This window comes from Streptomyces sp. NPDC050658 (assembly GCF_044457025.1).
In the GTDB taxonomy this organism is placed as follows: Bacteria; Actinomycetota; Actinomycetes; order Streptomycetales; family Streptomycetaceae; genus Streptomyces.
This window is the reverse complement of record NZ_JBITGM010000002.1, coordinates 112,807-228,149: the sequence shown is the minus strand read 5'-3', so window position 1 is coordinate 228,149 and position 115,343 is coordinate 112,807. Positions and strand designations below refer to the sequence as shown.

Genomic DNA, 115,343 nt, shown 5'->3' with positions numbered 1-115,343 from the left:
AGTCGGCGGAGATCTTCAACCGGGCCATGACGCAGTCCAGCGGCTTCACCTCCGCCATGGTCGCCGACGTCCTCGACCTGCGGGGCATCCGCGAGGTCGTCGACGTCGGCGGCGGCCGGGGACATCTGCTCCGTACGCTCCTGGAACGCAACGCATGGCTGGCCGGCGTGCTCTACGACCTGCCGGGCGTCGTCGCGACGGCGGACCCCGCGCTGCGCACCGGCGGTGAACTCGCCGACCGCGCACGGGTGGTGGGCGGCGACTGCGTCGAGCGGGTGCCGCCCGGCGACCTGCACATCCTGAAGAACCTCCTCGAATGGGACGACGAGCGCACGGTGGCCACCCTGCGCAACGTCGCCGACGTGGTGCACCCCGGCGGCCGGATCGTCCTCGTGCAGAATCTGGTCGACGACAGCCCCGAGCCCAAGGTGACCACGGGCATGGACCTGATGCTGCTGCTCAACGTCGGCGGCAAGAAGCACACCCGGCGCCATCTGACCGGGCTGCTGGCCCGGGCGGGCCTGGAGATCGTCGACGTCAGGCCCACCGCGAGCAGCCTCTTCATCATCGAGGTGGCACGGGTCAGCCGGACCCCGTGAGCAGCAGCGTGAAGGCCTCGCCGCCCGGTGCCCGCACCACGACCGCGCGCCCGTCGGGTACGTCGTAGCGCAGCAGCACCTGCGCGCCGAGCGCGGCGGCGGCCGGTATCGCCGACTCGTCCGCGCGGAAGCAGGGGTACCAGCCGGACGGTGACGCGGGGCCCACCTGCCGGACGGCGGCCGCACGGCCGCCGTCCGGTGCGGGCTGTCCGGCGAACCCGTCGCCGAACAGCCGCCGGTAGAAGGCGCCGTCGGCAAGGGAGGCGCCGGTGAGGAGTTCGCTGCGTGCGTAGGCGCCGAGGCCGTCGTCGGCGCCGCTGCCGGTGTGCTCCTTCGCCTGCCAGAGGCCGACCCGGTGTCCGGAGGGATCGCCCGCCAGGAGCATCCGGCCCTGGGCGAGGATGTCGATCGGGCCGAGCAGGACCGTGCCGCCGAGCTCCGGCACCGCGGCCGCCGCGGCGTCGGCGTCCTCGACGGTCAGATAGCTGGTCCAGCCGCCGAGCCGGGGGCCCTGACTCCCGTCGAGGTCCCCGATGCTGCACACCTCACGGCCGCGCAGCAGACACATCGTGTACGGGCTCGAACCATCGCTCGCGGCGTTGAACTCCCAGCCGAACAGGGTGGCGTAGAAGTGCAGCGCCGCCTCCCTGTCCGGGCTCAGGAGATCCACCCATGTGGGCTCACCGGTGGCGGGACGTGCGGCGTCGTGGCTCATCTGCGGCTCCCTGTCTGGTCGTTGCTGGTGATGATGGGCCACCGCGCTCAGGGCACGGCCCCGCGCCGGCTCAGGAGACCGGCGGTGCCTGCGTCGCCTCGGCGCGGCCTTCCGGCACGGCCTTCTCCTGCCGGGCCCGGCCGGGCGCGAGCAGCACGGCGAGGATCGCGCCCGCGCCGGCGAGCACGATCAGGGCGAGGGCCGCGGCGGCGAACCCGTCCGTGAACGCGTCACGGGCCGCCGCGATCAGCGGGCCCGCGGCGGCGTCCGGCATCTGCTGGGCGACACCGAGCGCCGCACCGAGCGAGTCCTGTGCCGCTTCCCGTGCCTCCGGCGGCAGTTGGGCGACCACGCGGTCGGGCAGCCGGTCGCTGTAGACGCTCGTCAGGACGCTGCCGAAGACGGCGATGCCGAGCGCCGCGCCGACCTCGATGGACGCGTCGAAGGTGGCACCGGCCACCGAACCCCGCTCGGTGGGGGCGTTGGCCATCACGGACTCCGTCATCGAGGGGATGGCGAGACCGCCGCCGAGACCGACGAGCACCCCGGCCAACATCACGACCGTGGCATCGCTGGACACGTCCACCGAGGCCAGCACGGCGGCGCCGGCGACGGCGAGCGAAAGCCCGGCGGCGATCGGCCACTTGGGGCCGAACCGGCGGTGCAGCCGCTCCCCGGCCGGCGCGCCCACGATGATCGCGAGCCCGGCGGGAAGCAGTCGCAGACCGGTGCCGAGCGCGTCCTCGCCGAGCAGTTGCTGGAGGAAGAGGGTGATCAGATAGATCACGCCCACCAGGACCGTGAACGTGACCAGCGAGAACCCGGCGCCCGCCGCGAAGTGCCGGTTCAGGAACCAGCGCAGGTCCAGCATCGGATCGGACACCCGCAGTTCCACGGCGATGAAGCACACCAGGGACACCAGCGCCACCGCCCACGCCCCGAGCACCTGGGCCGACGCCCACCCCTCGACGGGCCCCTCGATGACGCCGTACACCAGGCCCCCGAGGAGCAGACAGGACAGCAGGGCGCCCAGCGGGTCCAGCTTCCCCGCGTCGGGGTTGCGGGACGCGGGCAGCAGCGGCACGGCGGCGGCGAGCAGCACCACGACGAGCGGGATGTTGAGGTAGAACGCCGCCTCCCAGCCGTACGGTTCGACCAGCGAGCCGCTGAGCAGCGGTCCCGCCGCGAGGCCGAGCCCGGCGGACGCCGACCAGAGGGCGAGCGCGCGGGGGCGTTCCTCGTCGGAGAACGTCACCCGGATCAGGCCGAGCGTCGCGGGCATGATGAGCGCGGCCGCGACACCGAGGCCGGTGCGGGCGGCGATCAGCTGCTCCGGCGAGTCGCCGACCGCCCCGAGCACGCTGAACGCCCCGAATCCGACGAGGCCGAGCAGCAGCGCGCCGCGCCGGCCGTACTTCTCGCCGGCGGCGCCGAGGGCGAAGAGCAGCGCGGCCATGGTGAGCGGATAGGCGTCGAGGATCCACTGCAGTTCGGACGTGGTCGCACCCAACTCCGTTGCCAGGTCGCCGAGTGCCACGGTGAGCGTGATGTTGGCGGTGACGACCAGCAGCAGGCTGATCGAGAGGACCGCGAGTCCGGCCCAGCGGCGCGGATGGTTCGTGTGGAGGGCTGCGGGATCGGGCATGGGGCCTCACTCCTCGCTGAGTAGTACGGTACAGTACCGTACTGTAGGGCTTCGGGGGCGAGCCCGTAAGCTGACCGGCATGTCCGTCGCACCGCTCCGGGGAGGCCGTCCCCGCCAGGACCAACTGCTCGGCGCCACACTCGATGTGCTGCGCGAGAAGGGTTACGACCGCCTCACGGTCGATGCCGTCGTGGCCCGCGCCCGCGCCAGCAAGGCCACCGTGTACCGCCGGTGGCCCTCCAAGTCGGCCCTGGTGGTCGCCGCCTTCGCCAGCGCGGTGGAGGGCGTGGCCACCCAGCGGGACACCGGTTCCCTCCGCGGTGACCTCCTTGCCGCGCTCGACGGGCTGCTCGGCGAGATGGAGCGGCTCGGCGACGTGATCGCGGGCCTGGTGGGGGAGTTGCGCCGCAACACCGAACTGGCCGAGGCGATGCGCGCCGGGTACATCGACGCCCAGCGGCAGATGGTGGTCGACATCTTCGACCGGGCGAGGGCCCGCGGCGAGCTGGCGGCGGAGGCGGACGTCGAGATGCTGTGGCAGTTGGCGCCGTCGGTCATCTCCTTCAGGGTGCTGCTTGCGGGGGAGCCGGTGGATCGGGCGTACGTGACGCGTCTTGTGGACGAGGTGGTACTGCCGTTGGCGCGTCGCTAGGGGGGGCGACCGGCGACGACGTACCCGCAGGTGCTCGCGACGGCGGACATCCCCTGTCCGGCCCGCGCGAGCGGAGTGCACCCCGCGTATCCGCGTGGGAAGCGCCGGCGGCCCAGCGCCCGAGGTACCCGGCGGCGCGGCCCGGTGGCTAGCGTCCTCGGTGCCATGGCGCGACCCCCGTCGCCTCGTGGCCCCACCTGCCCGCGGACATCGCGACCCGAAGCGGAGCGAGAACGCCATGACAGCAGCTGCCACCTCGCGGGACGACGTGCCCGCCGGTCCTCCCTCGACGGAGATCCCGGTCCTCTTCGGTGATCTCGCCGCACTCTTCGAACAGTTCACCCTCAGCGTGGAGTCGGGCCAGAACCCCATCCACGACTGGCTCGACGCCCGGCTGCCCGGCGGCGGCCGACTCCTCGACGTCGGCTGCGGCGCCGGCCGGCACTGCCTGATGTTCTCCGGGCGCTACAAAGAGGTGCTCGGCATCGACCCCGCCGCACCCATGATCGAGATCGCCCGGAAGTCCCGGCCCGCCCCGAACATCCGGTACGAGGAGCGGGACGCGTACGACGTCACCGCCGCCAAGGACGGCCGGTTCGACGCGGTGTTCTCCTTCAGCGCCGTCTTCCACATGGGCCGCTACGAGACGATCCTGGCCCACCTGAGGTCCCTGGTCGCCCCCGGCGGCCGACTCGTCGTCTTCGACCCCGAGCGGACCCCCGTGTACGGGCAGCCGGACTGGCAGACCACGTACGCCTTCGAGATCGCACAGACCGCGTACAAGGTCACCGGACAGGCGGGCGCGGCGGCCGACGGACTGAGCCTCTTCCTGCACCCCAGCTGGCGCAAGCTCAGCGAGCTGAGCGTCCCGCCGAGCCGCGAGGAGTTCCACCGGGCCTACCAGGAGGCGCTGCCCGGAGTGGAGTTCGCCGACGACCTCTACCCCGGCTTCTACGCCGCCTGCTGGCAGGCGCCGGCCGGTTGATGGAGACCGACGTACTGATCGTCGGCGCCGGACCGGCGGGCCTCGCCCTGGCGAACGTCCTCGTGGAATGCGGGGTGCGCTGCCGGATCGTGGACGCGGGCAGCGGCCCGGTCAGGGAGTCCCGCGCGGGCCTGCTGCACACCAGAACCCTGGAGCTGCTCGACCGGATCGGAGTCGCCGCGCCCCTCGTCGAGGCCGGCCGGAAGATCACCCATGTGGAGATGTTCGAACGCGGCCGGCGTGCGGGAGGTTTCCCGCTCGCCGGCCGCGGCATCGAGGGGCGGACCCCGTTCCCGTACGCCCTCGCCCTCGAGCAGTTCCGCACCGAGCAGCTCCTCGTGGACGCGCTGGCGGAACGGGGACACGAGGTCGAGTGGGACACCGAGTTCGTCCGCTTCACGGACCCGCGCCGCCCGGTGACCGCGGTGCTCCGACGGTGCTCCGGCGCCGAGTTCGAGGTCTCCGCGCGCTGGACCGCGGCGGCCGACGGTGCGGGCAGCGCCGTACGCCGAGGACTCGGGCTCGGCTTCACCGGGCGGACCTTCGGGCAGACCGGACTGCTCGCCGACGTCGAGGCCGACTTCGCGGGCGCGGGCCGCCCCGCCGACGGCCGACTGCGGCTCAACCTCGCCAAGGGCGGCTTCGTCGGGATGCTCGGCATGAGCGGCGACCGGCACCGCTTCTTCGGGGCCGTGCCGCGCGGGTTCACCCCGGAACCGGCCGACGGGACCAGCCCGCACAGCGCCTACGCGGAGATCGGCGAGGAGACGCTCCAGCGGTGGTTCGCCGAGTACTTCTCCGTGGACGCCACCCTGCGGACGGTGGAGTGGACCGCGCTGTTCCGGCTGCACAGCAGGATCGCCGAACGGTTCGCGTCCGGCCCCGTCCATCTGGTGGGGGACGCCGCGCACATCCACAGCCCGGCCGGCGGCCAGGGCCTCAACCTCGCCATCGGGGACGCCTTCAACCTGGGCTGGAAGCTCGCCCAGGTCGCCGGCGGACACGCGGCGGAGCGGCTGCTCGACTCGTACGACGCCGAACGCAGGCCCGTGGCCCGACAGGTCCTTCGCGGCACCGACCGGGGCTTCGCCCTGGAGACGGTGGACCACCGGGCGGCCGTCTGGTTCCGCACCCATGTCGCCCCGCTGCTGCTCCGCCCGCTGAGCCGCCTCCGCCCCGTCCGGCAGGGGATCTTCCGCCTCTTCGCGCAGACCTGGATCGGCTACCGGCACAGCCCCGCGGTCGCCGCGGGACGTCGGGCGGGCGGGGGCCCGCGCCCCGGAGACCGCGTTCCGTACGGCGGCTTCGGCGCGCCCGGCGTCCGCTACAGCCTGCTGGTGTCCGAGGGGCGGCGCCCCGACCACGCGTTCGACGACCGGCTGCGTGCGCTCAGGGAGTTGCTCGGCCGCTATCCGGTGCCGGTCGCCGTGCGCGTGGTCAGGGCGGGGGAGCGGCCGCCGCCCGGCTGGGGAGCCGCCGGGCGACGGGCCGGTGTCCGGCTGGTGCGGCCGGACGGTCATCTCTGCTACTCGGGGCCGGCGGACGAACCGGCGGCGCTGCGGGCCTGCCTGGAGGGTCCTTGCGCGTGGCTCCCGAAGGGGCAGCAGTCGAGCTGACAGTGCTCCTGAGGGGCCATCAAGCTGCTGACGGTGTTCTCCTGAGGGGCCCTCAAGCCGACGGCGCGTCCCACACCGCCGCGCAGAGCGTCGGATTCACGTCGTCCCGGACCACCACTCCCGGCAGGGCGGCGGAGTACGCGCGGTGGAAGGCGCTGCGGGCCAGCGGCAGATTGCCCGCGCTCATCTCGAGCCAGCGCGGGTGCAGCATGAGCCGTATCGCGTCGGCGGCGGCGGCCGAGTCGCCCGACACCCGGTACACCATCCGGGCCGTCCCGAATGCGTACGGCAGCTGCCAGCCCGCCACCGACGTGTCCCAGTCCTCGTCCAGCACCACGTCCACGACGACCAGCCTGCCGCCCGGCGCGACCAGCGAACGCAGCCGGGCGAGCACCTCGTCGACCGGCCCCATGTGGAAGACGGAGTTGACGGACAGGACCATGTCGTACGTCCCGTCCCGCTCGGCCGAGAGCCCGAACACCCCGCGGTGCTCGTACCGGATGCCCGCCCGGGCGCGCTCGGCGCGCGCGATGTCGAGCATCTTCTCCGCGATGTCCACGCCGAGGACCTCTTTGTATCGCGACGACAGGAGAACGCAGTTGCGGCCACCGCCGCAGCCGACGTCCACGGCACGGCTGCCGTCGCGCAACTGCTCCTCCAGCCAGCGCCGCACCGGGCTCTCGTCGCCGTCGATGACCTGGATGAACCGCTCGTACAACTCGGCGAGATCGTCGAAGTACGGCTCCTCGGCGGGTGGTTGGGAAGGGGCATCGGTCTGCTGGGCCATGGAATTCCCCGATCTGACGGCTCGGTCTGTGGCCCGGCGGCGGGCGCCGGTGGCCCCGAGGGTAGGGACGCGGCCGGCCGCCGAAAGCCGCCCGGGACGCGGGGACCGCCGAACCCGTGTATCCCCGTGGGGTGGCCCGGCCGCAAGGCCCCGGCGGGCGCGCTCAGGGCCGCGCGGAGCCATGCGCTCCGGGCACGGACGGGGGATGTGGCGGCGCGCGGCGCGGCAACAGACTGGGCCGGGGCGGCAGCGGGTCCGCACCCGGCCCTCCGCACCCGGCCCGACGATGAACGGGAGAGACCGATGCCGCGCTCCCCACTCCATACGGACGTGCTCGTCGTCGGCGGCGGCCCCGTGGGTCTCGCGCTGAGCCTGGCCCTGCGCCACCACGGCGTCGACCACCTGGTGGCCGAGCGCACGGACGGCACGGTGAGCCACCCCAGGGTGGGCACCGTCGGCCCCCGCTCGATGGAACTGTTCCGCCGCTGGGGCGTGGCCCGCGCGCTGCGCGAGGCGGGCTGGCCGGGCGACCATCCGCTCGACGTGGCCTGGGTGACCGCGGTCGGCGGCCACGAGATCCTGCGGCTGCCCTTCGGTACGGCGGCGGGACGGCCGCTGCCCGGCCATACGCCGGAGCCCGATCAGGTCTGCCCCCAGCACTGGTTGATGCCCGCGCTCACCTCCGCGCTCGGCCGCCACCCGCACGGGCCGGTGGGTCTCGGGCTGCGGTGCGAGGGGATCACGCGGTACGACGACCGCGTGACGGCCACCCTGACGGACGAGGCCGACGGGACGAGCCGCACGGTCGAGGCCGCGTACGTGGTGGCCTGCGACGGCGCGGCGTCCCCCCTGCGCAAGGCGTGCGGGGTGCCGGCACCGTCCTACCACCGCACACGGGTGTTCCGGAACATCCTCTTCGACGCCCCCGAACTCCGGGACAGGCTCGGTGAATCGGCGGCCCTGGTGCACTTCCTCACCTCGCCGGGGCTGCTGCGCTACCCGCTGCGGGCGATGGACGGCCGGCGTATGTACCGGCTGACCGCGAGCGCCGAGAGCGAGGCGGAACGGGCCGAGGACGCGGCCGGACTGCTGCGCCGGGCGGTCGTCCTCGACACGCCGCTCACCGTCCTGTCCGACAACACCTGGCATCTCACGCACCGCGTGGCCCGCGGCTTCCGTTCGGGCCGGGTGTTCTTCGCGGGCGACGCCGCCCACACCCTCTCGCCGTCCGGCGGCTTCGGCATGAACACCGGGATCGCCGACGCCGACAACCTCGCCTGGAAGCTCGCGGCGCGGCTCGCCGGCTGGGCCGGGCCCGCACTCCTCGACAGTTACGACACCGAACGGCGCCCGGTGGCCGAGCGCAGCCTCGACGAGGCCCACGCCAACATGGCGCGCACCACGAGCAGGACCCTGCCGCCCGACATCGCCGCGGACACCCCGGACGGCGCACGGGCCCGCGCGGAACTGGCCGAGCGGATGGAACAGGGCGGCGTGCGAAGGGAGTTCGACGCCCCGGACATGGCCTTCGGGCTGCGCTACGCATCCCCGCTGATCGTGAACGGGCACCCGGAGCCGGACGGGAGCAGGGCCGACTGGCGGCGTTCCGCCGTCCCAGGCGTCCGCGCCCCGCACGCCTGGCTGGCACCAGGCCGCTCCACGCTCGACCTCTTCGGCCGGCGCCATGTGCTGATCGCCTTCGACCCGGCCGCGTCGACGACGGCACTGCGGCGCGCGTTCGCACACCACAAGGTGCCCCTCACCGTCACGCCCTGCGCGGACCGGGACGTCGCCCGGCAGTACGGGCATCATCTCGTCCTTGTCCGGCCCGACGGCCATGTCGCCTGGTGCGGCGCGGAGTTGCCCGCCGACGAGGACACGTTCGTACGGCGGCTGCGCGGGGAACTGGCCGCCGCGGCCCCGCACTGACGGGCGGCGCCCGGCACCGGCAGGACGACGCACCGAACAACAGGACTTCAGGACTGGACGACAGGACGACTGGCCGACAGGACGACTGGACGACGCAGCGAAAGGCGAACCATGGACGATCCCGGCGCCCGCACCACGACGTCGACGAGCCTCGTGTTCCCCGCCGACCGGACCTGCCCCTACGAACCCCCGCCGAGCTACGGCCGGCTCCGGGCCGACGGCCCCCTGTCGCGGGTGACCCTGCACGACGGACGGCCCGTATGGGTGGTGACGGGACATGCCGAGGCGCGCGCCCTGCTCGCCGATCCCCGGCTCTCCGCCGACCGGCAGAACCCCGCCTTCCCGCACCCGACTCCGCGCGACGCCGCCCTCAGCTCCCAGGTCACCCCGCTCGTGGGCGTGGACGAACCCAACCACGCGCGCCAACGCCGCCTGGTCCTGCCGACGTTCAGCACCCGCCGCATCGGCTCCATGCGCGAGGACATCCGCAGGATCGCCGACGAGCTGCTCGACACGATGCTGCGGCAGGGACCGCCCGCCGATCTGGTCGCCTCGTTCGCGCAGCCGCTTCCGTCCATGGTGATCTGCGAACTCCTCGGCGTCCCGTACGCCGACCACGAGTTCTTCGAGAGCCGTTCGCACCGGCTGCTCACGGCGTCGACCGCGGCCGGGGCGGAGGGGGCGAGGGCGGAGTTGGAGGGATACCTGCGCGACCTGGTGACGGCCCGGCAGGGCGATCCTCGCGACGCGCTCCTCGACGACCTGATCGCCCAGCAGCGCGCCCAAGGAGAGGTGAACCGTGACGAGTTGGCGGGGATCGCGCTCGTACTCCTGATCGCAGGGCACGAGACCACGACCAACATGATCTCCCTCGGTGTGCTGACCCTGCTCGAACACCCAGGGCAGTGGGCGGAGTTACAGGCTGACCCAACCCTGCTGCCCGGTGCGGTCGACGAACTCCTGCGCTTCCTGTCCGTCGCGGACGGCCTGCTCCGGGTGGCCGTCGCGGACATCTCCGTCGCCGGTCGCGTCATCAGGAGCGGCGACGGGGTGGTGATGGCCACCTCGTTGGTCAACCGCGACGGCAGGACGTTCGCGAGGCCCGACGAACTCGACGTGCGGCGCCCGGCGTACCAGCACATCGCGTTCGGCCACGGCGTCCATCAGTGCCTGGGCCAGAGCCTGGCCCGCGCGGAGCTGGAGATCGCCCTCGCGGCACTCCACGCGCGCGTGGCGACCCTCCGGCAGGTCCGGCCGGCGCGGGACCTGCCGTTCAAGCCGGGCGGCACGATCCAGGGACTGCTGGAGTTTCCGGTGACGTGGTGACGTGGTGACGTGGTGACGTCGTGACCCGGCGACCTGGCGGCCGGGGCGTGATCAGACGCGGCCCTAGTCGCCGAAGCTGGCGAAGTACGCGGCGGCCATGTCCTCGTCCCCGTGCCCCTGGGCTGCGGCGCGCCGCAGCCGTTCCGCGCCGGCCGCCGCCACGTCGAGCCGGACGCCGTGCTGCTCACCGGCCTCGACGATCAGCCGGGCGTCCTTCGCGGCGGTGGTCACCGCGAAGGACGGCGGTGTCAGCCGGTCCTCCAGGATGAGACCGGCCTTGGCGTGCAGATAGCCCATGTCGAGCGGGCCGCCGGCGATCGCGTCGAAGAAGCCCTGCGGATCCACGCCGAGCGCCTGCGCCAGGGCGAGCGCCTCGCCCGTCGCGTTGGTGGCCGCGATGACCCAGCTGTTGGCCACGAGCTTGAGCCGGGTGGCGCTGCCCGCCGCACCGTCGTCCCCGGTCCACACGGTCCTCGCGCCGACGGCGTCGAAGACGGGGGTGACCTTGTCGCGGTCCTCGACGGGTCCTGCGGCGAGCACGAGGAGCGTCCCGGCCTCCGCGGGCTGCCGGGTGCCGAGGATGGGCGCGTCGAAGAAGGAGAGCCCGTGCTGCCGGGCGAACTCGGCCAGTTCGGCGACCCCTTCGACCCCGGCCGTCGTCGACTGGACCCATGCGGTCCCCGGCCGCAGCCCCGGCTCGGCCTGCCGCATCACCTCCAGGGCGGCGGGACCGTCGTACAGCGTGGTGAGGACGACATCGGCGCCCTCGACGGCATCGGCGGGCGCGGTGGCGACATACGCGCCGTCGGCGGCGAGCGGCTCCGCCTTGGCGTGGCTGCGGTTCCAGACCCGGACCTGGTGCCCGGCGCGGACGAGGTTGCGGGCCATCGCGGCCCCGATGATCCCGGTGCCGAGTACGCCGACGGTGCGCTGCTCTGTCATGGTTCAACTCCTGATCTCTACGGCTACATCCATGATTCTCGTGCGTGCGTACCTACGTCGGCCGAGCGAGGGGGCGCGTGGTGGTGGGGGGCGGTGGGCACGGCGGGTCGGCCGGGGCGGTGAACACGAGCAACGACCTGCCCCGGCGACGGTGAGCTTCGTCAACCGGACGGACGACGTCGCGCGCCTCGACGGCTGGTTCGGCGCGCGGTGGAGGGCCGCAGACCGGGTCGGGTGGGCCTCGGGCCGCTCTACGGCCTGCGCGGCGTCGGCTCCGAGTCGGCTCCGACGGGAACGCGCAGGGGCGCGCCGCTGCTCATGCCCGCCCCGAGGAGCGACGCCGCACCGCCGCACCACCCCCCCGCGCCGCCCGAGCGCGCCGCGTCGCTCAGAGCGCCGTGCCGAACGCCTGCGTCCACCAGGGGCCGCCGGAGCCGTTGTGGATGCCTACGCCGAGCTCCTTGAAGGAGCAGTTGAGGATGTTCGCGCGGTGCCCCTCGCTGTTCATCCACGAGTCCATGACCGAGGCCGGGGTCTGCTGGCCGCGTGCGATGTTCTCGCCGTAGGTGCTCCAGCGGTAGCCGGCCGCGGTGATGCGGTCGCCGGGGTCCTTGCCGTCGGGGCTCGTGTGGTCGAAGTAGTCGCGGGCGGCCATGTCGGCGGAGTGGTTGGTGGCCGCCGTGGCGAGCTTGGCGTTGGACTTCACGGGGCCGCAACCCGCCTTGGAGCGCTCGGTGTTGACCAGCGCGATGACCTGGTCGGCGACGCCGCTTGGGGTGGCGGGCGGCGGGGCCGCCGTCTTCGTCCTCGTCGGCTCCGGCGCGGGTTTGGTCTTCGTGGGCGTCGGCTTCGGCTTCGGCTTCGCCTTGGTCTTGCTCGGCTTGGGCTTCGGGCTCTTGGACGGCTTCGCCGACTTGCTCGGGCTCTTCGAGGGCGAGGCGCTGGTGGGGGAGGCCGGGGCCGCCGCGGTGGAGGGCGAGGTCTCGTCCGAGTCCGCCGGGGTGGTGAGCAGGTAGGCGGTGCCGCCGCCGACGAGGAGGGCGGCCGCCGCGGCGGCCACGGTCGCGTTGCGGCGGCGTCTGGCGCGCTCCAGACGGGCCTGGCCGCGCGGACTCGCGTGCGCCGCGTCGGCGTGCGCCACCGTCACGAGGGCGGGCGACATCACCCGGTCCGCGAGCGCCGCCGCCACCGGGACCAGGCCGAGGGCGATCAGGAGCCGCTCGGCGGGCACCAGGTTGGACCAGTGGCTCGCGCAGACCGCGCAGTCACGGGCGTGCCGGGCAAGCCGCTTGCGCCACAGCGCGGAGGGCAGACCGTCCCAGCCCGCCGCCAGCTGCTCGAGCTCGCCGCAGCGCGGCTGGGCCGACAGCGCGCGGACCACGACGCGGGCGGTCTCCAGCTGGGCCTTCATCCGCTGCACCCGTACCGCCGTGTGCTGCGGCGTCTGCTCCAGCGCGGCGGCGACCTCGGGGCGCGTGAGCTCCCCGGCGGACTCCAGCCACCACAGCGACAGCAGGGCGCGGTCGTCCTCGTCGAGCCAGCGGGTCGCCTCGGCGGTCTCGCGGCGCTGGCCGGAGAGACCGAGGCGGGCGATGGTCAGGTCCACGAAGTCGGCACCGGGGTCGACCACGTCGTACCCGTCGTCCAGACCACCGCCGGCGGGTATGGGCTCCGCGCCGCGACCGCGCCAGTGGCCGCGTATCTGGTTCATCGTGATGGCCACGAGCCAGCTGCGGAAGCTCTCCGGGCTGCGCAGCCCGTCGAGCCCCCCGAGCACGCGGAGCATGGTCTCCTGCACCACGTCGTCCACGTCCGCGTGGCCGTTCAGGGCCCGCCCGACGATGTTGTAGACCAGCGGCAGGTACTCGGCAACGAGCTCGTCCTGCGCCTGCTCGTTCCCCGCCCGTGCCGCCATGATCATCGCGACTTCACGTTCACTGCTCACGCTTCGTCCACTCTCTGTCCCGGGACCTGTCTCCTCCGACAGAAGGGGAGATCCCTGGTCTCCGCCCCGATAACAGAAACCTGAGGGGACACTTTTGATAGACCTCGACATGGGGCCTGAGCTGGGGATACTAACCAGGCCCGGCGGCGCGGTGCACAACGGGTGCACATGCGCCGGGCCCCAGACAACCACAGCAATGGGAACGCACGCTTCGGTGATCACGGCTTCTGGCCCTTCCTGGCCTCGTGGCAGTTCCGGTGCCGCGCTACGGTCATTCCACTTGCGGGACGCCGCTCCGGCGTGCCTCGGCAACGTACGGTGAACACCAGCGACACACTCAGGTACCTGTGCTTCGCCGACCTCGCTCGGCTCGGGGCATCAGGGCCGATTCCGGCAGCCCCGGGGGCGCGGGTATGCCGTACAGCTCTTCGAACGAGGCCGGGGCATGCTCCCAGTCCACCTCCCACACCAGATAGCCGTATGTGTCCAACGTCTCGGCCAGGTGAGCGTGGCGCATGCGGGCCTGGACCTTGCGTGGCTCCACCCCGGACGCCACAAGAACTGCGTCGACGAAGTGCCGCAGGTCACGGAAAGTGGTGTTCTCTGGGAGCTCGATTCCCCGCCCTCTGACCTTCTCCTTCGCCAGGTTGAACGCATAGCACAACGCGCTCTGTCGCACCGGCGCCCGATACTTGTTGAGCGTGACGAGGTGGTCGTACTCCCGCTGGATGGGCGGCAGACCTCGGCGCTCACGCTTCCGCAAGGTCGCTGCCGACAACGGAGCCCGCCACCGAGCCATGTGCTCTTGGTACCTCTCCCATAAGAACGAGCCGACCGGGAGCGATGAGTGACTGGCGTCCGTTTTCAAGGGCACGGCCTTACCCTCCTGGCGCTGCTCCTCCACTATTTGCCTGCCCGGCACGCTCTCCATGTCCGAACGGCGCACCGCGGTGGCCTCCATCGAGCGGAGGGCCTGGAGAGCGCCCAGCCAGATCAGGATCTCGTACCAAGGATGGATCTCTTCGGACAAGGCGACGACGCATTCCCACGTCAGGCGCGCAACATGGCTGGTCCCCTGGGGGAGACGGATACCCGCTACCGGATTGCCATCCAGTAGACCGTCCTCAACCGCCCTGGCCAGCATGACCGACAGCGTCTTCTTCACCCCTGTCCGAGTCGAATCCGGCATCCCTTCCTTCTTCAACATGGCTAGGAAGTCTCGATACTCGCCACGCTTCACATCACTCACACGGCGTGAGCCCAGCACGGGGACGACCTGGGCCCTGAGCCGGTACGTGTACGTGTTGATCGTCCCCTCCCGGCCCTCGTGCCGGCTCAGGAACGTCTCCACGTACTCCTCGATGGTCGGTGTCGTGTCCTTCCGTCCCCGGCTGCGAGGGAAGGGATCCCTGCCCTCGTCCACTGCTGCCCGCTGGCTGCGTTGGTAGGAGGCCGCGGCTTGCTTCCTGTTCTTCGGGAAGTTCTTGGACCTCTGCCGACCGTTCTCGTCCCGCCAGCGCGCCTGCCACCGCATCGCACAGCCGTGCTCAGAGCTCGACACCAAGCCCTCGTGTTCCGGGCATTCGGCCTCATCTGGCCCTGGCCGGGACTTGTGCCAGCGGTCGTACGGCTCCTCACCCGCCATGCCGGTACCTCCTCTCATCTGTTCGGGACGTCTTAATGCTGCTGCCTCGCCTCGACGCACCGGTCGACATCGGATTCCCGGTATCGCAGTGCTCGGCCGCCCATGCGAAGGGGTTCAGGTCCGCGCCGTTCCACCTCCCAGGTGCTCGCCCAGTTGTAGAGCGTCTTCCGCTTGACCCGGAGGCGGTCGGCCGCTTCCTGAGACGTCAACCAGCGCTCATGAGGAATGGGCTTCGGCATCAGTGCTCCAGAGCCCGCACCGCGGGAAGCGGACGAATGAACAGCGACAGACCGGCGTGCGGGTGTTGAGGCGTCCCGCACAGGGCCACTTGGTCCAGCTGGACGAGACCGGCGCGCAGCGCGACCGGTGTCAGGAACCCGCGGGTCGTCGTCGAGCAAGTCCCCGCGGCGTGACTGTGAGTGATGAAGGCGAGCAGCCCGGCCGTGCTGAGAAGGGCGTTCCACGGGACCTGGTCGATCCAATCGGTCCACCGTGCGTCCACACAGGCGATCACCATGTCGAAGCGATCCGGGTCGGACTCCAGGGGCTCTGGCCGGTCGTCGACAGTCCGATGGGCGACTGTCTGCGGTGCGGGCGGCCACGACGTCGGTCCAGGTCCGGACTGTGCCCTCGTGGGTGAGCCGCCGCCGTCCCATGGGCGACGAACAGGAAGGACTGTGCGTACGGCTACTGTCCTGCCCAGTCCCGAGGCGGACTCGGCGGCCTTGTCCAGAGGGCCGCGTTGATCGTAGTGGGGATCATCTGTGTGTGCGGTAAGCAACAGCACGCTCTCTCGAGGCTGACAGTAGTGGGCGACCACGTCGAGGACGGTGTGCGTCAGCCAGCCGGAAGTGCCGTGGCTGTCCGGCGGGTCGTAGGAATGCGGCATCTCGGATCCCTCGTGTTCCTCTTCGGCGACGTGTTTCTGTCGCCTCAAGAGGCCGGGATTCGCCGCCGCTTTCGACACAGGTCGGCTGGCTTCACCAGCCGTGATCAGCGGACCTCTTGCTGCCGACGTCCTGAACTTCCCATGGCAGCACTACTAAATGGGCTGGTCAGGCACTGCTACGGCGCTACTGGACGTCGCTTGCGCAGCTCCTAGCCGGACCGCCTCACTGGGTGGCAACACGCGACCGCCTACGGCCCTGCGCAAAGTCAGGCGACCGACGCAATGGCTTAGGCGGCAGTTGCCGTCTTCTTGGCGGAAGGCGTGCCTCCTGAAGGCGTCAGGACACTGGTTCGCCCTCGAAGGAGGCGTCTCCTATGTCAGGTGCGAGGCACGATGCTCGCGGAGCCGCGGGCTGGTCATCGGGGCAGAGAACGCCGCTGAGCATCGCTCGACAGTGCTTCAACGTGCTGGTCGCGGGGCCGCGACCACTGGCCCTGGACTGCCAAGACCTCGCCGGTCTTCCCCAAGGCCTCGTCCGTCTGGACGAGTTGCTCGACCTGCTGCTCCACGGGCACTGCCCACGCGCTACGAAGGATGCCGTCTGGTTCGAGCTCGTGCAGCGCTCGCGGGCCGACGGCGTGTCCTGGACGCTGGCCTGCACGGGAATGGCTCTGCCTGCGCTGGCCGGGGTTTCGAGGCGGCTCGCGGTGCGCTATCCAGGGGACCCGGCAGACGTACAAGCCGAAGTCCTTACCGGATTTCTCGGGGCGCTGCCCACCATCGATCTGGGCCGGCCGAGCGTGCTCGTGCGGCTCAAGTGGGCTGCATTCCGGCAGGGGTTCGCGGCTCTGTCCGAGGCTCTGGACGCTCCCACCCCCGCGCGTCCAGAGTTCGAGTCCGCACCGTCGATAGAGCCTTGGGGGCATCCCGACCTCGTGCTGGCCCGGGCAGTCAGGTCGGGGGTCCTGACCCGGACCGAGGCAGACCTGATCGGCGGCACACGTCTGGACAGGGAGTCTGTGACGGACTGGGCGATCGCCCACAAAGCGACGGCTGGAGCTGTCTACAAAGCACGCCGCCGGGCCGAATGCCGACTGGTTGCCTTCATCCGGGACGGGATCCGGACCGTGAGTGCAGACGACCCGGTGGCCGGAGCAGTAGCGGCGGATCTCGCGGGCCCCAACGTACTGCAGCGCGCCCAGCGGGTGGCGCGGCAGCCATCTCGCTCCGTATCCGACGAGCGAGTGCCGGCTCAGACGGCAGCCGAACGATTGGCGCCATCCAGAGTGTCCAAAGGCGTCGCCTAGGACGGTCTTCTCGGGTGCGGGGTTCCCCATCGGTGGTCGCCCCCGCGCCCTCCATCTCCGACGTCGGAGGTGCTCCCGATGCGTCACAAGACTCTCTGTTCCATCCGCTGCCGACTAGCTCGGTGGCTCCTCCTCAGCCTCCTCGCCGCCGTGTTCTGCGTGTCCTCCGCTTCCGTGGCCTCCGCTGTGGATACCGGCCAGGTGCTCGCATTGGCCAAGTCCGTCAATGAAGTCCTGGACAACATCCGCAACTGGATCATGGGCATCCTGGCCGGCCTGGCGACGGTGTTCGTCACGGTCGGAGGAGTGCGATACCTCATGGCCGGTGGGGACCCGGGAGAGGTCGAGAAGGCCAAGACCGCGTTCAAGAGCGCGGGGTGGGGGTACAGCCTGGCCGCCCTTGCACCGCTCGTCGTCGCGATTCTGAAAGGGATCGTCGGAGCGGGGGACTGATGAGCCTCTGTCAGGTCTCCGCTGCCTTGGCCCGTGCCTCCGCGTCGACACAGCTTCCCGAGGCCGGCTCCGCCCGCCCCTCGGACGGCATTGTCGACTGGGTCGCAAAGGGCGTCACTGCGGCCATCAACGCCTTCTTCGAAGGGTTGGTGAGCGCCGCACTCAAGCCGCTCCTGGATCTCCTCAGCCATACGCTGCTCGCCACGCCGACTCCCGATTCACTGCCCCGAGTCGGCCAGCTGTGGACAGACTCCTGGCAGATCGCCATGGCCTGCTACTCATTGCTGATCATGGTGGCCGGGATCCTGTTGATGGCCCACGGGACAGTGCAGACGCGCTACTCGATCAGAGAACTGGGCCCGCGGATCCCGCTCGGTTTCCTCGCTGCCGGCCTCTCGCTCATCCTCGCCGAGAAGGCCGTGGACCTCGCCAATGCGGTGTCGACGGCGGTGCTGACCGGCGGGCTCGACAAGCAGTCGGCGGGCGCGGCGCTCCGCGAGTTCGTCTTCAGCAGCTTCGACTCCAACAGCGGCATCTTCATGGTGCTCATGTGGGGCGTGGTCGCAGTTGTCCTCGTCGCCCTGCTCGTGACGTACATCGTGCGGGTCGCTCTGACGATCCTGCTGATCGCCGGGGCCCCGCTCGCCCTGATGTGCCACGCCCTGCCGATGACGGACGGTGTCGCGCGCTGGTGGTGGCGGATCTTCGGCGGGCTGCTGGTGATTCAGGTCGCACAGTCCATGGCCTTGATCGTGGCCATCCGGGTCTTCCTGACTCCCGGGAATTTCAGCCCCTTCGGCTCGACACGCAATGGCTTCGTCAGCGTGCTCGTCGTACTGGGGATCATGTACATCCTCTTCAAGATCCCGTTCTGGATTCTTGGCTCGGCCCGCGTCGGTCATGGGCGGTCGTTCGCCGGCCGGATCCTGCGCGCTGCTGTGGCGTACCGGATCTTCGGGATGGTGCGTGCTGCTGCTCGTGGCGGGGCCGATCATGGCCGTCAGGGGCGGAGCAGGCGTCACCACGTCGCCTCGATGTCTTCCCCTGGCCGCGGGCCGGCGGGCATTGGCGCGCAGCGGGCCAGGAGCGCTGGCGGCGGTCAACGCGCAGGCAGTAGCGGTGTCCCCCGTAGTGCTCCTGGACTGCCGCTGTTCCTCGCTCCCAACCAGACATCCCGGACGACGAGTTCGACCCGCCCGAGCAGCCCGCTCCCGGTTCCCGGGCTGCCCACGTTCCTCCCGCCGGTGAGCAGTCCAGGACAGCCAATACGGCCCATCAGCCGCCCCTCGCAGGCCCGCGCAGCGCCTCGCTTCCAGGAGCCTGGCGCGCAGACCACCCCGCCCGTAGTGCGCCCCTTGCGGACTACTCGGCCTCCGGCTCCGACCGTCTTCCGGGCTCCCTCGCTGCCGGCCAACGGCCCGCCGCCCTCACGCAGGGCCACGCCGCCCCTCCCACGCGATCCCTTCCGACCTGGAGGTGACCGGCGATGACGCACCCGGTACGCATTCCTGCCGACGTCGATCACGAGGACACGGTGCTGGGGAACCTCAACGCCCGTCAGCTGCTGATCCTCGCCCTTACCGGCGCGGTCCTGTACGGCTTCTGGTCGCTCACCCGGAACCTCGTACCTCTCCCCGTCATCCTGCTCGTGGCCCTGCCCTTCGGAGGTGCGGCTGTCATGCTCGCGCTCGGCAGCCGCGACGGACTGTCCCTGGACCGCCTTGCCCTGGCTGCCGTCCGTCAGCGAATGGCGCCGCGCTATCGAGTAGCCGCGTCGGAGGGCTTCTACCCGCCGCCTGACTGGTTGCGTGGGCGAGTGAGTGCCACAGGGGCATTGAAGGACCCAACACTCTCACCGGACTTCGCCCCGGCACCGCTGCGGCTGCCTGCCGAAGACGTGACCGAGACCGGTGTGGTGGATCTCGGTCTGGACGGGCTCGCAGTGATCGCCATGTGCGGGACCGTGAATTTCGCGCTCCGTACCCCGTCCGAGCAGGAGGCTCTGGTGAGTTCCTTTGGGCGCTATCTGCATTCGCTGACCTCGCCGGTGCAGATCCTCATACGCGTTGAGCGCCTAGACCTCTCGGGTCGGATTGCTGAGTTGCGGGAGTACGCCCCTCAGTGGCCTCACCCGGCCCTTGAGAGGGCAGCCCGCGAACACACGCAGTACCTGGAGCAGTTGGCCTGCGACGCCGACCTGCTGCGCCGCCAAGTCCTGCTCGTCCTGCGCGAGCCCCTGCACCGCACCGGTTCCGCCGACGACCGTGGTGGTGGCTCCACGCTCTCCGGGCTCGCCCAGCGCAAGACACGCCGAAACACGGCCCACCGGCACTCCCTCGACCAAGACCGCTCCCAGCTCCGTGCAGCGGAGGCGCGACTGGCAAGGCGCCTCACCGAGGCCGCCGAGCTGCTGGGCCCCATCGGCATCGTCGTCGCGCCGCTGGACTCCGCACAGGCCACCGCCGTACTCGCCGCCGCCTGCGATCCGGACAGTCTGGTGCCGCCGTCGCCCGATCTTGCCCGTGCCGGACAGGTCATCACGGGCTCTCTTGAGGCTGGGGCTGAGCCATATGAAGCGCCATGACAGCGGGCGTCGCAGCCAGCCCCAGACAACTGCAGGAGGAACCGAAGAGATGCCAGCCCGCAGTGCCTCTTTCGGTCCCGACTCCTTGGCCGTGGCACCCCGCCACCTTGAGATCGGCGACGAGTGCGTGGCCTCGTTCGCGATCACCGGCTACCCCCGAGAGGTACACCCGGGCTGGCTGCAACCGCTGCTCACTTACCCGGGACGGGTCGACGTCTGCCTGCACATCGAGCCGATCGACTCAGTGACGGCCGCGAACCGCCTGAAGCGACAGTTGGCCCGGCTCGAATCCAGCCGCCGTTACGGCCAGGACAAGGGGCGGTTGCTTGATCCGCAGGTCGAGGCCGCCACCGAAGACGCGTACGACCTGTCGTCCCGCATCGCCCGCGGCGAGGGCAAGCTCTACCGTCTCGGCCTCTACCTCACCGTGCACGCCTCGGGCGAAGACGCCCTCAGGAACGAGGTGGCCGCCGTTCGCTCGCTGGCCGCCAGCCTCCTGCTGGATGCCAAGCCGGCCACCTACCGCAGCCTCCAGGGCTGGGTCACCTGCCTTCCCATGGGCCTGGATCGACTCAAGACCCGCCGTACGTTCGACACCAGCGCCCTCGCCGCGGCGTTCCCCTTCACGAGCCCGGATCTGCCTTCCGCCGACCCCACTTCGATCGCGGCGCCGAGCGGGGTGCTGTACGGCTACAACATCGGAAGTCAGGGGCTGGTCCACTGGGACCGCTTCGCCCAGGACAACCACAACTCGGTCCTCCTGGGCCGCTCAGGATCGGGCAAGTCATACCTGGCCAAGCTGGAGTTGTTGCGCTCGCTGTACCGGGGGATCGAGATCTATGTCGTCGACCCCGAGAACGAGTACGCCCGCCTGGCCGAAGCCGTTGGCGGCACATACGTTCACCTAGGGACCGAGAGCGCACGGCTCAATCCCTTCGACCTGCCCGTCCACACCCGTCCGGATGGTCGTCGAACAGCGCCCAGAGACGCGCTCGTACGCCGCTCCCTGTTCCTACACACCGTCATCGACGTCCTGCTGGGAGGCTCGGTGCGGCCTGCCGAACGAGCTGTCCTTGACCGTGCGATCACAGCGACATACCAACGCGTCGGCATCACAGCGGACCCGCGCAGCTGGCTACGTCCTGCGCCGCTCCTCGGCGATCTGACCGACGTACTCGACCGGTCCAAGGACAATGCCGCTGCTGAACTGGCCGCACGGCTGGCCCCATTCGTCCGCGGCGCCTTCTCCGGTCCCTTCTCGGGACCGACCACCCGGCAGCCCGAAGGGCACCTCGTGGTCTTCTCCTTGCGCGATGTCGCGGACGAGCTCAAGGGCATCGGCACGCTCCTCACTCTCGACTCGGTCTGGCGTCATGTGTCCAACCCGGCGCTGCGCAGGCCCCGTCTGGTCGTGGTCGACGAAGCGTGGCTTCTCATGCGGGAGCAGGCCGGAGCCAATTTCCTGTTCCGCATGGCGAAGGCCAGCCGCAAGCACTGGGCCGGGGTGACCGTCGCCACCCAGGACACCGCCGACGTGCTGAGCACGGAACTGGGCAAGGCTGTGGTGTCCAACGCCGCCACCCAGATCCTGCTCCGCCAGGCCTCCCAAGCCATTGACGAGATCACCCGGACCTTCGATCTCTCGGAAGGCGAGCGTCAGTTCCTGCTGACCGCAGACCGAGGACAAGGCCTGCTGTGTGCGGGTCCGCAACGGGTGGCCTTCCACAGCGTCGCCTCTCCGACTGAGCACTTTCTCGTGACGACCAACCCGGCCGAGCTCGCGTCGTACGCCGAGCAGGAGATGGCCACTGCGGCGACCGACGGCTCATTTCTGGAGTTCGAGGCCGCAGGAGGCGACACCGACCTCACCGGGCCGGACGAATCACCTGACGGCCAGATCCAGCTCGACCTGACGTGATGGCGGTGGTGGTCATGCTCCTCGTCTCAGGTACAGGCACCCGCAAGACGTCCGTGTCCGCATCGGCGCTTGAGGAGTATCTGCACGATCCACTCGGAGCCATCAGGTCTCTGGTCTCATACTTCCAGGAGTTCCTTCGCGCCTGGGGGCCCTACGCCCTCCCGGCCCTCGTGCTCCTGTTCCTCTCGACGTCCATGGTCTGTCGCTGGTGGCGCCGGCGTTGTCACAAAGCGCTGGCCACCCACGCCCACGTCGTGTCGATTCTTCCGCCACCCGAGGCTGAGCCCGCGGGCGCAGCTGTGCTGTGGTCTCATCTCGTCGGCCTCCTCCGGCCTGCCTGGCGCCGACTGCTGACCGGACAGCCGCACCTGAGCTGGGAGTACGTCTTCGCTCACGACTCCGTCCGCATCCAGCTCTGGGTGCCGGGCGGGGTACCTCCCGGCATGGTCGAACGAGCTGTCCAGGCCGCATGGCCTGGAACGCATACGCACACGAGTCGTGACGCGCCCCCTCCCCTCCGGACGGTCAAGGGGACAGAGGCCGCCACGGGCGGGCTCCGGTACGCCCGCAGTGAGGCACTTCCTGTCCGTACGGACTTTGCGAGCGACCCCCTCCGGTCGCTCTTCGCAGCCGCCACGAGTCTCGGACCGGCGGAGCATGCTGTCGTCCAGATTCTGACCCGGCCGGTCACCGGGCGCAGAGTGAGGCGAACGCGTCGCGAGGCTCGCCGGATTCGCCGCTCGGGCAGCTCTGCCCGCCTCCACAGCCGTGTCCTCGACGCCGTCACACCGGGTGCACGATGCGCCACTCGCCTGAGGCCACGCGTCGCCGACCCACTGACCGCTCTAGAGTTGTCCGCCGAAGACCGGGCGATCGCCGCCAAGGCGAGAGGCGCCTCGTACGAGACATGTATCCGATACGCCATTGCCTCTGCCGTTCCGGCCAAACCGGTGAGTGCGGAGGAGCGCAGGCGGGTTCGGTCCCGGCTCCGGGGTCACGCTCATGCCCTTGCCAGTACGTACGCGGCGTACACCGAGCACAATTCTTTCCGCAGGGCTCGCTCTCGCCGCGCTTTGCGTGATCTCGTCGAGCGCCGGTTCGCCAAGGGGGATCTCCAGTCAGTCAATGAGGTGTCGGCGCTCGCTCATCTGCCCTGGGACGCCGCTGTGCCCGGGCTCCAACGGGCCGGCGCTCGCGCGGTTCCGCCACCCCCTGGCATCGCGGACACCGGACCTTCGGTCAGGCCGATCGGTCTCACCGATACCGGCAGGCCTCAACCAGTTGGCCTCTTCGTGTCGGACGCCCGCCACCACGTGCACCTTCTGGGGGCCACTGGCTCCGGTAAGTCGGAACTCCTGGCCCACATGATCCTCGCTGATGCGGAGGCCGGTCGAGGACAGGTCGTCGTCGACCCGAAGGGCGACCTCGTCGCCGACGTCCTGATGCGGCTGCCGGAGAAACTGGGCGGGAGGGTAGTCCTGTTCGACGCCGACAGCAGATCCCGCCCGCCCGTTCTCAACCCCCTTGAAGGCAAGGACGCCGAACGGACCGTGGACAACTTGGTGTCCATCTTCTCCCGTGTCTACGCGTCCTCCTGGGGGCCTCGTACCGACGACATCCTCCGCGCGGGACTGCTCACCCTTCGGTCCCTGCCGAGCACACCCACCCTCATCGACCTGCCCAAGCTCTTGTCGGTCACCGCCTTCCGGCAACGCGCGGTCCAACAGATCCACGACGACGTCCTGCGCGGCTTCTGGGCTTGGTACGACGCCCTGTCCGGGCCGGCACGCGCCCATGTCACGGCCCCGCTGATGAACAAGCTCCGCGGGTTCCTGCTCCGTCCCTTCGTACGCCAGGCATTGGCAGGGGGACCTTCCACGGTCCATCTGGACCAGGTCCTCGACCACGGCGGCATCTGTCTCGTCCGGATAGCGAGGGACGCCCTCGGCGTCGAAACCGCCCATCTGGTCGGCTCTGTCGTGGTCGCCCGCGCCTGGCAGGCGACCACGCGTCGGGCTCGCATCCCTCAGTCCCAACGCCGCGACGCGTCGCTGTACATCGACGAGGCACATCACTTCCTCAACTTGCCGTACGCGCTTGGAGACATGCTCGCCGAGGCACGCGGCTATCGGATCTCTATGACGCTGGCGCACCAGTACCTGCGGCAGCTGCCACGAGAACTCGAAGAGGGCATCAGCACCAATGCCCGTACCAAGATCTTCTTCAATGCCTCACCCGAAGACGCGCACTTCCTCGCACGTCACACCGAGCCGCGCCTCACCGCGCACGACTTGTCTCATCTCGACGCCTTTCACGTCGTCGTGCGTCCGGTGCTGCACGGAGCACAGGCGCCCGCGTTCACGGCGGTCACGCGGCAACTACCGCCGCCGATTCCAGGACGCGCCGAGAGGATCCGCGCTGCCGCCCGCCGCCACGCGCAACCAGTTGTGAGCGCTACTGCGGAGCTCCAACCCAGCCGCTCCACCGCCGACCCCCGCCGCACCCCTTGATGAGAGCGCGGCCAAAACCGCTGGAGGCAGTCCCGTGATCACCAACCCCAACCCACAACGCTCCCTTCGCGGTCACCGGCCCGCGCGCCTCAGCGGCCGAACCGCCGCCACCGGTGACTACATCGCGCGTCTCGCTCCACGCCTCACGCCGCGTGACCGGTGGTTGATCCGGATGCTGTACGAGCACAGGGTCCTCACCACGCACCAGATCACCGAGCTCGCCTGGCCATCTGTCCGAGCCGCCAACATCCGTCTCCTTCAGCTGTACAAGTGGCGGGTATTCGACCGCTTCCAGCCCTTTATCTCGTACGGCTCCGCGCCCATGCATTACGTCCTGGACGTAACCGGAGCCGCCGTGCTCGCTCGCGAAACAGGGGTGGAAGTGAGGGACCTGGGGTACCGGCACGAGCGAGCCGTCGGCATCGCCTACTCGCTGCGGCTAGCACACGCGGTAGGCGTCAACGGCTTCTTTACTGCCCTCATTGAGCACTCACGCAGGCCTGGCTCGGGTGACCGGCTCACCGCGTGGTGGTCCGAGGGCCGCTGCAGCCGACACTTCGGTGATGTTGTGCGTCCCGATGCCTACGGCCGCTGGCGTGAACGTTCGGGCGAGCTCGAATGGTTCCTCGAGTACGACTGCGGCACGGAGCGTCCAGCCGACCGCGTGAGCGCCAAGCTGCCCGGGTACGTCAAACTGGCGGATCACACGGGCATCACCACGCCCGTCCTCTTCTGGACCAACACGACGCAGCGCGAGGTCCGCTTGCGGTCGACGCTGGCAGAGGCTCAAGCCGCCCTCGGGGATCCGCTGCACATACCGATCGCCACGGCCAGCGCCGAGCGCCTCGCAGACGAGTCAATGCCCGGCCCGTCGAGCGCTTGCTGGCTGCCACTCCGCGCCGGCACCGCGCCCCATCGGCGCTTCTGCTTGGTCGAGTTGACCATGGTCTGGCCTCAGCTCGCTCCGCTCGCCTGCAGTGCACCGGGCGTGCCAGGCGGAGGTGACACCGTTTTGCCCGTGCCGCCACCGGCACCCCAGCCACCAGCGTCCTCCGTCGCTTGAGGCGAGTGGTGATCACCGATGCTCAAGCTGATGGCCGCGGCGGCGGCCGCACTGCTCCTCATCATCGCAGCAGCCGCTGCCGGAGCGACCTCGTTCCTCACCACACTTATTGACCGGGGGAGCCGTCCGAGCTCGACCGCAGTCTCAGACATTCCTGCGGACTACTTCGCTCTCTACCGGCAGGCCGCGGCCAGCTGCCCAGGCTTGGACTGGTCTGTGCTGGCAGGCATAGGGAAGATTGAGTCGGATCATGGCCGCTCCAATCTCCCGGGTGTCCACAGCGGTGCGAACTACGCGGGTGCGCGCGGGCCCATGCAATTCCTGAGCGCTACCTTCGTGCAGGTCACCGCCAAGCACCAGTTGCCGGAGGGAGGGGCCCGACCCCCGTCTCCGTACAACTCGCATGACGCGATCCACGCGGCTGCCGCCTACTTGTGCGACTCCGGTGCTCGCGGCGGGCGCGACCTCCGCGGAGCGATCTTCACGTACAACCGCGCGAACTGGTACGTGACGAAGGTCTTGAAGCAGGCCAGGACCTATCGTGCCGAGGCCACCTCCGGTACAACCAAAGAAATCGCCTCTCCTGCTCAGCAAGCCGTCAACTACGCCAAGCGAAGGCTCGGGACGCCCTACGTGTGGGGCGGTGACGGCCCAGCTGCCGGCGAGCGGGGGTTCGACTGCTCCGGTCTCACGAAGGCCGCCTACGCGGCAGCAGGAGTTTCCCTGCCCCGTACCGCCGAGCAGCAGTTCCGATCGGGCCCTCATGTCTCCAAGGGGCAGCGGCTCCGATCCGGCGATCTCGTCTTCTACGGCTCACCCGGGCAGATACATCATGTCGGCCTGTACATCGGGGCGGGCCGAATGATCCACGCACCTGGCAGGAACGAGCGCATCAAGATCTCGCCCTATCGCTACGGCGGTGACGACTACGCCGGTGCCACAAGGCCCTCTTGAACGATTGATGCCAGCCCTGGTCATTCCCCTACTGGATCATCGCGCATCTTGAACTCGTGGTACGCGTCCATGACTTCGACCGACACGCGATTTCCCAGGTGGGACAGGTACAGCAACTCACGAGTGATCTCCGCTCGCCTTCGTCGCGCCGCACGGGTGGGCGCCTCATCCGGCTCGGCGTCGTTCAACTCCTCCAAAGCTTCCAGGAGTTCCCTCGCAGTCGTCACCGCGGCGTTCAGATCGATCCTCACGCTGCCACCTCCAGGCTCCCCGGCAGTCTCGCGCAAACGGGCTGCCGAAGGAGCGTGTGTGGTGAGGAGCGATCAGGCCTATTCTGCGCTACCGGTCGCAGCCAGGACGCAATTGAGCGTCTCCAGCGTGCTGAGATCGAGATCGTCGATCCCGCCCGTGACGGCTCGGAGCATGTTGCGCTCCGCTCGCTCGGCACCGCGCACCGTCTGCTCGTGGTGGGCGTACGTATTCACGGCTTGGAGCACGCCGTAGGCAGTGTGCTGCCACGGAGCGACCCGCACATCGGTCCGCCACAGCCGCTCGAGTGCGTCGCGCTTGTGCTCGGCGAGGGTGCGGGAACGGCCGGGCTCGTCTGCCAACGGGGCGTGGGCATCGAGGAATTCGGCCCACTCACGGTCGGACACTGCTGTCGCGCAGAGCCGCTGTACCTCGGCAGCGAACTCATCTGCTATCTCGTAGACGATGTTCAGTGCCGCCCGAGCCTCCCCGATCCGGAGCTTGGAGTACCGCGAATGCCGGATCTTGATCTCCTGCCCGGTCTCGGCGAGCCCAGCACTCATCGTGTTGTCGCACACGACGTTCGTGACGGCTCGTTTGAACGTCGTAGCCAGCGAACCGTCGAAGCTCGTCGCTCCGAACAAGTGCGGCCGGAACTCCACGCCTTCCGGTGTGGTGACGTTCTCCGGTACCTCTACGGAGACCCAGGCAACCGCTCCCTGGCGGAGCAACCCCGCCGAACCGATGGCCAGGTCCGAGTCCAGCAGCTGCTCGATGGTGTCGATCAACCACTCTTCGTACGGGTGCGGTTCGTACCCCTCGCTGAAGATGCCCATCACGTACTCGGTGTCGCTGCGGACGAACGCTCGCCGGTCCGGTACGCGGATCAGACCGCCAGAAGCGGGCCCCTCGACGTACACGGCGCTTGGAACCGCATCCCACCCGAAGAGGCGTCGTTTGACGTCGTCGATCGGAATCGGCCCCGGGTAGTGATTGGGCTCGGCGCTCTGTAGATCAGCTCGGTAGTGCCAAGCCGACCCGCGCATCTCCGTGAATCCGATCAGGGTATTGGCGTTGAGCCAAGCCAGGCTTTCCTTGGACATAAGGATTCCTCCTTCGGTTCTGGGACAGGGAGTAGTCGAAAGGAAGACTGAGTGCCGCATCACGGGCTTAGCCCGTGCAGAGCAGGCAGTTGCAGCTGTGCGACGTGTGGGGGCACGGCTCTCCCCGGCCATCGCACGGGCGGCCGCCGTCTGCGTGGCAAGGCTCTTCGCCGTGGCACATGGCGGTGTCCTGGGAGCAGTGGGCAGGGTCGTCGCCGTTGGCCGCGCAGTAGTCGCCGCCGGTCAAGTCGTCGGTGCGGCGGCACAGTTCGTAGATGGCACCGCACGTGATGCACCGCTCGCATGAGGAGCCGTCGTCGTGCCCGGCGCAGCTGCCGTCATCGATGAAACGGTGCCCGAACGTGGACCACACGTGAGTGATCGCGGGCAAGTCGATGGGGTTCATGTCTCACACCCCTGGTGGGCATCAGGAATGGCTGGAGCAACCAGCCTTGGGGAGGCGGGTCCTGCCCGTCCGAGCGTCACGAAGGGGGACGGGCAGGGAATTCGGTGGCGTTCAGCGGTAGGAGCTGTACGCGAGATCCGGCACCCCGAGCAGGCTGTCCGGGCCGCAGAACTCTTCCTCAAGGTCATCCCATTCGGCGACCGCGGGCTCCTCTCCCATGCTCGCGGAGGCGCCATCAAGATCGGGTGACCGCAGATACGCCATGGCGCTGTGCGGCTGACCGCAATCGGACGTCACGCACAGGTCCGCGACGAACGCCGGCCGAGCCGCCGATCCGATGTCGAGGTAGCGGGTGGCCCGGAACCGCTTATCGAAGTTCTCAACGCCCCTGTAGGTCGCCAAGACCGTGCGCACACAGGCGGCCGGGTACTCCTCGAATACCTCCCTCAGGACGTCCCTGTACGCATGCCAGCACGAGTACGGGCCATGCCGTCCCGAAGCCGAAGTGCGCGCCCCGGGGCCGCGACTGTTCAGCACACGTAGTCGGGCCACGATGGCCCGACACCCCGCGGGGTGCGCATTGGGCGCCACGATGACGTTCCCGTCGTAGAGGTAGCTGGAGACCTCTTCGGTCAGATCACGAAAATCGTTGAGTGGAACTCCCCGTATGTGCACGATGTGTTCCCCCTGTACGTCGAAATCCCCGCCCTTCCTGCATCAGTCAGGGAGGGGGTGCACCTCTTGAGCCGCCCCGAATCACCGGCTCCAGTCGTCCGGTAGGAAACCTCCGCGGCTCAACCATTCGTCCAGCGCTTCGAAGTGCTCTAGGACAGCGAGCAGTTCTCCGCTCCAGTTCTCTTCACTTCCGGCAGCGACGGTCTCTACCCCGTCAACGGCTCGCCGCAATCGCTGGAGTGCAGCGTTTGGATCCATGGAATAGCTCCCTTCGTGCCGCCTGACGACATCTCAAGGCGATTCCATGTCGTCACCTAAATACGGTAGGCAAGTAGCCTCAATTACCGATCAGCAGGAAGATTTCCTGGAAAGTTCACGGGAAAGGGCTCTGAGGTATCGGTACCTCAGAGCCCATGAATTCGCTGACTGCGCTACGCGGATGCACCTGTCCGCATCCCACGATAGATTAATTCATCACGCACGACGTCAAGTTGAGCCTTGAGGTCGTGCCATTCCCTGACGGCGGCGTCCTTCGTACGCTGAACCTTTGACGATGAATGCCGTGGGCCACCATGCAGCGCGTGAGCGGCCCTGCTGATCACGCCGGCGCGACCCAAGTCATCGGCTGTGCCCGCGAAGTGGAGGAGGGCACTCAGCGTTGGATAGGCGCGCCCATCTACCCATGCGGAGCGGAAGATCACGTCACAGTTTGCTGCCACGTTGGGGGCCGTGGCGAGCGTCGCCAGCACCTCCGAGTGTGAAATGCCGCGCGTCACTTGGCGTCCCGGGGCGGCGTCGATGTCGTCAGGCTTGGCGTCGAGCCGGTACCCGTTGCTTGCTGCCGCGTCCCGCACTGCCCAGTACTGGATCCGCTTGCGGTCGACGACGATCGTTTCCCCGTCCCTACGGACGTACTGCCATGCGACCGTTTCTCGAGACGAAACCCGAACTGCAGCCGGCTCGCACTTGGCGGAGACCTCGCCGAGTCGCTTCGCGAACAACAGGACTGCGTCCTGAGTGACGTCGTCACTCACGTCGTCCGTCCCGTAGGGGGATTGCCCGCCGCGGACGACGGTTGCGCTGCCGTCCATCCGCTTGCGTGACCGCGTGGCGTCGACTGCACGACAGTACGCGCGCGCCACGCGCCGAATTTCAAGGAAATCGTCCGGAGCCACCTGCGCCATGCGTTCTGCAGTGACACCTAATGTCGAATTGTCCACGATCGGACTCCGATCGCTCGCGACGCGCGCCCTCTGCGCTGCGTCTCGACAATTCTATTCTCTCGCAATTCCGGTGCGTGGCAAGTGTGTTGACTGCTTTTGGTTGTCCTATTTTCGAATCCGTGATCGATGGGTGTTCTAGATTGCGGACCTGAATAATACCAGTGAAGCCAACCTGGTCGAATGGTGTCGGTTGAAAATCAATTAATGGTAAGCAGGAAGGGTAGAGTGGAAAACCTCTCTGCTAAATGTCCTAGTGCCAAGTCCAACTAGCCTCTCCCTACTGGGATGCCGCTCCCAGAGGAGCGAGTCGCGAGCTGCGTCAGCAGGGTTGTGACCCCATTTACCTGCCACGCTGACCGCCCTTGGGGGTACCGCTCTAATGGGCAGGGTGACTGGCAGCCCCAACGGCTAGGAGGCAGGCAGATGCATCGGCTGGCAGTGGCACGCTTCAGCGACTCGCCTGCCGAGACTGGGGTGACGGGGTGAGGACTTCTCTGCCGTGATCGCCGCAGGCAGACTCGCGCCATTGATCACAAGGTCAGGGGTTGGTGGAACTGAACGGGATGGAGCAGTCCTGTTCAGTTCATCGAGCTGAACTAGCGCGTTGCCTAGGATGCGCCCGAGTGTGAGCCATGGATCTCTGTGCCTCGTGTTGGTGAAGCCGGGTGAGTTCAACGCGCTGTGCTCCCGCTACCTCAATCCGAAGATCGCTTCCGAATCTTCGAATCTCGCCGTCGCCGTGAAAGACGGGGCGGGTCGGAGCTCGGTTTGTTCGCTATGCCGCTCAGCAGCTACACGCCCGACGGGGCGTACCTGCTTTCCGATTTCGCCGTCGCGCCCACCGACTACCCGCGCATGTCGAAGCTGATCGTCCTCGCCGCCACCAGCGCCGAGACGCAGCTGCTGTGCCAGCGGGCATTCTCCCGCCGCATCCGGGCGGCGTCGACCACAGCGTTCAGCAACAACCCGGTGTCGATGAAGTACCGCGGGCTACTGCGGCTGACCAAACGCGGCCCGCCGAACGAGAACGACTGGAAGTTCCAGCTCCAGTACCAGGGCGCGATGGGCGGGCACACTCGCCGACGCGCTGCAGACGTGGACGGAACGGTGGGGCGCTCGCACGAGCTCAAGCACCGAGACGGGAGTCTGGCCATGTTGGGAGCCGACGCAGCTGGCCGGGCCGCAGATGGTACAGAGCGATCCGCGCACCCTGACGCTGCTGGACGTGAACGCCCGGTTCCTGCCGCACGGGCAGTTCCGGCAGCTCGTGGCGAACATACACCGAGACGGGTACTTGACCTCGACGCTGCTGGTGTGGAACGACCTTGAGAACGGGCGCTTGGTCGTGGTGTCCGGCAACCATCGCACGCTCGCGGCGATCGAGGTCGACTGACATCGATCTGATGGATGCAGATCGACGAGCCGCTCCCTCGCCAGCGGCAGATCGCTGCAGCTCTCCCAGAATGCGAGCGCCGGGCAGGACGATCCGGCGATCCTCAAGGAGCTGTACGAGGAGCTGGAGTCGGTGGAGTGGCGGCAGTTTACGGGCTTGGACGACAAAACGCTCGACCTGCTGGAGAAGGTGGACGTGTCCAGTCTCGGTGAGGCGAACCTCGACTTCGCCAGCGTGCAACTGATGTTCCTGCCCGATGAGCTGGAGCGCGCCGAGGCCGCGTTCGATGCCGCGTGGTCTACGGCGTCGGCGGATCAGCGGTGGGCGGCCGCGCTGGAGCAGCACGAAAGGGTGCTGGCCGCGCTGGAGACATCTCGGTCCGCGTACAAGGTCGGCAACAGTGCGACGGCGCTCGGCGTGATCCTCGCGGTGTTCGAACGGCACCTGGGGGAGCTGGCCGATGGCTGGTTCGACGCCGTGACAGGTGAGCCGAGCTGCAAGGGGGCGGCGCCGCTGGACACGGTGTTCGGCGTACGGGAGAGACCGGTGGAGACGGCGGCCGCGATGCGAATGGCGGTTGAGCGGCTGGTGAAGGATGGGAGCGTGCCGGAACGCGAGCCGTGGAGGGCCTTGGACGTCCTTGCGGAACGGATGGTGTAGCACTTCCTGAGGAGCCGTCCTCACGTGCACGGGGAGTGGCGGAGGAAGATGATGCGCGCCATGGGATTGTCGGGATCAACCCCGCAGGCGCGGGGAGCAGGCGTCACGGTCCACGGGTGATCCCATGCCTGAGGGACCAACCCCGCAGGCGCGGGGAGCAGGATCCGGACGGGCGCCACGTCGACCACGTCCTGGGACCAACCCCGCAGGCGCGGGGAGCAGAGGCGGCCCTGAGCGGGGATGGCGTGGGCCGGGGTACCAACCCCGCAGGCGCGGGGAGCAGGGTGGCGCGGACAAGATTCAACAGACGGGGAGGGACCAACCCCGCAGGCGCGGGGAGCAGACGCGCGAGCAGGTGTCCAAGGCCTCCAGTTCAGGACCAACCCCGCAGGCGCGGGGAGCAGGTCGTAGGCGTTCAGACCGCCGGTGATGCTCGGGGACCAACCCCGCAGGCGCGGGGAGCAGCTTCATGACGAGCTGTCAGTGCGACGGTGCCAGGGACCAACCCCGCAGGCGCGGGGAGCAGGTCGTGGTGGCGGTCCACAGCGGGGTGCCGTCGGGACCAACCCCGCAGGCGCGGGGAGCAGAGGTTCTGCGTGCCCTTGGCGTCCAGCGGGATGGGACCAACCCCGCAGGCGCGGGGAGCAGTTTACCGGCGACCTGTACCTCGACTCGGGCGTGGGACCAACCCCGCAGGCGCGGGGAGCAGCGTCGCGCGGGTGCGCGCCCGTACGCACGCCCGGGACCAACCCCGCAGGCGCGGGGAGCAGGCTGAACTTCTCCGGCTCCTGATGGCCTCCCTGGGACCAACCCCGCAGGCGCGGGGAGCAGGCGCCGCTCGAGGGGCCGGCCGCGGGGGGCCGGGGACCAACCCCGCAGGCGCGGGGAGCAGCCAGAAGGAACCCGCGAGCGGGGACGACTTCGGGGACCAACCCCGCAGGCGCGGGGAGCAGGGTGTCGGCGGTCGTGGTACGGACGTGAGTGCGGGACCAACCCCGCAGGCGCGGGGAGCAGCAGGACCGCGACGAGGGCGCGCGAGAGGCCCTGGGACCAACCCCGCAGGCGCGGGGAGCAGGACCCCGAGGTGATCGGCGCCCTGTCGTCCGCGGGACCAACCCCGCAGGCGCGGGGAGCAGACCGCGTTCTCCGTCGCGGCGAAGGCCGCCCCGGGACCAACCCCGCAGGCGCGGGGAGCAGCCTTGTTCGTCGGGATCGCGGTCGGGTACTTCGGGACCAACCCCGCAGGCGCGGGGAGCAGCCATGAGGTGCCTTTCGTGCGGTCGGTGCGTGGGGACCAACCCCGCAGGCGCGGGGAGCAGACTCTGTGACGTGCGGTGATCCTCATCGATGCACGTCACTCAAGGTACTTCTCCTGATTGGGGTCATTGGGCTATTTACTCTCAAATCGCGCAAATGGCTAAGGGTTCCTGTGCTATAGGGCTCTGCCTGTCGCGGTTCTTTCCCGGTGTCCGGACTGACTCCTGGCTACTTCCGGTTTAGGGATACCAGGAGCTGCTCCTGGAGTTGGTGAAAGTACGCGAACACCTACGCAGCGTCGGCGAATGCTCTTGGATGTTGGTGTGGATGATTTACGACGGGCCGTCAGGCGCGGCATCAGTGTGGGGCTTTCACGTCCAGCGCGCACGGTGTGGGCCAAGCATGATGCGGGGACGGATGGCTGGCTGCCGTTGTGGCGGCACATGGCGGACAGTGCCGCGGTGGCCGGGCTGTTGTGGGACCGGTGGGTGCCGGAGGGGGTGCGTCGGCTGGTTGCCCAGGCGCTCCCCGGTGGCGAGGCGGATGCGCGGCGGTTGGCCGTGTGGCTGGCGGGGGTCCATGACGTGGGCAAGGCCACGCCTGCCTTCGCGTGCCAGGTGGATGGGCTTGCGGAGCGGATGCGTGCGGTGGGGCTTTCGATGCCTTCGCAGCGTGAGTTCGGGGCGGAGCGGCGGCTGGCTCCTCACGGGTTGGCCGGGCAGTTGTTGTTGCAGGAGTGGCTGGAGCGGGAGCACGGGTGGTCGGGGCGTAGTACCGGGCAGGTCGCTGTCGTGTTGGGCGGGCATCACGGAGCGCCGCCGGAGCACCCGCAGATCTACGATCTGGAGTGTCATCCCGAGCTGCTGCGTACTCGCGGTGAGAGTGAGGCTCTGTGGCGGCGGGTTCAGACGGAGTTCCTCGATGTGTGCGCCGAGGAGTTCGGCGTGCGGGAGCGTCTGGCCGACTGGCGGAAGTTGAAGCTGCCCCAGCCGGTGCAGGTGCTGTTGTCGGCGTTGGTCATCGTCGCGGACTGGATCGCGAGCAACCGTGACCTGTTCCCGTACTTTCCCGATGCGGCAGCCGTCAGTGATGAGGCGCGGATCGCTGCGGCCTGGCGCGGGCTGGCGCTGCCCGAGCCGTGGCGGCCCAAGGCGCCGCGCGGGTCGGCGGCCGCGCTCTTCGCCGCTCGTTTCGATCTGCCGGCCGGTGCCTCGCTGCGTCCTGTGCAGGAGGCGGCGGTTGCGGTGGCCAGGGAGATGGTGGTGCCTGGCCTGCTTGTTGTCGAGGCGCCGATGGGTGAGGGCAAGACCGAGGCGGCGCTGGCTGCTGCTGAGGTGTTCGCGGCACGGGCCGGGGCGGGCGGTGTGTTCTTCGCGCTGCCGACGATGGCCACCGGGAACGCGATGTTCCCGCGTCTGTTGGGCTGGCTGGACCGGCTGCCGGCGGTGGAGAGGCAGCGGCTGTCGGTACAACTGGTGCACTCCAAGGCCGCGTTGAACAAGGACTTCGAGGTGCTGCTGCGTGCCTCGCGGCGGCAGATCGCGGCGGTCGACGCCGAGGGTGACGAGCAGGAAGTGCCCCGTCCGGGTGCGAAGGAGCGCATCGCTCCGGCGGAGTTGGTCGCGCATGAGTGGTTGCGGGGTCGGAAGAAGGCGATGCTGGCGTCCTTCACTGTGGGCACGGTTGATCAGTTGCTGTTCGCCGGGTTGAAGAGCCGCCACCTGGCGCTGCGTCACCTCGCGCTCGCGGGCAAGGTCGTCGTGATCGATGAGGCGCACGCCTACGACGCGTACATGAACTCCTATCTGGACCGGGTGTTGTCGTGGCTGGGTGCCTATCGGGTGCCGGTAGTCGTGCTGTCGGCGACACTGCCCGCCGCGAGGCGGCGGGCGCTGGCGGAGGCCTACACCGGAGCCACAACGGGCGCCTACACGGAGGTGGAAGGGGCTGTTGGCTACCCGCTGTTGACCGCCGCCGCCCGGGGGCAGGCGCCGGTCGTGGTCCGTCCGGGCGCATCGGGGCGCAGTAGCACGGTGGATGTGGAGCCGCTGGACGATGGCCTTGGTGTGCTGGCGGACCGGCTGGAGGGTGAGCTGGCCGACGGGGGGTGTGCTCTTGTCGTACGCAACACGGTGAACCGGGTGCTGGAGACGGCCAAGGTGCTGCGTGAGCGATTCGGCGTGGATGCGGTCACCGTCGCCCACGCCCGGTTTGTCGACGTGGACCGAGCGGCGAAGGACGCGGAGCTGCTGGAGAAGTTCGGTCCGTCATCTGCCGTGCGCCCCGCAAAGCACATCGTGGTGGCCAGCCAGGTCGCCGAGCAGTCCCTGGACGTGGACTTCGACTTGCTGGTCACCGATCTTGCCCCCATCGACCTCGTCTTGCAGCGGATGGGGCGCCTCCACCGGCACCGGCGCGGGCAGCGGCCCAAGCGGCTGCGTAAGCCGCGCTGTCTGGTGACCGGCGTCGACTGGACGGCTCTGCCACCCAAGCCGGTCCGCGGGTCGGAGCTGGTCTACGGGCGGCACGCCCTGCTGCGTTCGCTGGCCGTCCTTCGTCCCCATCTTGTGGGGAAGGCCGGTGTGGTGAGGCTGCCGCAGCACATCAGCCCGCTGGTGCAGGAGGCTTACGGCGACGAATTCGTCGGGCCGCCGGAGTGGGCGGAGGCGATGGACCAGGCGCGCGCGGAGCACGAGCGGGTGCAGGCCAGGAAGGAGCAGAGCGCGGACGCCTTCCGGCTGAGTGAACAGGCAAAGGCCGGGCGGGCGTTGACGGGCTGGGTGGCGGGTGGTGCCGGGGACGCGGATGACACGCGGGCCGGGCGGGCACAGGTGCGCGACAGCCAGGAGAGTCTGGAGGTCATCGTCGTACGGCGGCATGCGGACGGCTCGTTGACGACGCCGGAGTGGATCGGCGGGGGACAAGGCGGTCTGCCGCTGCCCCAAGACGCGGTTCCACCGGCGCGGGCAGCGAAAGCCGCTGCGGCGTGCGGGCTGCGGCTGCCGCTGCAGCTGTCCCATCCGAAGGCCATCGACGCGGTGATCGCCGAGCTGGAGAACTTCTGCGTACCGGCGTGGCAGACCAAAGAGAGCCCGTGGCTGGCGGGCGAACTCATCTTGCCTGTTCAGGCCGATTGTCAGACCCGGCTGGCAGGCTTCGTCCTCAGCTACACCGCCACCGACGGCCTTGAGGTGCGACGTGACGACGAATGAGCAGACGGGGAACAGCGCGGGCTGCGTGTTGTCGTTCGACCTGGTCGACAACAAGTGGCTGCCTGTTCAACTGCTGGACGGCAGCGAGACGTTGCTGTCCTTGCGGGAGATCTTCGCTCGGGCCGGAGGGATCCGGCGGCTGGCGGGTGATGTTCCAACGCAGGACTTCGCACTGGTGCGGTTGCTGCTCGCGGTCCTTCACGACGCGCTGGAGGGGCCCCAAGACCTGGATGACTGGGCCGAGTTATGGGAGAGCGAAGAGCCGTTCACGCCGGTGCCGGGATATCTGGACCAGCACCGGGAGCGGTTCGACCTGCTGCATCCGGCGACGCCGTTCTTCCAGACCAGAGGGTTGCGGACGGCGAAGGGCGAGGTCTTCCCGCTCAACCGGATCATCGCGGATGTGCCCAATGGCGAGTTGTTCTTCACGATGCGCGCGCACGGCGCCGAGAGGATCTCCTTCGCGGAGGCCGCCCGATGGGTGGTGCACGCCCAGGCGTATGACACATCCGGGATCAAGACCGGCGTCGTCGGTGACAACCGGGCCAAGGCAGGCAAGGCCTACCCGCAGGGCGTGGCGTGGTCAGGCAGCATCGGGGGAGTGCTGGCCGAAGGCCAAACCCTTCGCGAGACACTCCTGTTGAACCTGATCGCGGCCGAGGACAGTCCCGTGGCCGCCGACCCGCACGATCGGCCCGCCTGGCGAAGCGAGCCCGCCCAACCGGGCACCGCACACGATCTCGAGCAGCGTCCCTACGGTGTGCGCGACCTGTACACGTGGCAGTCGCGCCGCCTGCTCCTGCACGCGGACGCCGACGGCGTGCATGGCGTCGTCCTCACCTACGGCGATCCGCTCGCCCCCCGGAACATGCACGGGCGTGAGCCGATGTCCGGCTGGAGGCGCAGCCAGACACAGGAGAAGAAGCACAAGCAGGCCCTGGTCTACATGCCGTGTGAGCATGACCCCTCCCGCGCCGCCTGGCGGGGCCTGGCCGCGCTCATCGCCCCGCGCGATCAGAACACCGCGCCCCGCGGCGAGCCGCCCTCCCAGCTAAGGGCGGGCCTGGTCAGCTGGCTCGCGCGCCTGAGCACGGAACGGGTGTTGCCCGCTCGGACGTTGATCCGCGTGCGGACCTACGGGGCGGTGTACGGCACCCAGCAGTCCGTGATCGACGAGATCACCGAGGACGCCGTCACCATGTCCGTCGTCCTCCTCAGTGAGAGCGACCGCGACCTTGGCCAGTGCGCCATCGACGCGGTGTCCGACGCGGAGGCGGCCGTCACGGCGCTCGGCGTGCTGGCAGCCGACCTCGCACAGGCCGGCGGCAGCCATCCCGAGGCGCCCAAGAACACCGCCCGCGACCGGGGGTTCGGCGCCCTGGATGCCCCCTACCGGTCCTGGCTGGCGGCCCTGCGCGCGGGCGACGACCCCCGGCAAGCCCGCGCGGCATGGCAGCACACGGTGCGCCGCAGCGTGGGCCAGGCAGGGGCCGCGTTCGTCGGGGAGGCCGGCGAGGCCGCGTGGCAGGGGCGGGTCATCGACCACGCTACCGGCCGGCGCTGGCTGAACGCCGCCTCGGCCGACCTGCGCTTCCGAGCCCGGCTCAACGAACGCCTGCCCCTCGCCTCATCATCTGCCCCCGCACCCTCGGCGTCCCAGCCTCCGGAGGCGACCGGCTCCCGCCCTAAGAAGGTGTCGACATGACCACCCATCCCACAACGCGGGTTTCGCTCGGACCTGTTGGGACCCTGGTGGAGGACCAGATCAGACGCCTCCAGCAGGGCTATCTCGCCGACCGCTCCGATGCGGTCGGCGCCCTGGCCCGCCTGCGGCGCGGCGCAGGCAGAGACCCGATGACCGTCCCCGACCTCTGGGGCCTGATCGACCTCGGGAAGCTGCACGCCGACCCAGACCTCGGCGGCGAGCACGCACAGATCCACGCCCAGAACGCCACTTGCACCGCGCTGACCCTGTGGGCGTGCCACCAGCAGTCCCGCCAAAGCGCCATGCACCGAAGCGGGGGCCCGGAACTGGGGGCGGCCGTGCGCCGCCTCATGCCCGTCGGCGAGATGGACGAGCCGGTGCGCAAGAGGTTCGTACGGGTCGGCGCCGCACCCACGTGGGACTTGCTGGCCGCCCGGCTCCGTGAGCTGGTGACCTTGCTGCGGCGCGACGAGATCAGCCTCGACTACGCCCTGCTCGCACACCAGCTCCACGCCTGGCAGCGCGCCGACCGTCGCGATGCCGTACGCCGCTCCTGGGGCCGCTCCTTCCACGCCTACCGAGCAGAGACGACCACGCCCCGGCCCGGTGTCTCCGCCGACACCGACGCCACCGAGACCGACCCGAAGGACGCCCCGTGACCAGCCGCATCATCCTCGACGTGCACGCGCTGCAGAACGTCCCGCCGAGCAACCTCAACCGCGACGACACCGGCGCCCCGAAGACCGCCGTCTACGGCGGCGTCACGCGGGCGCGGGTCTCCAGCCAGGCGTGGAAGCGGGCCACCCGCCGCTACTTCACCGAACTCCTGGACCCCTCCGAGCTGGGAGTGCGCACCAAACGCGTCGCCGAACTGCTCGCCGAACGCATCACCGCCCTCGCCCCGGCCCTCGAGGAGGCACAGGCACTCAAGATCGCTGCCGAGACCCTCCAGACCGCCACCGGATCGAAGATCGAGCCGCCCAAGCGGCAGGCCGAGGCCGCGAAGAAGAACGGCACCGACGAACCGGCACCCGCCTCCTCGTACCTGATGTTCCTCAGCGCCCGCCAGCTCGACGGGCTGGCCGAACTGGCCGTCGAAGGTGCGCACGACATCAAGGAGTTCCTGAAGGACAAGGAACACAAGGTCAAGGCGAAGCAGATCGCCGACACCCGGCACTCTGTCGACATCGCCCTGTTCGGCCGCATGGTCGCCGACTCCGCCGACATCAACGTCGACGCCGCCGCGCAGGTCGCCCACGCCCTCAGCGTCCACCGCGCGGAGATCGAGTCGGACTACTTCACCGCAGTTGATGACCGCAACACCAACGCCGAGCCCGGCGCCGGGATGATCGGCACCGTCGACTTCAACTCCGCCACCCTCTACCGCTATGCGGCCCTCGACGTCGACCTCCTGGAACGCAATCTCGGCAAGGGCCTGACCGAGGACGAATCCCCGGCCACCCCCGTGCGCCGGGCCGTGGAGGCCTTCGTCGACGGATTCGTCGCCTCCCTGCCCACCGGAAAGATCAACACGTTCGGCAACCACACCTTGCCGGACGCCGTCGTCGTCAAGCTGCGCTCGGCCCGCCCCATCAGCTTTGTCTCCGCCTTCGAAAAGCCCGTCACGGCCGACGACATGGGCGGGCACATGGAGAGCGCATGCGCCCGTCTGGCCGACTACGTTCCCGAGGTCGAGCGCGCCTACGGCGACGAGGACGCCGACACGTGGGTGCTGCGCATCGGCCCGGCCACCGGGAAGATTGCCGGGCTGGGCACCGAAGTCCCCAGTCTCAAACGCCTCGTGGAGACCGTCGGCGCGGCCGTCGCCGAGCGCCTGGAGCAGCGCGGATGAGTGTCCTGGCCCTGCAACTGGCCGGCCCTCTGCAATCGTGGGGGTCCTCCGCCCGCTTCGCCCGACGCACCACCGAGAACGCGCCCACCAAGAGCGGCGTGATCGGCCTGCTCGCCGCCGCCCAAGGGCTGGACCGCACCGCCGACCTCTCCGCACTCGCCACACTGCACTTCGGCGTCCGCATCGATCAACCAGGCACGCGCATCCGGGACTTCCAGACCGCCCACCACACCGACACCGGGCTCGCCATGCCCATCTCCAACCGCTACTACCTGGCGGACGCGGTCTTCGTTGCCGCCGTCGAGGGCACCGACGACCTCATCAGGCAGCTGTACGAGGCCGTGCGTTCGCCGCGTTACCTGCCCTTCCTGGGCCGCCGCTCCTGCCCGCCCTCCAGGCCCATCGAACTCGGCGTCCACCACGACAGGGCACTGCACGACGTGCTGGTCAAGGAACCGTGGCACGCCGCCGAGTGGCACCAGAGGCGACGACGCCGCGAGGCCGCCATCGACCTGCAGGTCCTCACCGAGGCTCGCGGCGACGACCCGGCCGGCCTCCTCTCTGGGGACAGCCTGCGCGACCAACCTCTCAGCTTCGACCCCCGCCACCGCCGCTACGCCCTGCGCACCGTGCGCCACACGAGCGTCACCGTCGCTAACCCCCACGCCCAGCCGGCCAGCGGCCGCCGCAGCATTCCCCCGCACGACCCGACCAGCCTCCTGGGAGGCGCCTGATGTTCCTGACCCGATTCCGCGTCAACGCCGCGCGCCCGGCCAGCAGGCAGCTGCTCTCCTCGCCGCAGTCCCTGCACGCAGCGGTCATGCAGTCCTTCCCGGAGATCCTGCCCAGCACCCCGGACGCCCCGCGCGTCCTGTGGCGCCTGGACCGCAACGCCGCCGCCGAGGTCATGCTGTACGTGGTGAGCCCCACCAGGCCGGACCTGACGCACCTCGTCGAACAGGCCGGCTGGCCCGCGGCGGCCGCCGCCGGGACACCGGGCTGGCAGGCCTACGACTACGCGCCCTTCCTCGACCGCCTCGAGGAGAAAGGCGTGTGGAACTTTCGCCTCACCGCCAACCCCGTGCACAGCATCCGCAACCGCGACGGTGTGCCCACCAAACGCACCGCGCACCTCACCCCCAAACACCAACTGGGCTGGCTGCTGCAGCGGCAGGAAACCTCCGGCTTCCGCCTGGTCACCAAACCCGCCGACCGCCGGCACACGGAGCACGGCGACCAGCACCAGGTCGTCGTCCGTGACCAGCGTGACCTCGACTTCGGCAAGCGCAGCACGGAAACCGGCCGACGCAACCGGGTGACCATCAAGACCGTCACCTACGACGGCCGCCTGGAAGTCACCGACCCCGCCGTGCTGCGCCGCATTCTCACCCACGGCCTGGGCAAAGCCAAAGCCTACGGATGCGGCCTGATGACCCTCGCACGAGCGGAGTGATCCGTGAGCACCCCCGGCCAACGGCCGGTCAGCAGCCCACGCGAACTCGCCCGCATTGCCGACCGCGTCTCCTTCCTCTACCTGGAACGCTGCACCATCCACCGCGACGCCAACGCCATCACCGCCGAAGACGCCGAGGGCACCACCCACATCCCCTCCGCCACCATCGGCACCCTCCTGTTGGGACCCGGCACCCGCATCACCCACCAGGCGATGAGCGTGTTGGGGGAGAGCGGAGCAGGCGTCGTGTGGATCGGCGAACAAGGCGTCCGCTTCTACGCCGCCGGACGGGCGCTCACCCGCTCATCCTCCCTCGCCGAAGCCCAGGCCCTGCGATGGGCAAACCGCCGCAGCCGCCTCGACGTGGCTCGCGCCATGTACCAGATGCGCTTCCCCGACGAAGACCCGGCCGGCCTCACCCGGCAAGAACTCCTCGGCCAAGAAGGACGCCGCGTCAAGGACTGCTACCGCGCCCAAGCCAAGCGCACCGGCGTCACCTGGAAGGGCCGCAAGTACATCCCCGGCGACTTCACCTCGGGCGACCCCGTCAACCAGGCAATCACCGCCGCGGCACAGGCAACGTACGGCGTCGCACACGCCGTCGTCGCCGCGCTCGGCTGCTCGCCCGCCCTCGGCTTCGTGCACTCGGGCCACGAGCTGTCCTTCGTCCTCGACATCGCTGACCTCTACAAGACGGAAATCGGCATCCCAGTGGCCTTCGACACGGCCGCAGAGTCTCCGGAAGACGTAGGAGCCCGAACTCGTCGTGCCCTGAGGGAACGCATCCACGAGCTTGGCCTCCTCGACCGGGTTGTCCACGACATCAAGGAACTCCTCCTGCCCGGCAACGGCGAGGCGGCCGACGATACGTCGCGAACCGACGCAGACGAGGTCACGCTCCAGTCCGACCGGGACGAACGAGTCACCGCCGGGATCAACCACGCGCCCTCTGCGGAGGAGGCCTGGTGACCGTCATCGTCCTGACCAACTGCCCGGCAGGGCTACGAGGCCTGCTCACCCGGTGGCTGCTGGAAATCTCACCGGGCGTCTTCATCGGAGACCCGTCGGCCCGCGTCCGCGACACACTGTGGGACGAAGTCCGTCAGTTCACAGGCCAGGGCCGCGCGCTCCTCGCCCACACGACCAACACCGAGCAGGGCTTCGCCTTCCGCACCCATGAGCACGCATGGGACCCCATCGACCACGAAGGACTCACCCTGATCCACCGCCCCAACGCTGATGCGACTCGCCCCTCTCCTGCCGCACCACAAAAGGGCTGGAGTAAGGCATCCAAGCGCCGCCGGTTCGGCCGTAGGTAGCTGTGTGCGTTATGCGGCATACGCGAGCTTCCCTGAAACTGCCGAACTTCACCGCTGGACTGAGACAACGATGCAGGTCACGAAGGCTGCTCCCCGCGCCCGCGGGGTTGGTCCCGCTTGCGCGTGCACCTCCTGGGTGACCATCGGCTGCTCCCCGCGCCCGCGGGGTTGGTCCCGTGCTGCGCGAGGGCCCAACAGCGCTGCGGGACTGCTCCCCGCGCCCGCGGGGTTGGTCCCTGGAGCCACAGCACGCCCGCCTCACACAGCATCTGCTCCCCGCGCCCGCGGGGTTGGTCCCGTGAAGCTCATGCCCTGCACATCCTCTACGTCCTGCTCCCCGCGCCCGCGGGGTTGGTCCGTTTGCAAGATCTGCAATATCAGGCCCAGCCGGCTGCTCCCCGCGCCCGCGGGGTTGGTCCCAGGCGGCGGTTTCATCATGTGCAGCACTATGCCTGCTCCCCGCGCCCGCGGGGTTGGTCCCACGCCCCACTCCTGGCTGGCGCTCACAGGGCCCTGCTCCCCGCGCCCGCGGGGTTGGTCCCGCCTTCCTCGACGAGATCAAGGCGGACGCCGACTGCTCCCCGCGCCCGCGGGGTTGGTCCCTGTCCCGACTGCGCTGGGAGCGGCGGCGGCTGCTGCTCCCCGCGCCCGCGGGGTTGGTCCCGCGGCCGTGCGGGCGAGGGCCTGCCGGCTTGTCTGCTCCCCGCGCCCGCGGGGTTGGTCCCCGGCGCGGGTCGGGGTGCCGGATCTACATCGACTGCTCCCCGCGCCCGCGGGGTTGGTCCCACCCCCCCGTGCGCGGCGCGCCGGGGAGTCCCTGCTCCCCGCGCCCGCGGGGTTGGTCCCTGGCCGCGATGCCCGACGACGACGCGCGCACGCTGCTCCCCGCGCCCGCGGGGTTGGTCCCCGGAAACAGACGGCTCACTCTTCTCCCTTTCCCTGCTCCCCGCGCCCGCGGGGTTGGTCCCAGCAGCGAGGCGTCTTCGCAGATCTTGTAGAGCTGCTCCCCGCGCCCGCGGGGTTGGTCCCGCGCTCCACGAGGCCACGGAGACGCTTCGTCACTGCTCCCCGCGCCCGCGGGGTTGGTCCCAAGACCCACAAGGTCAAGACGAAGGTCAAGGGCTGCTCCCCGCGCCCGCGGGGTTGGTCCCTCCTCGATCGTGACGAGCAGCCGATCCTGGCGCTGCTCCCCGCGCCCGCGGGGTTGGTCCCGGCTGCGAGATCTGATCCTGAAACGACCATCGCTGCTCCCCGCGCCCGCGGGGTTGGTCCCGCGTCCCCGCGCACACGGTGGAGGTAGTCCAGCTGCTCCCCGCGCCCGCGGGGTTGGTCCCAGCGTGCAGATGACGGCCATGGGCAGCTCAAACTGCTCCCCGCGCCCGCGGGGTTGGTCCCACGAATGCAGCCGCTACCGCCGCCCGCGAACACTGCTCCCCGCGCCCGCGGGGTTGGTCCCGACCGCACCACGCTGCCCAAGGCGCTGAAGGACTGCTCCCCGTGCCCGCGGGGTTGGTCCCCCACGGGCGATCCGTTCACGGCCTTCGATCAGCTGCTCCCCGTGCCCGCGGGGTTGGTCCCAAGCCGGACAACAAGCCGGAGGAGAAGCCGGGCTGCTCCCCGCGCCCGCGGGGTTGGTCCCCAGTCACGGTCGACGAGCTCCAGCCCGTCGACCTGCTCCCCGCGCCCGCGGGGTTGGTCCCGGGCATCCTTCAGGCCCGGATCGACCCGAGCCCTGCTCCCCGCGCCCGCGGGGTTGGTCCCCTGCGCATGCTCGGCCGGAAGGTCACCCACGATTGCTCCCTACGCCCGCGGGGTTGGTCCCGGCCGTTTCGCCACGGGCAACGGCACCCGCACCTGTTCCCCGCGCCCGTCGGGTTGGTCCGGGCGCCGCGGCGGTCCAGGACCCGCACCACCCCCGCAGTCGGGGTTGGGGCGAACCCCGCGGGCGCGAGGCCGTTCGTCGGTGGCATCGACGAGGACCGCCTCGCGCAGGGTCCAGGTGCACCTGGTGATTGCGTGCGTGATGCCAAGGGCTCACCGAAGGGGTGACCCGCGGAAGCGGCGGGGCCGCGCTGGCGGAACCAGGGCGCGGTATGCAGTGCCGTGGCGGGGACGGTCGCGGACCGGGACGGGGGGGCAGAGGTGGCGTCTCTGTCAGACGAGGAGCGGAAAGCCCGGATGGATCAGCTGGGGTTGGGCCAAACGCCGGGTGGTCGACGACTTCGCGGATCCGTCGGTTATGAGTGACGAGCAGTTGAATGGTGAAGTCTTGCAACTGGTCCGGCAGCCGAGCTGTCGTCGCGGTGGTGGGCGTGCGAAGTGCCGGACTGTAGTGGACTGCCACACGAGGGGTGGCCTCACGGCCATGTCCGCGCGGAGCAGCGGCAGCCCGCGTGGGCGTGGACGGTGGTCGGCGTTCACGATGGCGGGGCGCATAGGGGCGGTATCTCGGCAGCGTCAGTCCCGCAGGCGAGGTCAGGCGCGACGGCGCACCCTGGAGGTATGCACACCGCGCAGTCGTTCAGCCACCCCCGGGCAGCGGCGGCCGGTGGGTCACCGTGCGTGGGGATACCTCGGCCTCGCACATTCCGACGCGGACGTGGTCGCGTTCCTGCTCCGGGCCGGGCTGCCGGACGCGGAGCGGCTGCTCGATGACCCGGCGTGCGTGAATAGCGGGGTGGGCGAGCGCACCGTTACGAGGCGACGTAGGACCAGCTGGCCCCATGCCTGGAGGCGGCCATGGATGACGAAATTCACAGGTGGGGTATCAACCCAAAGCGTGGTGGGGGACGCCTGGCGCAACCGCCGGGCGCGTCGCGACCACGACGCCGTTTGCCTGGTCCGTGGTGGCTATGGGCCTTGGTTGGGCTGCTCTTCGTGGCCCTGGTGAGCGTAGCGATGAGCAAGGGCAGCGGTAGCCCGGAGCCTGTGCCCACCGTCACGGTGACCGAGCCGGGCCCGACCGTGACCGAGACTGAGGAGGCGGCTGAACCGACCGTCACCGAAACCGTCACCGAGCCGGCAGACGCTTCCGAAGGGGTGGGAGACGCTCCGGAGCCGACGAGCGAGCCGACCACAGCGCAGGACGTGTACTACGCGAACTGCGACGAGGCACGGGCCGCCGGCGATGCCCCGCTCTACGCGGGCGATCCGGGGTACAGCTCGGACCTTGACCGCGATGGCGACGGGGTGGCGTGCGAGCCGTACGTCGGGAACTGATGGCACGGTGGCTATCCAGAGGCACGCATGTTCCTGTGGCCTGCGCTCTACCGTGCTGCCTTTGTGGATCACAAGGGGGCGCTATGCACAGGGTGGATCTCGCACGCGTCGGCCGACGCTCTATGTGGGCACGATGGGCGCTGGCGAGGTCGTTGCGGTGGATGTGCGGACGACCGACGGGCTCCACCGCCCTCATCGCCGCCCTGCGCGCTCTTGGAAAAGCGCGAGCGCAGGGTTCCTGATGATCCCCACGCCACGGCGCTGGTCGACCTGACGGACTGGTGCGCCTGAGTCCGTGCGGGATCGGCTGCCCCCTCGGAGCGGCCGGTGGGGTGGACAGACTGACGGGAGTGCGGATGCGCGTACTACTGGAGGAGTTGTATGGCCTGGCCCCTGCCCGCCGTCCTGTCCGAATCCGTCGCGACAGGGGACCGATCTTCCCGTCCTCAGCGCTTCTGAGGAGGACGAATCGAACGAGCACGGATGCCCCGCCACAGAATCGTCGAGTATGTGAGAAATGCTTTGTATCGGTCTGCCTGAAGCGCTTCTCCTTCTCCACATGCGATGTGCCGAGAGCCTGCAGATGGAGCTCCCTCTAGGAAGCGCGTAGCCAGTCAGCGAGTTCGGCCGCGCTCGGGCGCGTTTCTGGGGGCGCCAAGAGCACGTGCGCAAGCCCGTCTTGGACGACGGGCCAGATTCTGGGGCTGCGGAGCGGCATCTCGCGCGTACCGATGACTTCCCGAAGTGCCGCTGCAGTCGCCTTACTCGCGTCGATGCCGGCTCGGCCATAGTCCAGCGGCCACTCCTCCGTGATCGCCCACCACAGGCTCGCCGCCAACGTGTAGACCTCGGCTGACGGGGATGGCGCTACCGGTCGCTCCCCTTTGTGGATGCTCAAGGCCAGTTCGGGCGCGAGTAGGTGTGGGAGCCCGCCCATGAACAGTGGGGACGCAGCGAGCTTGTCAGGGTTCCAGGCCCACGCCATGTCGATGAACCGGACGCCATCCTGAGTGTGGATGTCGTGTTGGGGCTGAAGGTCGGAGTGAACCCAACCTGTGGCGTGCAGCTGGGCAACTGCCTCGCAGAGCTCGACGGCACGGGTGCGGGCGAGGGACAGTGGGCCCTCGCCCGTTCTGGCGCTTCGCATGGCTTCCCAGGACGAGGGGCCTTCGTACCACGGCCTCAGCATCCACGCCATCTCATGCCCGCGGCCCCGGCTGAGCAAGGTGCCGTGGATTCGCATCCTCTCGAGGACGGTCGTCTCGCGGGCGGTGATCGCGGCACCCTCCGGGCCCGATCCCACCTTGAGCGCAGCCACGCGCTCAGAGCCCGAGACGCGCCAGACGGCGCTGCCCCGTCGATCGCTGATCAGTTTCAGGAGGAGGTCGGAGCCGCACGCTGCCTCGGCCGCGACCCGTGCTTCAGCGGGGCATGGCGCTTCTCTGCTCATGGGACTCTTGCCTTCTTCCGTGCCATAAGGTGTCTGTCGTCCCGGCCAACCCGATGCCGGGACTTCGTGCGTTCCGGGGCAGGAGTGATCTTGGGATACGTCCGGCTGCTGCAGCGCCGCCGTGTGCTCGCCCTGTGGAGTGCCCAGGCCCTGTCAGTGTTCGGAGACCGGCTGTACGCCATGGCGATCATGTGGATCGCCTGGCAGGAGTCCGGGGCAGCTGCCATGGGGCTGGTGGCCGTCGCCGAGTCGGTTCCCTACATCGCCTTCGGCACGCTCGGCCGGAAGCTCGTGGCCCGCTGCGCGTCATTGCGCGCGTTGGCTGCTGTTGATGTCGTGCGTGCTGTCGTCGTGGCCTTGCTCCCCTTCGCCTGGAACAACTGGGGGTTGCCGGGCATGATCACCTCGGCGCTCCTGCTCGGTGTCGGCGGCGCGCTGTTCGACCCGAATCTGAGCGCACTTGTGCCCTGTCTGGTGGACGAGCGTGACGTCCAGGCGGTCAACGGCCTGATGGACCTCTCCGGTCGACTGGCTCGGATCGCGGGTCCGGGCGCGGCCGGCCTGCTCCTCGCCGTCCTGCCGCAGCCGGCGCTCATGTGGATCGATGCGGCGACCTTCGCTGCGTCTGCCGCCGCGCTGGCGCTGCTGGCTCGGCGTATCTCCGTTGCCGCGCCACTTCCGGCCTCCTCCGCGGGACAGCCGGTCGATCGTCCGCGAGCCCGCGTGCTGCTGCGCGCGCACCGCGGCACAGCCGCCGCGATCGCAGTCCATGGCGTCGGGATCGGCGCCGGGACGGTCGCCTTGGTGATGCCTGCGCTGTTGGAGAAGCAACTCGACGCGGGAGCCGGAGCCTACGGTGCGGTTCTGGCGTGTACCGGGGTGGGCGCACTTGCGGCCAACCTGGTGGCCGGGAACGTGAGACTCCGAGGCTCGGCACCAGTGGCGTACTGCCTCGCATGGGCGGTCTCCGGCCTCCTGCTCGTCGCGACCGCGCCCGCCATTTCCCTGCTCTACCTGCTGGCGGTGTCCACTCTGTATGGGGCAGTCGCGCCGTTCCTGCAGATCCCGCTGGCCACGCACTTGTCCAGCTTCCCTCCGGCGGCCCGGCTGCGGCTGATGGCTGTTGATCTCGCGGCGATCCGTTCGGCCGGGACGCTGTCGATGCTGTTCGTGCCGGCGCTCGCCGCGCAGGCCCCTGCGTGGGGGTTCGCGGCGGGCGGGGCGCTGACCGTGGTGGCGGCGGCTCTTGGAGCCGCCGCCACCTGGTGGTGGGCCCGCACTCACGCTCCGCTTGCGGTCGGCAGGGAGCTGCCGGAGCTGGCCCGGGAGTGATCGACCCGACAGGCTCGGGCCTGGCGACTCGGCCACCGCTTCTGGAATTAGGTGATCAGGCGCCAGTGCGTGACGCTGATGTCCTCCAACGGGATGCCCAGATCGGCGTAGATACGCCGATGCATCGCTCCGAACCAGGCGTCTCTACGGTCGGCGAAGAACTCCTCGTCGTACCAGGCGACCCCGAGGAAGACCGTGCCGCCCCCGTTGGGGTTGTCCTTCTCCAGTTCGACGGACGTTGCCTGCCAGTCCCAGAGCATGAGCTCCTCGGGCCGTTCACGCAGGCGCCGGTCCGACTCCTCCAGCGCCTCCACGCACCGGCGGAGGGTGACTTCGTCCGGGCAGTAGTAGGTGCAGTCGCTGCGGATGAGGACCTTCTTGTCACCCCGCCTGGCGGCGTCGGTGTCCTCTCCGTTCAGGACGCGGACGCGGGTGGGAGCGTCGGCGTCGATGTACTCCTTGAGGATGTTCACGGTGGGCTCTCCATTCCCTTCGTGGGTGGGTTACCAGCCGGTCCCAGAAACCGGGTGCAGGCTGGGGTTCGAGCCGTCGCGCGTGCGGACCGCGTCAGGCGCGACGTAGCGAATGTTCAGACCGACTCGGGCACCTTCGCTGCGGTTGGAGTGCGAGCAGTGCAACAGCCGCACATCCATCAGGAGTCCGTCTCCGGCGGCGACCGGGATCGGCAGGCCCTGGGTGCCCAGCGCGATCCGGGAGGCAAGGGCTCGGCCTCGGCACGACCCAGTGGCGTTCTCGGTCTCGTAGGGCAGGTAGCCGTCGCGCTGCGAGCCCGCCAGGATGTGCAGACAACCCGAGTCCAACGGGGCGTCGGTGAGCGCCAGCCAGGCGGCGACCGACCGCTGTGGATCGAGCTCGATGCGGTTGTTGATGCCGTCCTGGTGCCAGGGGATCTCGAAGGCACAGCCGGGCCACTTGATGACCAGGAAGGTGTTCTCGACTGCGATATCGGGGCCCAGTAGGTCCCGCACCGCGCCCACGAGTCGAGGGGACCGCACGATGGCCTGGGCCCACTCCTCATCGTGGTGCGGATTGCGCACGATCTCGGTGCGCGTACTTCGGTGGGCCGCGACCAGCTGGGCCGCGCGGGAACACGCAACGGCAGGGGATGCCCAGTGGCTCACCTTCTGATGGCCCCCGACCCCGAGGAGACCGCCGTTCACGGCAACTCCCCTGTAAGGTCGCACACATGGGCGCGCACTGTCTTCCCGCCGTGCTGTCTCAAGAACCAAGTCACCTCGGCGCCGAAGGCTCGCACCAGGCGCAGGCCCCGGCCTTGCTCGTCCTCCACGCAGGAGCGAATCACCTCGCTGAAGCAGGGGAACGCGGGCAGAGGATCAGCGACTTCGATGAGCAGCGTGCCGTCTTCAAGTACGGCCAGACGCAGGCGCATCGTCGCGTCAACCACGCGGGCGTGGTTCACGGCGTTGGTCAGGAGCTCGGACACGATCAGGGCTGCATCCTCGACGTCCCCCCGCCAGCTCCACAGCGTGAGTTGGCGACGGGCGTGCACGCGCGATACGCCAACAGCTCGATGAAACATCTGGTAGTCCTGCGACCATTCCCTCGCCACGGTTGGCGTCAGGACCTGCTCGGCTGGAGTCACGCTCGTTGCTCCCCCTCATGAGCGGTGGGTGCATGCCCATCCGCTACGGGCTTTCAAGAGGTGCCCGCTCCGGAAGTCCGAGGCGGCAGGGGAAGCGTCGTGCCCGGTGCATGCCGTCATGAAGGCCATGCGGGATACCCAACTTGGGTAATATCGCAGTGCGTTGGGACCCGAACATGCTCCTTCACACCTGGCTGAGGGGGAGAGGTCATATGGTCAAAGACGTGGTTCCCCAGGAGCTCCCTGTCGCACTCCTGACTGACCCGGAGATGGTCTTCGCTTGCCGGCGACGGGACTTCACGACTGTCTTCCGGCTTGCGCGCCGCGCCGGCATCTATCCGTCGCGGATCGGCGCTCTTTGCGGGCTCACTCCCAGCAGGGTGGGCGAAGTCATCAAGGGCGAGCGCTGCATTGCCCACATCGATGTCATCGAGCGAGTAGCCGATGGCCTGCGTATCCCCGGCGCGATGCTGGGCCTGGCTCATCGACCATGGGAACTTCCGGCCCGTATCGCGCTCTTGGAACGGCCTACGGAACCGGAGCGCCCGCCGCCGGCAGCCCAGACAACGCCCCGTGCCGACCTGGACGGTGACCTCCAGGAAGCTGAGGACCGCATCCCCACACGCTCCACCGTCGCCGCCATCCGGTCGACAGTGCAGGACTTCTGGCGACGGGACGACCAAAGCGGCGGATCGGCCCTGCGACCTGCCATCGTGGGGCAGCTACGGTACGCAATGGGTCTCATCCAGAATGCGCCTGATGCCGTCCGGGGAGACCTTCAGAGCGTCTCGGCTGAGCTGGCCCGTCTCGCAGGATGGGCGCACTTCGACACCCGCCAGTACAGCACCGCCCGGATCTACTTCAGCCAGGCGCTGCGCTTAGCCCGTGACATTGACGACCGACAATTCATCGCCAACGTCCTGTCCTCGATGAGCCTTCAGGCCACCTATGTGGACGAGCCCCAGGACGCCGTCCGCCTGGCCTGTGCAGCCCAGGATGCGGCTCGCGACACGCAGTACACCTTCCTTGTGCTGTCGATGCTGCACATGCGCGAGGCCTTCGCGCACGCCACCCTTCGGGACGCCCTTTCCTGCCGCCAGGCGATCACCAGATCACATCGCTACTTCGACAAAGCCAGGAGCGATGGAACAGCGCCTGAGTGGGTGCGGTACTTCGACGAGACCAAGCTGACCGTGGACACGGGCATCGCCCTGGCCCAACTCGGCGAGCACAAACGGGCGGAGCCTTTGATCGCCGAAGGTCTCCGGAGGGAGAACCACGAGCAGCAGCGCGGCCGGGCCTTCCACGCAGTGTGGCTGGCGACAGCACAGCTTCGGAACGGCTCGCTCGATCGCGCGTGCGACACGGCCGGCCTCGCGCTGGACTTGGCGAGCACCGTTGACTCGCCTCGAGTAGCTCAGCATGTCGCGGACTTCCACCATCAGTTGGCTCCGTATGCCGGTCAGCCGGCCGTGATCGGCTTCGAAGCGAAGCTGCGAGCTGCCCTCGGTTAGGGGCGATGGGCCGCGCAGTCCCGACTCCATGGGTGGGTGGGTCCAAACAACCTGAGGCGGAGCCATATCTCGCATTCCGGGCCAGGAGGCCGACTGAATTCGGCCTCACCCGAAACATCTGGTGCTGTCCGTGCGGGCGCCCTTAACGTCGTCGGACAGGTCGGCCTGAACCAGCCGATCGGCCAAACAAGGGGGAAAGGCATGGCAATGCCTGGAAATTCTGCGCTCAAGCACGTGAGGTCCGCGGCAGCCGTGGCGGCGATCGCGACCGCCGCCACACTGGCGGGCCCGGCGCCCAGCGCGAGCGCGGGCGGTTCGTGCGACCCGGGTTGGTGCTCCCAGACCTGGAACGACAGTGGCAAGGGCTTCTACGCACTGAAGAACTGGTGCCTTCCCCACACCGGCACCGGCGACGCCACCACCAAGAAGCCGACCTGCGGAAACCAGAAGTGGAACTACCTCAAGGCCGGCGAGCGGACCAAGGGCACCCAGGACTGGGACGTCTTCCAGGTGAAGAAGGGACGCTGCTTCAAGGTCGACTTCGAGATCTCTTACGGCATGGACTACTCGGTCACGTACAACCGCAAGAACAAGAAGACCATCTACGTCAAGGTCGCCAACGACGCATTCGCGAAGGTCCGAAGCTCGACCTGCTGAACGCGGGCTCCGCACCGCCGGTGCTGACTTTGTTGGGTGAGGGGGCCAGCGAGTGGCTGTCCGTCGGGCAGGTCTCGGACGGCAGCCAGGGGAAGTGCACCTCGTACGCCCTACCGGCATGGGCCGGACCGGGGTGTCGTCGGCCGGGCCGGCTGACAGCCCCGCCGCAGACGGCCCAGGTTGTGGCGATGCAGGGTTCGCGGGCGGCGAGGAAGCGCCATAGGACAGTAGCCAGGCCCATGCGGACGTACTGGCGTTGAGGGTGTGGAGTCGATGCCGGAGAGCCTACCGCCGTTGAGGCATGCCCTACAGGCGTGTCGCCTCATCCACAAGCAGGTAGAGGAGCCCAATGAGCGAGCCGCTGCTCACGACCTCTCGACGGTCGATCATGGCCCGGATCTCGGACAAAGGAATCCACTCGATGCGGTCCGTTTCGTTGAGCTCGGTGGGAGGGCCGGCATAGTCCGCCGCGTCGGCGCGGAAGACGAAGTGCTCGGAGTCTGTAATTCCGTTGGCGGGCTGACCATATACGAGGGACTTGACGCCCTTCACCCGCCAACCGGTCTCTTCCTCGACCTCTCGCACGGCCGCCTGCTCCGGGCTTTCGTCCGCCTCGATCAGCCCCATCGGGAGTTCCCAGGCCCACGTGTCGGTGATGAAGCGATGCCGCCACATCATCAGCACCCGCTTCTGATCGTCGAGGACCGCGGCGACGGCCAAGTGCCGCATCCGCACTACGTGGTGCTCCCAGCGGCGTCCGTCCGGCTGCTGGACGTCCACCAACCACAGGTTTACCCACGGGTTGCTGTAGATCTGACGCTCACCGTGGACGTTCCACCGCATGTGCCCAGCCCCTCTCGGTCCTAGCGTCCACCATGCCAGCCCGACCTGCCCGAGCCGGCGGTGGCGCGAGAGACAGTCTCCCTGTTCCGCTGTGAGATGTCAGGATGACGAGAATCGTCGCCGGCCCTTCGATGCCCCCGCGATCGGCGCCCCTCCTTCATTCCAGCTCGAGGACCGACGGCGGCAGTGCCGGCTCATAGTCGGGGCGAGCGTGCGCGCGGCGGACGCGTTTGGCGCGGAGCTTCATGCTGGTGGAGACCAGGGACCGGACCGGAGCGGGCGCTTTGCGGGCCCCGCATGCTTTCCGTAGCGGTTCGTCGAGGAGTGTGTCTGCGGCGGTACGGACCAAGGGGCCGAGCGCGGTCGGGAATCGGTTGGCCAGGAGGCCGCGCGTGGCTTGCCACAGTGCCGCTGCTTCCGGCGTCGCCGTGAATTGGCTGTGTTCGAAGTGGTCCGTCCAGTCCGCGAACTCGCCCCAGGTCGGCGGGACCTCACGGATGCCCATGCGTTCGGCCAGGCCGCGGTAGAAGAGGTGGGAGGCGGCCTTCTCGGCGGCGGTGGTGGGACGCCAGGCGTAGGTGTCGCACCACCGCATGGGGGCGATGTCGAAGCAGGCCAGGACGTAGCGGAAGGTGTCGTTGGTGAGGGTCCAGCGTGAGTGGATGTGGTTGAGGGCGGTCACCGTCTGGGCGCCTTGATCGCTGTCCAGGCCGTGGCGGAACAGTCGGTACATCATCTGGCCTGTCGCTTTGGCGCGCAGCTCCGTCTGACCCGTCATCCGCCCGGTGGACGCAAGGACTTGAGCGATCTCGGGTATGGCGAAGGTTCGGTAGAAGCCGATGTTGAGGCCGAAGGCGAGGTCCTCGCTGAAGTCAGTGAAGGCGAGATGCCGATATGTGGCCTCTGCTCGCGCCAGGGCCGCGCACGCACCAGAGACGGATCCCATCTGATTTCCCCTTTCCTCGTTTCCTTGTACTTCGCTTCGGGCCCTGGCCGGACTCAGCGGGTCTCGGCCAGGACTTCCGCTACGAACGGTCCTTGAAGGTGTCGGGAGACCAGGACGAGATGACGGCGCTCGTCGCCGGGGGCGACATCCGCGCCCGGGGTATGCCGACAGTACTCAGCCGGTTTCTGCCGAGCACGCACGGCGCGTACACCGCCCGCGAAGGCAGCCGCAGCGACGGCGGCCACCCTCTCGTGTGGTTCCAGATTCTCGCGCGATGCCGCTCGGCGGTGTGCCACTTCGACGACGTCCGCGGGCACCCACCGGCGCAGGGCGAGTTGGCCGTCACGAATCTCGCGGGTGCGTCGGGTGATGCGCCATTCCAGATCACGGGTGGTCAGCCACTCGGCCCATGCCCGTTGTGGGGCACCCAGGGCCAGCCGCCCGTCGACTTGCATCGCTGCTGTCCACAAGGGGCGCAGAGCACGGTAGTCGGCGCGCCGTTGGCGCCACGCGGTGACGGCGGCCCCGGCCCATCCCGCTGCGAGGACGACGCACCCGGCGCAGCCTGAGAGGGGTCCGACGACCGATCCCATCCAGTCCAGAGCGTGCTGATCTGCTGCCGCTCCGAAGATGGCGACGATCTTGCTGAAGCAGTAGCCGGCAATCAGTGCGCATCCGATGGTCTGGCGTTTCAGGCTCCGCCGCAGCACGCCGTCATCGATCAGGTCAGCTGCGTGCTTCCATGACGTCCGCCCCAACTGCCAGAGAGCCCAAGCGAATCCAGCCTGGTAGATCACCAGGAACATGAATACCGAGGGCTCGTTCGCGTACGTCGTGTCGAGCGACGCTGAACTGTCCATCCCGGAGGGGAAGGTCGCAAACAGCACTGCCATGGTCACGATGACCAGTCCGTAGACCCGCACAACACCGCGGCGCACCGCGGTTCGCACCGCGCCGTAGGGGATGGCCCACGCCTGGCGGCGGTTCGGCCTCTGAGAGGGCGGTGACCAGAGGAGTACAAGCGTGATCGCACCGGCACTGAACAGCAGCCTGCTGACGTAGACAAGAAGGAGACTCAGGAAGCTGATCCCGGATCCGTCGTTGATCACGTCCGTGACTGTCGGTGCCGAACAGAAGAAGGAAAAGGCGGAGACCAGAGCGGTAAGCGCCATGACCAGCAGTGCTAGGACGGATTGGCGCCGCCAAGCTCGGAACTTGAAGATCGACAGGATCAGCAGAAGGACGCTCAGGGCCAGGTAGACGAAATCGGCAACACGCTCATACATGGCGGCTCTGGCGGTGTTCGAGCGATGTGATCACTTCAGGGCTCGTCGCTTCGGACGGGACGGCCAGGGGGAGCTGTTGCCACAGCAGTGTGCCGAGGACTTCGGCCTGCTCTTCGGCCGGCTCCGTGTAGTGAGAGCGCCCGAGAACGAGGCGGACGACTGCGGGGTCCAGTGCGTCGAGCACGGGGGTGTGGGCGAGCACGAGATGGGCGACCTCGTGGCAGATGATGTGCGCCTGGTGAGCGGCACTGGTGTGTAGGGGGTAGTAGATTCGGTCCTCGGTCAGGTACTGCTCGAACCGCCCGGAAACCTGACCAGCCTCCGGCTCTTCGGCGATCAGCAGGATGGGGCGCCCTCGCTGTTCGCCCAGGCGCTCGCACAGCTCCTGCACCGTGGAGTAGGGCGGCAGGTCCACCCGCGCCAGTAGGGCCCGGCACTTGCGCCGAGCTCTTCGTAAGCCCACGAGAACATTCTCCTGTCCTTCAGGAAGTCGCCAGCGGGTCGCCAGCGGCCCGACGGGCTCACCAATGATGCTCACTGCACCCCCTGTGATCGCGTCGTGACGTGGCGGACTAGGACTGAACTCCACGCTCGCTCACGTCCGTTCGTCCCTCTCCAGGCCTATGGCCTTGCGTAGTTGATCGATCACCACGCTCACTGAGTCCCTCATGGTGGGTGGCAGGTCCGCGGCCCCTTCGGCGATCTGCCGTACCTCTTGGTCCGAGAGGAGGGCGATGTCGTCGGCATCCATCGCTCCGCCTGCCGTTCGGTGCCCGACTCGCTGCGCCCTTCCTGCGCGATGGTTCTCGATCATGCGCAAGTTGCGTTCAACCGACCGGACGGCTGGGTGCTCGGGCGAGTTGAGGAAGTAGTCCGTCGATACGCCGAACAACTTGGCCAGCCGACCTGCATTGGAAAGAGTCGGAACCGACTGCCCCTTGCGGAGTTTCCCGACGTACTGATTGGAGAGGCCGACATGCTTCGCGATCTCGGTGTCCGTGTACGGGCGGCCAAGGGCAGTTGGATAAATGACGCTGATCAGGCGGGTGAACCTTCGACCGAACAGAACCGCGTCCTGGCCCGGAGGCGGGAATGGTGGCGCGGGCACGTCCGGATTCGGAGTGGGCATGGCGGCATCGTAGTCCAGGACAGGCAATTCAACTACCGCCTAATTCACGCCAGATACACGATAGTTGAGTCCCTTGCCCGCACGTCGAGGCGTTGACCTGCAGTGCTCGAAGCTCGTCTCTCGGATTGGTTGACATGCCCTGTCGAGGTGCGCAAGATCGGCCCACAAGGGCGGTGCTCCCCAAAGGGGAGTACTTCTTCAATGATTGACAGCTAAATAACTCTTCGCTCGTCTCCTGTGATTGGCCTGTGAATGCCGACCAAGGGGTCATCATGCCGAAAGATTCAGATCTTCCAGACGGCCGTAGTCTTTCTGTAGGTAGATGGTCACGTCGTCTGCTGCTTCGTCTTCCCTCTCGTCGACGTCAAGCTCATGCGGGGCCGACGGCGGGGGATGAGCAATACCTGCAGCGGATTCATGACTTCCTGCACCTGCTGAACGGAGAATGGGACTGGGACGTCTTTGTCGCGCTCCAGGACGGACCGTTGCTGTACACGGAATTGCTGCATGCGGTCCGAGCGCAGACTCCCGCCAGCAACTGGCCAGGCCGCACTCACCAATACCTTCAGGAAGGCACGCTGAGTCGGACCCTGCTGCGCCTCACCCAGGGTGAACTGATCCAACGCGAACGAGCGACCTGCTTCCCCTTCACCGCCACATACCAGCTGGCTCCGCCGGCGCGAGAGCTGCTCACGGTGATGGCGCCAGCGGCGGCGTGGACTGAGATTCATTCCGGCTTGCTGGTGCGCGCTCAGCAACGACGGCATGGGGAGCTGGACTTGTAGATCATTCGGCCCTTCACCCTTGGGTCCCCTCAAGTTCGCATTTCGCGATCTGAGGTGTCCCCATCAGGTGGATTCTGCAGCTCCTCGAAGAGGGCCACCGTCGCACGATTCGGAGATTCATCCACCTCCGCCAAGGCCCGCCTGAGCAAGTCGAAGGTACGGGGGACTGCGTCGTCTTCTCCCATGAATGCCTGCATGCGGGCGATGTCCCGGTAGATCGCCTCGTTGTAGCGGTCCAACTCGCGAGCTCTCTCCAGCAGGTTGAGGGCCTCCCGAGGGTCAGTCCCTCGTAGAGCGCGTACTCGTGTGCTCACAGAGTCCAGACACTCGCGACGCAGCGTCTCGCGTGGCGCCTCCGCCCACTCGGATGGGACGTCATCTGCGAAGTCACCGCCATAGAGGGCAATCGCGCGGAGTAGGTACGCCTGGCGGCTCTGCTCGCTCTCGCCACTTGCTCTGGCTCGCTTCACGGCATCCCGGAACTCCCACAGGTCGACGCTGACCTGCTGGTGGTCGAGCCCGTAGAGGCCGTCGCTTCGATGGACGATCTCGTTGACATCGCCCTCTGTAGTCCTACGCAGCGCTCGACGCATGTGGCTCAATGTGGCGTGGAAGCTGTTGGACGGACGGTCGTGTGGCGCGTCAGGCCAGAGGGTCGCCGTCAATGTCTCGCGGCGGACTCCGTCGGGGTGCAGGGCAAGGTAGGCCAGGACCTCCCGTTGCCGCGGGGCCAACTCATCGGTGATGTCGGCTGGTTCAGCCGTAGAGGCAGTCCCGATGTAGGTCAGCCGTACTCGACCGAACACCGATATCCGAAGCGGGCGGTCGTGGAGATGGCTCGGCTTGGTCGGGTCCGAAACCTCTGCAGGTGTCCTGGCAGTGTGACGACCGTTCGGCTCCTCAACATCGACTGGCGCCGCCTCGGCCAGGAGCTCGAGGAGCGCCTGGGCAGCGTCTGCCGGCACGGTGAACAGGCGCGCGCCGACGAAGACGTCTGCGTGGGACGGGCTGGTGGCCGAGACGGATCCGTCCTCCTGCACACGCAGGGTTCCTCCTGGACGCCACTGTCCGATCAGAATGCAGGTGAGGCCTAGGGCGGAGCCGCTGTCGAGGATCGATTGCAGTCGTCCTTCCTCAGCGGATTCCGGGGAGGCGATGAGGATGATCTCCTGCCGCGATCCCATCTCGGCATCACTCCTCTCGTCCTGCGTGCGCGTCCGCGAGACGAGCTCGGCCTCCATGATGGGCAGAGCCTCGGACAGGTCCGTCACGATGTGCAGTCCTCGCAGGCGCACTGGATCGATCTCGTTCCCCAGGAGAAGTCGCGCATCGGACGCAGGCACAACGAGTTCCGTCTGACGTCGTGCCGCCGCGTACTGTTCGGACAGCAGACTGATCAGGAGGGCTCGGACCGCGTCCAACGCTCCCGGTCCGACGAGGCCCAAGCCGCGGCTTCTTGCCAGGTCCCAGGCCAGCGAGTGGCCGTCTCTGACTCCGACGACATGTTCGGCTGAGGGCGTGATCGACCCGGCGCCCGCTACCGGCCCTACCGCCTGCTCGTGCGCCATGCGGAGGGCCCTCACGACGGGAGCGATGTGTACGTCCCTTCGATCCTGGCTCCCGGGCGAGTAGCGGATCCTTCGGCGTCGACGTACGACCACGAGAGCGGCAGCCACAGCGGCCGCCGTACCGAACCCGACGAATACGCCCTCTGGGAGGGAGATCGCAGGGCCGAGGGAGTCGTCGTGGTCACCGTGGTCCTGGTCAGTCGGCGAAGCAGACGGTGGTGCCGGTGTTGGTGACTCCTCAGGGTTGGGTTCTGGACTCCGCGGTTCTGTACTGCCGCCCGAGTCGTGGTCACCGCCGCCCGGCGTAGGGTTCATTTCCGGCAGGAGCAGTACCCAGCCAGGGGATATGAGTCTGGGATCAGTCAAGGCGTGACCATCCGTCTGTGGCCGCCCCCGGTTCAGGACATAGATCTCTTTCCATCGTCGTCCGTCGCCCAAGCGGCGTTCGGCGATGTTCCACAGGCTGTCGTGGATTCCGTCCTTGGGAGGTCGCACTACTTCGGTCTGCGCCGTGTCGGACGGTTGGCGGGGATACCCCGGAGCGGTGCTCGCTGCGGCTGTGTGAAGGTGTCCCCTCGCGGACAGCTGTGGGTCCCGGTTCGGTAGCAGTGCCAGGAGTACGGCTCCGACCAAAGCCGTCGTCATCGTATGCAGGGGCCCCGTGCCCGCCGCTCGAGGAAACGACAAGGTCCGTACTCCAGAAACCGCAGACCGTGCGGCGGCGACGAGCAGCAGACCCCATGTCACCCACAGAGCGCAAGTGAGGATCTTGAGAAGGCGAGACGCGCTCAAGGGGGAGGCAAGGGCCACTGTGGCCTCGTCCAACTCGGGAACGTGGTCAGGCAGCGGCCACCCCACGTACAGCCACAACGCCCAAGGGATGCCGACCACTAGCACTGCGAGGAAGGCGGCGGCCAGGGTGCCACGGATCAGTTGCCCGGCGCGGTGTACAAGACGGGCTGACCTGGCGGCGCCAGAACCGCTCGGGAAGCGCGCCGAGGTGGGCTGCCCTACATCCATGGCGTGTCCTGCCTATGGTCCGGGGGCTTCGACCCCGCGCACGGGCTCGGCACTGCTTGTGGCCGTTACGCTGAGAGCGTCGATGCCCAACAAGCCGAGCATTTGCGTGCGTTGGTGAGCGGTCACTGTGACGGTGACCGTGTCCTCCGTTGCCGTGATGTTGCCGCTGTCGCCCGTGGCCGCCAGATATGTCTGGGCACGTCGCTGAGCCTGATCGGGAAGCAGCCGGAGCGTGCCGTCTCGGCGGTACGCGGCCAGGTCGATTGCCTGGGCTCCGCTCCGCGCCGCTTCCTGCGCTTCGCCGATGGCGCGGACCTTCGCCGCCAGAGCCAGACCGCCGTCGAGCGCCAGAGCCGCGAACATCAGCACGGCAGCAGTGATGAGAACCACGAAGACTGTTATCTGCCCACCGTCTTTACTGGCGCGTACACGCAACCACGTGGAATGGGGGCCTGTCACCTCGCCCCGCCTCCCCGTGCCATGGTCGTCGTACCCCGGTATTCATCGACGGGCGCGGCGAACTCAGCCTTGAGCGTGGTCTCGCCCGGCACCTGGAGGAGTGCCAGGTCGTGCAGGTCAACGCTGCAGCTGACGGTGGCGGTCATAGTGCCTCCTGGTCGCATGCTGCCGTTGGTCTCGACATCGAGGGACCGGCAGATGATGCCCGCGTCGCTCAGCGCGGAGGCAGCCGTGGCTCGGGCCTCCGCGGCCGCGGCCGAAGTACTGCGTTCCGCGCTGGCCGCACGCGCCGCCTGGTGCGCGGCGTCCTCGATCCGAATCCGGGTGTCGGCCAGACGCCCGCAGAAGAGAAGCAGCCACAGCATCGTGATCAGCAGCGGAATGAGCAGGACCAGTTCCATCGTCACGGAACCGATGTCCGAACAGTGGCGCCACCTCGCACTCACGGCTCCGCCCCTCCACCGGGCCGGAACTTCTCGACGGGCCCGACAGAGCGCGCGCGTACCGGCAGTTGCAGGAACGGCAGAACGCTGCTGGCGGTGCCGCTGACTCGTACCTCGGCTTGCTCCGTCCCGCGGTTCACCGTGATGTGCGCGTCGCGGAGCGGTCCGCGCCCAAGTTGGTCGAGTACGTACGCGGCCTCGGACTGGCCGGCTGCCGGAGTGCCGCCCTGGACCCGCGTGGCAGCGAGCGCGTGCGATGCGGTGGCCTGAGCAATGTGATCGGCGTGCAGATAGAGGGCTGCCTGCGCCAACAACAGCACGAGGGTGAGGACCAAGGGCATGACCAGAACCATCTCCGTTGTGGCGGCCCCGACTTCGCTCGACCACCGGGCCCGCCCCCTCAACGGAAGGTGACATTGCGCGCCGCCTCCAGGATCTGTGGCCCGAACAACCCCGTGACGGTCAGGGCGAGTCCGGCCAGAAAGGCGATCCAGATGACCTGCTCTGTAGTGACGCCGCGATCGTCGCGGGACAGCTTGGCAAGTTTCCGAAGTGGTGCGCTGAGGCGCACCCGCAGAGATCGGATCAAGGCGTACGAGCGCATGGCCGGGCTCCTTACGGCGTCGGCTCGGGGTCATAGCGATGCGGTGATCTGGCTGAGTGCGGGATAGAAGACGAAGGCCACGAAGCCGAAGGCCATGAGCATGCCTGGCAGAGCCATCCGCTCGGTCGCCGCGTTTGCCTGCCCTTCGGCTTCGGCACCGTCGCGGTGGCGCATCGAGGCGGCCTTCGCAGCCAGTGAGTCGCGGAGTCTGGACCCTTCGGTACCGGCGAGTGAGAGCGCCGCAGCGAGTTCCGTCAGCTCGCTGACCCCCAGCTCCTCGCCAAGTTGCCCCAAGGCCGTCCAAGGCGAACTCCGTGTCAGGCGCGCTGTATTGAGCGAGCGCCGGATTTGCTGAAAGGCCCAGCCGTGGCCAGTGCCCGCAGCATCGTGGAGAGCAGCGTCCACGCCGGCTCCTCCCGCGAGCAGGATGTGGATGAGGTTCAAGTAAGCGCTGAGTGCGTGCCGGCACGCTTCACGACGACGAGCCGCTTCAGCTCGTACCGTCAGGTCAGGGAGCAAGAACCCGCCCACTGCCAATCCCAGCGCTCCTCCCGCAGGCAGTGGCCACGGCAGCGGTCGGCCACCGATGGTGAGTACGACCTCAATCATCAAGGGCATCATCAGACCGGTCAGCCCCAGCGCAGTCTTCTCGGCGAGGTGGATGTCGGGGTTCCGCCCGGTGATGGCCAGGTCCTGCGCCATGCGTCCGCGCGGCAGCCCGAGGGCGCGTATGGGCGTGGCGAAGGGGGCGCCGAGTCGTACGGCCCATCCGCCGTTCTGCCTGGCGAAGTCGTGGATCGGCTGCGGTTGCGTATGGAGCAGAGTGATGAGCTCGCTCAAGGCCGGGCGCGGCGGCACGAGCCACACCACCAGTGCCCAAAGTCCTAGTCCTGTGCCGATGCCCAGCAGCGTTATGACTGCCATGGAGCGGCCTCCTGTCGAGCACTCGCGGAATCCGCGTCGCTGGTGACACCTCCGTGCTCCTCCGCGACGCGTAGGAATCGTTCAGGTCCCTCGATTCGTGCCAGGCCCCGCAGCCAGTGGAATGCAGTACCGAACAGTGCACCGATGCCCAGGAGGACCAGCTGCCCGGCCCACGTGTTGTAGGGACGGAGGAAGGCTGGATTGAGCAGGACGAGACCGCCCGCGAAGGACACTGTGGTGGTGACGACGACCCGCATGGTCGTACGTGTACGGGCTCGAGCCGCGTCGACCCGTTGCCGCATGGCCACTTGGGCTCGGGCAGTCGAGGCGAGCTCGCCGAGCAGCAGGGCAAGGTTGCGCGCCTGATGCTGCGAGGCGAGAACGAGAGCGGCCAGCACGAGGTCCGCCGTCGGATCGTCCAGGTCGTCGGCCAGGCGGCGCAGGGAAGGTGTGAGACGTTCACCCCGCTCGATGCGGGTGGAGAGTTCCAGTACGTGAGGGCGAACTGACTTCGGAGCGGCTCGGGCGGTGGCCACGACGGCCTGTTCCAGTCCCGCGGCCGCGGCGAGCGTGTCACGCAGCATCTCGCTCCAGCTCGCGATCCCTTCAAGCCGGGCCAGCCGCCGCTCGTCGGCCGCCCCCATACCGAGAAGAGCGGGAAGACTCCAGACGACCAGTGCGGCGAGGACACCTCCCACGATCCAGCCGGTGAACGCGCCACCGGCCAGGCCGGCGACCAGTGCGGCCGTGAGCCACCGACCGGCGTGCTCCCGTCGACTACGGCGAAGCACAGATCCTGAGACGTGGAAGGAAGAGTGTCTGCGCTGTCGCCAACTCCACACCACCAAGAGCAGGCCCAGCCCGACACCGAGTCCGAACAAGGAGGACAACAACACGTGTACGTTCATGAGGGCCAGCCCTGGGCCGCGTACTGCAGCCGACCTGGGTCGAGACCCGCGACCACCAGGTCCTCCAGCGTCTCCGCGCGCAGGGGCACACCGGGCACAGCCCGTAAGTCGGGGCCGGGGCGAAAGACCTCGTTCGAGATGATCTGCCGACCGTCGGCATCGATCACCTCCCGGATGGATGACACGACCCGCTTGCCGATCTCGCCGCGTGGCCGGTCCAGGTGCACCACGAAGTCCAGGGCAGAGGCGACGAGAAGGTTGGTGGCGTCCAGCGGCAGCCTCTCGGGACCTTGAACCGCGTACGCCGCGAGGCGGGTGAACGCGCCGCGGCTGGTGGAGGCGTGCAGGGTGCCCATCGAGCCGTCGTTGCCCTGACTCATGGCATTGCACATCGGGATCACTTCGGGGCCCCGTACCTCGCCGACGATGACGCGGTCGGGCGACATACGCAGAGCCCAGCGCACCAGCTCTGCCTGGCTCACGGCCCCTTGGCCCTCGATGTTCGCCTCTCTCGCCTGCATCGCGACCACATCTGGGTGGGCTTCACTGTCGGCATCCAGGTTGAGCTCGAAGACGTCCTCGACGGTCACCAGGCGTTCCCAGGTCGGGATCTCCGCGGCCAGTGCTCGCAGCATGGTCGTCTTGCCTATGGCGGTTCCGCCCGTGACCAGGACATTCTTCCGGGCGCGGACAATCGCGGCGAGAAAGGCCGCGAGGCCGCGGTCGATGGTGCCGAGCTTGCACAGCTCGTCGAGCGAGACGGTCTTGTACCGGTGCCGTCGGATGGATACCGAGGGGCGGCTCGTCACTGCCATGACGGCGAATACCCGTTCTCCACCCTGGAGTTGGAAGTTGACGCCGGGGCTGCCCCGATCGAAGCGACGCTCCTCCACTCCAGAGCGAGCCGCGAGGTCGCGAATCAGCTGGATCAGCTCAGTATCCGAGCTCACGACCGAGGGGAGCCTCTCGCGGCGGCCATCGGAGAAGCGTACAAAGACGCGGTCTCCGTTGATGTTGATGTTCTCGATGTCGGGGTTGCGCAACAGCGGTTCGAGACCGGCCAGGCCGAAGATCTCGTTTAGTACTGCCGCGATCACCTGCTGCTCGATCTCAGGAGGTACGACGCGTCGGCCCTGCGTGAGCTGCGACCGGGCGAACTCTTCGGCGGCCTCCGCCAGGATCGCGTCGGCCTCCGCGCGGTGCTCGGTGTCGGTCCACTGGCGCTGCCCGGCGGCCTCGCGGCCCTGGATGCGCTCGGACAACCTCCGCGAGAGCGCGCGTCGGAGGTGTTGCCGTAGGTGGTCGGTGCCGACGTCCACGTACATCCCCATGCCCGGGAGCTCGGACGGCTCTTGGACACCTGGTCCCAGTGCGGTGGCGTTCGCCATCACGAGGCACTTCCATCAGGGGAGGAGGCGGCAACGACGGGCGATCCGGCCCAAGGCAAGCTGATGTACTCGTTGGGGCCTGTGGCCTCAAGTGTGCCGACGCCGCGTCGCCTGGTCCGCGCCGAACGGTCGGCCAAGTTGTCCGCCAGGGACGCCAGGGCTTTTCCCAGCGCCGAGCGTGCGGGTGCCGCACGCCGCCCCAGTGCCCCCGAGAGTGCCGCCGCCCCCTTCTTGTCTTCGGGGAGTCGGGCCGCTACCTCGATTCCCAACTCGCGGACCACGTCGTCAGTCCGGTAGCCGTCGCCCACCAAGACGAAGCAAGGCTCCGCTGACCACCGTTCTACCGTGTTCACCATCGTCGCGAGATGCGCCAGTGCGTCGTCACGCGCTCGCACGAGTACCAGGAGGGCGTCTGCCTGCCGGAGTACCGGCAGGGCCGGCGACGACTCCTCGACACGCCCGCAGTCAGCAATGACGACCACACCCGCCCGGTCTGCCGCTCGTCGCGGCATCGTCGTCTCCTCGCTGGTGAGCTGTTCAAGCGCGGCTTGCGCTTGCCCGGCGCTCGGCGGGCCCGGCACCACCCGCAGTCCGCCGGGCAGACGCTGCGTGTGCTGCCAGACGAGGCCCGGCTCGGTGCTACGTCGCCCGGCGGCGGCCAGGGTGACGAGGCCGGGCGAGATGGCCAGCCGGTACCGAGCCAGCAGGTCTCCGCCGGCAGGGTCGCACTCCATCACCACCGGCTGATGGCCGCTCGGCCACTGCCCCGCCAGCCCTAGGGCGGCAGTCGTCACTCCGGGCGAGCCCTTCAGGCTGCACATGGCCACCAACGTCATCGGGGGTCACCTCCACGCACCATGACGATGCGAAGCCCGCCCTCGGGAGCGGCGGCCAGCTGCCGGGCATCGGCCTCCGCCAGCATCAAGGTCACTACGATCAACTGGCCGTCCTGACCGCCCTCTACGCCGACGACCGTCGCAGTCCAGGAGTCGCCGTCCGGGGGAGCGGAGGACTTTCCAGACCTCTCGGAGGGCGCTGTCACGACCCTCACGCCGTTTCCCGACTGCAGCCCGGAAGGCATCTGCCCTGGCTTCAGACCGACCGCCACGACTGCCCGCCCAGCCGGCGGAGTCTTCGCCTTCCCCAGGACTCCCTTGGTCAGGAGCGCACCTTCCGGCAGGCTGTATGCCACCGGACGTCCCTCCACAGACCCTCGGGAGCGGGCCGGGAGCATATCCAGACCGCTGTCCTTCGCGAGGCTCACCTCACGCAGATCACGCGACGTGAGTTCCTGTCCGACGGAGACCGGCCGGGCTAGGGCCAAGACGGTTTCACGATCACCGAGTTGGAGGGTGATCAGTACGCCGCCCGTGGCGCATCCGAGCACCAGCAGCACCCCGATCAGCAGGTACGGGATTCGCCGTGGACGCGGTGCGCTCGTCATCCGCGGTGGCGTGCTGGCGATGCTCCCTCCCGGAGTTCTGCCGCCAGCCCTGCTCGCTGTCCCAGAACCCGCTCGTGCTCGTAATCGACTGCTCACGTGCCGCCTCCCCGGGGATGGCCTCACTGCCTGGTGTTGAGTGCCTGGCTCTCCGCGACGCGTACCTGAGCCGTCGACGTGGTGGTCATGCCAGGAAAGATGCCGCTGTCTCCTGCGCCGGCCCACGTGATCGTCCAGTGGATGGTCGCGGACACCGAGTAGGCCCCTGAGGGCTGCCCGGCGGACGAGTCGCGATAGGTGTGGCCGCAGTCAGGTGAGGCACGGCCGGGATCTGCGGAGCCCTCCGTACGCGAGCCGCCGTCGTATGGCGTTCCCGGCCCGCGGCAGGTCACGGAACTGCCGTCGCCCAGCTTCCAGACGACCTTGGTCGGGCGCGCGATCGCGGTCACCGAGACCCCGGGAACCGAAGCGGTCTCCGACACGCGATGCCAACTCCCGCGCGCCAGCCAGAGCCAGGTCGGCAGCTTCACCAGCTGCTCCCCGGCCGGGCTCATGGAGATCTCCGGCGACGGAAGCCTCAGCTGCTCCCGGGCCGGTTGAGCCATCTGCGCGGGAGACGGTGGCGGCGGTTCTGCCGGCCCATCGGCTTCGTCGCCAGGAGCGGCACTCGGAATCCAGACGGGCGGTCGGTAGTACGCATCGCGGATCGCGCCCGACATGCATTTGTAGAGGTACCAGGCCCCTCGTTCTCCTGGTTTGGGGTCGTCCGCCATCTCGGCTGCGCCAGGATCAATCGGTTCGCTGAAGGCGGCAGGTGCCACTGTGGGCCCAGCTCGAGGTCGGGGGTGTCGGTACGCGGCCGCTACGACAGCCGGAGGTGCCTTGTAGTCGCTGCGCACGTATGCGCAATCGGCGCGGTTCCGATTACGCTGCTTCGCGTCCCCGCCACCCTGGCCGCCGCTGCCTCCACCTTCAGGCTGGGAAGGATGGCCAGGCAGCTGAGGCGACCGGGGCGGACCGTGCCGCCGCCCGTCCCTCCCACCTTTCCCGCCTTTCCCGTCCTTCCCGGCACCGAGTTCACACCCCGGATACGGATTCTGCGAGCAATCCACGGAGCCCCAGCCTCCGTCAGCCAGGGCCGGCGCAGCGCCCGCGGCGGCGATCGCGATGGCCGTGCCTGCAACGATGCACGTACGCCGCAGCCTCAACACGATCCGACCCCCTCGACCGCGAAGCGCGTGACCTTCCACGTGCCATCGCCTTGCTTCCTCACCTTGGCCGTGATCGCCTGCCGCCCGCCGGGCCTGTCGTCGGCGAGCTTCCCGCTCTTCCTTTGGTACTTCAGCCACCGAGAGGAGTCACCACAGTCTGAGATCATCACCGTTGAGGGGTCGGCGGGCGGGTCCAGCTCGATGACTCTCGGAGAGTTCTTCGGCTTGCCCTTCGTGACGAGCCCGTTGCGCTGATCGGCATACATGCCGCGAGTGATGGCGCCGAGGGCATCCCCGGTGGCGTACCGGCCAAGGCGCAAGGACTGCCAGTCCGAGGTCTTCGCGGCCGCTGCCATGTCCCGCCACATTCCGAGGTACGCCGAAGTCGCCCGCTCCCGGGCGGAATCTGCCACAGATGGCTTGTGCGAGGACCCGGGGTCCGCGGCGCTTGCACGGTCACGTTCATCTGTGCCTGAGGAGCCTCGATCTCCTGCTCCGCCAGAGCCGGTGGAGCCACACGCCGCCAGCACAAGGACGAGCGCGGCACTGAACCCCGCACACACGGCACGCCACTCGACCCGCCACCAGCCTGCTCGGAACACCATGACCACATCACCCCAAGACCACGGCAGTTGGATGCCTACCCGGCGCACGACTGAGCGCCAGCGCATTCACCACTACTCCCGCTGGCCGCCGTCACCGCAAGATGTGCCGACGAACCGACTTCAGAGTGAATACGAGGAATCTGGTGCTTTCTTCACCAGGCTGCGGGGTACACCGCGTGTTGTGTGGCCAGCTCGGGGAGGTGTCGCCAATGACAGCTGTGCTCTATCGGCTCTGCCGGCGTGCGGTCGCGTGGTCGGCTACTCATCAGCCCTCTGGGGGCTCGAGCTCCATCCAGGTCGAGGGCACGACTCCTGAGTCGTTGCCGTAGCGCCAGCGTTCAACGACGTGCTGGCTGAAGGCTGGGTAGTCGAGGTCAGCGCGTTCCATGACGATGACCTGCATCTTGCCGTCTAGTTGCTGCAACGTGCGTTGGAAGTTCTGAACGGAGCTCTTGCAGGGGGTCTTCCTGGTCGGCGATGAGCCGCCGGATAGCGGGGGTGTCGTTTCGGATGACTCCGAGATTGCCGTCAAGGAGGGCGAGGTCCCGGGTGACGCCGGCGATGGTGTCGTTCGCCGAGGGGATGGTGCTGTCGCAGACGGGGCAGTGGTCGAGAGCCCTGGATTCTGCGTCCTGGCGGAGGAGACTGAGGGAGGTGAGGCGGGCACGCTGTTCGCTGGCTTGGTCGCTGAACTCATCGTTCTCGGCGAGGGCGACGGGGCCAGCCTGACCACCACGGCGTCGGACGGCAAGCCCCGCGTGCTCGAAGCCGACCACGTGATGGCGGCCACCGGCTACCGCGTCACCCTGGAAGCACTGGACTTCCTGTCCCCCGAACTCCGCGCGGGACTCGCCCGAACCGGCGGGTACCCACAGCTGGGTCGGGGCTTCGGTTCCACGATCCCCGGCCTGTACTTCACCGGACTCCCGGCCGTCGGAACCTTCGGCCCCGTCCAGCGCTTCGTCTGTGGAACCTCCTTCGCCTCACCACGCCTGGCCGCGCCCGCCCACTGCCGTTGCCCCTGCGCCAGACGCCAGGTGGGCACAGGCCACCGCTGCCCACCTGGCATGGTGACGCGAATGCTCGGGCCGCCCAGCCCTCGGCGTTGCGCGGCTTCGACTCCGTGTGGCGCATCGGGAGCGCCGGCATCTGTTGTGGGCAACCGCGACGTCCCTGATCGTGAGATCGAGGGGCGGACCGAGCAGCTGACGGCGGCTGCCAGGCACGGTCGTCCTGAGTCTGCCGAAGCCCCCTACTACAGCATGCGGGGCACGTCCGTAGAGCTCCTGTGCTGCTCAGTGCGCACCATGGTCACGAGAAGCCTTGCCTTCGCCGTCCCCACACGGAGGCGCTTGCGGAGCGTCTCCGCGGAGATGGGCCGCATATGCGCCTCCCAGTGCAGGGCGTCTTCCCGTCGGGCGCGCTCAAAGAGGTCATCGCTCCAGTCGGTCAGGTCGGCATCGGGTGAATCCTGCGCCTTGGGGTCGACAACCACACCGTCTTCGATAGCGCTGTTCTGCTTGGCGATCGTCGATTCCCCGTTCGTGTGTTCTGGGGCAGCCGCCCTCGAAGGGGACGTGAACTGTTGGCTGTTGAGTGTCTGGAGCAAGCCTGGGCCGACCTCGGCCCAGCCGATGAGCAGCAGCGGGCCGACGGCGTCAAAGGCCGCTTTCCCTAACTGCCCGGCAAGGAGCGGTGCCGCCACGTTCAATGCCAATGTCATCGCGCTTGAGAAGATCAGCAGACGGCGAGCGGGCCTCATCTGGTCACGCCCGGCGCCGTGGAGGGCCATGTGGCGAATGGCCAACAGGAGGCCCACCACCGACAGATCCACGGCTGGGGCGACGAGAGGTGCGACCCACGGGGGAACGCCAAGGCTCAGGGCCAGCGTCCATACGTTGCCGAAACCGAACAAGAACGTCAGGCCCACTACCGTCCCAGCGATGACGGTGACCGCGCGCAGGGTGAACCGCTGCTCCAAGGGCAGGCCGAGGCGTGCCCCCGGGAGCGGCCTGTTCAAGCCGCCCATCAAGATCGCCCCCCGTGCCCTGCGCATGCACATCCAGTGCACAATCGCGCGGGAACTTCAGGGAACTCCCAGGTAGAACGGGGAACCCCGCGGGAGCGGCCGAGTGCCGGTGCATCGGCGTACACGCTGGTCAGGGACACACGAACAGACACGCCCCGCTGTACTGAGGGGACAGCGGGAAGTCGTCCGTGGTCGGTACGGACAGACTCGCCCAAAGGTGGTCAAGACGCCTCAGTGCTGCGGGTGCCGTCCCCTCTCTGCCGGGGAACGGTGCCACGAGACCGGTGGCCGGCGCCAGAAAAGTGGCGACGGCCACATCCCGGCCCGGCAGCCCTCAGGTCCGCTCAGTGCACCGGCCGCCAGTGCTCCAGCGCGTCGTCCAGGCGCGGGGACGCCGGGTCCTGCCAGAGCAGGCAGCCCCACACGAGACCGGGGACCTCGGGGCCCATCAGGTCGGCGGGGCCCTCGGTCAGGGTGCGGTGGGTGGCCTCCAGGTAGGCGGCGAGGGACGGGCGGCTCGGCCGGTCCACCTCCGGGCCCGCCATCGTCGACCAGTGCCCGACGCCGGACGCGGACACGTACTCCCCGTACTCGGGTCCCGCCTCGTCCGACGTGACCCACGGGACCACCTGGGCCCCGTCCCAGTAGTCGCGCCGCCCGGCCTCCGGAGGCCGCGGGCGGACGGCCGCGAGCGGGCCGAGCAGCACCCCGTCCGGCAGGAAGGCCCCCGAGCCGACCTCGCCCTCTTCCTCGTTCGGCTCGATGTACTGGTGCTCGACGCCGCCGCACAGCCGCCACAGGGCGACCAGCTCGGCCGGCAGTCCGTAGCCGAGCCGGCGCGTCAGCTCGGCGTCGACCGCCCGGACGGTGTCTTCATCGGCGGGCGGCAGGAGGGAGGCGTACGACACGGGGGCGTGCACCCGCAGCCAGTCGGTCAGCTGCCGCCAGGCCGCGGTGACCCGCTCGGCCTCGTCTCGCTCAGGCACCCACACACTCCCCGACCGCCTCGATGAGCCGCCGCGCGCGGGCGTCGCCATGGCCGATCATGCGGTTCGCCGTGTAGCCGAAGCCCACCCCGAACTCGTCGTCCCCGAAGGCGAACTGGCCGCCCGAGCCGTCGTTGCCGAAGCTGCGGGCGCCCAGCATCGGGCGGAAGGCGGGCGCGTCGAGCAGGAAGCCCGAGCCCCAGCGGGCACCCAGGTCGGGGAAGCCCGACCAGGAGACACCCGAGGTCAGTTCGCGCAGCGCGTCGGTGACCGTGTCCCGCGTGAGCAGCCGGGGCGCGCCGTCGATGCCGGTCGCGGCGGCCGCGTACAGCGTCGCCAGACCGCGCGCCGACGACACCGCGCCCGCACCGGGGATCTCGGCACGCAGCAGCGCCGGGTCGTTCCAGCCGTGCGGCTCCTCGAGGCCGGGAAAGGCGAACGCCCCGTTCATCGTCACGATCCGCATCACCAGCGACTCGGGGTCGGGGTTGCCGGGACGGCCCTCGGCCTCGACGAGGCGGGCGAGAGCGGGCAGTTCGGCCTCGGGCAGGCCGATCCACGTACGCAGCCCGAGGCCGTCACCGACCGCCTTGCGGAAGTACGCGCCCGGCGTGAGCCCGGTGACACGGCGGATCAGCTCGCCGAGCACGAAGCCGAAGGTGTGCCCGTGGTACTCGTGGGCGGCGCCCGGCTCCCACAGCGGCTCCTGCTCCTCGATCGCGCGCACCACCGGCTCCCACCCGGTGATCTCCTCGAAGCTCAACCGGCGGTCGAGGGCGGGGAGTCCGGCGCGGTGCGACAGGACCATGCGGGCGGTGACCGCCTCCTTGCCGCCGCGCGCGAACTCCGGCCAGTACGCGGCCACCGGCGCGTCCAGGTCAAGACGCCCTTCCTGGGCGAGCAGCTGCACGCAGACACTGACCAGGCCCTTGGCACAGGAGAAGACGGGTACGACCGTGTCCTCGTCCCAGGCCCGCCCGGTCCGCTCGTCCGCGATGCCGCCCCACAGGTCGACGACCTTGCGTCCGTCCACGAACACGGCGACGGACGCGCCGAGTTCACCGGACTCGGCGAAGTTCCGCCCGAAGGCGTCCGCGACCGCCCCGAACCGTTCGTCGGCCCAACCGCCGTGCTCCACTGCCACTCCTCTGTCCGCGTCCGATGATCGACCGAGTCACGCTATGCGGGCAGGCAGGGCCGTCTCCAGCGAATTTATGTCAGTGGATTCATGTCAGTTGACGCCCCGGTCGCGCCCCGCCCAGTACGGGTCGCGCAGCTTGTACTTCTGGAGTTTCCCGGTGGCCGTGCGGGCCAGTTCGGAGCGGAACTCCACCGAGGTGGGCGCCTTGAAGCCGGCCAGGTGGGCCTTGCAGTGCCGGATCAGGTCCTGCTCGGTGGCCTCCGCGCCGGACGCCAGGACCACCAGGGCCTTGATGGTCTCGCCCCACTTCTCGTCGGGCACCCCGATCACCGCGACCTCGGCCACCGCGGGGTGGCTGAACAGGACGTCCTCCACCTCGATCGAGGAGACGTTCTCGCCGCCGGTGATGATCACGTCCTTCTTGCGGTCGCTGATCGTGAGCTGGCCGTTCTCGCCGATCGTGCCACCGTCGCCCGTGTGGAACCAGCCGTCCTCCAGGGCCTTGGCGGTCTCCTCGGGCTGCTCCCAGTAGCCCTCCAGGATCACGTTCGAACGGGCGAGCACCTCGCCCTCGTCCGACGTCCGCAGCGTCACGCCGAGCGCGGGCGGACCGGCCTGCACCAGCTTCTCCGCGCGCTCGCGCGGCTCCAGGCCGTCCCACTCGGCGCGGGCGCGGCTGATCGTGAGGAGCGGCGAGGTCTCGGTCAGGCCGTAGATCTGGATGAACTCCCAGCCCAGTTCCGACTCGACCCGCTCGACGGTCTTGGTGGGCGGCGGGGCGCCCGCGACGATGACCCGGACCCGGTCCCGGCCCGGGATCTCGCCCTCCCAGTCCCGCGCGGCGGCGAGCACCGCGTTGACCACCGCGGGCGCCGCGCACATGACCGTGACGCCGTGCTCGGCCACCCGGCGCAGGATCTCCGTGCCGTCCACCTTGCGCAGCACGATGTGCCGCGCGCCCATCCCGGACATCGCGAACGGCATGCCCCAGCCGTTCGCGTGGAACATCGGCAGCGTGTGCAGATAGACGTCCCGGTCGCTCACACCCGCGTGCAGCGCGAACGTCGTCGCGTTCACCCAGATGTTGCGGTGCGTGATCTGTACGCCCTTGGGGCGGGCCGTGGTGCCACTGGTGAAGTTGATGGTCGCGGTGGCGCTCTCGTCGGGCTCCCAGGGCGCGGGCTCGACGCCGTGCCGGTACAGCTCCGCGTCGGCCGCCGCCCCGAGCGTGAATCGGTGCGCGCAGTCGATCCCCGCGAGCCGGTCCTCCAGCTCGGGGTCGACGAGGAGCACCTCGGCACCCGAGTGGGCGACGATGTAGCTCACCTCCTCGGCGGAGAGCCGGAAGTTGACCGGCACGAGCACCCGGCCGTATCCGCTCACCCCGAAGAACGACGTCAGCAGGCGCGCGCTGTTGTGCGAGACCACCGCGACCCGTGCCCCGTGCGGCACCCCGAGCGCGTCGAGCCCGGCGGCCTGGGCCCGCGCGAGTTCCCCGACCCGCCGATAGGTGAGCCCCTGCCAGGGTTCGGCCGGCTGATCCGGTTCGTCGACGATGCCGACCCGGTCGCCGTACACGGTCGTGGCACGGTCGAGGAAATCAAGGGCCCCGAACGGGACGAACATCCTGGCCTCCCGAAACTCAAAGTCGATGTACGGCGCCCATCCGACCATGGACACCGCACACCGCACACCCCAACGGGCCGAGCTCCGGGAACCCGTGGTTAGAGCACCCTGGGCTGCTGGGCCTGTGGCGCCTCCTGCAGCCGCAGCAGCGACGCCACCAACTGGTCCACCTCCTCGGACGTGTTGTAGAGCGCCAGCGAGGCACGGGCCGCGGACTCCACCCCGTAGTGGGCGAGCGCCGGCTGGGCGCAGTGGTGGCCCGCCCGGATCGCGATGCCGTCCCGGTCCAGCCAGTCGGCGACGGCGGCCGGGTCGTGGCCCGCGAGGGTGAAGGTCAGCACCGCGATCCGGTCCGTCGCCGAACCCAGCAGCTCCAGGCCCGGGACCATCGCCAGGGCCTGGGTCGCGTACGCCAGCAGAGCGTCCTCGTACGCGGCGACGGCCTCCCGGTCGAAGGACGTGAACCAGTTCAGCGCGGCCAGCAGACCGATCGCGCCGGAGATGTGGCCGGTGCCCGCCTCCAGTCGGTGCGGTACCGGCGCGAAGGTCGTCTCCGCGAAGGTCACGGACTCGATCATGTTGCCGCCGCCCTGCCAGGGGTTCATCCCCTGGAGGATCTCCGGCTTCGCGTACAGGGCTCCGATGCCGGTCGGGGCGAAGAGCTTGTGTCCGGAGAAGGCGTAGAAGTCGGCGTCCAGGTCCGTCACGTCGACGGGGAAGTGCGCGACGGCCTGCGCCCCGTCCACCAGGACCTTGGCGCCGTAGCGGTGCGCGAGGGCGGTCATCTCCTTCACCGGCGGGACGGTGCCGAGGACGTTGGACGCATGGCTGATGACGACCAACTGCGTGCGGTACGACAGGAGATCGGCGTACGCGTCCTGATCGATCTCCCCGTCCGGGGTGAGCGGGATGGGCACGACGCGGGCCCGCGTCTCCTTCGCGACCAGCTGCCAGGGCACGATGTCGGAGTGGTGTTCCAGGACCGGCACGAGGATGTCGTCGCCGGGCCCGAGGTTGGCCCGCCCCCAGCTCTGGGCGACCAGGTTGATGGCCTCGGTCGTGCCGCGTACGAAGACGACGTCGTCCGGTGAACCCGCCCCCAGGAAGTCGGCGACCGCGCCCCGCGCCGCCTCGAACATCTCGGTGGCCTCGCGCGCCATGGTGTGCGCGCCGCGGTGGATGTTGGAGTTGGCCGCGGAGTAGTAGGCGCCGAGCGCCTCGATGACCTGGCGCGGCTTCTGTGTGGTCGCGCCGTTGTCGAGCCAGACGAGCGGGTGCCCGTTCACCGTGCGGTGCAGGATCGGGAAGTCCTGGCGGGCCAACTCGGGGGAGTAGGCGGGAGGTTGGAGGCCGGGAAGGGCGGCCGTAGAGGGCTCCGCGGGCGCTGCGGGCGCCGCGGGTGGCGCCGGGGACGCGGGAACCGCCGCCGGGACGACGGGAGTTGTCGCCGTCCCCAACTCCGTCGGTACCGGCGCCCGCCCCGTGAGGTCAGGAATAGTCATGGTACTTGGACACCTCGACGTTCTGCAGGACGGCCACGGCGTCCTCCACCAGGACCGCGGTGTTGAAGTACGCCGTCATCAGGTACGACGTGATGCCCTTCTGGTCGACGCCCATGTTCCGCATGGACAGGCCCGGCTCGACCTCGTCGGCGACGCCCGCCGGACGCAGCCCCACCACGCCCTGCTCGGCCTCGCCCATCCGCATCAGGAGGATCTCGGTGGTGCCGACCGACACCCCGTCGCCGTTGGAGAACCGCACCTTGTCCGAGGGCAGCAGCGGCACGCCACGCCAGGTGAGCAGCGGGCTGCCGAACCGGCTGTCCGTCACCGGCGGCACCCCGCGCCGCGTACATTCACGGCCGAACGCGGCGATCGCCTTGGGGTGCGCCAGGAAGAATCCGGGCTGCTTCCAGACCTTGGTGAGCAGCTCGTCCAGGTCGTCAGGGGTGGGCGCGCCGGTGCGGGACTGGACGCGCTGCCCGGCCGACACGTTGTTGAACAGACCGAACTCGGGGTGGTTCAGGAGCGCGGACTCCTGCCGCTCGCGCAGCGCGGCGATCGTCAGGTTGGACTGGGCCCGCGTCTGGTCGATCGGCCCGTTGTAGAGGTCGGCGACCCGTGTGTGCACACGGAGCACCGTCTGCGCGAGCGTCATCGGGTACTCGCGCGGCGCGTCCTCGTAGTCGACGAACGTGCCCGGCAGGTCGACCTCCCCGACGTGCCCCGCGCTGAGGTCCACCGGCACCTCGGCGCCCGGCGTCATCATGTCGCCGGCGGAGTACGCGGCGCAGGCGCCCCGCAGCGTCTCGTCGCGGTCGATGAGCCCGGCGAGCGCGCTGCGCTCCGCGCAGAGGGCCACACCGGGGGTGAGCGCCTTGACGCGGTACGGCATCGACTCGGTGCGGGTCCAGGCCCCCAGGTCGAAGAACTGGCCGTCGCCGATCACTTCGAGCAGCGCGTCCTCGCCGTACCGCCCGGTCACCCGCTTATCGGCGCGGCCCCGGACGACGACCCAGAGCCGGTCGGCCGGGTCGCCCTCCTGGGCGAGCACCTGCCCGGCCTCGAAGGTGACCTCGGTGAACGCGCCGGCCAGCTCCGTGAGCAGCGCGTCGTCGCAGTCGCGCAGGTAGGGCACCTCGCGTAAGTCGCCGGGCACGATGCGGTTCGATCCGCCCTCTTCGTACGTCGTGATGCGGTCGTCGCCGAGCACGAAGGTGCGGCGGCGGTTCACCCGGTAGGTGCCCGACTCGACGTCCACCCAGGGCAGTGCGCGCAGCAGATAGCGCGGGGTGATGCCGCGCATCTGCGGGGTGGTCTTGGTGGTGGTCGCCAGTTGCCGTGCGGCATCCGGGCCGAGGGTCAGTCGATCGGTCACGGGAACCTCCTGGAAGACGGTGCCTGTCGAAGGCGGGGACGGCGGCTGTCGACGACGTGGCCGTCGAAGACGTGCCTGCCGGTCGTGGCGCCGATCGTCTTCCGGTCGTTCCAGGGGCCGCAAGTGGCGATTTTTCAGGGTCATTCGGGAAAGGCGTGAAGTGGCCGAACGGATCCGTCGAACCCCTGGCAGAGCCTTCCAGACGCTCCGCGGGAATGCGCTCAGCAGCAGTTATTGGGCTCAATTCATCCCAATACCGGTACTAAGTGCCCCTGAAAGAAGCGCTTATGACCGGCCGTTCCCGGTATCCGTCCTGCGGCCCGGCGAAGGGCCCGGCGGCTGCATCGTTTCAGGCCGCCCTGTGCGATCGGCCTTGTGGCCTCGCGCCGCGCTCGCCATACTCGGCGCCGTTGCCGGGCGGGGACGCGACCGCGTCACTTCTTGGCATGCTCATGTCTGGTAACTCCCCGGAGCCGTCCCGGCCGGAACGGTTCCAACCCCCCATGGAGGTACTGAGTGAGAACACGACAGTTGCGCACGCGCCGCCTCGTGATGACCGGGGCGAGCGTCGCGGCCCTGGTCGCGGGCAGCCTGACCATGGCGAACACCAGCACCGCGGCACCCACCCCCACCGCCGACACCCTGTCGTCGTCCGCCGCCGGTGAACTCGCCACGTCGCTCTCGGCCGAACTGAAGGGCGGCACCGCCGGCTCCTACTACGACGCGAAGGCGCAAAACCTCGTCGTCAACGTCGTCGACGAGTCCGCGGCCGACCAGGCGCGCGAGGCCGGCGCGGTGGCGAGGATCGTCCGTCACACCCAGCCCACGCTGGAAGCGGCCAAGAAGGAGCTCAACACCGGTGCCGTACCCGGCACTTCACGCATGATCGACCCGGTGAGCAACAAGGTCGTCGTCACCGCCGACCGCACCGTCGGGGGCGCGGACCTCGCCAGGCTGAAGAAGGCCGTCGCCGCCCAGGACGGCAAGGCCGTGCTCCAGCGGACGGCGGGCACGTTCCAACCGCTCATCTCGGGCGGCGACCCCATCTACAGCTCGGGCGGCCGCTGTTCGCTCGGCTTCAACGTGGTCAAGGACGGCGCACCGCACTTCCTGACCGCCGGCCACTGCACCGAACTCGCGGGCACCAGCTGGTCCGACAGCCAGGGCGGCGCCGAGATCGGCCAGGCCGTCGACTGGACGTTCCCCGGCGCCGACCACGCCCTGGTGAAGTACACCTCCGACGTACCGCACCCGAGCGAGGTCAACCTCTACAACGGCTCCGCCCAGCAGATCACCGGCGCCCGCGAGGCCGTGGTCGGCGAACAGGTACAGCGCAGCGGCAGCACCACCCAGCTGCACGACGGCTCCGTGCAGGGACTCGACGTCTCGGTCACCTACCCGCAGGGCACCGTGGACGGGCTGATCCAGACCGACGTTTGCGCCGAACCGGGCGACAGCGGCGGCTCGCTCTTCGCGGGCAGCGACGCGCTCGGCCTGACCTCCGGAGGCAGCGGCAACTGCTCGTCCGGCGGCCAGACGTTCTTCCAGCCGGTGACGGACGCCCTCGCGGTGTACGGAGCGCAGATCGGCTGACTCCCGCGCCGAGTTCATCCGGATAGCCGGGCGGGGAGTCGGGAAGGATGGTCCCGGCGCGGTCGCGAACGGCGGCCGCGCCGGGGCGGTTCCTCCGCTCGCCGGTGCTCTCTGGTGCTCGCCGGTACTCACCGGTGTGCTCGCCGGTACTCACCGGTGTGTTCGCCGGTGTTCGCCGGTGCTCCGCGGTGAGGAGGGGCTGTCCCTTTCCCGGGAAGGGGCGGTCCCTTCCGGTGTGAGAAGGGTGCGGTGCAGCGATGACACATTCGGCTCCCGGGCGGCTCGTCATCTCGCGGGCGACGCCGGACGACTGGCGGGTGGTCGTCGGATGGGCGGCGGACGAGGGCTGGAACCCCGGCCGTGCGGACATCCCGTCCTTCTTCGCCCAGGACCCGGAAGGGTTCTTCATCGGCAGGATCGACGGTGAACCGGCCTCCGCGATCTCCGTCGTGAACTACGACGACCAGTACGCCTTCCTCGGCTTCTACCTGGTCCGCCCCGACCTGCGCGGCCAGGGCCACGGCCTCGCCGTCTGGCGGGCGGCCCTCGCCCACGCGGGCAGGCGGACCGTGGGTCTCGACGGCGTGGTCGCCCAGCAGCCCAACTACCGCCGCTCCGGCTTCGAGTTCGCCCACAGCACCCAGCGGTACATCGGCCCCACACCCGCGGGAGGGTCAACACCTCCGAACGTCCGGCCCGTTGAGGCGGCCGGGCTGCGGGCCATCACCGACTACGACGCGACAAGTACCCCCGCCGACCGTCCGCGCTTCCTGGAGTCCTGGCTCACGGCTCCGGGGCACCGCGCCCTCGCCCGTATCGTCGACGGCCGGGTGACCGGGTACGGAGTGATCCGCCCGGCCGGCGAAGTCCTGCGCATCGGGCCGCTGTTCGCCGATACGCGCGCCGACGCCGAGGCGCTCTTCGACGGACTGACCGCCGAGGCCGACGGGATGCCCGTGGCCGTCGACGTACCCGAGAGCCAGTCCGAGGCCGTCGCGCTCGCCGAGGCGCGTGGCCTGAAGCCGACGTTCGAGACCGCCCGCATGTACACGGGCCCGGTCCGCCCGTTCGCCCGGGAACGGGTCTTCGGCATCACGACCCTGGAACTCGGCTGACCGACGCGGCAGGGCCGGACCCGCCGGGCCCGGCCCCACGCACTACGTGACGGTCAGCCGCTGCCTCGCCCCGGCCCCCGAGACCTCGGAGCTGTTGCCGACGTACACGTCCACCGCCCCCGCCTCGACGACGAACTCGCCGTCCGTCGCGTTCGTCCAGAACCCGAAGTCCTCGGCGCCGAGCCGGAAGCGCACCGTCGTCGACTTGCCCGCGCCCAGCGTCACCCTGCGGAACCCCCGCAGCCTGCGCACGGGTTGGGCGATGCCGGCCGCGACATCGTGGACGTACACCTGGACGACCTCGTCGCCCGCGCGGTCCCCGGTGTTGGCGACCGTGACCGCGACCTCCACGGTGTCGCCCTTGTGGAGCGCCTGTGCCGGGACCCGCTCGCGGCTCAGCTTCGGGGAGCCGATCTCGAAGGTCGTGTAGCTGAGCCCGTGGCCGAAGGCGAACTGCGGGTCCGGGGGCAGGTCGAGGTACTTCGACGTGTACTTGTTGTCCGCCGCGTACGGGCGGCCCGTCGACTCCCGGTTGTAATGGACCGGGAGCTGCCCCACCGTGCGGGGGAAGGAGACGGGCAGCTTGCCGCCCGGATTGACCTCGCCGAACAGCACGTCGGCGATGGCGTTGCCCGCCTCAAGTCCCGGATGCCAGGCCTCCAGGACGGCGGGCGCCTTCTCCAGCCAGCCGCCGATCGTCAGCGGGCGCCCGTTGACCAGGACCACCACGAACGGTTTGCCCGTCCCCGCGACCGCCTCGATCAGCTTCTCCTGTACGCCGGGAAGGCCGATGTCGCCGCGCGCCGCGGCCTCACCGCTCATCGCCGGGGGCTCGCCGACCACGACGACGGTCACATCGGCGCTCTCGGCCGCGGAGACCGCCGCAGGGATGCCGCCGGTGTCCTTGCCCTCGGCGTCGACGCCCTTCGCGTACGTCACCGTCGCGCGCGGGGCCGCGGCCTTCACGGCGGCGAGCACCTTCCCCGAGGGGAAGTTCTTCGTCGCGCCGGGGAACGTCCAGGTCCCCAGCAGGTCTCCGGAGTCGCCGAACGGGCCGACGACCGCGATCGAACCGGTCGACGCCTTGAGCGGGAGCGCATTGCCGTCGTTCTTCAGGAGCACCATCGAGCGGGCCGCCGTCTCACGGGCCGCCTTGCGCGCCGCCGCGGACGGCTTGTCGACGGCGGCGCCTTCATCGACGTACGGATGCTCGAAGAGCCCGAGCGTGAACTTCAGGCGCAGGACGCGCGCGACGGCCTCGTCGAGCCGCCGCTCGCTGATCCTCCCGCCGCCCAGCAGCTTCTTGCCGTGCCGGGCCAGGTCCGTGCTCGCCATCTCCATGTCGACGCCGGCCGCCAGCGCGAGCCGGGCCGCGTCGGCGCCGTCCTCGGCGAAGCCGTGCGCGATCAGTTCGTCGACGCCGTTCCAGTCGCTGACGACAAGCCCGTCGAAGCCCCACTCCCCGCGGAGCACGTCGATCAGGGTGTGCGGGTTGGCGTGCGCGGGGACGCCGCTGATCGTGTTGAAGGAGGCCATCACCGTGGCCACACCGGCGTCCGACGCGGCCTTGAACGGCGGCAGATAGAGATTGCGGAGCCGGGACTCCGACACGTCGACCGTGTTGTAGTCCCGGCCGCCCTCCGCCCCGCCGTACGCGACGAAATGCTTGGCGCAGGCGGCGACGCGGTCCTTGCCCCCGAGGCCCGAGCCGTTCCCGCCCTGGTAGCCCTCGACCTTGGCCACGGCGAACGCAGCCGTCAGACACGGGTCCTCCCCGCAGCTCTCGGCGACGCGGCCCCAGCGCGGCTCGTGCGTGACGTCCATCATCGGCGAGAACGTCCAGTGCACGCCGTTCGAACGGGACTCCTTCGCGGAGACCTCCGCGTCCCGCCGGGCGACCTCCGGGTCGAAGCTCGACGCCTGGGCGAGCGGGACCGGGAACGTGGTCCACAGACCATGGATGACGTCGAGCCCGAAGAGCAGCGGGACGCCGAGCCGGGACTCCTCGACGGCGATGCGCTGCAGGGCGTTGGTGCTCTTCGCGCCGAAGATGTTCAGGACCGAGCCGAGCCGCCCCGCGCGCGCCGCGTCCTCGACGTCCTTGGTCTCGCTGCCGCCGGGACCCGTGCTGACGTTCCACGGGAGCTGTTGCAGCTGCCCCAGCTTCTCCTCGACGGTCATCCGGCCTAGCAGCGCCTCGACCTTCGGATCGTTCGGATCGTTCGGATCGATGGGATCAAGGGGACCCGGACGCTCGGCCGCGGCCTGCGCGACTTCCGTCCCCGCCGCGGTGAGGGCGCCTCCCGCGACAGCCGTGCCGCCGATCGCGGACAGCAGAGTGCGCCTGCGTAGCTCTCGCATGTGTTCGCTTTCTCTCTTCACGAGTTCGACAACCCCTGTCACGGTCTCTGGGCAACGCTTGACCTCAAGGAAGCTTGAGGTTCTACGTTCCTCTCATGAGCATGGAAACCACAGCCTGGACCCAGCTGCACAGCGTCATGAACGCCGAGCAGGACCGCCGTCCCTTCGCCCGCGCCACGCTGCGCCGCATCGGCGGCTTCGCCCGGCCGCACCGGCGCCGCATCGTGTACTTCGTGCTCCTGAGCATGGTGACCGCACTGCTCGCCGTGGCGACGCCCGTCCTCGCCGGGAACGTGGTGAACACGATCGTCTCCGACGGGGAGTCCTCGCTCGTCGTGCGCTACGCCCTGCTCATCGCGGCGATCGCCGTCGCCGAGGCCGGACTCGGACTGTTCGCCCGCTGGCTGTCGGCGAATCTGGGGGAGGGGCTCATCCTCGACCTGCGGACCGCCGTCTTCGACCACGTACAGCGCATGCCCGTCGCCTTCTTCACCCGCACCCGCACCGGCGCGCTCGTCAGCCGGCTCAACAACGACGTGATCGGCGCGCAGCGCGCCTTCAGCAACACCCTCTCCGGAGTGGTCGGCAATGTGGTGACGCTGCTGCTCACCCTCGCCGTGATGCTGACGCTCTCCTGGCAGATCACGCTCCTCGCGCTCGTGCTGCTCCCGGTGTTCGTGGTGCCCGCGCGGCGGATGGGCTCGCGGATGGCGAAGCTCCAACGCGAGGCCGCGCACCACAACGCGGCGATGGGCACCCGGATGACCGAGCGCTTCTCCGCCCCCGGCGCCACGCTGATCAAGCTGTTCGGGCGGCCCGGCGCCGAGTCCGCGGAGTTCGCCGAGCGGGCCCACCGGGTGCGGGACATCGGCGTACGTACGGCGATGGCGCAGTCCGCGTTCATCACCGCGCTCACCCTCGTCTCCGCCCTCGCGCTCGCCCTCGTCTACGGCCTGGGCGGCTACTTCGCCCTGGAGGGCACGCTCGACGCGGGCGCCGTGGTCTCGTTGGCCCTGCTCCTGACCCGGCTGTACGCGCCGCTGACGTCCCTGGCCGGGGCGCGGGTCGAGGTGATGAGCGCGCTCGTCAGCTTCGAGCGGGTCTTCGAGGTGCTCGACCTGAAGCCCCTGATCGACGAGAAGCCGGAGGCCCGCGAGGTCCCCTCGGGGCCGGTGGCCGTCGAGTTCGACGACGTGCGCTTCGGCTACCCGTCCGCCGACAAGGTCTCCCTCGCCTCCCTCGAAGAGGTCGCGTCCCTGGACACCCGGGGCGGCGACGAGGTCCTGCACGGGCTCTCCTTCCGCGCCGAGCCCGGCCAGACCGTCGCGCTCGTCGGCTCGTCCGGCGCCGGCAAGTCGACCATCGCACAACTGCTTCCCCGGCTGTACGACACCGACAGCGGCACCGTCCGGATCGGCGGCGTCGACGTCCGCGACCTCTCGGCGGCGTCCATGCGCCAGACGCTCGGCATGGTCACCCAGGACGGCCACCTCTTCCACGAGTCGGTCCGCGCCAACCTGCTGCTCGCCCGCCCCGAGGCCACCGAGGACGACCTGTGGGACGTCCTGCGCAGGGCCCGCCTGGAAGACCTCGTGCGCTCCCTGCCCGACGGCCTCGACACGGTGGTCGGCGAGCGCGGCTACCGGCTCTCCGGCGGCGAACGCCAGCGCATGACCATCGCCCGGCTGCTGCTCGCCCGGCAGCGGGTCGTCATCCTCGACGAGGCGACGGCCCACCTCGACAACACCTCGGAGGCGGCGGTCCAGGAAGCTCTCGCGGAAGCTCTGGAGGGCCGCACGGCGGTCGTCATCGCGCACCGCCTGTCGACCGTGCGCTCCGCCGACCAGATCCTCGTGGTGGAGGCCGGGCGGATCGTGGAGCGCGGCACGCACGAGGAACTGCTCGCGGTGGACGGGCGGTACGCGGAGCTGTACCGGACGCAGTTCGCGGCGAAGGAGCCGGCGGGGGACGCGTCCGGCGACGGCGGGGTGATGGCCGCCGCGGCCCCGGTGGCCTGAGGTGTCGTCACGGGCGGCCCGCTGCGGCGGGCCGTCATCCGTTCGGGTCAGTGCTGTGGCGGGCGCGGCGCGGCGGGGCGGACAGTCGAACATGACCGAAGCGCCGTACGACCCCCGGACACCGCACCCGACTCCGCACCCGACGCCGCCCGGCGGCGACGACCACGACCGGCCGCCGGGACCGCTCGGCGTCCTCGCGAAGTCCGCCTGGCAGGTCGTGCTGCTCGCCGGGATCGCCTCGCTGGCCCTCGGCGTGCTCGTCCTCGTCTGGCCGGGGGCCTCGCTGTGGGCGGCGGGCGTCCTGTTCGGGCTCTACCTCGTGGTGAGCGGCGTCTTCCAGCTCGTCGCCGCGTTCGGGACGCATGTGGCCGCCGCGATGCGGGTGATGGCGTTCATCAGCGGTGCCCTCTCCGTCCTGCTCGGCCTCTTCTGCTTCCGCGGCGCGATGCAGTCGATCCTGCTGCTCGCCCTGTGGATCGGCATCGGCTGGCTGTTCCGCGGCATCACCCAGACCGTCGCGGCGGCCTCGGACCCCGGCATGCCGGCCCGCGGCTGGCAGGCCTGCCTCGGCGTCATCAGCGCGCTGGCCGGCATCGTCCTGATCGTGTCGCCCTTCGAGTCGGTCGCGGTCCTGACGCTGGTCGGCGGATTGTGGCTGCTCGCGGTCGGCGTGGTCGAGATCATCACGGCGTTCCAGGTCCGGTCCCGCGCAAAGCGGATCCCGCCCGGGGTCTGACGAGTAATATGCATTCCCATTGATCATCTATTACGTGGCCTCGTTGCGTCTCTTGCGACTCCTTGCGTGCCGTTGCGCGGCCACGGATCGGTATCGGGGAGGGCTCGATGGTTGAGGACATGGTCAGGACCTGGGCGGCCGGCTGGGCGGTCTCGCGGCGGACACCGCCGCCCGCCGAGAAGCCCTGGGGGGTGTACATCGAGGTGGACAGCGCGCGTGAGGCCGCGCGCCACGTCCTGCCGGTGGCCGACGAGACGCTGGTCCGGGAGGCCGCCGCATCGGTCACCGTGCCGCGGACCTGGATGAAGATGCCGGTGCTGCCGGAGCGGTTGGAGCCCTGGCTGCCAAGGGGGTGGGCGGTGGCCTGGGGGGAGACGGGGCACCTGATGGCCGTCGACCTGATGGCCACGTCTTTGGTGGCGCCCGACGGCTACACGTCGGTCGTGGAGACGGACGGTGCGGTCCTCGTCGTACGCGTGCTGGACGTGACGGGAGCGCAGGCCGCCCGGGGGCAGATGGCGCTCCTGGGGGAGGCCGCCATCGCGGACCAGGTGGTGACCGAAGAGGCCCATCGGCGGCGCGGTCTGGGGCAGTTCGTGATGTGCGCGCTCGCCGACCAGGCCTTGGCGCGGGGCGCTCACCTGGGTGTTCTCGGGGCGACCGACGCGGGGCGCGCGCTGTACGAGACGCTGGGCTGGAAGAAGCACGCGACGCTGGCGGAGTGCGTGTACCGGGCGGGCGCTCCGGAGTAGTGCCTATACCGGGCGGGCGCCCCGGAGAAGTGCCTATACCGGGCGGGCGCCCGGAATGGCGCCAAGCGCTCATCACGCCATGAGGCGATGAGTTTCAGCCCTGTTTTGCCGTGACCATGCCAAGTTCCCCCTGCCCCTTGCTACGTTCGTGCCGCATCGCACAACAACTGTTGTTTCGCTCCCCTTGGGTGCGAGTTGTGCGCTCAAGGGGGCCATGCCACAGGGGGAACTGATGGCGACTCAAGCCACAGCATGGCGACGGGCCTTGGCCGTCGCAGCGATCGCCGGGATGGCGGGGGGCGTTCTCGCCACCGCGCCGGCCGGGGCAGCACCGTCCGACGAGGCGAGAGACCGCGGCACACTCGTCGAGACGGCACAGACCTATCTCACGGGGGAGAACTCACTGCGCGTCGAGGGCGGCGCGACCGATGCGACCAAGGCCGCCGAGGCGGCCGACGAGCTGAAGGTGGCGGGCACCTTCGCGAAGGTGCGCGACGACCGCATGACCGCCCGCGAGCAGCAGAGGCAGCTCGCGGAACTGACCGGAGTGCGCTTCACGGGGGTGTCGACGCAGGTCGTCCCGCTCGGGAACGTACGCAAGGACAAGAAGGACGAGAACACCGTCCGGCTGAGCGTCGAGGAGCGGACGCGGTACACCTACGCGCAGGCCGACGTGGAGCCGTACAGCTACCGCGCCCGCCACGAGCTGACCTTCAAGGACGTCGACGGGGCCTGGCGGCTCTCCTCCCTGGTCACCAAGGACCCGACCGGGATGAACACGCCCAAGAAGCTGTCGGACGCCCAGCTGCGCACCGCCGTGAAGACCACCGAGAAGCTCAAGGAGGGCCTGCGCAAGACGGCGGAGAAGCGCAAGGCGGCCAGCGAGGCGCGGCTGAGCGGCGCCAAGGGGAGCGGCGGGAACAGCACCAAGGACATCCCCGACGGCCTCGACTACCAGAAGATGGTCGACTGGGCGTTGCGATACGCCCTGGAGGACCGCGACAAGCTGCCGTACACGCCTGACGAGGACGACTGCACCACCTTCGTCTCCTGGGCGCTGCGCACCGGCGGCTGGGCCGAGCAGTCGGGCTTCTACCAGAACGACGACGTCTGGTGGTGGAAGGACTGGTGCGACGGCGAGTGGTACTGCCGCCCGCAGCACAGCTATACCTGGGGCGGGGCGACCAACTTCCAGCGCTACGCGGTCAATGAGTCCAAGCGCGTGAACCTGCTGGGCAACGTGTGGGACGTGCGGATCGCCGACGTCATGCAGTACGACGTCAAGGGTTACGGCGGTGAGGGCGTACCGGACCACACCATGATGGTGACCGCCTTCGACTGGAACGCCGACGGCATGCCGCTGCTGAGCTACCACAGCTCGCCCGGTGGTGAGCAGAAGAACAAGCCGCTGATCGACATCCTCAACTCCGACTCGGCGCAGGGCCAGGCCTTCTGGGCGTACGGCACCTGAGCCAACTCGGCAGTGTGAACCAACTGTGCCGCGGTGTCCGCTACTTGGCGGACACCGCGGCACGCAGCCGTTCCACCGTGGCACTGCCCCCGCACTCCAGGGACACGAGACCGTCACCGTCGCCATCGCCGCTGACGGCGTAGGCACTCCCCGAAGCGACCTCGAAGATCCGCTCCCCTCCCGTCCCCTGACGCTTCGTCGGACGCAGCATCAGGACGAGGTCGTCGGCGTCGGGGATCACCTCGGGGTGCAGGGGGTTGGAGACGGTCAGCGTGCCGGAGGGCGCCGACTGCTCCGAAAGGCTCTCGCGGGCACGCACCCGGAAGCCGTACCCCTGCGTGACACCGTCGTCGACCGGCACCCGCCGGTCGCTGAGCACGCTGACCCGCAACGGCAGATAGCCCTTGTCCCGGTACGTACGCATCTCCTGCCCCGCCTCGCGCACACAGGCCGCGGAGGCGACCGGCGTCTCCTGCCCGCCCCGGAACCCGTCGACGGCGACGGGCACGGCCACCGCCACGGCGGCGACCACCGCGGCACCCGCCACCGCGAACGCGGTACGGCGCCGGCGCAGACTCCGCCGGGCCCGGTCGGTGAACTCGGCCCCCGGAGCGGCGGGCGGCGGCCCGTCCGGCTCGGCCGCGGCGACGAGCAGCCGCCGGATCTCATCGTCCTCAGCCATCGTTACGACCCTCCCCGTCGGACGCGGCGACAAGAAAACCCTGGGTGCGCAGTGCCGCGAGCGCCCGCGCCGTACGGCTCTTGACGGTGCCCGGCGAACAGCCGAGCGCCTCGGCGGTCTCCCGCTCGGAGAGCTGGTGGTAGTAGCGCAGCACGAGCACCGCACGTTGCGCGGGCGGCAGCGTCCGCAGCACCTCGCGCACGGTCACGCGGACCGACACCTGCTCCTCATGGCCGGGCTCGGGCACGTCCGGCACCCACGGGGCGGGAATCTCCTGACTCCATCGCCGCCGCCGGTCCTTGACGAGCAGCCGGACCATCGTCGTGCGCGTATAGGCCTCGGCGGCCTCTTCCCTGCCGATCCGCTGCCAGGCCCGGTAGGTCCGAAGGAGCGCCTCCTGGGCGAGGTCCTCGGCCCGCACGGACGACCCGGTCAACAGCCGGGCGGTCCGCACGATCGACCCGTACCTGGCCCCCATGAACGCACTGAACGCGGCATCCCTGCCGCTCCCGCTGCCCCTGCCGGAGTACATCCTCACCCCTTACCCGTGCCTGCCGCTCGCGGTGCGACGCGTGGGTTCCCACCCTTCTCAGAGACGCTGGGTCCGGGAAAGGTTCCCGGCCGATCGCACCGGCGAAGCCCCATTAGGGTGGAGCCGTCTTGGAACAGCGAGAGAAAGGTGCCGGCGTGGTAGACATGGCAGCCGCGGCGCGGAAGGTCTTCGAGCGTTACGACCTGGACGGTGACGGTCAGTTGACGGCCGAGGAGTACCGGAAGGTCGTCGAGGAGCTCGGTGAGACGGGCATCACCGACGAGGCCGCGCAGGCATTCATCGACACCATGGACACCGACGGTGACCGAAAGGTCTCGTTCGAGGAGTTCCGGGTTTCCATAGGGCTCTGAGCGCCTCCTCCATGAGTCACGGAGAACACATCCGTGCGGCGCCGTGCACGTACCCCTGCGGTACGTGCACGGCGCCTGAACACCGGAGCCCGCTCCTCAGCACCCCTGCCACAGCCGGGTCATCACCCGTACCCCGAACCGCAGCCCCTCCAACGGGACGCGTTCGTCGACGCCGTGGAAGAGGCGGCCGTAGTCCAGGTCGGCCGGGAGCTTCAGGCCCTTGAAGCCGAAGCAGCGGATGCCGAGCTTGGTGAACGCCTTGGCGTCGGTGCCGCCCGGGTTGCAGTACGGGACGGGGTGGCCGTCCGGGTCCTCGGCGCGTACCGCGTCGCACATGGCGTCGACGAGCGGGCCGTCGAACGTCGTCTCCATCGCGATGTCGTGGTTGACCCACTCGCGGGACACCGACGGCAGGAGCAACTCGTCGATGGTGTCGAGGAGTTGCTGTTCGTGGCCGGGGAGGAAGCGGGCGTCGACGCGGGCCGTCGCCTTGCCGGGGATCACGTTCGTCTGGTAACCGGCCGTGAACATCGTCGGGTTCGCGGAGTTGCGGAGCACCACCTGCATGAAGTCCGCGACATGCCCGAGCTTCGCCAGCTCGGCGTCCAGGTCCTCGGCCTCGAAGTCGATCTGCACGCCCTGGAGCTCGGCGGCCTGCTCGAGCAGGGCGCGCACCGGTTCGATCAGGCGGATCGGGAACGTGTGGCGGCCGATGCGCGTGAGGGACTCGGCGAGGTCGGTGACCGCGTTCTCGTCGTTGGGCGACGAGCCGTGGCCTGCCCGGCCCGTCGCCGTCAGCTCCATCCACGCCATGCCCCGCTGCGCGTTCTCGATCGGGTAGAGGCGCCGGGTCCCGTCGAGCGCGTACGAGAAGCCGCCGCCCTCGCCGATCGCCTCGGTGACGCCCTCGAAGAGGTCGGGCCGGTGCTCGACGAGCCAGTGCGCGCCGAACTTGCCGCCCGCCTCCTCGTCCGCGAGGAACGCGAGCACCAGGTCGCGGGACGGCTTGGTGCCCGTCCGTGCGAAGTGGCGGGCGGTGGCCAGCATCACCGCCACCGTGTCCTTCATGTCGATCGCGCCGCGGCCCCACAGGTAGCCGTCGCGGATCTCGCCGGAGAACGGGGGTACCTGCCACTCGGCCGCGTCGGCCGGGACCACGTCGAGATGCCCGTGGACCAGGAGGGCGCCGCGCGTGCGGTCGGCGCCCTCGACGCGGGCCACGACGCTGGCCCGGCCCGGCGCGCTCTCGACGAACTCGGACGTGATGCCGACCTCGGCGAGCCTGGCCTCGACCCAGCGGGCGCAGGCCCGCTCGTCGCTCGTCGGGTTGGAGGTGTCGAAGCGGATCAACTCGGCGCAGAGTCCGACGACTTCGCGCTGGGCGTCCTCGGAAGCAAGGGTGGTCATGCCGCTCCTACGGGGGTGTGCTCGGCGGCGACGGGGCGGGCGTCCTCGTCATCGGCAAGGGTGGTGGTGCCGTACGTCCTGATCCAGCCGAGCAGTCCGAGCACGCAGTACAGGACGAACGCGGTGGCCAGGGAGTTCAGGGCCGGGATGCCGCCGTCGTAGAACTTGCCGACGCAGAAGGCGGCGGCCCAGATGACGAGGGACATCGGGACCCAGGTCGGGGAGGTGGCCGGGAGCGTGCCCGCCTCCCGGGTCTCGTCGAGCGGCCTGCGCATCTTGCGCACCACCCAGTACTCGGCGACGACGATGCCGCCGATGGGCGGGATGGCGACGCCCAGGACCGACAGGAACTCGGTGAAGTGGGTCATGATGCCGACCGCCGAGAGAGCGGTGCCGGCGACGCCGAGGGCGATGGTGACGGCGCCGCGGTGCAGCCGCTTCCTGAAGACGACCTGGAAGAAGTTGACGACGCCGAGCGAGGAGCCGTACAGGTTCCAGTCGTTGATCTTCGCGGTCGACATCAGGACGACGAGGACACCGAAGACACCGGACGTGGAGAGCACGATCTGGGAGACCTCGTTGCTCTTGACCATGTGGCCGAGGAGCACACCGGTCAGTCCCACGATGTACTCGGAGAGGATCATGGAGGACGCCGTCTGCAGGAAGACGTGCGAGCCCTTCTTGTTGTAGCGGGTCATCTCCGGGGCGACGATCGCGCCCGTCATGTAGCCGCCCGCGATGGCGGTCGCGGCGACGGACAGCGGGATGGCCTGACCGGGCGGCGGGGAGCTGATCAGGTCGCCGATGGAGTGGTCGCTGAGCGCGTCGACGACGGACCAGGCGACCATCGCGAAGAAGAGGGGCGTGACGATCTTCGCGAAGATCGCCATGTAGCGGAAGCCGAAGATGACCAGGACCGTGATGGCCAGGCCCGCGACGATGCACCACAGCCACGACGGGCCGCCGATCAGCGACGAGACGCTGTCGCCGAAGATCGTGTTCTGCACGCCGAACCAGCCGACCAGGCTGACCGCGATGACGAAGCTGACGAGCGCCGAGCCGTTGCGCCCGAAGCCGACCCAGCGGGTCAGGAGCGGCGTCGCGAGGCCCTCGCGCATGCCCGCGAAGCCGATCAGGAAGATCACGACTTCGAGGATGACGGCGCCGAGCGTGAAGGCCAGGAAGGCGTCGCCGAAGGTCATGCCGACGCCGATGGTGGCGCCGAGCGTGAACTGGGAGATGGAGCCGGACTGGGCGAGCCACTGCAGCAGCATCGTCCAGAAGCCGAGCCGCTTGTCCTTGGGGACTCTGGACAGCGCGTAGTCGTCGCTGCCCACGCTCTTCTTCGTGGTGGTCATGGCGTCACGACTCCGTAGGTGCGTTGCCGAGGGTCTGCAGGTGGGTGAGCGGGCCGTACCGGCTCACGAGGGCGCCGAACTCCTCGGCGTCGTGGAAGTCGATGCGCCCGCCGCCGTACGCCTTCGCGGCCTCGACGGCGAACCGGGCCGCGGCCGCGATGTCCGTCTCGTGGCTGGCGCCGGTCTGGCAGCCGGGGACCGCGGCGGCCGAGGTGACCGCGAGGCCGACGACCGGGGCGGCGGTCGCCGTGGCCGGCTGCAGGATCGAATTGATGTGGTGTGCACCGTTACCGTACGGGGTGATGTCCTGCGTGGTCACGGGGTACGTGACCAACGGCTCACCCGTGACGACGGCGAGCAGCTCGCCGAGATCCTCGCTGACCCGCAGCACCCACCCCTCCTTGACGGTGGGGGACAGGGCGAGGCCCTTGTGGTTGATGATGCGGTTGCCCTTGGTGGTGTCGATGGAGAGCACGGCCTCCATGTCGGACGTCACCTCGTGGCGGTTCATCGTCGCGATGTCGACCGGCGAGTCCATGAACGGGACCGGGTCGTGCGGCGCGGTCGGCGCGTTGGGGCAGATGTGCGTGGCGACGACCACGTCCCCGTCGAGCACGTCGCCGCGGCGGCGCATGTCGAGGAGTTTGGCGGCGGTCGCGAGCGCGGCGGCGGCGCCGTCCGCGTCGGAGACCAGGCCGGTCATCTCCGGCCGGGCGCCGACCCCGCCGAGGCGGCCGACGACGCCGAGCGTACGGGCCTCGCCACCGCCGCCGCGGCCCTTGCGGCCCGGGATGCGGACGAGGACGAAGTCGGTCGACCCGCGCTCGCCGGTGACGGTGGTGATCTCGGCGCCGGAGCCCGCGGGGCCCGCGACCGAGTCGAGATACGCGACGGCGCGCTTGCCGTCGGCCTCGGGGTCGTCCAGTAGGTCGACGACATCCAGGACGTACTTCAACATGCGGGGCCTTCTCCCTACCGAACCGCGCGGGACCTGCGCGGGACTGCGCCGGACCGCACTGGACTGTGCTGGTGCTGACAGCAGATTCGGGATCGGATAGCGTTGTCGGCAACTGTTTCCCGTTATTTGCAATTCAGGTCTGGATGGTGAGATGGCGTGCCGGAGATCCCGCTCGACCGGAAGACCCCGGCCGGCGCTCTGCAGACCGTCGACCGGGCCCTGCTCGTGCTGCTCGCCTTCGAGCGGACCCGGCCCGACTGGGGTGTGACGGAGGTCGCCGCCGAGTTCGGCTGGGACACGTCGGTCGCGCAGCGGCTGCTGTCGACGCTCGCCGGGCGCGGCTTCCTGGTCTCCGACCCGGCGACGCGGCGCTACCGGATCGGCCCGGCGGTGCTGCGGCTCGGGCGGCTGTGGGAGCGCTCAGGTTCACTGGAGCTGCTGGCAGGGCCCGTGCTGGAGGAGTTGCGGTCGGCGACCGGCGACACGGTCCTGTTCTGCCTGCCGGACAACTTCCACATGCGCTGCGTCGCGGCCGTCGAGGGCGAGGAGGGGCCGCTGCGCTACTACCCGCTGGTCGGCGAGCTGTACCCGGCGCACGCGGGCGCCACCAGCAAGTCGTACTACGCGTTCCTGCCCGACGAGCAGCGTCACCGCCTGTTCCGGGGCCGCCCCATGGCCCGCTTCACGGAGCGCACGGTGACCGAACCGGACGAGCTGGAACGGGAGTTCCTCGCCATCCGCGCCCAGGGCTACGCGTGGACGGTCGGGGAGTACGACGCCGGGATCGGCACCGTCGCCGTGCCCGTCTTCCTCGGCCGCGAGCCCTACGGGAGCCTCAGCCTCGGCGCCGCGAAGGAGCGCTTCCCGGACGGGCCCGACGACCGCCTCGACGTCCTGCGCAAGGCGGCCCGCCGCCTGGAACAGCGCCTGACGCACCCGCCGCAGCGAGCGCGCCGCGCCCGCGCCACCGACTGACAGCACCGACTCACAGCACCGACTGACACCGTCAACTGAACACCACTGGCTGACACCGCCAACTGACATGCACGTAACGCCCATTGATAGGAGCGACCCCGTCGTGAATCTGCTGCTGCTCTCCAACTCCACCCAGCACGGCCGGGGTTACCTGGAGCACGCCCTGGACACCGTCACCGGCTTCCTGCCGGCCAAGGCCCGCCTCGCATTCGTGCCGTACGCGCTCGCCGACCACGACGCCTACACGGCGAAGGTGCGCGGCGCGCTCGAAGAGGCCGGGCTCGAGGTCCACGGAATCCACGAGGGCGGCGACCCGCTGGCCCAACTCAAGTCGGCGGACGCCGTGTTCATCGGCGGCGGCAATTCGTTCCGGCTCCTGAGCGCGCTGTACCGCACGGGCCTGCGGGACGCGGTCACGAAGGCGGTGCGCGCGGGCCTGCCGTACATGGGGGCCAGCGCGGGCACCAACATGGCCGCGCCCACCCTCCGTACGACCAACGACATGCCGATCGTGCAGCCGCCGTCCTTCGAGACGCTCGGTCTGGTCCCGTTCCAGATCAACCCGCACTACCTCGACCCGGACCCGTCCTCCACCCACAAGGGCGAGACCCGCGAGGAGCGCCTCACCGAGTTCCTGGAGGAGAACGACACCCCGGTGCTCGGCCTCCGCGAGGGCTCCTGGCTGCGGGTGGCCGGCGAGCGGGCCTCGGTGGAGGGCGGACGCCCGGCACGGCTCTTCCGCCGCGGGGCCGCGCCGCAGGAACTGGAGGCCGGAACCGACGTGTCCGAACTCCTGCGTACGGAGCCGAAGTTCGACGTCGGGAACTGAGTTACCCATACGCAGTCCCGAGGGCGGGACAAGAACCCTGGCCGGTGGCAGGATGCACCGCAACTTGCGTAGCACACAGCGCTGTTGATCTCGCTCGTGCCCTGGTTCGAGCCTGCCCTGGAGGTCCTGTGTCAGCTCGTCGCTCGAAGTCCGTCCGTTCCCCGGTGGCTGCCATGGCGCTGACGGCAGCCGCCGGCCTGCTCGCGGCCGGCTGCACCAGCACCAAGTCCGACGACAAGGGCGAATCGGGAGTGAAGCTCGTCTCGTCCGGCACGCTCAAGACCTGCACGCACCTGCCCTATCCCCCCTTCCAGTCGAAGCAGGACGGCAAGATCGTCGGCTTCGACGTGGACCTGGTCGACCTGATCGCCAAGGAACTCGGCGTGAAGCAGGAGATCGTCAACACGCCCTTCGAGGGCATCGAGACCGGCCAGGACTTCAACATCCGCAAGTGCGATCTGGCCGCCGCGGGCATGACGATCACCAAGGAACGCGACAAGGTCATGGACTTCTCGGACCCCTACTTCAACGCCACCCAGGCGCTGATCACCAAGAAGGGCGAGCCCTACAAGACCTTCGACGACCTCAAGGGCAAGAAGCTCGGCTACCAGAAGGCCACCACCGGCGGCATCTACGCCAAGAAGGAGAGCAAGGGCCTCGACATCGAGCTCGTCGAGTACGAGGACGTCGGCCTGCTGCTCACCGCCGTCAAGGCGGGCAAGGTCGATGCGGGCATCAACGACAACGGCGTGCTCTTCGAGTACGTCAAGGAGAACCCGGACACCGAGGTGACCGCCGAGTTCGACACCGGCGAGGAGTACGGAATCGGCTTCCGTACGGGCAATGACGCGCTGCGCACCAAGGCCAACAAGGTCCTCAAGGAGGCGCGGGCCGACGGCCGTTACGACAAGATCTACAAGAAGTGGTTCGGCACCACTCCGCAGAGCTGACCTCGCCGGGCAGTCAAACGGCCGACCGACGGCTGACCAGAGGAGTTCTGCGCATATGCCCATGTCCCGACGGCAGCGGGCACGGCTGTTCCGCGGCGTCCAGTACGCCGTGCTGTTCATCGCCGTGGCCGTGTTCGCCCTGGTGGCCGACTGGGGGACACTGCGCCAGGCGTTCTTCGACGTGGAGATCGCCAAGGCGCTGTTCCCCGAGGTGATCACCACCGCACTGGTCAACACCGCCTACTACACCCTGCTCGGCTTCGGCTTCGGCCTGGGGCTCGGCATCGTCCTCGCGCTGATGCGGCTGTCCACGGTGCCTCCGTACCGCTGGATCGCGATCGCCTATATCGAGCTCTTCCGCGGCGTTCCCTCCCTGCTTGTGTTCATCGCGCTCGGCTTCGGTGTGCCGCTGGCCTTCGAGGTCGCGCTCGACATGGACATCACCGTGATGCTGTCGCTCGGCCTGGTCGGCGCCGCCTACATGGCCGAGACGATCCGCGCGGGCATTCTGGCGGTGCCCAAGGGGCAGACGGAGGCGGCCCGTTCGCTTGGCATGTCACCGGGGCGTGCGATGGTGTCGATCGTGCTGCCGCAGGCCTTCCGGATCGTGCTGCCGCCGCTGACCAACGAGCTGATCCTGCTCACCAAGGACTCCTCACTGGTGTATCTGCTCGGCCTCTCGCTCGGCCAGTTCGAGCTGGCCAACTTCGGCCGGGACGCGCTGAACGAGCACAAGAGCCTGACCCCGATCCTGATCGCCGGACTGCTGTATCTCGTCATCACACTCCCGCTCGGCCATCTGGTGCGGCGGCTCGAGGCCCGTACCGCGAAAGCCAGGTGAACACCGTGAAGTTGGACAAGGCACCCGACGCGCCCGCACCGTCGGGCGAGGCGATCGAGGTGCGCGAGCTGCACAAGTCGTTCGGCGATCTGGAGGTGCTCAAAGGCATCGACCTCACGGTCGGGCGCGGTGACGTGGTCTGTGTCATCGGCCCTTCGGGCTCCGGCAAGTCGACCCTGCTGCGCTGCGTCAATCTCCTGGAAGAGCCCACGTCGGGCACGGTGACGGTGGCCGGCACCGAGGTCACCGACCCCGATGTGGACATCGACCGCGTACGCCGCCGGATCGGCATGGTCTTCCAGTCCTTCAACCTCTTCCCGCACCTCACGGCGCTGGAGAACCTGACCATCGCGCAGCGCCGCGTGCTGCGGCGCGGCAAGGAGGAGGCGGAGAGCGTCGCGCGGGCCCACCTCGCGCGGGTGGGCCTCGTCGACAAGGAGCGGTCCTATCCGGCGCAGCTCTCCGGCGGCCAGCAGCAGCGGGTCGCGATCGCACGGGCGCTGTCCATGGACCCCGAGCTGATGCTCTTCGACGAGCCGACCTCCGCGCTCGACCCCGAACTGGTCGGGGACGTACTCGCGGTGATGCGCTCGCTCGCCCAGGAGGGGATGACGATGCTGGTCGTCACCCATGAGATGAGCTTCGCCCGCGAGGTCGCCGACCGGGTGGTCTTCATGGACGACGGAGTGATCGTCGAGGAGGGCACGCCCGAACGCGTGGTGGGCGACCCACAGCACGAACGGACCCGGACGTTCCTGGCCCGCGTACTGGATCCCGCGGCGGCGCAGATGGGCGAGGTCCCGGACACCGGACCGCACGAGAAGCGGGCGGACCGCTGAGCGCGCCTCCAGTGATTCAGGCTGGGGTCGCCCGCCCATGCAGCGTCAGATAGAAGGTGCGAAGGGATTCCTCGTGGTCGGCTTCGAATCGGTTGACCACTTTGCCCAGCGGATTCCACACCCGCCCGTCGGGCATCCGTACGCCGACCGGCTGCCGGAAGTACTCGCGCTGGTCTGCGTCGAGGTCTACCCACTGCGCGCCCGCCCGACGGACCAGCACCTCGCCGCAGTACGCCCCGAGCCCGAACAGTTGCGGACTCACCTCTTCCCGCCCGGCGTCGCTCTTGCGTAATCCGTCGACAATGAAGTCGACGACCCGCAGGCTCGCGACGGAGTAGTCCAGCGGCAGCCGGTTGAGCCGAGTCGCACGCTCGACGAACGCCGCGGCGTGCCGCCGCATCTCGTCGGCTTTCGGCACCTGCTTCTTGCCTTGCCCCATACCTGTGACCACCCTCGATGGACGTCGGAGGCACCACTTCGATCCCTCCCGCCACTTCCTCAGCGGGATGGTCCACAGGAACATCACAGGTTTCACAGGTGCTGGTTCTCACATCATGAAGTTCCCCGGTCCGTACAACCTTCTGGCCTTCTGGGTCGTCGCGCGTTGCTGGGGGAGGGGGGCACCTGAAGGGGCGCGCATGGCTCCCTGCCGTATTCGCACGTGAGGTCACCGAATTCGGCCGTCACCGCATGGCTGCCGGAATCGGCGACCTCATGCATTTCCCCGGGGATTGTCTGCCCTGGGGAACACGGGACACGGGTGATCTAATGGCCTGCATGGCCAAGACGAACATCACGGTATGCCTCCGGGCGGCAGCCTCCGACAGCCTGGAGGATGCCGTGGCGGAAGCGATAGCCCCGTTCGAAGCGGACGGTTCCCGTGGCTGGGAACTCGATGTCTGGGACAGTTGGCAGATCTGTGGCGGGAGCCCTCGTGAGGGGGGATTTCCCGTGCTGCCCGGCCACGAGGACGACGTACGGCTGATTCATGAGTTGCCCAACCGATGGCTGCCCGAACAGGAGGTCGCTCCCAGTGAGTTCGGCTGGTGCGCGGGCGGCCCCAGGGAACTGCTCGACTTCTCCGCCACACCGGACGAGGCCCGGCAGCTGGCGGCCGACGCCTGGAGCACGTGGCGCGAACTGACGGCCGAGTTCCCGCAGGCCCGGCCCTGGCAGGTCTTCCAGGACCGTACGGAGCCCGCGTTGGAGTCGTGCTCCCACGAGGAACTCGTGGCCGCCTACCGCGGTCAGCCTCTGGTGAGCGCCTTCGACGCCTACCTCGCGACGCACGCGAGGCGCCCCTATTCGTCCTGGTTCCTTGCCTTCGTCGACCCTGTGCGTGAAGTCGGGCAGACCGAGTTGGCGGCGTTCGTCGACCGGCAGTCGGGGCTGGCACTGCGCTCCCGCAACGTCCTCACCCTGGGCGGCTGGTGGTACGAGGACGGCGAACCGGGCATCCACGGCGCCTGCCAGAGCCCGGCCCAGTGCCCGCACCAGCCTGAACTCCCGCCCGGACAGGAGCACATCCAGCGTTATCTGGCCGGCCTGCCCGCCGGTACCCTGCTGGTCAACGTCCGCTGCCACGTGTGAGAACCGCAGCGCTGAGGCCACCCACGTGTTCGCGGGTGGCCTCAGTCGTACCTATGCCTCAGTCGTACCTATGCCTCAGTCGTCAGGCCCATTCCTCTGGCGGGGGGTCGGTGAATCCCCAAGGATCCAAGGCATCCTTGGTCATCTCCTTCAGCCCGCCGAGGAACCCGAAGGACTCGAAATAGCTTCTGGGCTGGGCGAACGGCAAGAAGCCGCCCACGATCCCAAAGGCCTTGAAGCCCTTCATCTTCGGGCTGATCCGGCTCCTGTCGGCACCGCCACCGGCGAGCGGAGCCACAAACGTACTGCGGGAGTCGAATCCGCTCGCGGGATGGATGACCCGGACTTTTTCATTTCCCGCGTAGTGCTGGGCCACGGCCTGGGCCTGTGACTCGCTCGCGGCAACGAAGACGACGTTGTTCGCCTGCTTCTTCCGGGTCGGGTCCATCTTGCCGTCGATGTCGGACGTGATGTCCTTCAGCGACTTGTCGGCACTCTTCGCGCTGGTGGCGTCGAAGTCCAGAACATCGACGATCTTGCCGTCCTGATAGGACACCTTGATGAAGTCGGATGTTGTGCCGTTCATTCTCGTGTTTCCGTCGGCGTCCGTGAAGACGCCCTTCCCCATGAGCCGTGAATCGGCGTCCTGCTGGAAGTAGACCTCTCCCGTTCCGTTGCCGGAACCGTCGGAGAACAAGCCCGACGTCTTGAGGTCGTCGTTCATCTTCTGCAACGCGGAGCCCTCGGCCGTGTTGGCCGCCTTGCCGCCGATGACGTGCGGAATGCCGTAGGCGTCGTAGAACACGGTCTGCCCGCCCGGCCCGGTGGCCGACGTCAGCGGGGACGGCGATCCGCCGGGCGGATCCGGCATGTGGCCGTCGAGCTCCACATTGCTGACGGGATTGCCGCCCGTGAAGGCGTACCGGTTGCCGGTGAACGGATCGGCGCCCAGACGCGCGTCGGCGAGAGCGCCGTTGTACATGTCCCGGGTGGTGAAGCGGTTCAGTCCCGGGCTGTAGTCGCGGAAGCCCATGTCGTAGGTGCCGGAACTGGCGTCCCAGCGCTTGCCGTTGAACCGGTACGGGTTGTACGCCTCCTTGTCGGGCTGCGTCTCCTCGGGCTTGTCGACGCCGGTGAACTCGGACTTGTCGTCATTGCCGTAGGCGGTGTAGCCGTACGTCGCCTTGGTGTCACCGCTGCCATCGGTGAGGGTCTCGGCGTCGGTGTGGCTGTTGTAGCCGTAGACACCGAGTTCCTCACCCCCGCCACCGGTGTGCTTGATCTGCGAGAGCCGCTCGCCCCAAGGGCTGTACTGGTAGGACTTGGTGATCTCGCCGGCCACCCGCTCGTCCAGCACCTCGCCGGACGTGCCGAGGTAGTTGTAGTCGGTGGTCTTGCCGCCCTCCGTCTTGGCCGTGGTGCGGTCCAGCGGGTCGAAGGCGTACGTGGTGCTCTTCGACGTCCCGTCATCCTGGAGCTTGGTGTGCTTGATGACGTGGTCGAAGCCGTCGTAATCGTTGTCCTCCAGCGTCTTGCCGCCGCCCGTGACCTTGTCGAGGCGGCCGAAGGCGTCATAGCCGTAGGAGGCGGTGAAACCGCCGGTGGTCGCGGTCAGCAGCCGGTTCCGGTCGTAGGCGAAGTCGGTTGCCTCACCCTTGATGTTCTGGCTGATGACATTGGCGTTGTCGTCGTGGACGTAGGTTTCCGTCCCCGCGCCGTTGCCGGACTTGACCGCCTTGGCGATCCGGTCCACCGGGTCATAGGTGTACTCGGTGGCGGATTCGAGGAGTGCCGCGTGATCGTCGGCATCCATCTTCTTCGCCGTGTCCCGCGCCTTGTTCCCGTTCAGGTCGTAGGCGTAGGTGTGCGACGCCACCAGCGTGTCGTCGGCCTTCTTCTCCGTGGTGGTCTTGACGGCACCATCGAGGAAGTAGCTGAAGTCGACCGTGTTCTTGTTGGCCTTGGTCTGCTTCAGCTTCTGGCCACGGTCGGTGTATGTGTACTCGGTCACCTCGGGAGTGGCGTCGGACGCGGTCTTGCCGACCTTGACCGTCTTGACCTGGTCGCGCAGGTCGTAGAAGTAGTGCGAGAACTGGTCGGGGTGTGTGACGGTCTCGGGCGCGCTGTTGGCGTTGTAGGTGTACGCCGTGGACTTCTTCGCCTCACCCGCCAGCGCCTCGGTGACCTTGTCGACCTGGTTGAGGCCGGTGTACGTCATCGTGTAGGCGTCGATCTTGGCCCCGGACGAGGTGTCGTCGATCGAAGTGAGGTTGCCGTTGGCGTCGTAGGCGTAGGCGAGGTTCTTGCGCTCCGCCCCGGCCGAAGGAGCGTCGGTGCGGGTCTTCAGTGATCCGTCCGGCCAGAACGAGGCGGTCTGCGTGCGCGTCGGTGAACCGCCCGCTCCGGTGAGCGTCCGCTTCGTCTGCTGGCCCAGGTCGTCGTACCCGTAGGAGGTCCGGATGTCCCATGGGTCCGTGGAGGTCTTGGCCCAGCCGTTGTCGAAGTAGGTGTAGTCGGTGTCGTTACGGGTCGTCTGCGTCGCCGAAGGCGGGAGCGAGACCCGCTTGACCCGGCCGACCTCGTCGTACGAGGTCTCCGTGTAGACGTTCGGGCTGTTGTAGCGGCTGTCCGCCGGGTTGTAGGGCTGGAACTGCTTGACCGGACGGTTCAGGGCGTCGTACTCGATGCGGGAGGCGAAGTCCTCCTCCGTGCCCGACGTCGCGGTACCCCGTGGGGTGGTCGCCTTGGTGTTGTTGCCGACCTGGTCGTACTCGAACTTCGTGGAGCGGATGACGGTGCCGTCGTACGGTGCCTTCCGCTCGACGAGCTTCGCCCGCTTGTCGTACACGAGCTCGGTCTTGACCTGCTCCTCGTCCGTCGTCGCTGTCACCAGGGAGTCACGGTCGTAGGTGCGGGTCGTGTACTTGCCCAGTGCGTCGGTGACCTTGGTGACCCGGTGGTTCAGGTCGTACGAGATCTTCGACGTGTAGTCGGCGGTGTCGGAGGTGGCGTTGCGCTTGGGGTCGACGACCAGCACCGAGTTGCCGACGTCGTCGTACTCGTAGGAGACCTTGTCGCCCTTGGCGTTGACGACCGAGGTGAGCTGGTAGACCGAGTCGTAGTGGTTGGTGGTGACATAGTCGGTGGCGTCCGACGTGGTCAGCGTGCCCTTCGGCTCGGTCGTCGTCTTGGCGTTGCCGACCTTGTCGTAGGTGTACCGCGTCGTGCGGTCGGTGGTGTTGTTGTCCGGTGCGGTGGCCTCGGTCACCTGGTCGGCCGCGTCGTACACCGCCGTGGAAACCGCTCCGTTCGGCGACGTCGACTCGGTGATGTTGTCGTTGGCGTCGTACTGCGGGGCCGGGGTCGTGATGAACACGCCGGCCGCCTGGTCCTTGGGGACCTTGTTGACCAGCGGACGCCCGTAGGTGTCGTACGTCTGCGTGGTCTTCTTGCCCAGGGCGTCGGTCACCTCGGTGACCTGGCCGCGCTCGTCGTACACGTACGACGTCGACCTGCCGAGCGCGTCAGTGATCTTCGCCGGATAGCCCGTCGGGCCGAACTCGCTGTTCGTGGTCGGGTTGCCCCTGGCGTCGATCGCCTTGGCCAGCTGCCCGTAGGCGTCGTACTCGTACTTGGTGGTGTAGTCGTCCGCGGTCGCGGTGGTGGCCCCCAGGGGGTCGGTGACGGTCTTCAGGTTGCCGAAGGAGGTATAGCCGAACTGCCACTGGCGGCCCTCCGCGGACGTCTTGGTGACGAGGTCGGCGGAGTACCCGTCCAGGCGAGTCTGGTACGCGTACTTGACCGAGTTCGCCGGGTACGTTCCCGGGGCGCACTCGGCGGCGCCCGGAACACCGGACTTGTTCTGCTCCGCGTCACGCTGCCACAGCGGGTAGCCGGTCTTCTGGTCGTAGCAGTACGCGGTCTTCGCCCCGTTGGCCTCCTCCAGATAGGTGACGTTGTTGTCGGCGTCCCAACTCATCTGCGTGGGCTCGGACCTGGCATTCACCATCCGTACCGGACGGCCGAAGTCGTCGGTGGTGTAGGAGGTCGTGTGCGCCTCGGCGTCTGTCACCTCGGTGTCGGTGAACTTCGCGTTCGTGGCATTCGCGGCGTATGCGTAACCGGTGTTGCCGCCGAGCCGGTCGGTGATGGCCTTGGTCCACCAGTGGTACTTCGGGTCGTCACCGGCCTTGGGCTCGTTGTAGGCCAGTGAAGTGCCCTTGCCTCGCGGGTCGGTGGCCTTGACCAGCTTGACGTTCTTGTTGCCCTGGGTGGCGTCGTAGGTGAACTTGAAGTTCTTCGGCTGCGAGCTGCCCGCGCCATCGGTGATCTGACCGAGCAGGCCCTTGGCGGTGTAGTAGAACTCGATCTTGCGGCCGGAGACGTCGGTCGCCGAGCGGATGTGGTCGTAGATCTTCGAGTTGTTCAGATTCCCGGAGTCCGTGGTCAGGACTCCCGCGTCGTTGACGTACTGGAAGCCGTTCTGGCCCTTGTCCCAGTAGTCGACGGTCAGCGTCTGCCGGCCCGACGGGTCGGTGATGTACTTGAGGAACTTGGTCGGCTTGTTGTTGGACTTGCGCTCCTCGTACGTGAACAGCTGTGTATTGCCGTTCTTGTCGACCGTCGACGTCATGTAGCCGTCACAGCCGAAGAGGAAGCGTGTCCCGTCGGGGCGGGTCAGCGTCCAGGCGTCCGGGATCGGGTCCTTGGCGGGGGTGCAGTCCAGGTCCGTCTTGGCCGTCAGCTTGTAATGGACGCCGGCGGGTGCCTTCCACGCGCTGTTGGCGGCGTCCCAGCGGAACACATGCGTGGTGCCGTCACCGTCGGGCAGGCGGATCTCGGTGGGCTTCGGCTTGGGGTGCATCTCCAGCGGCGCACCCATCCTGATAGGACCGGACGCCTGCATCGACCAGCCGTGGCCGGAGACCGTGTCGGACGTGTCGAGGGAGTTGTAGGCCATGCGGAAGAACGTGTTCAGTCCCCGGCCCGGGTTGTTGAACGCGTTGTACTGCCAGACCGAGTTGCCGTAGGCGAGGTTGTTCATGACCGAGGAGCCGGCACCGGTGTTCTTGCCCGTGTAGGCGTAGAACTTCTCCATGCCGAGCGCGTTGGACGTCGGGTCCTCGACCGCCACACTCTGCTTCAACGGTGCGATCGCCGGTGAACCGGCCGACAGCCATGAGCCGTCCGAGACCTTCCGGACGTCCCAGCCGAGGGTGTACTCGGTCCGTTTCGATCCCGAGTCCGAGTTGACCGGTGTCTGCACCTTGGCCTGGATGGTCGCCGACTTGCCCGGAAGGAGCGCCGGAACGGCGGTCTCCAGCTGGTTGCCACCGGTTGTCGCATCCGTGCCGTCGGGCAGCTTCCACGTGTAGGAGAGCTCACGCTCGCCCGCCGCCCACGCGGCCGAGGTCGTGTTGGTGACCGTGAACTCCACCGTGTAGGTGGTGTTCGGGGTCATCCGGGCCGGGGTCTGCGGGGCGTAGTAGGTGTCCTCCGTCGTGGAGTCGACGTAGATCACCTGGATGTACGGCCGCAGCTGCGTGTCCTGCGCCTCCGCCGACAGGAACAGGGTGCGCTCCTGCGGGCCGCTGGCGGTCTCGTCCTTCAGCCTGACCGCGACGCCCTTGTTGTCGGCAGGCGTCTTCACCCAGCCCTGGGTCAGGCTGGTTGCGTCCCACCAGTGGCGGCCCACCTCGGACACGTCGGCCACCGTGTCGGACACCGTGCCCGACATGTCGCCGCCCGCGGTGCTCCACGCGGTGCTGGCGTCCGCGTTGTTCCAGGTCGCGGTGGTCTCGTCGAAGTCCCGGTTCAGGGCGTGGAGTCCGTAGATCGCACCGTCGGTGTCGGTGGTTGTCTCCGCGCCCCACATGTACATCTTCGAGTCAAGAACCGTGGCGGTCGCCGGGACCGAGGTGGTGGGGAACTTCAGCGCCGCTCGGGTCTTGCCGTACGTCCCGGAGTTGTTGCCGACACTCAGCCAGCTCTGGTCGACGTCCCAGGACTTGATGGCGTCCTGGTTGGTGTTCGGCTGCTGCGAGGAGAGCGTGGTGTCGGTCACGCCACCCTGGCTGCCCTGGATGATCTTCATCGTCCGGCCGGCCTTCGGAATGCCGACCACACGCGTCGGGGAGCCGAGGACCGAGCCGTCCTTGGTCTTCACGGCCAGTTGGTAGTGGTACGACTTGCCGATCTCGTTCGCCGAGGAGTCCGGGGTAGGGACGGCGGTCGTGTCCGTGTACGTCAGTGCCGATGAGGAGACCGGCGCGACGAGGGTGGCCGCGGACGGCGTGAACGTCTGCTGCGTGGAGCGGTGCAACTGGTACTCGACGATGTCAAGGCCGGTGTCACCGGTGGTGTTCGTGTACTTCTTCCACGACAGCTCGGGGCCCGTGGAGTGCACCACGGTCGGCGAGTTCAGCGTCGTTCCGGTCTTGCCGTACGTCACCGTCAGACGCGGGATCGTGGAGGTCTCGCCGCCGTAGACGGAGCCGTCGCCCGCCTCGTAGCGGGGACCGCCGGTCGGTGTGGTGGCGACCCCGTCGTCCTTGGCCTGGATGACGAAGCCATGGTTCGTGGCCGTCCCCGAGGTCCACTTCTGGACCGTGTCGGTGACCGGGAACGCGTGCCAGGAGTTGTACTCGCCCTTGTTCTTGACGATCTGGCCCGGGTTCACGAGCCGCAGCGCGTCCGCGATGTTACGGGTCGTGGAGCTGCCCGTGTCGCCCAGAACGATCTTTCCGGCGTTGCCCGCGGCGAAGTAGTACTGGGTGGCGCCGAGTGCCTTCCAGGACGCGGCCGAGCCGGACTGGTTGACCGTCTTGGGCGGCTCGGTGCCGTCGCGGTGGGTGATCGTGTACGGGGCGGCCGTGGCGCCGTCCGTTGCGGGCGGATAATGCGCCTCCACGCGGTAGGACGCCGTGTCCTTGACGCGTGGCTGCCAGGTGTAGGTCTCGCCGGTCGCGGTGTTCTTGTTGTACGCGAAGTCGTCGCCGATCGCCGCACCGCCGGTCGTGGTGGCCCTGGGCCACTCACCTACCGCTGCCGTGCCGGCATCACCGTCGTCGATCTGCACCGTGGTGCCCGACAACTCGCCGGACAGCGCCGAGGTGTTGGACCAGGTCGCGGTCGACTCGTCCCACGGGCCGGTGGCCCGGTGCGCCTCCATGGTGACGTCGTTGCCGTTGGTGGTGTGCGACTGGTCGTAGTACAGCTCCAGGCGTGCCTCGTCGATCGTCGTGCCCGCCGGAATGCCCGTCAGCGGGAACTTGACCAGGGAGCGGGCGACGCCCGTGTCGGTCTTGCCCGCCGACAGCTTCCAGGTGTTGTTGAAGTTCGCCGCGGGCTGGTCGGACAGGACCATGGTGTCCTGCGAGGTCGCCGCGTCCGGCGCGATCGTGATCGTCGGATCGATCTTGACCGGGTACTGACGCCCCTTGGCGGCCAGCCACTTCGCCGACGGAGTGACGGTGAGCTTCCAGCCCTTGCCGTCGCGGGTCAGCTTCTGGGTGACCTCGGAGGAGTACGTGCCGCCGGTGGGCGACTTCGGGTCCTTCTTGGCGTCCGTCATGTACGGCGCCGGGATCACCATCACCGGAGTGTTCGGCAGCTCGCCGTACAGCGCCACCGAGCCGTCCTTGCGCGCCTTGGGCGTCAGACCGGCCGCGTCCAGCGTGAACGCGTATGACACCGGGCCCTTGGGCGCCCGGTCGAGGACGATGTTCTCCTTCACCTGGCCGCGCCCGACCAGGTACTCCAGGTCGGCGTCGCCGATGGCGTCCTTGTACCTGACCGTCGTGCCGTCGGCCGTCGGATGGAGCGCCTTGTCCGCACCGTCCAGACCGAGGGTGACCGTGCGTCCGTCGGGAGCGGCGAACCTCAGCAGCTCGCCGGTGCGCTTGCCGAACCAACTGCGCCCGGAGTTGGTGGTGTTGGCGAACCTGAAGCCCTTGGACTCGGTGGCCTTCACCTTCGTGTCGATGGACTTCCAGGACTTGCCCGCCTTGTAGGCGAGCGGCTGGGCGGACAGCTCGGCCTCCACCCGGCCGTCCGAAAGCTGCCAGTAGCGGGCCGTCGAAGTGCGCTTGCCCGTCAGCTCCTTGACCCGCTTGGCGGGCGCCCGGTTCTTGCCCTTGGGCAGTTTCTGCCTGCTCGGGATCTCTAACCGGCCGCCGGTGGACGGCTTGCTGTCGTCCTTGTCGTCGTCGGTGAACCGGTCCATGAACGAGGCCGGCGCGGCATACGCCGGCTGCGGCAGCGCGGTGGACAGCACCGCCGATACGACCAGGCAGGAGATCCATCTCCCATATCGGACTTTCACGTCCAATGCCCTTTCGTTGATGGCAGACCCTCTTCCTGAATTCATCTGGAATTTGGGCGCACCAAACCGCCGGACCGAGTATTCCCGGCCGGCCATCCGCACGAATTAATCGAGTGGAGAAAGCAGCTGTCTAATCACTCGCGGGTGGGCCTGTCAATCAGTTGCCTATAGAGGGAAATTCCCGGATTGTCGGTGCGGTGGAGTCAGGTGCTCCCCATGCGGTATAACCACCCGGCTCTCCAAAAGAGGTTTCGCGCGGAAATTGCGCGCCCGACGAAAGCCAGGCCCCATGCCAGCGAGCGAGACAAAGGAAACGAGCGGTCCGGAGCCGGTCGACGAGACACCGGAAAGCGCAGCGGGTACGGCCGCCGAGAAGCTCCGCGGTGGCGACCGCCGCGCCTACATCGCGGGCGGCGCCGTGCTGGCAGCCTGTCTGGGCCTGGTCGTCCTCGGTGTCCTCGACACCGAGGACGAGCCCGCGAAGCGGCGGGTTCCGACCGCCTCCGTCACGTACGAGCTCAGCGGGGAGGGCAACGTCGAGGTCAGCTATCTGGCGCGCAGCGAGGAGGGCCGGGCCACCATCGCCAAGAACGTCCGGCTGCCGTGGAAGAAGACGGTCCAGGTCCCGCTCGGCAAGGCGCCCTCGGTGAACATCGTCCTCGACAAGAAGGGCGGCCAGGTCCGGTGCGCCCTCGCCGTGCGCGGCAAACACGTGCAGAGCGCCACCGCCTCCGGCGGCTATGGCCGCGCCACCTGCTCGGGCGAGCTGCCCGCACCGGTCCCCACCGATGAGCCGACGGTCGACTGATCGCTTTCCTGGACAGGTTGCCGCATGCGCCCCGGTGTATGGTGAAGAACGCCCTTGACCTGCAGAAAGCAGGCAGGGAGCCGTCTCTCAGGAGTTCAACATGCTGCGCACCATGTTCAAGTCCAAGATCCACCGCGCCACCGTGACCCAGGCCGACCTGCACTACGTCGGATCCGTCACCATCGACGCCGACCTTCTCGACGCCGCCGATCTGCTGCCGGGTGAGCTCGTGCACATCGTCGACATCACCAACGGCGCCCGTCTTGAGACGTACACCATCGAGGGCGAGCGTGGCAGCGGCGTCATCGGGATCAATGGCGCGGCCGCGCACCTGGTGCACCCCGGGGATAGGGTGATCATCATCAGCTACGCCCAGGTCGACGACGCCGAGGCGCGTGCGCTGCGGCCCAGGGTCGTGCATGTCGACGGTGCGGACAACCGCATCGTGGCCCTCGGCGACGACGCGGCCGCGCCGGTTCCCGGTGCCGATGACATGGAGCGCAGTCCGCAGGCGGTGTGAGGGCGAGAGCTCCCGCGAAGACCTCCAGGAGAGCCGATGAGTGGTGCGACCGAGATCCGTGACGACCGGGCGCGCGGTGTCCTGGAGGCCCACGCGGGCGGTGAAGTCGTCGGCCAGATCGTCTACTTCACGCTCGACGAGCCCGAGTCCGCCCTGGTGCCCGTGCACACCGAAGTGGTGCCCGCGCACGAGGGCGAGGGCATCGCGGGAGCGCTGGCCAGGGAGCTGTACGCGATGGCGGCGCGGGAAGGCATCACCGTCGCGCCGCTCTGTCCGTACGTCGTGAAGTGGGCCGAGCGGCACCCGGACGAGGCACCCGTCCCCTCCGGCGCCCTCGTGCAGGCCGCGCTCGCCAAGGTCAAGGCCGACCCGGCGGCGTGGTGACCGCCGTGCCGCTCGCGCTGCTGCACACCTCTCCCGTGCACGTCCCCGTCTTCGACGGACTGCGGGACGAGGACCATCCGGGGGTCCCGCTGCGGCATCTCGTGTACGAGGAACTGCTCGCGACCGCCCGTACCGCCGGGCCGCAGTCGGTCGCCGCGCAGGTCAGGGACATCATTGAAGGCGCCGTCGCCGACGGGGCCGGCGCCGTGCTCTGTACCTGTTCGACCATCGGAGGGGTCGCCGAAGCCACCGCCGACGCCGTCGGCGTGCCGGTCCTGCGGGTCGACCGGCCCATGGCGGCCGCCGTCGCCGCCGGGCGGTCCGTCGCGGTCGTCGCCAGTGTGCACAGCACCCTGGAGCCGACGGTCGCCCTCGTCGAGGAGGAGGCGGCCCGCGCCGGGCGCCCCGTCGACGTCACCACCCTTGTGGTCGAGGGCGCCTGGGAGCGGTTCGAGGCCGGGGACCTGGAGGGGTACGTCGGGATGGTCGCGGAGGCGGTCGAGGCGTTGGAGGGTGTCGACGCCGTTCTGCTGGCTCAGGCCTCTCTCGCGGACGTGGCCGGGCGGGTCAGGACCAGCGTTCCCGTCATGTCGAGCCCGCGTTCCGGACTGAGCGCCGCCGTTCTCCGGTGCGGGGCGGGCGACGCGTCGTAGGGTGATCGCGGGGGTGAGCGAGTGCTCACCTTCCGCGTACCCGAAGTCGACAGAGAGCGGGAGCGGACATGGCGCAGCAGGACGAAGAGCCCGTGATCAGCCCGACCGGCTGGGTGGCCAAGCAGGCCAGGATCTACGAGGAGTCCGGCGGCACCAAGGGCACCGGAGTCGTGGGCGTGCCCTGTCTGCTGATGGACTACCGCGGCCGGCGCACCGGAAAGCTGCGCCGCACCGTCCTCATCTACGGCCGTGACGGCGACGACTACCTGATCGTGGCGTCCAACGGAGGCGCCGACGAGCACCCCCTGTGGTACCGCAACCTGGTCGACGAGCCCGACGTACGGCTCCGCGTCGGCACCGAGGCACGGTTCGGGGCCCGCGCCGAGACGCTCTCCGTCGAGGAGAAGGCGCGGGTCTGGCCGGGGCTCGTCGAGCTGTTCCCCAACTATGCGGAGTATCAGGAGAAGACCGAGCGGGACATTCCCGTCGTACGGCTCAGCCGCACCGGAGGCTGACAGCGGGACGGATGGAAGGCTGACGGCGGGGACGTATCGGAGGCTGACAGCGGGACAGATCGGCGCGGGGACGCGTGGACTCGGCGGGCGTGGGCACGCGAGGCGGGAGAGAGTGGACACGTCCGACCTCCGTACCCCACAGGAGGACCCCATGACCCACCCGTACCCCGACCCCGCGCCACCCTCGCCGTTCCCGGACCCGAACGGGCCGATCCCGGTCCCGGACCCCAATCGGCCCATCCCGGTCCCCGACCCGGTGCCGCGCCCCGAACCGGCCCCCGTGCCGGAGCCGCCTCCGTCCCCGGTCCCGCAGCCACCGGGACCGGAGCCGGAGCCGAAACCGGTCCCGTGAGGCCCGGCGCTATCTCCTAGGCCTCGACCTCAGAGCGGTCCCCGCCCCACAGCGTGTGGAACGACCCCTCCCGGTCCGTACGCCGATACGTGTGCGCCCCGAAGAAGTCCCGCTGCCCCTGCGTGAGCGCCGCGGGCAGCCGGTCCGCGCGCAGCGCGTCGTAGTACGCGAGGGCCGCCGAGAAGCCCGGCGTCGGCACGCCCTGCCGGGTCGCGGCGACCAGGACCGCGCGCCAGTCGTCCTGCGCCGCGCCGATCTCCTCGGCGAACGTCTTGTCCGAGAGCAGGCTCGGCAGGTCGGGACGGGCGTCGTAGGCGGCGCGGATACGGTCCAGGAACGCGGCCCGGATGATGCAGCCGCCGCGCCAGATCGCGGAGACGGCGCCCAGGTCGATGTCCCAGCCGTACTCCGCGCTGCCCGCCGCGATCTCGTGGAAGCCCTGCGTGTACGACACGATCTTCGAGGCGTACAGCGCCTGCTCGACCTGGTCGGCGAACGCGCGGGCCTCCGCCTCGCCGAGCGGCCGGGCCGTGGGGCCCGCCAACTCCCTTGAGGCGTCCCGCAGTTCCGTGTGGCCCGAGAGCGAGCGGGCGAACACCGCCTCGGCGATGCCCGACACCGGCACGCCCAGGTCGAGGGCGATCTGCACGGTCCAGCGGCCCGTGCCCTTCTGCTCGGCCCTGTCCTGCACCACGTCCACGAACGGCTTGCCCGTCGCCGCGTCGACATGGCTGAGCACCTCCGCCGTGATCTCGATCAGATACGAGTCGAGCCGGCCGGTGTTCCAGGTGCGGAAGATGTCCGCGATCTGCGCGGGGGAGTAGCCCGCCACGTCACGCAGCAGCTGGTACGCCTCGGCGATCAGCTGCATGTCGGCGTACTCGATGCCGTTGTGCACCATCTTCACGAAGTGGCCCGCGCCGTCCGGACCGACATGGGTGACGCACGGAGCGCCGTCCTCGGCCTTCGCGGAGATCTTCTCCAGCATCGGGCCGAGCGCGGCGTACGACTCCTCGGAGCCGCCCGGCATGATGCTCGGGCCGAGCAGCGCGCCCTCCTCGCCGCCCGATACGCCCGTGCCGACGAAGTGGATGCCCTGCTCGCGCAGTTCGCGCTCGCGGCGCCGGGTGTCCGCGAAGTGCGCGTTTCCGCCGTCGACGATCATGTCGCCCGGTTCGAGGAGCGGGGCGAACTCCTGGATCACCGCGTCCGTGGCCTCGCCCGCCTTCACCATCACGACGAGGCGGCGCGGGCGTTCGAGCGCGGCGACGAACTCCTTCGCGGTCTCGGCCGGGATGAAGTCGCCCTCGTCGCCGAACTCGTCGACCAGGGCGCGGGTCTTGGCCGGGGTGCGGTTGTGGAGGGCGACCGTATAGCCGTTGCGGGCGAAGTTGCGGGCCAGATTGCGGCCCATGACCGCGAGGCCCGTGACACCGATCTGGGCTGACGTGCTGCTCATGCCGTGGCTCCTGAGGGTGGATGTGCCGGTGGTGTTCGCCAGTATCGCCCCGCGGCGTAGCGTGACTTTCCGACACTGTGTCCGACGAAGGAGCCGCCCGTGCCCCATTTCGACATGTCGCTGGAGGAACTCCGCAGCTACCGGCCCGCCCCGATGGAGCCCGAGGACTTCGACGCGTTCTGGGAGAAGACCCTTTCCGCCGCCCGCGAGCACGAGCTGGACGCACGCTTCGAAGCCGTCGACACCCCGCTGAGCACGGTCGACGTCCTGGACGTGACGTTCGCCGGGTTCGGCGGCCACCCGGTCAAGGGCTGGCTGATCCTGCCCGCGGGCACCCGTGAACCGCTGCCCGCCGTCGTCGAGTTCATCGGGTACGGCGGCGGACGCGGCCTGCCGCACCAGCGGCTGCTGTGGTCGGCGGCGGGCTACGCGCACTTCGTGATGGACACCCGGGGGCAGGGCAGCGGTGGTTCGACGGGCGACACCGCGGACCCGGTCGGCAGCGGGCCCGCGTACCCCGGCTCCATGACGCGCGGCATCGAGGACCCGCACGCGTACTACTACCGGCGGCTCTTCACCGACGGCGTACGGGCGGTCGAGGCGGCCCGCTCGCATCCGCTGGTGGACGCGTCCCGCGTGGCGGCGCTCGGCGTCAGCCAGGGCGGCGGGATCACGCTCGCCGTCGGCGGACTCGTCCCCGACCTGGCGGCGATCGCGCCCGACGTGCCGTTCCTGTGCGACTTCCGCCGCGCGACGACCCTCACCGACCGCCCGCCGTACAGAGAGATCGCCCTCTACATGAAGGCGCGGCGCGGCTCCGAAGAGCGCGTCTTCCGGACGCTCTCCTACTTCGACGGCGTGCACTTCGCGGCACGCGGCAGCGCGCCCGCGCTGTTCTCCGCGGCCCTGGAGGACCTCACGTGTCCGCCGTCCACGGTGTTCGCTGCGCACAACTCCTGGGCGGGGACCGAGCGTTCGATGGAGGTGTACCCCTTCAACGACCACGAGGGCGGTGGCACGCACCATGAGGGCGTCCAACTCCGCTGGCTCGCGGACCACTTGAAGCGCTGACCGGTTCCGGGCCCCCTCGCCCGCGCACCCTTGTCATGGTTCGGTCGGAGCGGCTACCTTGCCGCCTTGTCGTGTGTCTGACGTGACCAATCCGACCTGACTGTGATGTGTGTGTCCGAGGGGGCTCTCATGGCCGTACGCGGCCGGCACCGCCGGTATCAGCCGAACCGGATCAACCGAGCGTCGCTGACCGTCACGGCGGGCGGCGCGGGGATGGCGCTTCCGCTGATCGGCACCGGCACGGCCGACGCGGCCGGCGTCGACACCTGGAACAAGGTCGCGGCCTGCGAGTCCACCAACAACTGGAGCATCAACACCGGCAACGGCTACTACGGAGGACTGCAGTTCAAGCAGTCCACCTGGGAGGCGTACGGCGGAACGGCCTACGCCCCGCGCGCCGACCGTGCCACCAAGGACCAGCAGATCGCCGTCGCCGAGAAGGTCCTGGAGGCGCAGGGACCCCAGGCCTGGCCGGTCTGTTCGCAGCGGGCGGGGCTGACGCGGGGCGGTGACGCGCCGGACATCACGCCGATGAGCGGGCCCAGGACCGACAAGGCCCCGAAGGCGCCCCAGCGGCAGGTCAAGGACGTCAAGCCCGAGGTGACACCGCAGTCCACCGCGGGCCGCGGCCAGATGTACACCGTCGTACGCGGAGACACGCTCTCCGGGATCGCCGACGAGCGCCGCGTCGACGGCGGTTGGCGGCAGCTGTACGACACCAACCGCGAGGCCATCGGCGCCGACCCCGACCTCATCACGCCGGGGCAGAAGCTGGCGCTGCGGGCGTCGAAGGAGCGGGCGGGCAAGCCGGCGGCCGGGCACAGGACGGAGCCGAAGCCCAGGGCAGAGCCGAAGCCCGAGCCGAAGCAGAAGGCCGAGCCCAAGCAGAAGCCCAAGGCCGAGCCCCGCAAGGCGAAGCCCGCGCAGGTGTCCCGGGGCTTCTCCGCCCCGGTGGCCGCCTCGCCCAGCACGCCCTACCGCGCGGCGGGCGGCTCCTGGTCGAAGGGCTACCACACCGGAGTCGACTTCCCGGTGGCCACCGGCACCTCCGTGAAGTCCGTCGCGGCGGGCACGGTCGTCTCCGCCGGCTGGGGCGGCTCGTACGGCTACGAAGTGGTGATCCGGCACACCGACGGCAAGTACTCCCAGTACGGCCATCTCTCGGCGCTCACCGTGAAGGCCGGGCAGAAGGTCGGCGCGGGACAGCGCATAGCCCGCTCGGGATCCACCGGCAACAGCACGGGCCCCCATCTGCACTTCGAGGTGCGGACGGGGCCCGGCTTCGGCTCGGACGTCGATCCGCTCGCCTATCTGCGCGCGGGCGGCGTACGGATCTGACGCGGCCGTGCCCGAGCGGCACCGGACGTGACGAAGCCCCCTGAGAATCAGGGGGCTTCGTCACGTGATGGTGCGGTCTCAAGAAGCAGGGATTCAGGAGCCGATGCGTTCGCGGGGATGCCTGGTGTGGCGGAACAGCACCCGCCGGTGCGTCCCGGTCACCGGCTGCGAGGGCACGGCGGGCAGTTCGCGCGGCCGCGCGTCGCCGGCGAGCTCCGGGGCGTCCCTGGCGGGCTTCTCGGCGTCGCCGGACGGCTTGAGAGCGTCCTCGGCGGGCTCCCGGGCCTCCCCGGCCGCCGCCAGGACCTCCGCCGCCCCGACGGCCCCGCCGACAGGCCCGCCCTGGGCCACCGGCACGCTCGCCGTCGGCGTCCTGCGGCTCTCCGCGCCGATCCGCTCCGTGGTCAGCAGGATCAGACCTCCCGCGGCCACCACTCCGAAGCCGAGCGCGACGGCGGTACCGGTGCTGCCGTAGCGGAACGATTCACCGAAGAGCGTGAGGCCCACCGCGGCCGCCACGACCGGGTTGACCACCGTCACCGTCGACAGCGGCGCCGCGAGCCCCGCACCGCGGTACGAGGCCTGCGAGATCAGCACGCCGGCGCAGGCGAGGACGGCGATCACGGCGAGGGTCGGCACCTGGCGCGTCAGCGGCTCGTGGTCCGCCCAGTCCACGGCGACGGTCTTGGTGAACACGGAGGCGATGCCGAAGGCCACGCCCGCCGCTCCCGCGAGCAGCACACTGCGCACCACCGGATGCCGGTGCACGGCGTGCGCGAGCACCATCAGAGCGACTACCGCGCCACCGGTCACGAGCGCCACCATGACCCGCTCGCCGCCGTCGAGGGACTGCGACTCCGTGGACCGGGTCAGCGACAGCAGACCCGCGAGGCCCACGGTCGCCATGATCGCCCCGCGCCAGGCGGTGGCGCCGGCCTTGCGGCGTACGAAGATCGCGGCCATCGGCAGCGCGAAGACGATGGTCAGCGCGCCAAGGGGCTGCACGACACTGAGCGGCCCGTAGGCGAGCGCCACCACGTGCAGCACCGCGCCGAGGCCGTTCAGCGCGATCGCGACCCACCACATGCCGCGGCGCAGCGGTGCGTACCGCCGCTCCGGCGTGGTGTCCGCGACGCGCTCCTGGAGGATCGCCCCGCCCGCGTAGGCGACGGCGGAGACGAGGGAGAGCAGCACGGCCACCGTGAGGGCACTCATGAGGTGCTCCACGACGTACGACGCGTCCCGTGGGCCCGGGGCGTCCGCTGCGGCGAACGGTCGGCTTCCATAGTCACTACGATCTCGCGGATTCGGCTCCACGTCGTCGTACCTCAGCAGGCATTGGGTCCTACTGCCGATGGAGTACGACCCGGCGAATGTCCTCCCACGGGTGGGTTACGCCTGGGTTCGGTGGATCATCCAGAATCTCGGAAATTCTTTCGCCGACGATCTTGAGAACGCCCTCGCGGCGCCCTCTGGAAGTACCGCCGACCTGACATCCACAGTACCTCTGACCTGGGATTTCACCTATCCCGCAGATAGGATTCCGGTACACGGAA

General features: G+C 69.1%; 100 protein-coding genes and 2 CRISPR repeat arrays (1 of these 102 running past the window's edge). Of the genes, 49 read left to right on the top strand and 51 right to left on the bottom strand.

The annotated features are described in order from the left end of the window. Positions 1-599: the 3' portion of a methyltransferase gene (locus ACIBKX_RS07990; protein ID WP_363271048.1), read on the top strand. The gene continues 442 nt to the left of window position 1, outside the view; only the last 599 of its 1,041 coding nucleotides appear in the window; its start codon lies beyond the left edge, outside the window; its stop codon occupies positions 597-599. Here ACIBKX_RS07990 and ACIBKX_RS07985 read toward each other — a convergent pair. Continuing rightward, on the bottom strand, positions 583-1,314 hold the full coding sequence (locus ACIBKX_RS07985; RefSeq protein ID WP_363271047.1) for a VOC family protein: 732 nt from the start codon (positions 1,312-1,314) through the stop codon (positions 583-585). The genes ACIBKX_RS07990 and ACIBKX_RS07985 overlap by 17 nt on opposite strands. A 70-nt stretch (positions 1,315-1,384) precedes the next feature. Further along, the gene (locus ACIBKX_RS07980) at positions 1,385-2,959 is read right to left on the bottom strand and encodes an MFS transporter (protein WP_363271046.1); all 1,575 of its coding nucleotides are present in this window, start codon (positions 2,957-2,959) and stop codon (positions 1,385-1,387) included. 79 nt (positions 2,960-3,038) lie between these two features. On the opposite strand from ACIBKX_RS07980, the gene ACIBKX_RS07975 reads away from it, so the two are divergent. The 3 genes from ACIBKX_RS07975 to ACIBKX_RS07965 all read left to right on the top strand — a co-directional run bounded on the left by ACIBKX_RS07975 (position 3,039) and on the right by ACIBKX_RS07965 (position 6,212). Beyond that, complete coding sequence (locus tag ACIBKX_RS07975) at positions 3,039-3,611, top strand: TetR/AcrR family transcriptional regulator (protein ID WP_363271045.1); 573 nt, start codon at positions 3,039-3,041, stop codon at positions 3,609-3,611. A gap of 238 nt (positions 3,612-3,849) precedes the next feature. Beyond that, complete coding sequence (locus ACIBKX_RS07970; protein WP_363271044.1) at positions 3,850-4,596, top strand: class I SAM-dependent methyltransferase; 747 nt, start codon at positions 3,850-3,852, stop codon at positions 4,594-4,596. After that, positions 4,596-6,212, top strand: coding sequence for an FAD-dependent monooxygenase (locus tag ACIBKX_RS07965; RefSeq protein WP_363271043.1), 1,617 nt, complete (start codon positions 4,596-4,598; stop codon positions 6,210-6,212). The genes ACIBKX_RS07970 and ACIBKX_RS07965 overlap by 1 nt, the downstream gene beginning before the upstream one ends. Positions 6,213-6,264: 52 nt before the next feature. On the opposite strand, the gene ACIBKX_RS07960 is transcribed toward ACIBKX_RS07965, so the two are convergent. Then, positions 6,265-6,999 (bottom strand): class I SAM-dependent methyltransferase, encoded by a 735-nt coding sequence (locus ACIBKX_RS07960; protein ID WP_363271042.1) that lies wholly within the window; start codon positions 6,997-6,999, stop codon positions 6,265-6,267. Between the two features lie 303 nt (positions 7,000-7,302). On the opposite strand from ACIBKX_RS07960, the gene ACIBKX_RS07955 reads away from it, so the two are divergent. Further along, positions 7,303-8,928 (top strand): FAD-dependent monooxygenase, encoded by a 1,626-nt coding sequence (locus tag ACIBKX_RS07955; protein WP_363271041.1) that lies wholly within the window; start codon positions 7,303-7,305, stop codon positions 8,926-8,928. Between the two features lie 111 nt (positions 8,929-9,039). Beyond that, a complete protein-coding gene (locus tag ACIBKX_RS07950) occupies positions 9,040-10,254 on the top strand; it encodes a cytochrome P450 (protein ID WP_363271040.1) in 1,215 nt (404 codons plus the stop codon). A gap of 63 nt (positions 10,255-10,317) precedes the next feature. Here ACIBKX_RS07950 and ACIBKX_RS07945 read toward each other — a convergent pair whose 3' ends face one another. From ACIBKX_RS07945 to ACIBKX_RS07925, 5 genes are all read right to left on the bottom strand, one after another. Then, positions 10,318-11,196 (bottom strand): NAD(P)-dependent oxidoreductase, encoded by an 879-nt coding sequence (locus ACIBKX_RS07945; protein WP_363271039.1) that lies wholly within the window; start codon positions 11,194-11,196, stop codon positions 10,318-10,320. Positions 11,197-11,584: 388 nt separating this feature from the next. After that, entirely contained in the window at positions 11,585-13,141 is a 1,557-nt protein-coding gene (locus tag ACIBKX_RS07940) for a sigma-70 family RNA polymerase sigma factor (protein ID WP_363271038.1), read from the bottom strand. A 337-nt stretch (positions 13,142-13,478) separates the two neighbouring features. Then, entirely contained in the window at positions 13,479-14,786 is a 1,308-nt protein-coding gene (gene xerC, locus ACIBKX_RS07935; RefSeq protein WP_363271037.1) for a hypothetical protein, read from the bottom strand. A gap of 32 nt (positions 14,787-14,818) precedes the next feature. Then, complete coding sequence (locus ACIBKX_RS07930) at positions 14,819-15,025, bottom strand: helix-turn-helix domain-containing protein (RefSeq protein WP_363271036.1); 207 nt, start codon at positions 15,023-15,025, stop codon at positions 14,819-14,821. After that, complete coding sequence (locus tag ACIBKX_RS07925) at positions 15,025-15,288, bottom strand: hypothetical protein (RefSeq protein ID WP_399375684.1); 264 nt, start codon at positions 15,286-15,288, stop codon at positions 15,025-15,027. Before ACIBKX_RS07925 ends, ACIBKX_RS07930 begins: the two co-directional genes overlap by 1 nt. A gap of 851 nt (positions 15,289-16,139) precedes the next feature. Between ACIBKX_RS07925 and ACIBKX_RS07920 the strand changes: the two genes are divergently transcribed. The 8 genes from ACIBKX_RS07920 (at position 16,140) to ACIBKX_RS07885 (ending at position 26,464) form a co-directional block, all read left to right on the top strand. After that, the gene (locus ACIBKX_RS07920) at positions 16,140-16,982 is read left to right on the top strand and encodes a hypothetical protein (RefSeq protein ID WP_363271034.1); all 843 of its coding nucleotides are present in this window, start codon (positions 16,140-16,142) and stop codon (positions 16,980-16,982) included. Positions 16,983-17,060: 78 nt separating this feature from the next. After that, on the top strand, positions 17,061-17,435 hold the full coding sequence (locus tag ACIBKX_RS07915) for a pilin (RefSeq protein ID WP_363271033.1): 375 nt from the start codon (positions 17,061-17,063) through the stop codon (positions 17,433-17,435). 26 nt (positions 17,436-17,461) lie between these two features. Next, entirely contained in the window at positions 17,462-18,925 is a 1,464-nt protein-coding gene (locus tag ACIBKX_RS07910; protein ID WP_363271032.1) for a hypothetical protein, read from the top strand. Then, positions 18,922-20,019: a PrgI family protein gene (locus ACIBKX_RS07905; RefSeq protein ID WP_363271031.1), complete on the top strand. Its 1,098-nt coding sequence runs from the start codon at positions 18,922-18,924 to the stop codon at positions 20,017-20,019. Before ACIBKX_RS07910 ends, ACIBKX_RS07905 begins: the two co-directional genes overlap by 4 nt. Before the next feature lie 127 nt (positions 20,020-20,146). Continuing rightward, positions 20,147-21,937, top strand: a complete 1,791-nt coding sequence (locus tag ACIBKX_RS07900; protein WP_363271030.1) for a helicase HerA domain-containing protein — start codon at positions 20,147-20,149, stop codon at positions 21,935-21,937. A 1,364-nt stretch (positions 21,938-23,301) separates the two neighbouring features. Further along, positions 23,302-24,447, top strand: a complete 1,146-nt coding sequence (locus ACIBKX_RS07895) for a type IV secretory system conjugative DNA transfer family protein (protein ID WP_363271029.1) — start codon at positions 23,302-23,304, stop codon at positions 24,445-24,447. Between the two features lie 34 nt (positions 24,448-24,481). Continuing rightward, complete coding sequence (locus ACIBKX_RS07890; protein WP_363271028.1) at positions 24,482-25,510, top strand: replication-relaxation family protein; 1,029 nt, start codon at positions 24,482-24,484, stop codon at positions 25,508-25,510. A gap of 18 nt (positions 25,511-25,528) precedes the next feature. Further along, positions 25,529-26,464: a bifunctional lytic transglycosylase/C40 family peptidase gene (locus ACIBKX_RS07885; RefSeq protein ID WP_363271027.1), complete on the top strand. Its 936-nt coding sequence runs from the start codon at positions 25,529-25,531 to the stop codon at positions 26,462-26,464. Between the two features lie 20 nt (positions 26,465-26,484). Here the strand turns inward: ACIBKX_RS07885 and ACIBKX_RS07880 are convergent, their stop codons facing one another. The 5 genes from ACIBKX_RS07880 to ACIBKX_RS07860 all read right to left on the bottom strand — a co-directional run bounded on the left by ACIBKX_RS07880 (position 26,485) and on the right by ACIBKX_RS07860 (position 30,117). After that, positions 26,485-26,715: a hypothetical protein gene (locus tag ACIBKX_RS07880; protein ID WP_363271026.1), complete on the bottom strand. Its 231-nt coding sequence runs from the start codon at positions 26,713-26,715 to the stop codon at positions 26,485-26,487. A gap of 78 nt (positions 26,716-26,793) precedes the next feature. Then, complete coding sequence (locus tag ACIBKX_RS07875) at positions 26,794-27,816, bottom strand: DUF932 domain-containing protein (protein ID WP_363271025.1); 1,023 nt, start codon at positions 27,814-27,816, stop codon at positions 26,794-26,796. Between the two features lie 67 nt (positions 27,817-27,883). After that, the gene (locus ACIBKX_RS07870) at positions 27,884-28,222 is read right to left on the bottom strand and encodes a hypothetical protein (RefSeq protein WP_363271024.1); all 339 of its coding nucleotides are present in this window, start codon (positions 28,220-28,222) and stop codon (positions 27,884-27,886) included. A 111-nt stretch (positions 28,223-28,333) separates the two neighbouring features. Further along, entirely contained in the window at positions 28,334-28,897 is a 564-nt protein-coding gene (locus ACIBKX_RS07865) for a hypothetical protein (RefSeq protein WP_363271023.1), read from the bottom strand. Between the two features lie 431 nt (positions 28,898-29,328). Continuing rightward, entirely contained in the window at positions 29,329-30,117 is a 789-nt protein-coding gene (locus ACIBKX_RS07860) for a hypothetical protein (protein WP_363271022.1), read from the bottom strand. Between the two features lie 684 nt (positions 30,118-30,801). Here ACIBKX_RS07860 and ACIBKX_RS07855 point away from each other — a divergent pair. The 11 genes from ACIBKX_RS07855 (at position 30,802) to ACIBKX_RS07805 (ending at position 46,190) form a co-directional block, all read left to right on the top strand. After that, positions 30,802-31,449 (top strand): hypothetical protein, encoded by a 648-nt coding sequence (locus ACIBKX_RS07855; RefSeq protein ID WP_399375683.1) that lies wholly within the window; start codon positions 30,802-30,804, stop codon positions 31,447-31,449. 220 nt (positions 31,450-31,669) lie between these two features. Continuing rightward, positions 31,670-32,173: a hypothetical protein gene (locus ACIBKX_RS07850; RefSeq protein WP_363271020.1), complete on the top strand. Its 504-nt coding sequence runs from the start codon at positions 31,670-31,672 to the stop codon at positions 32,171-32,173. A 71-nt stretch (positions 32,174-32,244) separates the two neighbouring features. Continuing rightward, a CRISPR array of direct repeats spans positions 32,245-33,492; the repeat unit is 28 nt; unit sequence GGACCAACCCCGCAGGCGCGGGGAGCAG. Positions 33,493-33,735: 243 nt separating this feature from the next. Next, the gene (gene cas3 / locus ACIBKX_RS07845) at positions 33,736-36,642 is read left to right on the top strand and encodes a CRISPR-associated helicase Cas3' (protein ID WP_399375681.1); all 2,907 of its coding nucleotides are present in this window, start codon (positions 33,736-33,738) and stop codon (positions 36,640-36,642) included. Next, positions 36,629-38,347: a type I-E CRISPR-associated protein Cse1/CasA gene (gene casA / locus ACIBKX_RS07840; RefSeq protein ID WP_363271019.1), complete on the top strand. Its 1,719-nt coding sequence runs from the start codon at positions 36,629-36,631 to the stop codon at positions 38,345-38,347. The genes cas3 and casA overlap by 14 nt, the downstream gene beginning before the upstream one ends. After that, entirely contained in the window at positions 38,344-39,006 is a 663-nt protein-coding gene (gene casB / locus ACIBKX_RS07835) for a type I-E CRISPR-associated protein Cse2/CasB (RefSeq protein ID WP_363271018.1), read from the top strand. Before casA ends, casB begins: the two co-directional genes overlap by 4 nt. Next, a complete protein-coding gene (gene cas7e, locus ACIBKX_RS07830; RefSeq protein ID WP_363271017.1) occupies positions 39,003-40,199 on the top strand; it encodes a type I-E CRISPR-associated protein Cas7/Cse4/CasC in 1,197 nt (398 codons plus the stop codon). The genes casB and cas7e overlap by 4 nt, the downstream gene beginning before the upstream one ends. Beyond that, positions 40,196-40,933: a type I-E CRISPR-associated protein Cas5/CasD gene (cas5e, locus tag ACIBKX_RS07825; RefSeq protein WP_363271016.1), complete on the top strand. Its 738-nt coding sequence runs from the start codon at positions 40,196-40,198 to the stop codon at positions 40,931-40,933. The genes cas7e and cas5e overlap by 4 nt, the downstream gene beginning before the upstream one ends. After that, positions 40,933-41,652, top strand: coding sequence for a type I-E CRISPR-associated protein Cas6/Cse3/CasE (gene cas6e / locus ACIBKX_RS07820; protein ID WP_363271015.1), 720 nt, complete (start codon positions 40,933-40,935; stop codon positions 41,650-41,652). Before cas5e ends, cas6e begins: the two co-directional genes overlap by 1 nt. 3 nt (positions 41,653-41,655) lie before the next feature. Continuing rightward, on the top strand, positions 41,656-42,621 hold the full coding sequence (cas1e, locus tag ACIBKX_RS07815) for a type I-E CRISPR-associated endonuclease Cas1e (protein ID WP_363271014.1): 966 nt from the start codon (positions 41,656-41,658) through the stop codon (positions 42,619-42,621). Beyond that, positions 42,618-42,971: a type I-E CRISPR-associated endoribonuclease Cas2e gene (gene cas2e / locus ACIBKX_RS07810; RefSeq protein WP_363271013.1), complete on the top strand. Its 354-nt coding sequence runs from the start codon at positions 42,618-42,620 to the stop codon at positions 42,969-42,971. The genes cas1e and cas2e overlap by 4 nt, the downstream gene beginning before the upstream one ends. Before the next feature lie 86 nt (positions 42,972-43,057). Further along, positions 43,058-44,854: a CRISPR direct-repeat array (repeat unit 29 nt; unit sequence CTGCTCCCCGCGCCCGCGGGGTTGGTCCC). 1,015 nt (positions 44,855-45,869) lie between these two features. Further along, positions 45,870-46,190, top strand: a complete 321-nt coding sequence (locus tag ACIBKX_RS07805) for an excalibur calcium-binding domain-containing protein (RefSeq protein ID WP_363271012.1) — start codon at positions 45,870-45,872, stop codon at positions 46,188-46,190. Positions 46,191-46,785: 595 nt separating this feature from the next. Here ACIBKX_RS07805 and ACIBKX_RS07800 read toward each other — a convergent pair. Then, positions 46,786-47,640, bottom strand: coding sequence for a hypothetical protein (locus ACIBKX_RS07800; RefSeq protein WP_363271011.1), 855 nt, complete (start codon positions 47,638-47,640; stop codon positions 46,786-46,788). Between the two features lie 90 nt (positions 47,641-47,730). On the opposite strand from ACIBKX_RS07800, the gene ACIBKX_RS07795 reads away from it, so the two are divergent. Continuing rightward, positions 47,731-48,972, top strand: a complete 1,242-nt coding sequence (locus ACIBKX_RS07795) for an MFS transporter (protein WP_363271009.1) — start codon at positions 47,731-47,733, stop codon at positions 48,970-48,972. Between the two features lie 47 nt (positions 48,973-49,019). On the opposite strand, the gene ACIBKX_RS07790 is transcribed toward ACIBKX_RS07795, so the two are convergent. The 3 genes from ACIBKX_RS07790 to ACIBKX_RS07780 are packed head-to-tail and all read right to left on the bottom strand — an operon-like array spanning position 49,020 to position 50,596. Further along, a complete protein-coding gene (locus tag ACIBKX_RS07790; RefSeq protein WP_363271007.1) occupies positions 49,020-49,445 on the bottom strand; it encodes a hypothetical protein in 426 nt (141 codons plus the stop codon). 30 nt (positions 49,446-49,475) lie between these two features. Further along, positions 49,476-50,153 (bottom strand): phytanoyl-CoA dioxygenase family protein, encoded by a 678-nt coding sequence (locus tag ACIBKX_RS07785; RefSeq protein ID WP_363271006.1) that lies wholly within the window; start codon positions 50,151-50,153, stop codon positions 49,476-49,478. Beyond that, positions 50,150-50,596 (bottom strand): ATP-binding protein, encoded by a 447-nt coding sequence (locus ACIBKX_RS07780; RefSeq protein ID WP_363271005.1) that lies wholly within the window; start codon positions 50,594-50,596, stop codon positions 50,150-50,152. Before ACIBKX_RS07780 ends, ACIBKX_RS07785 begins: the two co-directional genes overlap by 4 nt. Positions 50,597-50,808: 212 nt before the next feature. On the opposite strand from ACIBKX_RS07780, the gene ACIBKX_RS07775 reads away from it, so the two are divergent. Then, the gene (locus ACIBKX_RS07775; protein WP_363271004.1) at positions 50,809-52,110 is read left to right on the top strand and encodes a hypothetical protein; all 1,302 of its coding nucleotides are present in this window, start codon (positions 50,809-50,811) and stop codon (positions 52,108-52,110) included. Positions 52,111-52,344: 234 nt separating this feature from the next. Then, complete coding sequence (locus ACIBKX_RS07770; RefSeq protein WP_363271003.1) at positions 52,345-52,767, top strand: hypothetical protein; 423 nt, start codon at positions 52,345-52,347, stop codon at positions 52,765-52,767. 306 nt (positions 52,768-53,073) lie between these two features. Here ACIBKX_RS07770 and ACIBKX_RS07765 read toward each other — a convergent pair whose 3' ends face one another. The 5 genes from ACIBKX_RS07765 to ACIBKX_RS07745 all read right to left on the bottom strand — a co-directional run bounded on the left by ACIBKX_RS07765 (position 53,074) and on the right by ACIBKX_RS07745 (position 56,971). Further along, a complete protein-coding gene (locus ACIBKX_RS07765) occupies positions 53,074-53,610 on the bottom strand; it encodes an NUDIX hydrolase (protein WP_363271002.1) in 537 nt (178 codons plus the stop codon). Positions 53,611-53,767: 157 nt separating this feature from the next. Further along, positions 53,768-54,556: an oxygenase MpaB family protein gene (locus ACIBKX_RS07760; protein WP_363271001.1), complete on the bottom strand. Its 789-nt coding sequence runs from the start codon at positions 54,554-54,556 to the stop codon at positions 53,768-53,770. Positions 54,557-54,609: 53 nt separating this feature from the next. Then, entirely contained in the window at positions 54,610-55,842 is a 1,233-nt protein-coding gene (locus tag ACIBKX_RS07755) for an MAB_1171c family putative transporter (protein ID WP_363271000.1), read from the bottom strand. Continuing rightward, entirely contained in the window at positions 55,835-56,257 is a 423-nt protein-coding gene (locus tag ACIBKX_RS07750) for a hypothetical protein (RefSeq protein WP_363270999.1), read from the bottom strand. Before ACIBKX_RS07750 ends, ACIBKX_RS07755 begins: the two co-directional genes overlap by 8 nt. 180 nt (positions 56,258-56,437) lie before the next feature. Further along, positions 56,438-56,971 carry a helix-turn-helix transcriptional regulator gene (locus tag ACIBKX_RS07745; protein WP_363270998.1) on the bottom strand — a complete coding sequence of 178 codons (534 nt, stop codon included), beginning with the start codon at positions 56,969-56,971 and terminating at the stop codon, positions 56,438-56,440. 248 nt (positions 56,972-57,219) lie between these two features. Here ACIBKX_RS07745 and ACIBKX_RS07740 point away from each other — a divergent pair, with 248 nt between their 5' ends. Beyond that, on the top strand, positions 57,220-57,756 hold the full coding sequence (locus tag ACIBKX_RS07740; protein WP_363270997.1) for a hypothetical protein: 537 nt from the start codon (positions 57,220-57,222) through the stop codon (positions 57,754-57,756). A 29-nt stretch (positions 57,757-57,785) separates the two neighbouring features. On the opposite strand, the gene ACIBKX_RS07735 is transcribed toward ACIBKX_RS07740, so the two are convergent. The 19 genes from ACIBKX_RS07735 to ACIBKX_RS07645 form a co-directional block, all read right to left on the bottom strand. Continuing rightward, on the bottom strand, positions 57,786-59,324 hold the full coding sequence (locus tag ACIBKX_RS07735; RefSeq protein WP_363270996.1) for a BTAD domain-containing putative transcriptional regulator: 1,539 nt from the start codon (positions 59,322-59,324) through the stop codon (positions 57,786-57,788). Positions 59,325-60,356: 1,032 nt separating this feature from the next. After that, on the bottom strand, positions 60,357-60,803 hold the full coding sequence (locus ACIBKX_RS07730; protein ID WP_363270995.1) for a pilus assembly protein TadG-related protein: 447 nt from the start codon (positions 60,801-60,803) through the stop codon (positions 60,357-60,359). Continuing rightward, complete coding sequence (locus ACIBKX_RS07725) at positions 60,800-61,249, bottom strand: TadE/TadG family type IV pilus assembly protein (RefSeq protein ID WP_363270993.1); 450 nt, start codon at positions 61,247-61,249, stop codon at positions 60,800-60,802. Before ACIBKX_RS07725 ends, ACIBKX_RS07730 begins: the two co-directional genes overlap by 4 nt. Next, positions 61,246-61,650: a TadE/TadG family type IV pilus assembly protein gene (locus ACIBKX_RS07720; protein WP_363270992.1), complete on the bottom strand. Its 405-nt coding sequence runs from the start codon at positions 61,648-61,650 to the stop codon at positions 61,246-61,248. Before ACIBKX_RS07720 ends, ACIBKX_RS07725 begins: the two co-directional genes overlap by 4 nt. Continuing rightward, on the bottom strand, positions 61,647-61,850 hold the full coding sequence (locus ACIBKX_RS07715; protein WP_363270990.1) for a hypothetical protein: 204 nt from the start codon (positions 61,848-61,850) through the stop codon (positions 61,647-61,649). Before ACIBKX_RS07715 ends, ACIBKX_RS07720 begins: the two co-directional genes overlap by 4 nt. Before the next feature lie 30 nt (positions 61,851-61,880). Then, positions 61,881-62,774 carry a type II secretion system F family protein gene (locus ACIBKX_RS07710; protein ID WP_363270989.1) on the bottom strand — a complete coding sequence of 298 codons (894 nt, stop codon included), beginning with the start codon at positions 62,772-62,774 and terminating at the stop codon, positions 61,881-61,883. Beyond that, positions 62,762-63,565, bottom strand: a complete 804-nt coding sequence (locus ACIBKX_RS07705) for a type II secretion protein F (protein ID WP_363270988.1) — start codon at positions 63,563-63,565, stop codon at positions 62,762-62,764. Before ACIBKX_RS07705 ends, ACIBKX_RS07710 begins: the two co-directional genes overlap by 13 nt. Positions 63,566-63,678: 113 nt before the next feature. Continuing rightward, a complete protein-coding gene (locus ACIBKX_RS07700) occupies positions 63,679-65,007 on the bottom strand; it encodes a CpaF family protein (protein WP_399375731.1) in 1,329 nt (442 codons plus the stop codon). A gap of 62 nt (positions 65,008-65,069) precedes the next feature. Continuing rightward, positions 65,070-65,906 carry a hypothetical protein gene (locus tag ACIBKX_RS07695; protein WP_363270986.1) on the bottom strand — a complete coding sequence of 279 codons (837 nt, stop codon included), beginning with the start codon at positions 65,904-65,906 and terminating at the stop codon, positions 65,070-65,072. Next, the gene (locus ACIBKX_RS07690; protein WP_363270985.1) at positions 65,903-66,514 is read right to left on the bottom strand and encodes a hypothetical protein; all 612 of its coding nucleotides are present in this window, start codon (positions 66,512-66,514) and stop codon (positions 65,903-65,905) included. Before ACIBKX_RS07690 ends, ACIBKX_RS07695 begins: the two co-directional genes overlap by 4 nt. Before the next feature lie 119 nt (positions 66,515-66,633). Further along, the gene (locus ACIBKX_RS07685; protein ID WP_399375679.1) at positions 66,634-67,065 is read right to left on the bottom strand and encodes a hypothetical protein; all 432 of its coding nucleotides are present in this window, start codon (positions 67,063-67,065) and stop codon (positions 66,634-66,636) included. 650 nt (positions 67,066-67,715) lie between these two features. Next, complete coding sequence (locus tag ACIBKX_RS07680; protein ID WP_363270983.1) at positions 67,716-68,078, bottom strand: hypothetical protein; 363 nt, start codon at positions 68,076-68,078, stop codon at positions 67,716-67,718. Positions 68,079-68,701: 623 nt separating this feature from the next. Next, positions 68,702-69,103: a hypothetical protein gene (locus tag ACIBKX_RS07675; protein ID WP_399375678.1), complete on the bottom strand. Its 402-nt coding sequence runs from the start codon at positions 69,101-69,103 to the stop codon at positions 68,702-68,704. A gap of 479 nt (positions 69,104-69,582) precedes the next feature. Then, positions 69,583-70,356 carry a SpdA protein gene (locus ACIBKX_RS07670; protein WP_363271184.1) on the bottom strand — a complete coding sequence of 258 codons (774 nt, stop codon included), beginning with the start codon at positions 70,354-70,356 and terminating at the stop codon, positions 69,583-69,585. Positions 70,357-70,700: 344 nt separating this feature from the next. After that, positions 70,701-71,342, bottom strand: a complete 642-nt coding sequence (locus ACIBKX_RS07665; protein ID WP_363270982.1) for a hypothetical protein — start codon at positions 71,340-71,342, stop codon at positions 70,701-70,703. Further along, positions 71,335-72,480 carry a serine hydrolase domain-containing protein gene (locus ACIBKX_RS07660; protein WP_363270981.1) on the bottom strand — a complete coding sequence of 382 codons (1,146 nt, stop codon included), beginning with the start codon at positions 72,478-72,480 and terminating at the stop codon, positions 71,335-71,337. Before ACIBKX_RS07660 ends, ACIBKX_RS07665 begins: the two co-directional genes overlap by 8 nt. Positions 72,481-72,573: 93 nt before the next feature. After that, a complete protein-coding gene (locus tag ACIBKX_RS07655) occupies positions 72,574-74,109 on the bottom strand; it encodes an AMP-binding protein (protein WP_363270980.1) in 1,536 nt (511 codons plus the stop codon). A 98-nt stretch (positions 74,110-74,207) separates the two neighbouring features. Next, positions 74,208-75,611, bottom strand: a complete 1,404-nt coding sequence (locus ACIBKX_RS07650) for a cysteine desulfurase (RefSeq protein ID WP_363270979.1) — start codon at positions 75,609-75,611, stop codon at positions 74,208-74,210. Beyond that, entirely contained in the window at positions 75,598-76,986 is a 1,389-nt protein-coding gene (locus ACIBKX_RS07645; protein WP_363270978.1) for a family 2B encapsulin nanocompartment shell protein, read from the bottom strand. The genes ACIBKX_RS07650 and ACIBKX_RS07645 overlap by 14 nt, the downstream gene beginning before the upstream one ends. Before the next feature lie 516 nt (positions 76,987-77,502). Here ACIBKX_RS07645 and ACIBKX_RS07640 point away from each other — a divergent pair. Both ACIBKX_RS07640 and ACIBKX_RS07635 read left to right on the top strand, forming a co-directional pair. Beyond that, positions 77,503-78,579 carry a S1 family peptidase gene (locus ACIBKX_RS07640; RefSeq protein ID WP_363270977.1) on the top strand — a complete coding sequence of 359 codons (1,077 nt, stop codon included), beginning with the start codon at positions 77,503-77,505 and terminating at the stop codon, positions 78,577-78,579. A 257-nt stretch (positions 78,580-78,836) separates the two neighbouring features. Beyond that, a complete protein-coding gene (locus ACIBKX_RS07635; RefSeq protein ID WP_363270976.1) occupies positions 78,837-79,694 on the top strand; it encodes a GNAT family N-acetyltransferase in 858 nt (285 codons plus the stop codon). A 42-nt stretch (positions 79,695-79,736) separates the two neighbouring features. Here the strand turns inward: ACIBKX_RS07635 and ACIBKX_RS07630 are convergent, their stop codons facing one another. Then, the gene (locus ACIBKX_RS07630; RefSeq protein WP_363270975.1) at positions 79,737-82,055 is read right to left on the bottom strand and encodes a glycoside hydrolase family 3 N-terminal domain-containing protein; all 2,319 of its coding nucleotides are present in this window, start codon (positions 82,053-82,055) and stop codon (positions 79,737-79,739) included. A 95-nt stretch (positions 82,056-82,150) separates the two neighbouring features. Here ACIBKX_RS07630 and ACIBKX_RS07625 point away from each other — a divergent pair, with 95 nt between their 5' ends. The 4 genes from ACIBKX_RS07625 to ACIBKX_RS07610 all read left to right on the top strand — a co-directional run bounded on the left by ACIBKX_RS07625 (position 82,151) and on the right by ACIBKX_RS07610 (position 87,032). Beyond that, positions 82,151-84,073, top strand: coding sequence for an ABC transporter ATP-binding protein (locus tag ACIBKX_RS07625; RefSeq protein ID WP_363270974.1), 1,923 nt, complete (start codon positions 82,151-82,153; stop codon positions 84,071-84,073). A gap of 91 nt (positions 84,074-84,164) precedes the next feature. Next, complete coding sequence (locus ACIBKX_RS07620; RefSeq protein WP_363270973.1) at positions 84,165-84,809, top strand: HdeD family acid-resistance protein; 645 nt, start codon at positions 84,165-84,167, stop codon at positions 84,807-84,809. Positions 84,810-84,916: 107 nt separating this feature from the next. Next, on the top strand, positions 84,917-85,561 hold the full coding sequence (locus ACIBKX_RS07615) for a GNAT family N-acetyltransferase (RefSeq protein WP_363270972.1): 645 nt from the start codon (positions 84,917-84,919) through the stop codon (positions 85,559-85,561). A 265-nt stretch (positions 85,562-85,826) separates the two neighbouring features. Then, positions 85,827-87,032, top strand: coding sequence for an amidase domain-containing protein (locus ACIBKX_RS07610; protein WP_363270971.1), 1,206 nt, complete (start codon positions 85,827-85,829; stop codon positions 87,030-87,032). 40 nt (positions 87,033-87,072) lie between these two features. On the opposite strand, the gene ACIBKX_RS07605 is transcribed toward ACIBKX_RS07610, so the two are convergent. Together ACIBKX_RS07605 and ACIBKX_RS07600 are read right to left on the bottom strand one after the other, a co-directional pair. After that, positions 87,073-87,714 carry a hypothetical protein gene (locus ACIBKX_RS07605; protein WP_363270970.1) on the bottom strand — a complete coding sequence of 214 codons (642 nt, stop codon included), beginning with the start codon at positions 87,712-87,714 and terminating at the stop codon, positions 87,073-87,075. After that, positions 87,707-88,246, bottom strand: a complete 540-nt coding sequence (locus tag ACIBKX_RS07600) for a SigE family RNA polymerase sigma factor (RefSeq protein WP_363270969.1) — start codon at positions 88,244-88,246, stop codon at positions 87,707-87,709. Before ACIBKX_RS07600 ends, ACIBKX_RS07605 begins: the two co-directional genes overlap by 8 nt. 164 nt (positions 88,247-88,410) lie before the next feature. Between ACIBKX_RS07600 and ACIBKX_RS07595 the strand changes: the two genes are divergently transcribed. Then, positions 88,411-88,617, top strand: a complete 207-nt coding sequence (locus ACIBKX_RS07595) for an EF-hand domain-containing protein (RefSeq protein ID WP_363271172.1) — start codon at positions 88,411-88,413, stop codon at positions 88,615-88,617. Positions 88,618-88,713: 96 nt separating this feature from the next. On the opposite strand, the gene ACIBKX_RS07590 is transcribed toward ACIBKX_RS07595, so the two are convergent. Genes ACIBKX_RS07590 through ACIBKX_RS07580 form a run of 3 tightly spaced genes read right to left on the bottom strand, consistent with a single transcriptional unit; the run spans position 88,714 to position 92,340 of the window. Continuing rightward, positions 88,714-90,024 carry a M20/M25/M40 family metallo-hydrolase gene (locus ACIBKX_RS07590; RefSeq protein WP_363270968.1) on the bottom strand — a complete coding sequence of 437 codons (1,311 nt, stop codon included), beginning with the start codon at positions 90,022-90,024 and terminating at the stop codon, positions 88,714-88,716. After that, complete coding sequence (locus tag ACIBKX_RS07585; RefSeq protein ID WP_363270967.1) at positions 90,021-91,382, bottom strand: cytosine permease; 1,362 nt, start codon at positions 91,380-91,382, stop codon at positions 90,021-90,023. The genes ACIBKX_RS07590 and ACIBKX_RS07585 overlap by 4 nt, the downstream gene beginning before the upstream one ends. Positions 91,383-91,386: 4 nt before the next feature. After that, a complete protein-coding gene (locus ACIBKX_RS07580) occupies positions 91,387-92,340 on the bottom strand; it encodes a DUF1177 domain-containing protein (protein ID WP_363270966.1) in 954 nt (317 codons plus the stop codon). A 156-nt stretch (positions 92,341-92,496) separates the two neighbouring features. Between ACIBKX_RS07580 and ACIBKX_RS07575 the strand changes: the two genes are divergently transcribed. The 5 genes from ACIBKX_RS07575 (at position 92,497) to ACIBKX_RS07555 (ending at position 96,774) form a co-directional block, all read left to right on the top strand. Next, positions 92,497-93,315 carry an IclR family transcriptional regulator gene (locus ACIBKX_RS07575; RefSeq protein ID WP_363270965.1) on the top strand — a complete coding sequence of 273 codons (819 nt, stop codon included), beginning with the start codon at positions 92,497-92,499 and terminating at the stop codon, positions 93,313-93,315. A 103-nt stretch (positions 93,316-93,418) separates the two neighbouring features. After that, entirely contained in the window at positions 93,419-94,144 is a 726-nt protein-coding gene (gene pepE, locus ACIBKX_RS07570) for a dipeptidase PepE (protein WP_363270964.1), read from the top strand. A gap of 173 nt (positions 94,145-94,317) precedes the next feature. Next, positions 94,318-95,094 carry a basic amino acid ABC transporter substrate-binding protein gene (locus ACIBKX_RS07565; RefSeq protein WP_363270963.1) on the top strand — a complete coding sequence of 259 codons (777 nt, stop codon included), beginning with the start codon at positions 94,318-94,320 and terminating at the stop codon, positions 95,092-95,094. A gap of 55 nt (positions 95,095-95,149) precedes the next feature. Beyond that, entirely contained in the window at positions 95,150-95,935 is a 786-nt protein-coding gene (locus tag ACIBKX_RS07560; RefSeq protein WP_363270962.1) for an amino acid ABC transporter permease, read from the top strand. Between the two features lie 11 nt (positions 95,936-95,946). After that, positions 95,947-96,774: an amino acid ABC transporter ATP-binding protein gene (locus tag ACIBKX_RS07555; protein ID WP_363271171.1), complete on the top strand. Its 828-nt coding sequence runs from the start codon at positions 95,947-95,949 to the stop codon at positions 96,772-96,774. Between the two features lie 16 nt (positions 96,775-96,790). Here the strand turns inward: ACIBKX_RS07555 and ACIBKX_RS07550 are convergent, their stop codons facing one another. Continuing rightward, positions 96,791-97,213, bottom strand: coding sequence for a hypothetical protein (locus ACIBKX_RS07550; protein ID WP_363270961.1), 423 nt, complete (start codon positions 97,211-97,213; stop codon positions 96,791-96,793). Between the two features lie 338 nt (positions 97,214-97,551). Here ACIBKX_RS07550 and ACIBKX_RS07545 point away from each other — a divergent pair, with 338 nt between their 5' ends. Continuing rightward, positions 97,552-98,364 (top strand): hypothetical protein, encoded by an 813-nt coding sequence (locus ACIBKX_RS07545; protein WP_363270960.1) that lies wholly within the window; start codon positions 97,552-97,554, stop codon positions 98,362-98,364. An 82-nt stretch (positions 98,365-98,446) separates the two neighbouring features. Here the strand turns inward: ACIBKX_RS07545 and ACIBKX_RS07540 are convergent, their stop codons facing one another. Continuing rightward, positions 98,447-106,588, bottom strand: a complete 8,142-nt coding sequence (locus ACIBKX_RS07540; RefSeq protein WP_399375730.1) for a DNRLRE domain-containing protein — start codon at positions 106,586-106,588, stop codon at positions 98,447-98,449. A gap of 388 nt (positions 106,589-106,976) precedes the next feature. Here ACIBKX_RS07540 and ACIBKX_RS07535 point away from each other — a divergent pair, with 388 nt between their 5' ends. The 5 genes from ACIBKX_RS07535 (at position 106,977) to ACIBKX_RS07515 (ending at position 109,567) form a co-directional block, all read left to right on the top strand. Beyond that, positions 106,977-107,495 carry a hypothetical protein gene (locus ACIBKX_RS07535; RefSeq protein ID WP_363270958.1) on the top strand — a complete coding sequence of 173 codons (519 nt, stop codon included), beginning with the start codon at positions 106,977-106,979 and terminating at the stop codon, positions 107,493-107,495. Between the two features lie 100 nt (positions 107,496-107,595). Further along, on the top strand, positions 107,596-108,015 hold the full coding sequence (panD, locus tag ACIBKX_RS07530) for an aspartate 1-decarboxylase (protein WP_363270957.1): 420 nt from the start codon (positions 107,596-107,598) through the stop codon (positions 108,013-108,015). A gap of 36 nt (positions 108,016-108,051) precedes the next feature. After that, entirely contained in the window at positions 108,052-108,399 is a 348-nt protein-coding gene (locus tag ACIBKX_RS07525; RefSeq protein WP_363270956.1) for a GNAT family N-acetyltransferase, read from the top strand. After that, a complete protein-coding gene (locus tag ACIBKX_RS07520; protein ID WP_363270955.1) occupies positions 108,393-109,052 on the top strand; it encodes an arylsulfatase in 660 nt (219 codons plus the stop codon). The genes ACIBKX_RS07525 and ACIBKX_RS07520 overlap by 7 nt, the downstream gene beginning before the upstream one ends. A 68-nt stretch (positions 109,053-109,120) precedes the next feature. Next, positions 109,121-109,567, top strand: coding sequence for a nitroreductase family deazaflavin-dependent oxidoreductase (locus ACIBKX_RS07515; protein ID WP_363270954.1), 447 nt, complete (start codon positions 109,121-109,123; stop codon positions 109,565-109,567). A gap of 368 nt (positions 109,568-109,935) precedes the next feature. Here ACIBKX_RS07515 and gndA read toward each other — a convergent pair whose 3' ends face one another. Continuing rightward, positions 109,936-111,378: an NADP-dependent phosphogluconate dehydrogenase gene (gndA, locus tag ACIBKX_RS07510; RefSeq protein ID WP_363270953.1), complete on the bottom strand. Its 1,443-nt coding sequence runs from the start codon at positions 111,376-111,378 to the stop codon at positions 109,936-109,938. Between the two features lie 114 nt (positions 111,379-111,492). Here gndA and ACIBKX_RS07505 point away from each other — a divergent pair, with 114 nt between their 5' ends. Next, the gene (locus ACIBKX_RS07505; protein ID WP_399375729.1) at positions 111,493-112,449 is read left to right on the top strand and encodes an acetylxylan esterase; all 957 of its coding nucleotides are present in this window, start codon (positions 111,493-111,495) and stop codon (positions 112,447-112,449) included. Between the two features lie 129 nt (positions 112,450-112,578). Next, entirely contained in the window at positions 112,579-113,787 is a 1,209-nt protein-coding gene (locus ACIBKX_RS07500; protein ID WP_363270951.1) for a transglycosylase family protein, read from the top strand. Between the two features lie 93 nt (positions 113,788-113,880). Here ACIBKX_RS07500 and ACIBKX_RS07495 read toward each other — a convergent pair whose 3' ends face one another. Then, positions 113,881-115,002, bottom strand: a complete 1,122-nt coding sequence (locus ACIBKX_RS07495; RefSeq protein WP_363270950.1) for a DMT family transporter — start codon at positions 115,000-115,002, stop codon at positions 113,881-113,883. Positions 115,003-115,343: the final 341 nt, after the last annotated feature.

Excerpts from the sequence above, each read along its gene's own strand:
- ACIBKX_RS07535 (WP_363270958.1), top strand. The coding sequence starts at position 106,977 with ATGCCAGCGAGCGAGACAAAGGAAACGAGCGGTCCGGAGCCGGTCGAC.
- ACIBKX_RS07700 (WP_399375731.1), bottom strand. The coding sequence starts at position 65,007 with ATGTACGTGGACGTCGGCACCGACCACCTACGGCAACACCTCCGACGC.
- ACIBKX_RS07680 (WP_363270983.1), bottom strand. The coding sequence starts at position 68,078 with ATGGCAGCGGCCGCGAAGACCTCGGACTGGCAGTCCTTGCGCCTTGGC.
- gndA (WP_363270953.1), bottom strand. The coding sequence starts at position 111,378 with ATGAGCAGCACGTCAGCCCAGATCGGTGTCACGGGCCTCGCGGTCATG.
- ACIBKX_RS07655 (WP_363270980.1), bottom strand. The coding sequence starts at position 74,109 with ATGTTCGTCCCGTTCGGGGCCCTTGATTTCCTCGACCGTGCCACGACC.
- xerC (WP_363271037.1), bottom strand. The coding sequence starts at position 14,786 with ATGGCGGGTGAGGAGCCGTACGACCGCTGGCACAAGTCCCGGCCAGGG.
- ACIBKX_RS07630 (WP_363270975.1), bottom strand. The coding sequence starts at position 82,055 with ATGCGAGAGCTACGCAGGCGCACTCTGCTGTCCGCGATCGGCGGCACG.
- ACIBKX_RS07500 (WP_363270951.1), top strand. The coding sequence starts at position 112,579 with ATGGCCGTACGCGGCCGGCACCGCCGGTATCAGCCGAACCGGATCAAC.
- ACIBKX_RS07915 (WP_363271033.1), top strand. The coding sequence starts at position 17,061 with ATGCGTCACAAGACTCTCTGTTCCATCCGCTGCCGACTAGCTCGGTGG.
- ACIBKX_RS07985 (WP_363271047.1), bottom strand. The coding sequence starts at position 1,314 with ATGAGCCACGACGCCGCACGTCCCGCCACCGGTGAGCCCACATGGGTG.
- ACIBKX_RS07635 (WP_363270976.1), top strand. The coding sequence starts at position 78,837 with ATGACACATTCGGCTCCCGGGCGGCTCGTCATCTCGCGGGCGACGCCG.
- ACIBKX_RS07945 (WP_363271039.1), bottom strand. The coding sequence starts at position 11,196 with ATGACAGAGCAGCGCACCGTCGGCGTACTCGGCACCGGGATCATCGGG.
- ACIBKX_RS07525 (WP_363270956.1), top strand. The coding sequence starts at position 108,052 with ATGAGTGGTGCGACCGAGATCCGTGACGACCGGGCGCGCGGTGTCCTG.
- ACIBKX_RS07495 (WP_363270950.1), bottom strand. The coding sequence starts at position 115,002 with ATGAGTGCCCTCACGGTGGCCGTGCTGCTCTCCCTCGTCTCCGCCGTC.
- ACIBKX_RS07710 (WP_363270989.1), bottom strand. The coding sequence starts at position 62,774 with ATGGCAGTCATAACGCTGCTGGGCATCGGCACAGGACTAGGACTTTGG.
- ACIBKX_RS07715 (WP_363270990.1), bottom strand. The coding sequence starts at position 61,850 with ATGCGCTCGTACGCCTTGATCCGATCTCTGCGGGTGCGCCTCAGCGCA.
- ACIBKX_RS07550 (WP_363270961.1), bottom strand. The coding sequence starts at position 97,213 with ATGGGGCAAGGCAAGAAGCAGGTGCCGAAAGCCGACGAGATGCGGCGG.
- ACIBKX_RS07775 (WP_363271004.1), top strand. The coding sequence starts at position 50,809 with ATGGTCAAAGACGTGGTTCCCCAGGAGCTCCCTGTCGCACTCCTGACT.
- cas3 (WP_399375681.1), top strand. The coding sequence starts at position 33,736 with ATGCTCTTGGATGTTGGTGTGGATGATTTACGACGGGCCGTCAGGCGC.
- ACIBKX_RS07650 (WP_363270979.1), bottom strand. The coding sequence starts at position 75,611 with ATGACTATTCCTGACCTCACGGGGCGGGCGCCGGTACCGACGGAGTTG.
- ACIBKX_RS07585 (WP_363270967.1), bottom strand. The coding sequence starts at position 91,382 with ATGACCACCACGAAGAAGAGCGTGGGCAGCGACGACTACGCGCTGTCC.
- ACIBKX_RS07505 (WP_399375729.1), top strand. The coding sequence starts at position 111,493 with ATGTCGCTGGAGGAACTCCGCAGCTACCGGCCCGCCCCGATGGAGCCC.
- ACIBKX_RS07565 (WP_363270963.1), top strand. The coding sequence starts at position 94,318 with ATGGCGCTGACGGCAGCCGCCGGCCTGCTCGCGGCCGGCTGCACCAGC.
- ACIBKX_RS07965 (WP_363271043.1), top strand. The coding sequence starts at position 4,596 with ATGGAGACCGACGTACTGATCGTCGGCGCCGGACCGGCGGGCCTCGCC.
- cas6e (WP_363271015.1), top strand. The coding sequence starts at position 40,933 with ATGTTCCTGACCCGATTCCGCGTCAACGCCGCGCGCCCGGCCAGCAGG.
- ACIBKX_RS07955 (WP_363271041.1), top strand. The coding sequence starts at position 7,303 with ATGCCGCGCTCCCCACTCCATACGGACGTGCTCGTCGTCGGCGGCGGC.
- ACIBKX_RS07885 (WP_363271027.1), top strand. The coding sequence starts at position 25,529 with ATGCTCAAGCTGATGGCCGCGGCGGCGGCCGCACTGCTCCTCATCATC.
- ACIBKX_RS07580 (WP_363270966.1), bottom strand. The coding sequence starts at position 92,340 with ATGTTGAAGTACGTCCTGGATGTCGTCGACCTACTGGACGACCCCGAG.
- ACIBKX_RS07590 (WP_363270968.1), bottom strand. The coding sequence starts at position 90,024 with ATGACCACCCTTGCTTCCGAGGACGCCCAGCGCGAAGTCGTCGGACTC.
- ACIBKX_RS07905 (WP_363271031.1), top strand. The coding sequence starts at position 18,922 with ATGACGCACCCGGTACGCATTCCTGCCGACGTCGATCACGAGGACACG.
- ACIBKX_RS07735 (WP_363270996.1), bottom strand. The coding sequence starts at position 59,324 with ATGGCGCACGAGCAGGCGGTAGGGCCGGTAGCGGGCGCCGGGTCGATC.
- ACIBKX_RS07805 (WP_363271012.1), top strand. The coding sequence starts at position 45,870 with ATGAGCAAGGGCAGCGGTAGCCCGGAGCCTGTGCCCACCGTCACGGTG.
- cas5e (WP_363271016.1), top strand. The coding sequence starts at position 40,196 with ATGAGTGTCCTGGCCCTGCAACTGGCCGGCCCTCTGCAATCGTGGGGG.
- ACIBKX_RS07895 (WP_363271029.1), top strand. The coding sequence starts at position 23,302 with ATGATCCTCGCTGATGCGGAGGCCGGTCGAGGACAGGTCGTCGTCGAC.
- ACIBKX_RS07670 (WP_363271184.1), bottom strand. The coding sequence starts at position 70,356 with ATGGGCGGCTTGAACAGGCCGCTCCCGGGGGCACGCCTCGGCCTGCCC.
- ACIBKX_RS07975 (WP_363271045.1), top strand. The coding sequence starts at position 3,039 with ATGTCCGTCGCACCGCTCCGGGGAGGCCGTCCCCGCCAGGACCAACTG.
- ACIBKX_RS07960 (WP_363271042.1), bottom strand. The coding sequence starts at position 6,999 with ATGGCCCAGCAGACCGATGCCCCTTCCCAACCACCCGCCGAGGAGCCG.
- ACIBKX_RS07605 (WP_363270970.1), bottom strand. The coding sequence starts at position 87,714 with ATGGCTGAGGACGATGAGATCCGGCGGCTGCTCGTCGCCGCGGCCGAG.
- ACIBKX_RS07695 (WP_363270986.1), bottom strand. The coding sequence starts at position 65,906 with ATGACGTTGGTGGCCATGTGCAGCCTGAAGGGCTCGCCCGGAGTGACG.
- panD (WP_363270957.1), top strand. The coding sequence starts at position 107,596 with ATGCTGCGCACCATGTTCAAGTCCAAGATCCACCGCGCCACCGTGACC.
- ACIBKX_RS07625 (WP_363270974.1), top strand. The coding sequence starts at position 82,151 with ATGAGCATGGAAACCACAGCCTGGACCCAGCTGCACAGCGTCATGAAC.
- ACIBKX_RS07560 (WP_363270962.1), top strand. The coding sequence starts at position 95,150 with ATGCCCATGTCCCGACGGCAGCGGGCACGGCTGTTCCGCGGCGTCCAG.
- ACIBKX_RS07870 (WP_363271024.1), bottom strand. The coding sequence starts at position 28,222 with ATGAACCCCATCGACTTGCCCGCGATCACTCACGTGTGGTCCACGTTC.
- ACIBKX_RS07595 (WP_363271172.1), top strand. The coding sequence starts at position 88,411 with ATGGCAGCCGCGGCGCGGAAGGTCTTCGAGCGTTACGACCTGGACGGT.
- ACIBKX_RS07685 (WP_399375679.1), bottom strand. The coding sequence starts at position 67,065 with ATGAGCCCGGCCGGGGAGCAGCTGGTGAAGCTGCCGACCTGGCTCTGG.
- ACIBKX_RS07765 (WP_363271002.1), bottom strand. The coding sequence starts at position 53,610 with ATGCGGTGGAACGTCCACGGTGAGCGTCAGATCTACAGCAACCCGTGG.
- ACIBKX_RS07690 (WP_363270985.1), bottom strand. The coding sequence starts at position 66,514 with ATGACGAGCGCACCGCGTCCACGGCGAATCCCGTACCTGCTGATCGGG.
- ACIBKX_RS07970 (WP_363271044.1), top strand. The coding sequence starts at position 3,850 with ATGACAGCAGCTGCCACCTCGCGGGACGACGTGCCCGCCGGTCCTCCC.
- ACIBKX_RS07760 (WP_363271001.1), bottom strand. The coding sequence starts at position 54,556 with ATGGGATCCGTCTCTGGTGCGTGCGCGGCCCTGGCGCGAGCAGAGGCC.
- ACIBKX_RS07545 (WP_363270960.1), top strand. The coding sequence starts at position 97,552 with ATGGCCAAGACGAACATCACGGTATGCCTCCGGGCGGCAGCCTCCGAC.
- ACIBKX_RS07875 (WP_363271025.1), bottom strand. The coding sequence starts at position 27,816 with ATGTCCAAGGAAAGCCTGGCTTGGCTCAACGCCAATACCCTGATCGGA.
- ACIBKX_RS07980 (WP_363271046.1), bottom strand. The coding sequence starts at position 2,959 with ATGCCCGATCCCGCAGCCCTCCACACGAACCATCCGCGCCGCTGGGCC.
- ACIBKX_RS07600 (WP_363270969.1), bottom strand. The coding sequence starts at position 88,246 with ATGTACTCCGGCAGGGGCAGCGGGAGCGGCAGGGATGCCGCGTTCAGT.
- ACIBKX_RS07930 (WP_363271036.1), bottom strand. The coding sequence starts at position 15,025 with ATGCCGAAGCCCATTCCTCATGAGCGCTGGTTGACGTCTCAGGAAGCG.
- ACIBKX_RS07800 (WP_363271011.1), bottom strand. The coding sequence starts at position 47,640 with ATGAGCAGAGAAGCGCCATGCCCCGCTGAAGCACGGGTCGCGGCCGAG.
- ACIBKX_RS07755 (WP_363271000.1), bottom strand. The coding sequence starts at position 55,842 with ATGTATGAGCGTGTTGCCGATTTCGTCTACCTGGCCCTGAGCGTCCTT.
- ACIBKX_RS07615 (WP_363270972.1), top strand. The coding sequence starts at position 84,917 with ATGGTTGAGGACATGGTCAGGACCTGGGCGGCCGGCTGGGCGGTCTCG.
- ACIBKX_RS07950 (WP_363271040.1), top strand. The coding sequence starts at position 9,040 with ATGGACGATCCCGGCGCCCGCACCACGACGTCGACGAGCCTCGTGTTC.
- ACIBKX_RS07515 (WP_363270954.1), top strand. The coding sequence starts at position 109,121 with ATGGCGCAGCAGGACGAAGAGCCCGTGATCAGCCCGACCGGCTGGGTG.
- ACIBKX_RS07745 (WP_363270998.1), bottom strand. The coding sequence starts at position 56,971 with ATGCCCACTCCGAATCCGGACGTGCCCGCGCCACCATTCCCGCCTCCG.
- casB (WP_363271018.1), top strand. The coding sequence starts at position 38,344 with ATGACCACCCATCCCACAACGCGGGTTTCGCTCGGACCTGTTGGGACC.
- ACIBKX_RS07540 (WP_399375730.1), bottom strand. The coding sequence starts at position 106,588 with ATGGACCGGTTCACCGACGACGACAAGGACGACAGCAAGCCGTCCACC.
- ACIBKX_RS07620 (WP_363270973.1), top strand. The coding sequence starts at position 84,165 with ATGACCGAAGCGCCGTACGACCCCCGGACACCGCACCCGACTCCGCAC.